This window comes from Pedobacter psychrodurus, from assembly GCF_004331735.1.
Taxonomy (GTDB): Bacteria; Bacteroidota; Bacteroidia; order Sphingobacteriales; family Sphingobacteriaceae; genus Pedobacter; species Pedobacter psychrodurus.
In genome coordinates this window covers 115,344-230,686 of sequence record NZ_SJSO01000006.1, presented here as the reverse complement: position 1 = coordinate 230,686, position 115,343 = coordinate 115,344, and the positions used below count along the sequence as shown (strand labels likewise).

Genomic DNA, 115,343 nt, shown 5'->3' with positions numbered 1-115,343 from the left:
AATTGATTGCTTGCCTGCCTGCACATATTGCCTGTACGTAAAGTAACATAAGCATACTTCCCTTGTACAACTACGGGGTCGCAGGCAAAAATATGGCTATAAGTAGATAGTTGTACAGGATTGGCCGGATCGGTAGCACTAAAAATATGCATGCCTCTATTGGTACCTATAAATAATTTGCTTTCGTAAGGAAAGATGGTTTCGACACCCCAACCTAAATTAATGGCTTTCAGAAAAGTTGGGTTTGATGCGGTTTTAACATCGAACAGACTTAGGTTATTTACACCAACTGTATATAAATAGTCATTCATTAAAGTAAATCTGGCCATCGAGCCACCTTGTCCCGAAGAAGAGTTGCCGCTGTAAGCGAGATCGTTAATTACCCCTTTGTAAGTTTGTTTCTTTACCAGGGTATCTTTATAGATGTAAAGATACTTTTGAGCGCCTGGCAAATAAAACTGATTGAAAACATCAGTTACTCTCTTAACTTGTTTGATGCTGCTCATGTTTGAGATATCAAAAGCCAGTAAATCAATAAAATTGTCGGCGTAAAGGATATTGTTGTGGATCGCTAAATCTACGTTTCCTGGAATTTGTAGAAAACCCACGTTTACGGGAGCACTCGGATTAACATTATTATAAATATGAATGCCTTCATTGGGTTCGTTAATGAAGAGATAATCGTTGTAAATGTAAATTTTTCCGGTTTTTTTTGCTTGAACAGCTTTAGTCATCCCTACCGGCAAAGCTCTCATCTGTTCAACAGAAATCATTTTTACGATCTGTATTATTTCATACTCATCTTTTTTACAATTCGTAAATACTGCAAAAACAAGTAGGAAGAGTACTGCGTTAATTAGATTTTTTTTCATAATTCGAGGGTTTTATTATAGAAACGTATGCCAGATGTAAAATGCTACAAGATAGATTGTTAATTGTTAGATTTTGTTTAGATAACTAAAATTAGCAATCCTTTTGAAAAGAACGTTAATTAAAAATATTTAACGGAGAAACAATCCAGTCTATCTGAAAAACAAAAGAGGCTATCCAAGTAAATTGAATAGCCTCTTTGTATTTTTGATTGTAGAAATCGCCTTTATCCTTCCGAAAACTCAAACGTTTCCATAAATTTCGTAGTGAAATTTCCTGCTCTAAAGTTTGGATCTTTCATTAACTGAAGATGGAAGGGAATGGTTGTTTTCACACCTTCAATTACAAATTCACCTAATGCACGTTCCATGGTACAAATTGCCTCTTCGCGTGTTTGCGCAACGCAGATTAATTTAGCAATCATCGAATCGTAGTTAGAAGGAATTGAATAGCCAGCATAAACGTGTGTATCAACACGAACACCATGACCACCTGGTGAGTGGAAATTGGTAATTCTTCCAGGTGAAGGGCGGAAGTTGTTTGCTGGATCTTCGGCGTTGATACGGCATTCGATTGCGTGCATATCTGGGAAGTAGTTTTTACCCGAAATTGGAATTCCAGCGGCAACTTTAATCTGTTCTTTAATTAAATCGAAGTTGATTACCTCTTCAGTAACCGGATGCTCTACCTGAATACGCGTATTCATCTCCATAAAATAGAAGTTACGGTGTTTATCAACCAAAAATTCGATAGTACCTGCACCTTCATAATTTACAGCCATTGCACCTTTAATAGCTGCCTCACCCATTCTTACACGCAATTCATCAGTCATAAATGGAGAAGGAGATTCCTCTACCAATTTCTGGTGACGGCGTTGAATTGAACAATCGCGCTCTGATAAGTGACAGGCTTTGCCAAACTGATCTCCAATAATCTGGATTTCGATGTGACGTGGATCTTCGATGTATTTCTCTAAATATAAACCATCGTTACCAAAGGCTGCACCAGATTCCTGACGGGCACTATCCCATGCATTTTCAAAATCTTCGTCTTTCCAAACCACACGCATACCACGGCCACCACCACCGGCAGTTGCTTTTAGAATTACAGGGTAGCCCATTTCGTTTGCGATCCCAATACCTTCTTTAACGCTGCTAAGCAAACCTTCTGATCCTGGGATTGTTGGTACACCTGCAATTTTCATGGTTTCTTTTGCAGAGGCTTTATCACCCATGCCGTTAATCTGCTCTGGAGTTGCACCAATAAATTTGATGTTATACTCGCGGCAGATGTTAGAAAATTTAGCATTTTCTGATAAGAAACCATAACCTGGGTGTATGGCATCGGCATTAGTTAATTCTGCAGCTGAGATAATATTTGGAATATTTAAATAAGAATCTTTACTAGGCGGGGGGCCAATACAAACAGCCTCATCAGCAAAACGTACGTGTAAACTTTCGCGATCTGCGGTAGAGTAAACAGCAACCGTTTTGATGCCCATTTCCTTACAGGTACGGATAATACGCAAAGCGATTTCACCCCTGTTGGCAATTAGTATTTTTTTAAACATAATTTTTTAATTGATGATTACACCGATGATGTGATTACACAGATTATCCGCGAACTACAAGCCGATATATTCAAATTTTAAATTAAATGCCATGGTTCGTGTCGCCACGAACCATTTATATTTTATTCAGTTTGTTAAAATACAATACTGAAGATAACAATTTACTATTTTCGGTTCGTGAAGACACGAAACCGAGGAGTAAATGTGGTGTATTTTACTAAATAGGTTCTACTAAAAATAACGGTTGGTCGTATTCTACTGGTGATGCATTATCAACCAAAATTTTAACGATACGGCCAGAAACTTCACTTTCAATCTCGTTGAAAAGTTTCATTGCCTCGATTATACAAACTACTTTACCTGTGCTAATTTCATCACCAACATTAACAAACATTGGTTTGTCTGGACTAGCTGAACGGTAGAATGTACCAATCATTGGCGATTTTACGGTAATGTACTTTGAGGTGTCTTCTGCAGCTGGTACAGCAGGTGTTGCTGCATTTGGAGCAGTAGGAGCTGTGGCAACAGGGGCAGCAGCCTGTACAAGCGGAGCCTGTGGTACGGTAGCATGCACAACTGTTGGTGCTTGGTTTGTTTTGATCGTGATTTTGAAGTTTTCTTGCTCAATTGCAACTTCATTTACTCCAGAACGAGAAACAAATTTAATCAGTTCCTGTATTTGTTTGATATCCATTTTTTAGGCTAGTTATGTAAAAAATAGTGTTTATTGAATTAACTAAGTTATACTTTTTTTGTTTTATTTTTTTTATGCAGTATACGACTTCTGACTCCCGACTAAAGACTTCCGACTAATTTGAATCGTAAGCCCATTTAAGGTAAATCGAACCCCAGGTGAAACCACCACCGAATGCAGCTAAAACGATGTTATCGCCTTTTTTTAATCTGCTTTCCCATTCCCATAAACATAAAGGAATAGTTCCGTTGGTTGTGTTTCCGTAACGCTCGATGTTGATCATTACCTTATCGGTTGTAACGCCCATACGGTTTGCAGTGGCATCGATAATACGTTTGTTGGCTTGGTGAGGCACTAACCATGCAACATCATCGGCAGTTAAGCCGTTACGTTCCATAATTTCAGCAGCAACATCGGCCATATTAGTTACCGCAAATTTAAATACTGTTGGGCCTTCCTGGTGTGCAAAATGTAATCTTGCATCAACAGTTTCGTGGGTTGCCGGCATCACCGAACCACCCGCTTTCATCCCTAAGAAATTTCTTCCTGCACCATCAGTTCTTAAAATAGAATCTTGAATGCCCAAGCCTTCTTCGTTTGGCTCTAATAAAGCACAACCACAACCATCACCAAAAATGATACAGGTTGTACGGTCTTCATAATTGATAATTGACGACATTTTATCGCCACCAACCACTAAAACTTTTTTGTGTCTCCCCGATTCGATAAATGAAGCACCGGTAGCAAGCCCGAAAATAAAGCCAGAACAAGCTGCCTGTAGATCGTAGCCCCATGCATTTGTAGCGCCGATTTTATCAGCTAAAACGTTTGCTGTTGCAGGGAAAGTAAAATCAGGAGTAGTGGTGCAAAAGATAATCAGTTCAATTTCTTTTGCATCAATTCCTCTCTTTTTAAGTAGACCGTTTACCGCATGAACAGCCAAATCGGAAGTGCCTAAACCTTCTCCCTTTAAAATTCTACGTTCTTTAATTCCCGTTCTGCTGGTAATCCATTCATCCGAAGTATCAACCATGGTTTCTAACTCTGCATTTGTAAGCACATAGTCGGGAACGTAACCATTTACTGCCGTAATAGCAGCGTGAATTTTACTCATTTTAAGAATTTTAATAAATTATTTAAATGCAATTCTAATTTTTTCTACCAATCCAGTGGTAATCATTTCTCTTGATTGTAGAACCATATTTTTAACAGCTAACGGACTAGAAATTCCATGTCCGATAACAACGGGAGCATTAACACCTAAAACCGGACTTCCACCATATTGTTCATAATTAAAACGATCGAAGAACTCATCTTTAAGTCCCTTTTTGATGGTCAGTACATAAAAAGATTCTGCTAATTTTAGCATTATATTTCCGGTAAAACCATCACATACAATTACATCAGCTTTATCGTTAAATAAATCTCTTCCTTCCACATTCCCAACAAAGTTGAATAGGTTGGTTTCTTTCATTAACGGGAAAGTAGCCATGCTTAACATATTTCCTTTCTCATCTTCTTCACCGATATTAATGAGGGCAACTTTCGGATCGTTTATCTGCAAAAGATTTTCTGCATATAAGCTGCCTAAAACGCCAAATTGTAATAAAATATCGGGTTTGCAGTCTGCATTTGCACCTACATCTAACAGTAAGCCTGTGCCGCCTTTAATTTTCGGAAGAATTGTACATAAACATGGGCGGATAATGCCCGGAATGGTTTTAACGCTAAAAACTGCGCCAACCAACATGGCTCCAGAGTTACCAGCACTTGCGAAAGAATCGATTTTGCCTTCTTTTAAAAGGTTAAAACCAACTGCTATGCTCGAATTTGGTTTCTGAACGATTGCTTTGGTGGGATGTTCGCCCATACCAATTACTTCATCAGTATGAACGTATTCAAAATGATCTGGATTAAAACCTTCTTCTGCAAGAATGGGTTTAATCTGTTCGGTATCGCCAATAAGAACTAAATGCTCTCCAGCGTTAAGCGATTGATGAGCAGCTATTGCTCCCAAAACAATTGCTTTGGGAGCATAGTCTCCGCCCATTATGTCGAGGCCTATTTTCATAGAAAAAATCTGTTTGTGTTAAGTCAGGTGTAATCCTGAATTTTTCAGTTGACTAAGGTATGACTAAAGCCGCTGAAAACACAAACAATTTTTTAAGAAAATTACCCAATCTGAGTATTTTCGATAACCAGTTTGCCGTTGTAGTATAAGTTACCATCAACGTTGTAAGCACGGTGAGGTACGTGAATAGCACCTGTTGCCGAGCATGTTGCTAAAGAAGGAGTAACAGCTTTATAGTGTGTTCTTCTTTTATTTTTTCTCTGTTTCGAGATTTTCCGTTTTGGATGTGCCATTGGTGTATAATCTAATTATTTTTTTAACTTATTAAGGGCTTCCCAACGTGGGTCGCTTGTTTGTTCATTTTCTTCAGCCTGCTTCTGGATGGATAATTGATTTAAACGATCAATCATTTCCTGATCACAATCTTTACCTGCCTGCTCGCAGTTTTTGATATAAGGTACCGCTACGTTAATCATTTCGTATAAAGGACCCGATATATCAATCTCGGTATCTTTACGGCTTAGCGAGATAATTTCTTCATCATCGCTTTCCATTTCGGCCTCTGCAAATTTTACGATCTGTCTTTCGTAAAGATTTACCGGTAATGAAAACTCAGATAAACATTTATCGCAATCTAAATTAACTGTACCAATAACTTTGAATTTTAGAAGCATCATGGTCTCTTGTTTCTCAAGTTCCAGGTCTACTTTTAAATTCCCACTTTTAATTAACGAATATTCAAATGCATTAAAAAAGGCGTCATCAAGCTCATAATCAAACTGATGGGTTCCCAATTTTAATCCGGTAAACGGTAATGAAAATTGTTTTAGTGGGTTCAAAGTACTGTAAAATTTTAGCCTGCAAATGTAGGGATAAAATAATTAGATTAAAAATGTTTTTTAAAAATTGTTGATGTTAACTCAGCAGGTTTTCAGATTGTTTGCTAAAATACAGTGAGCTCTCGGAGATTTTTGAAACTTTTTTAAGATTTAATTAAAAATATGAAGGATTCTTTTTTGGAAATGTAGGGTTCTGTACATTTTGGTTGTAACAGTCCTGCTATCGCTTCAAGTCCTCTCCCGATGAAAAATCGGGATGTGGGCTTTACGCTTTATCAGGTTTATTTAACACAAGACTGAAGTTCTTGGGCTTAAAGACTCAATCCAATATAGACCTCGCAGGTTTTAAAAACCTGCGAGGTCTATAAGTTTATGGTATCTTTATTAGGTGCATCTGCGTTAGGGATTGAAAGGGTTTAGTGCCGATTTTCATCGGTACCGGAGCGAAGCGCAGCCCTGAAAAGCCCGGCCCTTGCGCAGCTTGGGTAACGCCCAAATTAATCTAAATTAGCAGTTTGCAATTTTTACATCTCCAAAACCTTTTGCCTGTAAGGTAACTAGTTAGCCAGTACCATTTCCTTATTGTTTCTGCTCCATTCGCTCCACGAGCCTACATAAAGCTTAGGGATAGGTAAACCTGCATAATCCATCGCCAGAAGCGTATGGCAAGCGGTAATGCCCGAGCCACAGTGCACAATTACGTTTTCGGGTTTAACGTGTGCCAAAGCTTCAGTATATTTTTCTTTCAATATTTCGGGGGCCAGGAAAGCACCTGCAGCATCTAAATTCTCGGTATAGGGAATATTTGCCGCACCTGGGATATGCCCTGCAATTAAATCAATAGGTTCGGTGAGGCCTGCAAATCGGTTTGCATCACGTACATCAATCACAATGTAATCGTCGGTTTTGGACACTCTTTCTACCTCGTTGATATCAGATAAGGGTAAGTTCCATGCTTTGATGTCGTATGGAGCAACAGACTTTGGAATCTCCAATTTATCTGTAGTTGGAAACCCCGCTTTAACAGCTGCTTGAAAACCACCATCTATAACCTGTACTTTTTCATGGCCGATAGCCTTTAGCATCCACCAAAGCCTCGCTGCAGCATTGCCACCATTTTTATCATCGTAAACAATTACATGGCTATTTTTTGTGATACCGAATTTCTGTAAAACGGTCGAAAATTGCTCGAAAGTAGGCAAAGGATGTCTCCCACCTACTGCAAAATCTACAATATTGGCTAAATCCTGGTTTACATCTGCGAAAAGTGCATCTGCTAAATGCTGCTCATCATACCTGGCTTTTGAGCCAGCGCTCGCATCGATAATTACAATTTCATCGTCTTGATTTAACCAAGTTAATTCTGCTGGTTTTATAATTGGGGAGATATTGATACTCATTTTGTAATTGTATTTATTTAGAATTATCAATTAATAATTTGTTGTCAAGCACTACAGGGTAATCATACTAGAAAGTTTTACAATATAAGAGATTTTGGAAATCCAGCCTAATGTGTTATTTTTTTGATCAGTGCCCACAATCCCAATACTGGCCCTACCGCCAAAACCATATAAAGATATTGAACATTTAGCTGTTTTGATAATAGGTTAACCACCTGGATACTAATGATGGTGATGGCAAAACCGATACAGTTTACCAGCGTTAATGAAGTTCCCCGAAGGCTTTCTGGTGCATTTTTGGCAATCAATGAAGAAAACAAGGGTGAATCTGCTGTGCCGGATAGCCCCCAGCAAAATAAAAATATAAGAAAAGCATAAACTGAGCCACTGAACAGAAAAATAGGGGAGAGCAGACAGCATAATCCGGAGATTGCCAGTGCAATAGTGGCAATCCGTTTTGCTCCAAATTTTTGTGAGAGCAAACCGCCGATCATACAAGATAATCCGCCCGATGCAATAACCAAAAATGAAAATAGCGGAATATTTAATACTGTAGTTGGGTGTTTAGTATTAAAAAGCATTAACATCCCAGGAAGAAAGGCCCAAAATGTATAAAGTTCCCACATATGCCCGAAATAACCGAAAGCTGCAGATCGAAAACCTGGATTTTTAAAACCGCTTAAGCAGGAGCTAAAATTGAATTTTTGTCCAGCGGTTCTAAATGGACCATTGGGCACAAACAATATGATCCCAAAAGCACCAGTAACAGATAAAGCAGATGTAGCAAAGATTACATATTGCCAGGCAAAATTTGCTGTAAATGTTTTTAATAAATGGGGAAAGGCAGTACCAAAAACCAAAGCACCAACTAAAAAACCTAACGATTTTCCTAATCCATCTTTAAAATAATCGGAAGCTATTTTCATACCAACGGGGTAAATCCCAGCCAACATAAAGCCAGTTAAAAAGCGAAAGAGCAACAATAGGCGAACATCGGGTAATTCCAGGCAGATGCCCAGATTAAACAATGCAGCTGCAATTCCACATATAAAGAATACTTTCGATGGTGAAAAAATATCGGAGATGGCAAAAAAGGCAAACACTAAGGTTCCGCTAATAAAACCAAACTGCACCATGCTGGTGAGGTTGGCCAAGAGGTTTGTTTCCGTTGAGAAGCTTTTAACAATATCAGGTAATACCGCATTGCCTGCAAACCACAATGAAGTACAGAGAAACTGCGCAATAACAATTGTGGGTAGGATGTAATTGAGTTTTTTAGTGCCGCTCATTTTGAATTTGATGCACAATTTTAACTAAAATAAACCTGATAGGAGTGGAAATACTTTTTGTTAAACCCATAAGGTTTTCAAAACCTTATGGGTTTGAAAAAGATTGAAACGCATAGCAGGACTTTCGGAACCGATGAAACACAGCAATTGCTTTACAATAAATAATGAACCACTTTAGTTTTTAAAAAGTCCGAGGTCAGATGTCCGAAATTCAGAGGCTAAGCTTTTTAGTTCCTCCCGTTTATCCCTCTTTGGTCTTTCAGCTTTAGTCTTTTAACCTTCCTAATTAAGAAGCATCATCCTTGATGTCGAACTGTGTTTCTACAACCTTGCCTCCTGAACGTAATTGGTTTGCTAACATTTCCTCTTGCTCCCTACGGTTTTTCACAATGTGGATAGCAGAAAATAAAGCCTCAGTAAATGAAGTAGAATCTGCTAAATCTTTACCTGCAATATCGTAACCTGTTCCATGATCGGGAGAAGTACGAACGAAGTTTAAACCTGCTGTATAATTTACGCCATTATGAAAAGCTAAAGTTTTAAAAGGAATTAAACCCTGATCATGATACATCGCTAAAACCGCATCGAACTGTTTATAGCTGCCGTTGCCGAAAAAACCATCGGCGGAGTATGGACCAAAACAAACGATACCTTTATCGTAGGCTTCCTGAATGGCTGGGGTAATAATTTCAGCTTCTTCAGCACCCAATAAACCATTGTCGCTGGCGTGTGGATTTAAACCCAGCACAGCAATTTTCGGTTTTTCGATCCAGAAGTCTTTTTTTAAACTCTCGTTAATCAGTTTTAATTTATTTACAATTTTATCTTTTGTAATTGCTGTTGGAACATCTTTCACCGGAATGTGGCCAGTAACTACACCCACGCGTAAATTTTCGCTGATCAGGAACATCAGCACATCTTTACTTCCACTTTTTTCCTGCAGGTATTCGGTATGGCCCGGAAAAGCAAAAGTTTCTGATTGAATGTTATGTTTATTGATTGGAGCAGTAACCAGGGCATCGATATCGCCGTTTACCAGATCGGCTGTTGCACGCTCTAGCGATAAAAGGGCATATTTCCCCCCTGTTGCAGTAACCTGACCCAATTCGATTTTTACATCTTCTTCCCAGCAATTAATCATGTTTGCCTTTTTTGGCTGAGCCTGGTTGGCATGGCTAACTACATTAAAACTGAAATCGCCCAGGTTATTCGCTTTTCTATGAAAAGATGAAACCTTGGTGTGGCCATAAACAATTGGAATGCAATAATTTAAAATAGCAGGATTGGATAATGTTTTAATGATTACCTCTAAACCTATGCCGTTTACGTCGCCTATACTGATGCCAATTTTAAGTTTATCGCTCATAATTACTGGAAAATTTTAGCGCAAATTACTGATTTTCGTTTAAAGACTTTAAAAAAAATGAAACCGCAATGAACCGAGATTGATTCGCAAAGGAATAATAAGCCTATCTTTGCTAACAATTTTAATTTAAAAGTCTCGATTCATCGGGATTAAGGGGTATGAGTTTAGTAAAAGCGAAAAAACATTTAGGTCAACATTTTTTAACCGATAAAGGCATTGCTAACCGCATTGTAGAGGCATTGGTAAATACCGATAAATACAATCAGGTTTTAGAGGTAGGACCGGGGATGGGAATCCTATCTGATTTTTTGCTGCAACGTAAAGATCTGGAAACTTATCTGATCGATATCGATACCGAATCTTTTCATTTTTTGAATGAAAAATACCCACAACTTGGCGATCGATTGATTAATGGCGATTTTCTGAAGCTCGATTTTGATGCTATTTTTCCAGGTCAGTTTGCTATTATAGGTAACTTTCCATACAATATCTCTTCTCAGATTTTATTTAAAATTTTAGATAACCGCAACAAAGTTGTAGAGATGGTGGGCATGTTTCAGAAAGAGGTTGCCCAACGTTGTGCTTCACCTGCTGGAAGTAAGGATTATGGGATTCTGAGTGTATTTCTTCAGGCTTATTATAAAATTGAATATCTATTTACCGTTAAACCAGGCACTTTTAATCCACCGCCAAAGGTGCATTCGGCAGTGATCCGTTTAACCCGAAACGAAGTGGAGAATTTAGATTGCGATGAAAAATTATTCTGGCGGGTGGTTAAGGCAGGTTTTAATCAGCGGAGAAAAACTTTGCGTAATGCTGTTTCTGCGGTGATGCCTAAAGATAAAATGGACGACCATATTTATTTTGAAAAACGTGCCGAGCAGTTAACCGTTGCAGATTTTGTGGCATTAACGCAGCATGTGAGTAAGTTGATGGAAGTTTAGTGATGGAATCGTCATCCTGATCCGATAACTATCGGATTTATTTCAGGATCTTCTTTTAAAGCGCAAATTTTGAAATATGAAAAGCAAGTTTCTGCTCATTTCGGCTGCTGCAGTCCCGCTTTTCATTCCTCCCGATGAAAAATCGGGATACATTTCAATCGGGTTTAAATAACTCAAAATACTGCAATTGTTAGGACGGGTAATTGTAAAAAAAACACCACTCTGTTGTCGCTGTAAAATCTGAAGAATCCCAAAATCTGTGCTATCAATCGCTTGCGTTTTCTTGCAAATCCGTGATTATTTTTATTGAATTTCTCCTTTCCTTTGCCACATAATTTTTAAACATCATGGTTAATTACAGCGAAATTTTCAGTGAGCAAGGAATGGATTATCAAACCTACCGTGCTTTGGTTGATCAACTTCTGTTAGAGGGAAAGGCTACCGGTGAAGTAACTTACGATTTGCACTATACTAAAATGAATGTGCAAAGGATGAGTCGCGTGGATAAGACGATCAGTTTAAATGATGAGTTGACTTCAACCATTGATCATCTTAAAGAAAATTATAAATTTTTAGTGATTACCGAAGGTTGGTGTGGCGATGCCGCTCAGATTGTTCCGGTGTTCAATAAAATTGCGACTGCATCATTAGGTAAAATTGATTTGAAGTTTGTTTTACGTGATAAAAATCTTCCATTAATTGATGCACATTTAACCCATGGGGGAAGGGCTATTCCGGTTTTAATTGTGTTAAATGAATCAGCAAACCAAGTTTTAGGAACCTGGGGCCCAAGACCACAAATTTTGCAGGAGCTTTTAAAAGAGTGGAAAAAAGAAACTATTGAAATGCCGATTTTGGCAGAAAAACTTCACGGCTGGTATGCTAAAGATAAAACGCAGACTACACAGGCCGGGTTAAATGAGCTTTTGAAGGGGTTAGAGGGGTAATGCCCGGGGTTGTGTCTTCGCAGGTCGTCATCCTGAATTTATTTCAGGATCTTAACAACTGGATAGATGCTGAAATAAATTCAGCAGGACGGCCAAGCAAAAAAATAACCTTAAATTTAATCAACCGAAACCGTTAGCCCCTCTTGCTGTAAAATTTTGCGATAAACTTCCATTTCGGTAAATGAGCCTTCTAAAACAGGACATTTGCCATCGTTATGCACTTTCCAGGCAATTTTTTCGGCCTGCGATTCGTTGTAGTCTAAGTATTTCATCATACAGTAAATCACGTGATCGAAAGTATTGATATCATCATTCCACAAAATAAGGCGATGTACGGTTTTTAGGGAAGTTAAAATTTCTTCGAGCGTAAAGGTCTCTTCTTTGGTTTCTGTAGACATGGTGCAAAAATAACTATTTTTATGGAAGATGTAATATGTTAAATGGAGGATGGTTGTGATTATTTTGGACTGTAAAAGAAGATATTTTAGCCTTTGCATTACATTTTCCATCTTACCTCATACATCTTACATCCCTTTTAATACATTTGTTAACCAAATAATATACGAGTATGCACCAGTCTAAAATTGCCGGAATAGGTTACTACGTTCCGGAAAATATATATACCAACGATGATTTAAGTCGCTTTATGGATACCAATGATGCATGGATCCAGGAACGTACAGGTATTAAAGAGCGCCGTTTTGCCGATCGTAATGAGGAGACTACCACTACAATGGGTATTGAGGCAGCCAAAATTGCGATCGAAAGGGCCGGGATTACCGCAAAGGATGTCGATTTTATCGTTTTTGCTACGCTCAGTCCTGATTACTATTTTCCGGGTTGCGGTGTATTGTTGCAACGCGAAATGGGCATGGGCGAGATCGGAGCTTTGGACATAAGGAACCAATGTTCTGGCTTTGTTTATGCGCTGTCGGTGGCCGATCAGTTTGTAAAAACTGGCATGTATAAAAATGTGCTGGTGGTGGGCAGCGAGAAACATTCTTTTGCGATGGATTTCGAAACCCGTAGCCGTAATGTATCGGTAATTTTTGGTGATGGGGCAGGAGCTGTTGTGCTGCAGCCGACAGATGAACCAGGGAAAGGGATTTTAAGTACACATTTGCATAGCGATGGTGCCGATGCCGAAATTCTGGCCATGTATTATCCAGGTTCCCATGCCAATAAATGGTTAAAAGATAAACCAGCCTATCCTGAACAGGAATTAGGTGGGTTATTTATGACACAGGAAATTTTAGATAGTGGTGCCGCTTTGCCTTATATGGACGGACCATCGGTTTTCAAAAAAGCAGTGGTAAAATTTCCTGAGGTAATTAAAGAGGCCTTGGCGGCAAATAATTTAACGGAGAAAGATATAGATATGTTGGTGCCACACCAGGCAAATTTACGTATCAGTCAGTACGTGCAACAGTTGTTGGGCTTAAACGACGATCAGGTTTTTAATAATATCCAAAAATATGGTAATACCACAGCGGCTTCTGTTCCGATAGCTTTATGTGAAGCTTGGGAAGCGGGCAAAATTAAAGATGGCGATCTGGTTTGCCTTGCCGCATTTGGGTCGGGCTTTACCTGGGCCAGTGCGCTGATTAGGTGGTAGGGTTTAGGGTTTAGGGTTTAGGGTTTAGGGTTTAGGGTTTAGTTAAAATGCCAAGCAAGTTAATGTAAAATAAGACTGTTTTCTCATTAATATAGATTCGTCATTTCGAGCGGAGTGCAACGAAGTCGAGAAACTTAAAAACTTTTGCCAAAACTCAAAGGCTTTATGTTTTTTACCATTAAGGAGTTAAGGACATTAAGGTTTTGTCGCATGATTCTTAACTACCTTAACTTCTTAATGGTCAAACGTGACTATTGCGTTTTTGGCTTAATAAAATCTCCCAGGTAACTACACTCACCCGCTGCAACAGTATAAAAAGGCGTTTTGGCATAATTGAACCTTAATTCTTTAAGATATGGGTTATTGTAATTTGCCTTAATAAAGTTTCTCCATTTTACATCTTTTTTATCGTAATAATAAAATGATAGCGGGCTGGCATTCATGATAATCTGCTTTTGCATGCATTTAGCCAACATAAAAGTACATTTTGCTTTAAAATCGGCATTGGTACTTAATGCCCTGGCTTTTAAATACCAGGCTTTTGCCGTTTGTGCCTTTTTATAATCGCCATCATATACATATTTTGTAGGGTTGCTGTTGTCGTACGATGACCAGTCGTAACTGATTAAAAACCAGCTATTGCCGTAATAACCGGTTTGATACACCGCATTAGCCATTTTATAATAATAAAGCGCTGCATTCTTTTTATCACTAATGGTTAATTTCTGCAACCGGAGCATTTCTGCTGCAAAAGCCTTTTTGCTAATGGATGCTTTAGCTGTTACATATTTTTTAGGATAATCGTTAATGGTCTCAATAAAAGGATTGGCATAAAGCTTCGAATTGGATTCCTCGCCATACCAGTTCTCTGGATTGAAATATTTATAGTTTGGCGAAACCTTCGTAAACATCTGAACGGCCTTATCGTATTGGTGTGTACGTAAATAAGTAGTGCCATACAATTCATAAAAATCATCATTTTTAAGTTGGTTTAAGGCTGAGGCCAATAAAGCAGTAACATCATTGCCTGTTGCTTTTGTTTTATAAACAGCTAAACCTTGCATACTTTTCGGACTCAAGTTTTTCTGCCAAAAAGCGATACTTTGGTAACTCATATTCTGGAAAAGCGAATTCTCTTTTAACGTTTTGTATTCCAGGTCGCCCTTAACCATTGCTAATGCTGCTTTTGCAGTATCGCCCATATTCAAATAAGCTGGAGCCAATATCTGCTGATAAAAGTTCCTGGTCGTTCTGCTAAAGCGTTTGCTGGCACGGTCGGTATCATAATAATATGGCCCCTTCGGTTGGGCGCTGTTTTCTGCAAAACGTTTTTCGTCAAGCCATTTTAAGGCTGGCAATAAATCGTTCTCATTAAATGGATTTCCTTTTTTGATGTTTTTGGCCTTGATCAATAAATCGGTAATGCGATATTGATCGCGCAATCTTTCCGGTAATTTATCAGGTTTTAAGATGGCAAGGTAATTTGAGGCCAGGAAATCTTTATTCTCCATCCATGATAAATAAGCCGCTGTTAAGGTACCAAGTTCTGGCTGTGGATATTTCTTCTCAGTGGCTAGTTTTACTGCAAAATTCCTGATTTCATTCAGGTGTTTTAAGTTAATGTTTTTTAAACTGTCTTTATATTTAGGATTGCCGTTATCAGAAAAATAATAATTATAACCAATTTTGGCAATGTCGTTCGCCTCAATGAGATCTTGCTCTAACTTATTTACTTCGCGTACCAGCAGGGCGCCGTTGAGCTGGCTTTTTGGTTCGTACTGATAAACTTTATTCAAACTTTCTATACCCGAATCAGCATCACCAAATCCGTTTATTGCCCATATATTTGCTTTCTCGTTATTGGTTTTCGCATATTTTAATGCACCATTAACGGGCGAACTGGTGTAATAATAATTTTTATAAGCCTGCACTCTCCGTTCTGGATTACTCGCAAAAACCTTTGAGAACAAAAATGCAGATTCTTCAGGATTTCCCAACCTGCGGGTAGATCCGGCATAGAGTGCCAATGCCCAGCCCTTAACAGCACTGTTTTGCTTAGTGCTTTTGATATACTTCTCGTAAGTTGATTTACTCTCCGCATGGGAGCCTGCAAAATGGAACATCCGTTCAGCTTGGTAAGCGTAACGAAGTTTAAGAAAATCGTCTTTTTCTGCTTCTGTTAATTTTACAGCTTCTTTTGCTTTTGAACCCATAGCAGTTGTATCGCGGGGTTTAGGGTCCCAAAGACTAAAATCTACGTTGGCCAAGGGTTCGCAGCTTTTGGCAAATTGATAATACTTTAATGATTCTTTACGTTTGCTTAATGCCTGGATAAAACTGTTCTGTTGTAAGCTGTCTGGTAATAGCGAAATGTTGCCATCAAAATTTACCAATTTTACATCAGTTGCACTGTCTGTTTTGTACATTACTTTTAGCACATCATCTTTTTTTATACTGAGGTATTTTGCCCATTCACGGCTGTTGATATCAGGCTCGCTTTCTATGTCAGTTTCACTGTTGAGGTAAACCATCTGGTTGTAGGCAAATGGCGTATATTCATCCCCTTCAATATTGTTGTGAAAATAAGAAATGTAATAATCGTAGGGATCTATCTCGCCACCACAGGCAAGATTTACAGCAATTTCGCCAAAAAAAGTTAGGAGAAATATACTAAAAACTAGCGATAATTTTTTGAACGTCTTCATTGGTAAAATGTTTTAAAAGGTCGGTGTCTAAATGGTAAAAAACAAGGTTTCGTTCTCTAGGGCTTAAATATCGGGATAAAAAATTAGAGGTAGCAAGTAAATCTTTTGGAGATATTTGTTCCCATCTTACTACATCTCCTTGTTTTAGTCCTGCTACAGGATAATCCTTAAGTAGATCATAAAGAATGGAATTTCCCCTTCGCTTAAAAAGATTTTTATCCTCAATCTGAATCTTCCCAATCCGCTTGGAAATACCTGCATATTGTTCATTCCTGAATACCACTGCCCATTCGAAAATGGGTAAGGCAACATCAAGTGGCAAAGGATATTGTCTCAAATAATCTTTTAGATAAAGATCCATTTCGTGCTGATCCAATATCGAATTCTGATCGCCGTATTTACGCAGATTTCCCATGTTGTAGCACATTAAAATGCCTTTCTCAACAGGCGGAATCCCGCTCGACACAATGTTTTTGATTTGATGCAAACGCAAAGTCACCGAAATGGTTTTGCCCTTTAAAAGTGGGTTGGTGCTTAATTGCTCTAAAAATTTAAAATACCTGTTTCTTGTGCCTTTGGTCCAATCACAATCAATCTGTAATTCTGCATAATTTCGCTTCCCGGCCTGTTTTACCTTTGCGGCTACAAATTTGGCAATGCGATTGGCCATAACCGCCGTTTGCATGGTGTCAATGTTGTTAAAAACCTGGTTAACGATAAACACAACTGGGATAATATCAACTTGCTTCGGTAGTGGATCTGAAAATTTAATGGGTGAAACAGGTACGGGCAGTTGCAGATCGGGATTAAAATCTACATCCATAATCCGCACGTACAAAGATTTAGATTTAAATTGATCGAGATAATCGGCTTCTGCTTTTTTGTTTTTATAATCTGTTTTCCAATAATAAAAAGTGGGATGAACAATTGATTTTTGCTTACAACCCAAGAAGAAAAATACAGAAACCACTAAAATACTTATCTTGCGCATATCAATTTTATTGGGTAAAAGTAGTATAAAATGCGAGCAGTTTTACAAAGAGTTACACAAGCAAGTTGCACGGTTGATGGTGAGGTAACAGGAGCGATTGAAAACGGATTTTTAGTATTGTTGGGTATAGAAGATGCCGATACTTTAGCGGATTTGGATTGGTTGGCGCAAAAAATTATCGGTATGCGTGTTTTTGGCGATGAAAACGGATTGATGAATAAAGCACTCGCCGATATGGGTGGTGATATCCTGTTGATCAGTCAGTTTACATTATTCGCCGCAACCAAGAAAGGAAACCGTCCGGGTTTTACAAGGGCAGCGCGGCCAGATGTTGCCATTCCACTGTATGAGAAAATGATTGAAAAATTATCATCCTTATTGGGTAAAAAAGTAAAAACAGGAATTTTTGGTGCAGATATGAAAATCGCCTTATTGAATGATGGGCCGGTTACGATATTGATTGATACGAAGAATAAAGAATAGTGCGCATAAGTTCAACTTTAATTACCAGATTGCCTGAAAGTAGCCAACGCTTTTTATTGCAGCTAAACAAGAAAAATCAGTTATAAATAATCGCAGAATTATGGAAAATAATATGAATATTAGAAAGTCAAAGTCTGCTCTGGTGGATTTAGGCGTTCTTGTTTTCTTCGTTATTTTAAAAATGATTTTACCTTTCTTCTTGGTCAATGCGGCTTATAGCTTACATCGCGATGAGTTTTTGCACTTAGACCAGGCAAATCATTTGGCCTGGGGTTTTCAGTCTGTACCACCAGTAACCTCCATATTTGCGCTGATTATTAAGTTTTTTGGTGGTAGTGAAACTGCGGTTCGGTTATTATCAGCCAGTATCGGTGCAGCAACACTAATATTTACCTGGAAAATTGTAGGCGCCTTTAAAGGCAATTTATACGCGAAAGTATTATCAGCAATTGCATTGATCTGTTGTGCAATCGGGCGTTTAGATTTACTTTTTCAGCCTAATGCCTTCGATATTTTAAGCTGGACGGCTGTTTATTTCTTCATGATCAGGTTTTTTGATACTAAAGAAAATAGATTCCTCTATTTCATAGCCATCGCACTTGGTGTAGGTTTTTTAAACAAATACAGCATTGTGTTTTTGGCTGCAGGTTTAATCCCAGCTTTGCTCATCTCAAAGCAACGAGCGGTTTTCAAGAATAAACATCTCTATTTTGCTGCTTTGTTGGCATTGTTAATTATGCTGCCTAACCTCATCTGGCAATACACGAATCATTTTCCAGTAGTTGGCCATATGAAAGAATTGGCCGCGACACAGTTGGATAAAATTAACCGGATCGATTTTTTGAAAGATCAGTTACTCTACTACTTCAATATTATTTTTATTGTTTTGGCTGGGATTATTGCGTTGCTGTTTTATAAGCCTTTTGCGGGTTTCCGTTGGATAATTTTTGGCTTTATTATTTCCCTTGCTTTGTTCACCTGGTTTAGGGCAAAAGGATATTATGCTGCTGGTTTGTACCCTGTAATTATTGCTGCAGGATGTACATACTTTAGTTTTGTCTTTAATAATGGCTGGAAAAAATATCTGAAAGTATTGCTGATCATTTTGCCCGTCGCACTATTTAGCATCACGATGAAATTTGCGTATCCGGTTTTAAGTCCAGAGCAGATTATTGCCAAACACGATAAATTTGCCAAAATTGGCATGCTTCGTTGGGAAGATGGTTTACAGCACGATCTCCCTCAGGATTTTGCCGATATGCAGGGCTGGAAAGAAATGGCTGCCTTAGTTGATATTGCCTATGCCAAGGTTAAAGATAAATCAGCTTTGTTGGTACGGGCTGATAATTATGGCGAGGCTGGGGCCATCAATTATTACTCTAAGTTTAAAAATATCAACGCCGTTGCCTACAATGCCGATTACCTGTATTGGTTTAAAATGGATAAACCGATTAAACATTTAATTTTAATTAGAGAGCCAAACGAAGATGATCCTCAGCGTAAAAAAGAACAGCCATTTTTTGGTAAGATTACCAAAATTGGTGAAGTAACCACACCATACGCCAGAGAAAAAGGAGCAGGCGTTTTTTTGCTCGAAGATGCCAATATCGATATTAACAGTAGAATAAATTCAGAAATAGAAGAAGAAAAACATGACCATTAATAATGCACAGGAAACCGTAGACCGTTGGATTAAAACTACAGGCATCCGTTATTTTAACGAATTAACCAATACTGCCATTTTGATGGAAGAGGTTGGAGAAGTTGCCCGTATTATGGCCCGTAAATATGGTGAACAATCTTTTAAAAAAAGCGATGAAGAGGTAAACCTTGCCGATGAAATGGCTGATGTAATGTTCGTTTTAATCTGCCTGGCCAATCAAACAGGTATAAACCTAACCGATGCTTTAGAAAAAAATCTGGAGAAAAAGAGCATTCGCGATGTAGATAGGCATAAGAATAATGAGAAACTTAGATAAGTCCGAAGTCTTTAGTCGGCAGTCAGAAGTCTAACCGACAAATTCCATTAGGCTACGGTACGCCACAAAGCGGTTTTTGTATCTTTCGTTTAGCTCGGCCTGTAAAGCAGGTGCAAATATTTCCTGGTATTTATTGTAGTTCTCCAATATTTCAGCAACATATTGAGCGCAGTAAGTTACCCCTTCATTTGGCGAATCTACAACCTTCAATAAACGGTTAGAAACAAACATACCTGTAGCCATAACCTGTGGGATATGGATATCCTGCATCCACTTTAACCATTCTTCGGCTGCTGCATCATCAAGGATGAGCGTAACATTATATAAAAACATGGCACAAAGGTAGATAATATATAAATGTTAAAAAATTGATGATAATGGATTTTATTCTTTAAAGTGGTATCAATCTGTTAAATTTGACGAATCCCATTGTTTTTAAGCATGATACGAACTAACGACTCTCAAAAAATAGACAATTCCACGCGTAATTATATTTATACTGGTTACCTAACTGCAATTTTCGGCGGCATTTTAGGGCTGGTTATTGGTTGGGATTTAATGAAGAAAAAGAGAACATTAAATACTGGTGAAAAGGTTTTTTCTTATTCCCTAACGGATAGGCAGCATGGCGCCAGAATTTTAATTTTGGCAGGAATTTGCTTCATTTTGTTGCTAACCTTAACTATTATTGCATTAGATGCCTAAGTCATCTGCCATTCAGAAATGATAACCATCACCAATTCATCTACCACTAAAGAGCTTGAAGGGATTCTCAAACTTCAAAAGCAAAACCTAAAAAACGATTTAACACCTGAGCAAATAAAGGAACAGGGTTTTGTTACCGTATCGCATTTGCTTGATGATTTGGAGAAAATGCATCGGTACGAGTCCAATATTATTGCGAAAGATGGGGAAGAGGTTGCAGCCTATGTGTTAGCCATGACCGAGCAGTCTAAAAGTGATATTCCGAGACTGGTTGAAATGTACGAAAGTTTCGATCACATTCTATATCAGGATAAACCTGTTTCTGCTTATCATTATATTGTTGTAGGGCAGGTTTGTGTTGGGCTTGACTATCGGGGTAAAGGTTTATTCGATCTGTGTTATAACGCTTATAAGGATTTTTTTAAATCGAGATACGATTTTGCGATTACTGAAATTGCCAGCATCAATTTACGATCGATGAATGCACATCAACGTATTGGTTTCGAAGTTATTTATACCTATTCCGATAACATTGCTGTAGAATGGAACGTTGTAGTTTGGGACTGGAAAGATTAAGAAGTTGGGAGTTTGGCGTTGGGAGTCAATTAACAGATTAACCATTCCTAAATGACTAATGAACTATTTAAACCCCATCTCCACGCAAGTTCCTAAACCTTTTTCTGGCTTCAGCACTGAACATGCTCCCCGGGTAATCAGTAATCAGTTTTTGAAAATAAATTTTGGCTTGTGCAATGTCGTTTAATTTCTTTTCATAAAGATCGCCTAAAGTAAAAAGGGCATCATCTGTCCAGATACCATCTTTAAAATCTTCAGTTACTTTTTTCAATATATCGGCTGCTTTTTGGAAATCGTTTGCTTTAATAAAAATCCTTGCCTTGCTCATCATAATCGCATCAGTTAGGCTATTTTGTGGAAAGGCTATCGCAATACTATCCATTTTTTTAACGGCACGTTCGGGGAGGTTTCTAAATAAAAGCATCTCTGCATCAGCATACATTTTTAGTGCGTTGCTATCAGCAGGGGTTTGAATATTATCGTTAATCAGTAAACTCAGGTTCAAGGCATCGTTTGCAATGAGTTGCGAAGTTGCTGCCTTTAAAACCAGGCATTGACCATTGCTGTATTCGAAATTACCTTGGTAAAAGGAAAGTTTGGCACTTCGGAAACGTGCTTCGTTACCCACAGGCTGCCCTTCAAACTGTTTGCTCACCTGCTCGTACACTAAAAATGCTTCCCAGGGTTGGTTGGTTAAAATGTAAATATCACCTAAATCAAGTTTTAGCTGGCCTAAGTCCTGATCGTTAATGCCTGGCATTTTTATCGCTTCTTCCAGTTCTTTTTCTGCACTGCTGGGTTGATTTAAATAATAAGCCTGCAGGTTTGCCAGTTTTTTTATAGCAAAAAGCGTGTTCCTGTTTTTACCGTTTTCGCCTAATAATGCCTGATAATCTTTCGCTAGCAGATCAAGGTCGGCTACGGTATATTTCCCATTGGTACGTAGGTTGTACTTGGTATTTAGCATTTCTATTTTTGAAGGAAGATAATACTGATTATCCTTTCCTTTGGTTAGCAAATAATCGTAGGCTTTAATTGCTGTTTCGTAGGCGCCATTATCAACAAAGGTATAAATGGCATTAAACAAGGTACCCCCGTCAGCTTTAGTACGTTTATCGTATGCAATTAGCTGGCGCAGGGCCATATCAAATTCCTGCTGTTGAATATAGTTCCAGGTAAGTAATTGAATATAAATTTCGGCATCAGGTTCTTTCTGTACTTTCCTTAAAATGGCTGCCTGAAAGGTTTGGTAATCGTTTTTGTCTTCAAAAATAGAAGATAGTACAGCCTCAGCCTGCGGTAAAAGCTGTGGCATTGTTCCAAGTGCATCAAGATACTCTTGCATGAGCATGGGTTTATCCTTTTTAAAACGGTAGATGTTTAATAACTCGAAAGCAAACATTTGATCGTTGCCCAACAATTTTCTGCCCTGTTTAAAGGTTTGTACCGCATAGTCGTAATTTTCGAACCGATAAAAGTTATTGGCTAAATTTCTGATCTTAAACTCATCCTTAGGAAGTTTGCTAATCACATCGCTGAAAATTTTATTTGAACTCTGTGTATCGCCTTTCTCCTGGTAAAGCTTGCCCAATGCAATTGGATAAACATCGTTCTGCGGATTTTTTTTAATTTCTCTTTTAACCACTTTCTCCGCAACATCATAGCGCTTCAATTTTACCAATGTATTAAAGTAAATATCGAAATAGGCTTCGTTATTGGGGATGGAATAGAGCTTTTCCAGTAGCACAACTGCTTTTTCATAATCTCCATCCTGATAATATTGAATTGCCAGGCTACTTTCATCAGGTGCAATCTGTTGATTGGGGCGAAAGATTTGTGCATTGGCCCCAAACGATAGGAATAAGAATATGATGAAAAACAAGCGGTTCATAAACCCTAAATTATAAGTTTTAAATGTAACATTTTAATACATCTTTAGCTAAAGCATCAATTGATATTAAACGTATTTTAAATGTTACCTGTATTTTATTTTGTAGGTATTTTATAAATACTAAATTGAACCACGACTTATTATTGATTGCATAAGTAACATTGTTGGTGTAAATCGCGGTTAAGTTGTTGTGATACTTATTTTTGTTGTCCCGTAAAGGATTTATTTATGCTAAAAAAGATTTTTCTATTGTTAATTGTTGCATTGATCTGGGCTTGTAAAGGCGCGAACAATAATACTATTCCTGTGGACGATTTTTTTAAAACGCAGGATAAAGCCTATTATCGCATTTCTCCAGACGGGAAAAGTCTTTCTTACTTAAAGATTCATGATAAAAAACTTGATCTTTTTGTTGAAGATATTGGCACTGGAAATAGTGTTCAGTTAACCCATTTGAATGGGAAGAGTATCAGTTTCCATTTCTGGACCAGCAATAATGAGTTGATTTATTATACTGAAGACGAATCTAAAGAGCGTAAATCGGATATTTTTGTGATCAATAAAGATGGAAGCAAGCAGGTTCAGCTGAGCGCCAACGAGAAAAGCAGGTTAAGGGTAATAGAAGATCAGTTAATTGATGATAAGTACATTATTGTTGCATCCAACAAACGCGATTCGACAGTTTTTGATGTTTATCGCTTAAATGTTCGCAACGGTAAAATGGATATTGCAGCCAAAAACCCAGGGAATATTACCGAATGGATGACGGATAACAGAGGGGTATTGAAAATTGCTGTAGCGAGCGATGGGGTGAACGAAACCTTAATGTACCGCGAAAACGAAAACCAGGCCTTTGTCCCGGTAATTACCAATAATTTCGAAACCACTTTACAACCAATTGCTTTCTCAGAAGATCAACCGAATGTGCTTTATGCCATTTCTAATGTAAATAGGGATAAGAATGCACTAGTGGCACTCGATTTAAAAAGCGGTAAAGAAAAACAGGTGCTTTTTGCAAATGATACCTTAAATGTAGTAGATGCAAAATACTCACGGCCACAAAAGAAAATGCTTTTTGTAACCTGCGAAACCTGGAAAAAGGAAAAATATTACCTTGATGACAGTACCAAGATTACCTATTCGAAAATAGATCGGCTTTTGCCAGGTACTGAATGGAAGATTATGGATAAAGATAAAATGGATAAGGTTTTTGTGGTAAGAACATTTACCGATAAAAATCCTGGTTCTTATTATCTCTATACAGTTAGCGAGAATAAACTTAAAAAACTAACTGATATTAGCCCATCTATTAAACAGGGCGATATGAGTGCCATGAAACCAATCTCTTTTAAAAGTTCGGATAATTTAACTATTAATGGCTATTTAACATTACCAAGAAATAAAAAGGCTGTTAATTTACCTGTAGTGGTTCTGCCGCATAATGGTCCTGCAGGGAGAAATAGTTGGGGCTATAATGCAGAAGTTCAATTCTTGGCTAACCGGGGTTATGCTGTTCTGCAGGTAAACTATCGTGGGTCTACTGGTTATGGAAAATCTTTTTATGCTGCTGGTTTTAAGCAGTGGAGTGATAAAATCCAGGAAGATGTTAATGATGGAGTAAAATGGCTAATCGCCCAAAAAATTGCCAATCCTAAAAAAATCGCCATTTATGGTAATGGTTTTGGTGGTTATATTGCATTAAATTGTTTGTATAAAAACCCCGATCTTTATAAATGTGGTGGATCAAATTCAGGAGTAATCAATTTGTTTAGTTATCTTAAAACTATTCCACCGTTTTTAAAGGCGAATCTGCAGATGTATTATGAAATTGTTGGCAATCCGGTAACCGATACCGATTATATGCGGTTTGCATCACCTGTTTTTCATGCCGATCGGTTTAAATCGCCTGTTTTTATAGCACAGAATCCTAAAGATCCACGCGTTAATGTAGCAGAAGGTGTTCAGTTTATTAAAGAACTGAAAAAACGGAATGTTCAGGTTACCTATATCGAAAAGGAAGAAGGTCCAAACCCGATCGTACGTCAACAGAGTAGAACGGCTTTGTATAAAGCTTTAGAGGGATTTTTACAAGAAAATCTAGGTAAGAAGTAGGGTATGGCCTTAGATAAAAAAAGTGGTTATCGTAAAAATTTCTCGCTCGGTGTAACCTTCATTGTACTCATTTCCATTCTATTTATCCTGTCGCTTTTCCTGGCGTTTAACTACAGCAAGAAATCTATCGAGAATGATTTTGTATCAGAAAAAGTAAATGTACTAGAGCAGAGTATTAAGCCTTATAACGATTTCTTCCAGAATAAAATGCCTGAGGTTTCTTACTACAGCGGCTTTTTAGATTCTTCTACGGCAGCGAAGTTTGTAGATACCGTGATGTTAAAATATCCTTTTATCTCCAAGGTTACTTTTTACGATACGGAGGTAAAAAATGTACCCGTTAAAGATGGGATCAATGCAAACCACTTAGGTATTGGCCCGAAATCTATTTTCCAGTTTGGTAAAGGGGTAAAGCTCGATTCGGTAAAATTGTATTCAGAAGATGATACGAGATCTTTTAATGTGGGGAGCGATTTTAATGCAATCGCCATTAAATTGGCTACTTTTGTTGAGGATCTCGATACTGCCTCAGTACCCACACAAGAGGAACTGTTTACCAACTTTTCTATCGTTAACTCGAACGAAAATAAAATCACTTACTTAAATATTCCCCGTCGCGAAGATTTAAGGGCTTATAAAGACATGATCAGGCGGAAGTTAAATCCGGCACCTGTTTATCAGCAGGATGTACTGGTTTTTAATCTTGATGCGCATAAAATCAAAATCATCAATACAAGGCCTTTATTGTACCAAACCATCAGGATCGAACCGTTGACTTATGATCCGATAGATACTTCCGATGAAAATATTAATACCGAAATTGCCCTGCCAGGAGCTTTTTCTGATTTTAAGCTGTACCTCATTTCATCAAAATCTTATATTAAGAAAGAAATTTTTATTTATTTCATGCCAATTGCCTTGTTGCTATTACTGGTATATGGGGTGCTTTTATTGGTTGCTTTTTTAATTTACCGTAACCTGAATATCAACAGTAAAATGTTTAAGCTGCAATACGATTTTGTGAATAACCTTACGCATGAGTTTAAAACGCCCGTCAGCGTGATTAAGATTGCAGGAAACAATATTAAAAGTGCTACCGCACTGAGCCAAAAGGAGCAGCAACTTTATGGCAAGATACTGGATGAAGAAGCCGACAAACTGAATGGTTTAATGAACAAATTATTGGCTTTTACGCAGATCGAAAATAAGGCGATTAAGCTGAACCAGGAAGAAGTTAATATTGTAGATTTTATTGAAAGTACAATCGAATCACATACGTTAAAACATCCCGATTTTGATATTACCTATGAGGTGGTGGGCTTTAAAACCTTTATTACCGATCCGGTATTATTGGGCAGTTTATTCGATAATCTGGCAGAGAATGCCTACAAATATTCGAAACCAGAACAGAAAAAATTGCACATTAGTGCAAAGCTGATAAAAGGGGTGCTGGTTTTCCGGTTTGCCGATAAAGGGATAGGTATCGCATCATCAGAATTAAACAATATATTTAAAAAGTTTTTCAGGATTCAGAATGAATATAACCAAATGGGCAGTGTAGGCCTGGGTTTGGCATTCTGCAAAGAACTGGTTAACTTTATGGAGGGAGAAATCTCGGTAAAAAGTAAAGTAGGAAGTGGTACTGAGTTTAAAATTGTACTGCCTTATAATCATTAAATTTAGGAATTAAAATGTTAAACGTTAAAAGGTTGGAACGTTGAACTTAACCTTGAAACCTTAAAACTTTTCAACCTTACAACTGCAATATAAAACACATACAAATGTCTAAAGAAGTAAAAATATTAATCGTAGAAGATGATGAAAATCTTCGCTTTCTTGTGGCCCACCGTTTAAAGGCTGAAGGTTATACTGTGCTTGAAGCAAATGATGGCGAAGCTGGTGAAAGAATGATTTTGGCTGATCAGCCTGATATTGTTTTATTAGATTGGATGATGCCTGGTAAACAGGGCGCCGAAGTTTGCGAGAATGTGCGCAAGCAAGGTTTCGAAAACCTGGTAATCATGATGACAGCTAAAGCACAGGATGTAGATAAAATCGATGCCTACAACTTTGGTGCATCCGATTATATCACCAAACCATTTAATATGGATGTTTTAGTGGCAATGTTGGAGAGCAAGGTGAAATTTATCGTGAATAAAGATACCGCCGAAATTCACCGTTTTGGTAATATGGAACATCATCCAAATATCCACACGTTGTTTAGAGATGGAAAGAAAATAGAGTTAACGATATTGGAAAACCGCATCCTGCTTTATTTCTTGCGTAATCCTGGTAAGGTAATCAACCGTGATGAACTGATGTTGGTGGTTTGGGGTTATAACTCTGATGTAAATACCAGAACGCTTGATATGCACATTGTACGCTTACGTAAGAAGATAGAACTGAATCCTGACAATCCACAGTTATTACAGACCGTTAGGGGCGTGGGTTATCGCTTTAACGCGGGATAAGCAACAGTCGTCATTTCGACCGTAGCGGAGAAATCTATGAGTGATTTACTGGAATCTCTTTTATAGATTTCTCCATTTCGTTGCACTTCAGTCGAAATGACGAATTTTATTATTATGCCCTCTTCAAGGTAAATATTGTAATCTCAGGTAAAACACCAACCCTGCCTGGGTAACCTAAAAAGCCATAGCCTACATTAACGTAAAGCTGTTGTTTTTGCTCTTGGTACAAACCCGCCCATTCTTTGTAAATGTATTGCACCGGGCTCCATTGAAACTCTTTTAAACGAACACCAAACTGCATTCCGTGTGTGTGACCGCTGAACATGGCATCTATTTGCGGATATTTTTTCAAAACCTCTCCACGCCAATGCGAAGGATCGTGACTCAGCAAAAGTTTAACTGGTAAATCATCCGTATTTTGAACCGCCTGCTCCATTTTTCCATATTTGGGAAAACGGCCCATACCCCAGTTTTCTATACCTAAAATCCCTATTTCTTCACCGTCTACTTTTAACCTGCGGTTTTCGTTCATTAGTAAATCGTAACCCATTACTTTATGCACATCAACCATGTCTTTCAGGTTTTTTACCTTGGCAGGAGAAGATTCTTTGCCAAAATAATAGTCGCCATAATCGTGGTTTCCTAATGTTGAATATACACCGAGAGGTGCTTTTACTTTCGAAAATATATCCTGATAATCTCTTACTTCGTTGGTCAGGTTATTCACCAAATCGCCGGTAAAAAAGACGAAATCGGGTTTCTCGCTCAATAGCATTTCTACACCACCCTTTACGGCTGTTTTATTGTAAAAGCTTCCAGAATGGATATCAGAAATCTGCGCCATGGTAATCCCATCAAAAGCCTTGGGTAAGTTAGGGAGGATTAAATTTACCCGTCGTACCTGATAGTCGTATGCACCAGAAATAATGCCCCAGCTTAACGAAGTTAAAGGAACTGCTGCGGCCACCAATCCGGCTTTAACCAAAAACTCCGAACGTGAAATGGGTTCCGCAGTTGTGGAAGTCGTTGTATTTTGTGAAGTTGAAACCTCACTCTTTTTATTTCTTCTGAAAATCTTTATTAATAACCTGCGTAGATCATCCAGCAACAGAAAAGGCAACATGGCCAATTTACAGGCAACTGTTAAAAAGAAGGCTACTAAAATAATGGCCCTTAACGTAAGGAAAAGGTTCAGGTAAATGCCACAGAAAACGCCAAAAATTAAGAGTAAGCTATAACTCCAATAAAAAATGGTGAATAATTTTTTGGTAACTGGCTTCCATTTTTTAAAAACTGCGATAATAGCTTTGAAACAATAAATATCAAAAGCAATTATGAATATGCAGGCGGCAATGATAAAAGGTAATCTTCCCATACGATCGGGTTATTCAATTTAAGTGTTAAGATAAAACGGATTTAATCCGTCTAAATTAAGTATTTGAAGTAAATATATTATCTATTATTCGTTGAGGATGGTCTAAAAAGGCTTTGTAAACCCTATAAACTTCCGATTCCTCATATTTAACTTTGACTATTTTGTTTTCAGTCATTTCGTATATCCAGGCGTTAGGATAGGATAATAAAATTGGGGAGTGCGTAGCGATGATGAATTGGGCATTTTTGTCCACCAAATTATTGATTTTGGATAACATTGCGATTTGTTTCGTAGCAGAAAGCGCCGATTCAGGTTCATCAAGTATATAAATACCGTTACCACTAAAACGGTTCATAAATAACGCCCAAAAAGATTGTCCGTGAGATTGTTCGTGTAGGGATAGCCCTCCATAAGAATTTATAATTTTTGGCGCACCAGGCTCTTCATCTAGCTTATCAATCTCGCTGGCAACATTGTAAAAACTCTCTCCTCTAAGGAAATAACCATCTCTTGGTTTTCTAAAACTTTTCGATATCGTTAAAAAATTATGAAGGTTAGAATGAGTTTCTGCGCTTCTAAAGTTGAAATTCTTACCCCCGCCCTCTGCATTGAAACCAAGATAAACGGCTAGAGCTTCAATCAGGGTCGATTTTCCAACCCCGTTTTCGCCAGTAAAAAATGTAACGTTAGGATGGAAGTCTAACTTTTCAAAAGATTTTAAGCATGGAATATTAAACGGATATCCATTAGGAAGGTTCTCTTGCTTTAACCTGAGCGATAAAAGATATCCGTTAAACTCCATTAATTCTTATCTGAAATCGTCTTCATCTTCTTCTTCATCAAATTCGGCATTAAATAAACTGCCAAACATATCAGAGAAACCGAAGCCGCCATTTAAAAAGTTTTTGCTCAACTGAGAGTATTCGGCTAAACCATGCAGCACGAATTCCATTAAAAGCAAAGTCTGGTTTTCGCTTAATTTAGGATGAAACTTCTTTACCAGATCGTATAAATTTGGTACCAGCATCAATGCTTTTTTATACTGTGCATTGCTTAAAGCGTCGGTAACATCAACATTATTACCTTCGGTAAACCATTCGGTTACTTCGCTATAAGGATTGGCAGTTTTGCTTTTCTTCGCTTTTTCTGGATCAGGGAAGTAACGTGCAAACAAAGTTTTAACTGCTTTGCCGATTAAGGTAGTAGCTACATGTGCCGGCCCCTCTAGTTCGCCTTCGTAAACCAGTTCTATTTTCCCGGTTATTGCCGGGATAATTCCTGCAAGATCGGATAAACGGATAAAAGTATTTTTCTCGCCAGCAATCAGCATTCTTCTTTCGGCAGTGCTGATTAGATTTTCATAAGCAGAAATCGTCAATCTTGCTGAAACACCCGATTTTTGATCGATATATTCACTTTTACGTGCCTCAAAAGCAATCTGCTCGATCAAATCCTTCACCAAGCCATCAGCCTCAATATTCGCTTTTTGATCAGCCGTTAATTTTGCCTCCTGAAAAGTAATTTTGCGCGAAATTTCGATGGTTTTAGGATAGTGGGTCAAAATCTGACTTTCAATCCTATCCTTCAAAGGCGTAACAATACTTCCACGATTCGTATAATCTTCAGGGTTTGCGGTAAATACAAACTGGACATCCAACGGTAAACGCAGTTTAAAACCTCGGATCTGGATATCTTTTTCCTGCAACATGTTAAATAATGCCACCTGTATACGTGCCTGTAGATCAGGAAGCTCATTAATCACGAAAATACTGCGGTGTGCACGAGGAATTAAACCAAAGTGGATTACACGCTCATCATTATACGTTAATTTCAATGTAGCGGCTTTAATAGGGTCAACATCGCCAATTAAATCCGCAACGGTAACATCAGGTGTGGCCAGTTTCTCTGTATACCTTTCACTGCGGTGCAACCAGGCAATTTCAGTATCATCACCTTTTATGGCAATTTCGTTTTTCGCATACCATGATATCGGGTTCAATGGATCATCGAAGATTTCACTTCCGGCAACATATGGCACATACTCATCCAATAGGTTTACCATTAAACGCGCAATACGCGTTTTTGCCTGCCCGCGTAATCCCAATAGTAAAATATTGTGGCGCGATAAAATGGCTGTTTGCAATTCAGGAATCACCGTTTCATCATAACCGATAATACCTTCAAATTCGGTTTTTTTATCCCGGAGAACTTTAATCAGATTTTCCCTAAGTTCTTCTTTAACGCTTCTTGATGTATAATTTGTAGCCTTTAATTGGCCTAATGTTGTATTTTGCATATATGGAATGTATACTATTCGTTATTTACTCTTCAATTTTTTCATAAACTCACCAATTGCAGATTGAAGTTCTTTGAAAAGTTCTTGGTCTCTGTTTTTTAAAATTATTTCGGTAAACATTTTCAAACCAATGGCAAACTCAGTACTCTGATTTTCATCATCAAAAATGTTTTTGCTTTTAATGGCATTTATAATGTTAAATATATTGTCGTGATTATCAAATTCAAGTGTTAAAGGCGCATTGCTGAGGTCTTCTTCTCTTGCTAAAGATATTTCTTCTAATGTTAACTTATATCTATTTGTACGTTTAGCCATTTTAATCTTAGTTTGAAGTTCTCCTTAAGGTGTAAATTTTCTATTTAAGCATTATATCTCTCGACTCCGGACTAAAGACTTCGGACTCCCGACTATTTAACAGTCTTACGCCTATTCTTAATGTAATCTTCAAAAATGTATTCGCCCAAACCGTTTAATGAGCTATAAAAAGCCCTGCCGCCATTAATTTCGGTAAACTGGCGCACAAACTGTTGCAGATAAGGGTCTTTGGCAATCATAAATGTAGTAATCGGGATCTTCAGCCGCTTACATTGCGCAGCCATATTTAAGGTTTTATTAATTACCTTCCTATCCAAACCCATACTGTTTTTATAGTATTTGCCATTTTCTTTTAAGCAGGTTGGTTTTCCGTCGGTAATCATGAAAATCTGCTTATTATGCGTTTTCCTGCGGCGGAGTAGATCTGCAGCCAATTCTAAGCCTGCATAGGTATTGGTATGGTAAGGGCCAACCTGTAAATAAGGTAGGTCTTTCACGCAAATTGGCCAGGCATCATTTCCAAAAACCACAATATCTAAAGTATCTTTAGGGTATTTCGTTTTAATCAGTTCGGCCAAAGCCATGGCTACTTTTTTTGCCGGGGTAATCCGGTCTTCACCATATAGGATCATCGAATGCGAAATATCAATCATCAATACCGTAGAAGTTAACGTTTTAAAATCCTTTTCTTCTACTTCCAGATCGCGGTCGGTTAAAGTGAAATCGCCGATACCATGGTTAATCTGTGCATTGTGGATAGAAGCCGTCATATCAATCTGATCTAAGCTATCACCAAAACTGTATTCACGTCTATCGGCATTTTTCTCTTCACCAACGCCTGATTGATTGCTATTGTGATTTCCCCGTCCTGATTTTTTTAGTTTCCCGAAAATTTCATCAAGGGCCGATTTGCGGATGGTCTGTTCGGTTTTGGCTGTAATTTTGAATTCTCCAGATTGATTGTCTTCCGTAAGATAACCTTTGTCTTTCAGGTCGTCAATAAAATTACCAATACCATAATCGTTATTGGTTAATTTATATTGCTTATCGAGCTCGTTCAGCCAACTTAAAGCCTCTGCGGCATCTCCAGCTGTATAATTCAGCAGTTCGCTAAATAATTTCAACAACTCATCAAACCCACCCTTTGGCGCATCGCCAGGTTTATAATCAGAAAAACGAAAACCTCTCATGTGCTTGTATTAACGATTTATCGAAGATAAAAGTTTCGCTTTGCATTAATTTAAGCGTGGTGTCATATTTGAAAGGAGCGAAAAGGTAAAAGCTGAAAGACCAAAGCGAAAAGCAAATTGTAAATTACGAATTGCAAACTGTGAACTGCCAATTAATTTGGGCGTTACCCTAATCCCGATGAATCGGGAAAGGGGCGGGCTTTTCAGGGCTGCGCTTCGCTCCGGTACCGATGAAGACCTGTGAAACAAGCAAGCATACCGTAATTAAATAAAAACAGATGCTTAATTGGTACTGAACCCTTACAATCCCTAACGCAAAACCCACCATTCTAACATAGACCATATAGGTTTAACTCGGAGTCTGTTTTGTTTTTAAAGGCCTCGTTGAGGGCTGAGCCGTTTTAAAACCTATAAGGTCTGGGATAATTATCCCAACGCCATATGATAAATCTTTTTATTATAATTAGGGTTTGCACCAGCTTGCGAGGCTACAAAGGCCCCAACTTTACAGGCATTATCTAATGTAGTTTCTACGGGGTAACCTTGTAAATAACAAGCAATAAATGTGGCTAAAAAAGCATCGCCAGCACCAACCGTATCGGCTACCTGTACTTTATAACCTGCATGTTTAAACAGTTTGCCATCTTTTAAAACACAGGCGCCTTTATCACCAAGTGTGAGGCAGATCATTTCAATGCCAAACTGGCTGGAAAGCTGTTTTAAAAGCTGCTCATCGGTATTGCCGGTTAAACCAAAAGATTCTTTAACCCATGCAATTTCATCCTCGTTTATTTTTAAAATATCGGCTTTTGCTAAAAGCTCGCCGATTAATTCTTTGCTGTAAAAAGGAGCGCGGAGGTTAATGTCGAATATTTTTGTCTTGGCATTTTCTAAAAGTGCAAGAATGGTTTTTTTAGATTGTTCCGCTCTGCAGGTTAAGCTGCAATACACCAAAGCATCTGCTTGTTTTACAGCGGCTATGTTTTCATCGGTAATTTTGAGGTCATCCCATGCCACAGGCTGTTTAATGGTATAAGTGGCTTGATGGTTGTCGTCCAACTGCACCACAACCGTGCTGGTTGGTAATTCGGTATTTACTTGAATCAAATCAGTAGCAAAATGATTGCTGGCTAGAAAGCTCAGTAACTCCCTGCCATTCTCATCATCACCAATAGCACTGATAAAACTGCTAGCTATACTTTGTTTGTGTAAATTAAGCGCAACGTTCATACTTGAGCCGCCAGCTTTTTTACCTTCTGGGAAAACATCCCAAAGTATTTCGCCAATTGTAATTACTTTATTTTGCATAGCACATTTATAGATATGTAAATAAAGAATTTTTACTCATGGAACAAAATAATTTGTTTCATATCTTTAATTTTTACCTCAACTCAAATAACCATGAAAAAAATACTTGTAATTGCATTGTTTTTAGCTTCCTTTAGCGCTTTTGCTCAAAATGCGAAAGATAAACAAGCCATACTTAATTTACTCGAAAAGCAACGCGCAGATTGGAACAAAGGCGATGTTGAAGCCTTTATGCAAGGTTATGAAAAATCGGATAGTTTACTTTTTGTAGGTAAAAACGGACCAACTTATGGCTGGCAAAAAACGCTGGATAATTATAAAAAAGGCTATCCAGATAAATCGGCAATGGGTTTTTTGGTGTTCGGCATAAAAAAGGTTGATTTTTTAAAGCCTGATTTAGTTTTTGTATTGGGCAGCTGGAATGTTAAACGCGAAAAGGATGAACTTAAAGGATATTTTACCTTGTTAATTAAAAAAATTAAGGGCGAATGGAAAGTAGTTGCTGATCATAGTTCATAAGCGATAATTTATAAATCAAACGTGAAAAATATATTTGTAATTATTTTTTCTTTATTGCTGTTTGCTTCTTGCAATTACGCTTCAAACCGTAATGATCAACCTGTAGTTTATCATAAAAATGGATTGAGTTTCCTGTTGCCCAACAAATATTGGAAGGTAAAAAAAGATAAGGCGGTTGAAGGAGCAAAAGGTACCCGCCTGATCTCCGTGGAAAATGATGAGCCCTTAAGCAAGGATGCTTTTTTGATTTTGACGCAAATTAATGAAGACCTTAATCTAAACTCATTTCTTGAAACAACCATTCGTTCTTGCAGAAATAGCTATCAGCAACGAAAGATAGCTTTTGGATTGCTCGATACCGCTCGCAATGTTAAAATTGGAAATAAAGAGGTGCTTAGGGCGGGTTTCGAAACCTCAGTCATTGCGGATAGAAATATCGGAAGCATTACTCTTTTTAAATTAAAAGGTAAAACCTATTCTTTTATATTCAGTGGCGAAGCGATAGAAGCCAAACTTCATCAAAAACTACTCGATTCGATGATCAGCTCGTTTAAAGTAAATTAATGAGAGGTTATTAACAATTAAAGTTGAACAATTAATCTAAATTATCATAGTTTGTAACGAGTATTAACGAGATCAGCATTTTTTAATGCAGTAGAATTATTAAGGGCGATAAAATCGCCCCTCTCATGCATCCCCATTGTTCCATAGGAATCACTTTGTGACAAACAGGGATGATGATTATTTTGTATTTTATTTATTCTCCTAACTTAAAATCTTTATAATAATAATCCTTGTCTGCATCAGTTAACTGGCGGATTACCCTACACGGATTTCCTGCTGCAAAAACATTATCCGGAATGTCTCTGGTTACAACACTACCCGATCCGATTACCACATTCGAGCCAATTTTAACGCCTGGGTTAACCACTACATTACCACCGATCCAAACACTGTTGCCAATGGTAACTTCTTGCGCCCATTCATATTCCTGATCGCGTAAATGAGCGTGGATAGGGTGCCCTGCAGTATAAATAGCTACGTTTGGCGCAATAAAAACATTATTACCAATGCGTACCTTGGCGCAATCCAGAATAACAAGGTTAAAGTTTGCATAAAAATTATCTCCGATTTCGATATTGTAGCCATAATCGCATCTAAATGGGGGTTCTACATAAAACATTCTTTCTGTTTTTCCGAATAACCTTTTTAATAACTCTTTTCGTTGTTTGATAAATTTCGGCGCAAGGTTATTAAACTCGAAAACAATTTCACGCGCTTTTAATCTTTCTTTGGAGAGTTCTTCACCGCCAGCCTGATAAGCTTTGCCTGCCAGCATTTTTTCTTTTTCGCTAAGGATATTGTTTTCCATCTTTGGTATCTGATTTTTAATTCTCGGTGTTTAAACGCAATAATAACAAAAAACGGGACTATCGTAACCGATGCCCCGTTGTATTTTACTTTTTCAATACTTTTCTATGGCCTGCCTTTGGCTAGAGCCTTTTCGGCAATTTTAACTGCTTTTTTCTCTCTCCAGTGGGCGTATTTTTCTTTGAAAGTCATTTTGATTAAACTATCTATAGCACCATGGGTAAATAAACTCCAAACACTGGCTACTTTGCGCGTAATTGATTGATCCCAGGCCCTTAAGCTTAAAGAGAATGACCCATCCAAATATTTCATCCAGTGCCACATTCCGGTTGGCATAAATAAAGTATCACCATGTTCTAAGAAAACTTCGTAGCCTTCTACGCCATTTAACGCCGGGAATTTTTCGAAGTCAGGGTTGGCTACATCATAATCTTCTAAAGCATAGGTTGCATTGGGCAGGCAATACAATCTATCTTTCCATTTATTATCGAATAAAACAATATGTTTTCTGCCGCCAAAGTGTGTATGGAAAATATGCGGTAAATCGATATCGTAATGTAAAAAGGTTACCGAGTTAGAACCGCCAAAAAACATAGCTGGCATACTTTCGATAAAACCGCCCATTAAATCTTTAGGGATTTTTACATCATTGATTAAACTTGGTACTTTTTTAAACAGGTTAAAAAAGAATATACGCAGTTCAGTTGGCTCGCGTTTAATTAGGTCAAGATAATCACCAAATTTCATGTGTGCCGTAGCTGCATTAATCGGTTTTGACGGATCTGCTTTAGAGTTATCGTAAAGTGGAACTTCAAGCTCGCCACCAATTTCCTTTAAATATTCAGTCGTCCATTTTTCTCTGGCAGGCCAGTCTTTGGTTAGGCCCTTGATTACTAACGGACGTTTAGTTTTCAGATAATTTTTCTTAAAATCTTCGGGAGTGATGCTCTCAACGATATCAACAGGTTTTAAAATGAAACTCATGCGCTTAAAATCGGTTATTTGTGCCGAACAACAAATGTGTAAATTTTATTTTACAAAATTGATGTTAACAGGTAAATGTGACTAAAATCACGTAATCTAAAATTAGTAAATACTTAACAATTTAATAATTACGCCTCAACTTTATTTTTAACAATTTCAGCATAGGCAGCGTCCCACAGGTCGATCCTTTTCTGTAAGGCTTGTTTTGTGGTTTCTTCTGCCTCAGCCCAAAAGGCTTCATCTTTTTCACAAAGCTTCTCCGTCATGGAGATTGCCAAATGGCTATGGTGATCTCCATCTATTTCAATATGGCGCTCTAGGTAATATTTGAAAATAGAAACTTTATCAGCCTGGGTACTGTTCAGGTCATTTACCATGCTAAAAAACATGTTTGGAATTAAATCCTCGCGGCCAAAAGTAAAACTTGCAGCCTGTAAATGTGTTTTTCCACTGTTAATGGTTTCGAAAGTAGCATTAACAAAATCTTTTGCCGTTGCTGGAACATCAGCAATTTTGAAAGCTTCATTAAAACTTTTACCGTTTCTTAGTTCCTGTAAAAAGATATTGATAGGTTTTGTGTTTGCTCCACATTGGTCCATTGCATCCAGGTAGAGTTCAAAGTGGCTCTTAATGGCTCCGTTAGCATCCACATCCGATTCTTCACCTGCTACAATTTCATTGATCAATTGCCGGGTAACAGGATCGCCTACCGGAAACCATGGTAAAGTAGTGCAGGTTAAATTAATTTGTAAGGCTTTAAGCAGCGACATGAAATCCCAAACGGCAAAAATATGATGTTCCATAAAAACCCGAAGATCTTCTATTTCACTAATGGCTGAATAAACCTTGTGGTTAATAATTTCCTGTCTGAGTGGCGCTATTCTTTCCTGGATTTTAATGATGTTGGAATGCATATTTGAGTTTTGTGTTCGGAGTTTGGAGCTTGGAGTTTGGAGTCCAAACCTCATCATCCTATTTAATCGTTGTCTTTATTCTTTTCTAAGGCTTTATTGCTCATTTAGCCGCGAGTTCTTCTTTCCAGTGCATATACTTTTCACGGTAGTTTGCTTTCATAAAGTCGTCAAATTTACGCTGTAAAGTTAAGTTATACAAGCTTTTTGCTTTTACTACCCAGCTTTTGTGCCATGCCTTTAAGCTAATAGAAACAGAGCCATCTAAATATTTCATCCAGTACCAGTAACACCCTTTTCAACTATACCATGAGATAAATTGAACTTCATGTAAATAACTATTAATGAAGCAAAATTAAACAGTTTAAAACACTAAACATTACAAATGCGAAAACTTGAAAAAAGGCAGACAATTCATCGAAAAAAGGAAGAAAGTATGGCCTAAAACAAATAAAAAACGCTCTTGCAGTTATGCGAGAACGTTAATGTAAAAATCACACGGGACGTGATATATGTTTTTAATAAGGATATCCTTTAATGTTATGTATATACATACGATGAAAAAATAACCATAGTTTTCACAGATTGTATTTTTATAAAAAGCAAAAACGTTCTGGCAAAAGCCGGAACGTTTAATGTTGATTAATAAGGATATAAAAATATTATTTTGGCATTAAAACGGTATCGATTACATGAATCACACCATTTTTCTGATAAACATCTGCAATAGTCACAGTGCTCATTCCGCCTTTTTCATCTTTCAAAACTAATTTTTTGCCTTCCATCCAAGCCCAAAGTTTACCACCTTGTACTGTAGTTAGTTCTGCTTTGCCACCACCAGCTTTAATTGCTTTTGCAATTGCTTTGCTATCCATTTTACCCGCAACAACGTGGTAAGTTAAGATGGTTGTAAGTGTTGCTTTATTTTCCGGTTTAACCAGATTGTCTACAGTTCCGGCAGGAAGTTTATCAAATGCAGCGTTTGTTGGTGCAAAAACGGTAAAAGGACCAGCACTTTTTAAAGTTTCTACTAAGCCTGCTGCTTTTACTGCTGCTACCAGTGTAGTGTGGTCTTTTGAGTTTACAGCGTTATCCACAATATCCTTAGTCGAATACATGGCAGCGCCGCCAACCATTGGATTTTTTTGAGCGTAAACTTGAGTGGTAAATGCCATTGTAATTACGGCAAATAAGGATAAGATTAAATTTTTCATTATTTCTAATTTTTAAGTTTCTGTTATTTGATTCCATTTACGATGGCTTACAGATACTTGGTTTTTAGAAATAAAAATTATTATTTAATTGTTTGATTATTAGGTGTTTAATTTTTGTTCTTCGGTTTTGTAAAGATGCTGTAGTAGTTCTTCGGGGGAGCAGTCCTGCTTTTCGCTACTTCCGATGAAGAATCGGAACCGCTTCAATCAGGTTTATTTAACAAAGGTTCCTTTCTTATCCAGCGTTACAATTTGGCTGATCCACAAGACTCTTAAAAACCGCTAGTCACGCTGAACGCAAAACGCCTGGCTAATTCACCTTCGCCGTTCTTACTTTTTTAGAAAAAATTTTAGGGAAAAAGCGCTTCAATAATACTGCTCTGGTTTCTTTTCCACCAATATAAACCTCTTCTTTTTTATTGCTAACAGCCAGTACGATTTGTTTGGCGCATTCGGCAGGTGTCATCGCATTTTCATGTGCATCGCCCATCGTATTGAGTGGGTTTCCATCTCCGGTAAGTGCATTGTAGGTTACATTTGTTTTGATAAAGCCAGGGCAGATTATGGTGATGTCGATGTTTTTGTCGTAAACTTCCGATCGAAGTGAATCGAAATAACCATGCAAAGCATGTTTTGATGCCGCATAGGTAGAGCGAAATTTCGTGCCGAATTTCCCAACGAGGCTACTGATTGCAACAATTTGTCCGCCGCCATTAGCAATCATCAAAGGCAGAACCGCTTTGCTCAGTACAACCGTCCCCCAGAAATTGGTATCCATAATTTGTTGTTCTGTTTGCAAGTTGGTTTCTAATGCTAAACTCCGCTGACTTACGCCGCCGCTGTTAATCAATAGATCAATTTTGCCGAAAATGCGAATGGCATCGGCAGCTTTGTTTTCGAGTGTAGCTGTTTCGCTCAAATCGAATGGGAGAACATGTACATTAAAAGAATTTTGACAGTTTCCTTTTACACGGAACAACTCGTCGCGATTTCTTCCCGAGATGATCAGCTTATCTCCACCTTTAAAATATTCATATACCAAGGCCTCGCCAATACCTGATGATGCGCCAGTAATCCATACAATTTTTGACATAAATATATAATTATTGAATTTTGAATGAGTGAATGTCGCCTTAACTCGCTAAATCACTCATTCTCTAATTCATTCCTTCACTCATTTTCTGCTACTACAAACAGTTCTGAAGCAATATGATCGGCAAATAATTTTCCGTCCTGACTTAAATAAATTTTATCTCCGTCAATCAGCAACCAATCTTTATCCTCGAAATTTTTAAGGTTGTGTTTTGTTTCTGTTAAAAAGTCTTTCCCGAAATCAGTATTTATTTTTTGTAAATCAGTTCCCCACATGGTTCTTAACGAAGTCATAATGTACTCGTTAAATCTGTCGTTTAAACTCAGTTCCTCAACAATTTCAGGAAGCTTGTTATGGCCTAACGTTTCCATATATAGGGCGTTATTGGCAGGATTCATATAGCGGTTTTGGCCGTTAAAGCCGTGTGCAGATGGGCCAATGCCAATATAATCTATTCCCTTCCAGTAATTAGTGTTATGCACTGCGTAATGATCTGGTTTAGCAAAATTCGAAATTTCATAGTGTTCAAATCCGGCTTCAATCAGTTTATCCATCAAAATTACAAACTGAGCAGCACTTTGGTTGTCATTTACAGGAGTTTGTTTTTTATTTTTGATGGCATGCGCTAAAGCTGTCCGAGGTTCTACCGTTAGCGCGTAGGCCGAAATATGTGGAACCTCAAGCTCAATTGCTTTTTGGATATTACTTAGCCATTTTTGATCGGTAAGCAAAGGATAACCATAAATTAAATCAAGGGTTAGGTTTTCGAAACCGGCATCCTGACTTCTTCTGATGGAATCCTCAGCTTCTCTGGCCTGGTGTGCCCGGTTCATCCAGGTCAGATCTTCATCATAAAAAGATTGAATACCAACGCTAAAGCGGTTAACGGGCAATTGTTTCAGTTCTTTTAACTTCTGAGCGGTTAAATCATCTGGATTGGTTTCGATGGTGATTTCAGCATTTGCATCAACCGAAAAAGTGTGGTTAATGGCATCGAAAATCTTTTGTAAAGCCGCCTGGGATAAGATAGAAGGTGTTCCGCCACCAAAATAAATGCTCCCAACCTGTCCGCTGATCCGATCTTTTTTCATTTTGATCTCCTTACAGATCGCATCAACCATTTCATCAGCATATTTTAAAGAAGTGCTGAAATGAAAATCGCAATAGTGACAGGCCTTTTTACAGAAAGGAATATGAATATAGATACCAGACATTGGTGCAAAGATAGCGAAGTTAATTTTTCTTTATTGTCTAAATATTGCGCAATCGATTTGTCTAATCATCTGTTATTAAACATAAAGTAAAGTAATAGCTTTACTTTATGTTTGTTTTTGTAAAGTAATAGCTTTACTTTTATGTTAATAAAGTAAAGTAATAGCTTTACTTATAATATTATGGGAAAGAAATCATTAATGCTACAACAGTTAAGCGGTAAACTTTTAAGTTTTGCAGCTTTAAGTCGTATTGCAGTTCCGCCGAGTGGGTGGATTAAAGCAATCCGGAATACACTTGGTATGTCTATGCAACAATTGGCCAATAAATTATCGATAAGTAAACAAGGGGTTTTAGATATCGAAAAAAGAGAGGTGGATGGTTCGATAACTATAAAATCTCTAAGGGAATTAGGCAGAGTTTTGGACATGGAACTGGTTTATGGCTTTGTACCTAAAGATGGGTCATTGGAAGCTATGATCGAGAAAAAGGCAAATGAACTGGCTACAAAAATTGTACTTCGGACATCAAATACCATGAAATTAGAAGATCAGGGCAATTCTAAAGAAAGGATTGAAAAGGCCATAAAAGAAAGAACTGAAGAACTTAAAAAAGAAATGCCTAAAATTTTATGGGATTAGATTTAATTTATATTGATGGGCAAACCCCTTTGGATGAGGATGAAAAAGAAGGTTTGCTCATCTCTACCATAGCAACCAGAGAAGAACTCGATGAATTTGAACAGCAAAATATCGAAGAAGCGATACAGTGGACATTGGGTGGAAGATTTAAACCTGAAAAATTATTTACCGAAGCTTTTGTTAAAAATGTGCATAAGCGCATGTATAAAGATGTTTGGCTGTGGGCTGGAGCTTTTCGTAAAACAAATAAAAATATTGGTGTCGATAGATGGCGGGTTGCTATTGAATTAAAGAATTTGCTGGAGGATGCCGAGTTTTGGATTAAAAATAATATTTATTGTCCTGACGAAATTGCTATAAGATTTAAACATCGAATAGTAAGCATTCATTGTTTTTCTAATGGAAACGGAAGGCATAGCCGATTAATGGCCGATATGATTATCGAAAAGATATTCGATAAGCCTGTATTTACATGGGGTGCCGGAAATCTTTCAAAAGAAAATGAGAATAGAAAGAAATACCTTGATGCACTAAAACTTGCAGATCTTGGTACTTATAAGGAACTTCTTCTTTTTGCAAGATCATAGCAAAATATAGTACAAAGATTTAGCGTATTCTAAATCCATATATTTTCTTTAGGTAAACAATGATTATTCGATTACTTTTGCATCCTTAAGTTTTGATTTACAGCATGCCGAAATTCATTTTCATTTTGTTTGCGTTTTTATGGACTGCTCATTTTGTAGCTGCACAAGAAATTCCTGTTCAAACAGATAGTGTGGCTGTAAGTCAATATCAGTATCGAAGATATCGGCCAGATTCGGCAACGCTTGCCAGGCAGAAATTTGTAACCGATTCGCTTGTTCATCACACCTGGGTGCTTCCAGATAGTTTAATTAATAAGGGGGCGTTGCTCGATTCCATTGAAAAGGAATACCTTTTTCCTAAACTCGATTTACTGGCCTGGCAAAAAAAATACCAGCACTTAAAGAAAAAGGCAAACCCTTATCAACTTGGTACAAAAATTCCAAAAGGCAATGTTGGTTTGCTTGGATTTATTTTTGGTATGCTCATCATCTTTGCGATTTTGAAAAATGCTTTTTCTAAACAATTATCGGCCATTGTACAATCATTTTTCAGCAACAGGATTTTAAACAATATTAATAAAGAAGATAACCTGTTTAGTTCGTGGCCATTTCTGTTGCTTTTTGTGCAGTTTGGTTTCGTTTTTGGGATGTTCTTTTTTCTGGTAGCCCAGTGGAATGATATGTATCAGGCTAAAGATGGATTTAAGTTCTTCTTTAGTATATCCATAACTATAATTGTTTTTTATGCTCTCAAACTGGTTCTTTTACGCTTTTTGGGTTACCTGTTTAATGTGCAGAAGCCGGTGGGCGAATACATCTCAATTTTGTACCTCAGCTACTTCAATGCATCGCTACTGTTTATTCCTTTAGTTGTTGCTTTTGCCCTATCGCCACTTAAATATGGTGCGGTTTATATCGTATTGGCATTCTTGTTGTTAGGCATCATTTTTGCTTTTCAACTCTTAAGGGCAGGTATAACGATACTTTCTAATAATAAGTTTTCTAGAATGCATTTATTTTTGTACTTTTGCGCCCTCGAAATATGTCCTATATTAATACTAATTAAAACGATAGGGCTGTAGCAGGAAAAAAGGAAAATGCAAGAAAAGAACGACTCTAGAATCCGCAAAGTAAAAAGTATTTTGGTTACTTTACCAAAACCTGAAACAGAAAAATCTCCTTATTACGATTTGGCTAAAAAACTTAACTTAAAAGTTGATTTTAGGTCTTTTATTCACGTTGAAGGTGTACCCGCAAGAGACTTTAGAAAGGATAAGATTAACCTGGCCGATTTTACAGCAGTAATTTTTACAAGCCGTAATGCAGCAGATCATTTTTTTAGAATCTGCGAAGAAATGCGTTATGAAGTGCCAGCAGAACTGAAATATTTCTGTCTTTCTGAGACCATTGCTTTGTATCTGCAGAAGTACATTCAGTATCGGAAACGTAAAATCTTTTTTGGTAAACAAACTGCAGCAGATTTAGCAGAGGTGCTAAAAAAACATGCAAACGAGAAATTTTTATATCCTTGCTCTGATATGGCTACTGAAGACACAATGAAGTTTTTGGAAAAAAGTGGGTATGATTTTACCCCTGCCGTTTTGTTTAAAACAGTAGTAAGCGATCTATCTGATTTAGCTGAAGTATTCTACGATGTAATCGCGTTTTTTAGTCCGTCAAGTATTCAGTCGTTGTTTAAAAACTTCCCCGATTTTAAACAAAATAATACCCGAATTGCTGCTTTTGGAACTAACACAAGTAAGGCATGTACCGATATGGGCCTGATAGTGGATATTGATGCGCCAACCCCAGGCGTTCCATCTATGACCATGGCTATTGAAAATTACATCAAAATATCTAATAAATAATACGATATATAATTTATTTTAAGTCATTACAATAAATGCGTAACTTTACTGTTAATAAGAGGGTTACGCATATTATTGAACAAAATATTAGGCTGCTAGAAACATGTTAACCTAACTTTAATTGCCTTTGAGTAATGATTTAACGTAAAATATTTGCTTTTGTTGATAATTTCAGTGATTTTTGATAAAATTGCTCCTAATCGTGCTGTGCACACTATAAAAAATATGAAGAAAATCTACCTTCTAGCTATTGTAGGTATAACTGTAATGCTAGCAAGCTGTGGCCATGCCGGCCAAGGCGAGCTAATAGGCGCTTATAACCGAAAATTTAAAAACGATAGAATCCCACTAGGAATGGTTTATGTGCCACCAGGACATACCCCACTTGGAGGTTCGGATGAAGATATCACTTTCTCTCAGAATGGGCCAAGTAAAATGGTTACCATTAGCGCGTTCTTTATGGACCAGACCGAGATTTCCAATGCAGAATACCGCCAATTTACCAATTGGGTACGCGATTCTATTGCGATTGTGATGATGGGCAACCCCCAACAATTTATGGTTACTCCAAAAGGAAATGCCGCAACTGCTGTTGGTGGGGAGAAATACATCGACTGGAGAAAAGTTGGGCCAAACGGTGCTAACATTTGGCGTAACAAAGGAAAGGGCGCAGCTGCTGCCCAGGTTAGCCAATTAGATGGTATGTATTATTCGGGTTTAGACGCACTTCCAGGAAAAAAAGAATTAGATGTTCGTAAATTCGAATATTCATATGCCGAATTAAATATGGAGAAAGCTGCGCTTGGGCATAAAGACCCAAACAGCAAACGCCAGGATTATATTGATCGTTATACCGTTGCCATTTATCCTGATACAATGGTTTGGAAAACTGATTATTCTTATTCACAAAACGACCCAATGGTGCGAGGTTATTACAACCACCCTTCATACGATGATTATCCTGTAGTTGGTGTAAGTTGGGAGCAGGCAAAAGCATTCTCTCATTGGAGAACAAGGTTATATGATGGAGTTGCTACAGCAAGAAAGTTGCCTGTAGGATCTAGATCTGATTATAGATTACCAGCTGAAACAGAATTTGAATATGCTGCAAGAGGTGGCAATACCAAAACCAAATACCCTTGGGGCGGTCCTTACATTAGAAACACAAAAGGATGTTTACAGGCTAACTTTAAACCAGGTCGTGGCGATTATTCGAGCGATGGAGGTATTTATACGGTAGGTGTTAGATCGTATTTTCCTAATGATTATGGTTTGTACAACATGGCAGGTAATGTTTCTGAATGGACATTAACTGCGTACAATAAAGGTGCAAGCCCATTATTGCACGATTTGAACCCGAATTTTACTTACGATGCTGGTGCAACCGATAGCAAATACAAAAAGCGTAAAATAGTAAAAGGTGGTTCGTGGAAGGACACAGGCTATTTTCTACAAAATGCTGTAGCTACATACGAATATCAGGATACACAAAGATCATATATTGGTTTCAGGTGCGTTTCATCTTATCCTGGTACCGACCTAAGACATTAAACCAAACAAACTAAAAACTAAAGAAAAACATCAAAATTTTATGGCAGCAAAGAAACAACCAGGCTGGTTACACGTAGCGATTTCATGGGGAGCAAGTATTGTAATTATTGGAGCGTTATTTAAAATTACGCATCTTGGTGGATCATGGGCGAATTTAATTATAGGCGCTGGTTTGGGCGTGGAGGCTTTATTATTCTTCTTAACAGGTTTCTTCCCACCAGAGCCAGAACCAGCATGGGAAAGGGTTTATCCTGAATTAAAACCAGATTTTAAAGGAGAATTACCAACAGCATCAGCCAGGCCAGTTGCAGCAACAGCTTCGAACACAGCAGCTTTGGATAAAATGTTATCAGATGCTAAAATCGGTCCTGAATTGATTGAAAGTTTAGGCTCTGGTTTGCGTACTTTTGGTGATAAAGTTGCAACAATTTCTAATGTTGCAGATGCATCTACAGCAACTAACGAATTTACTGGAAAAATAAAGACAGCTTCAGCTGGTTTCGATAACCTTAGCGCATCTTTTGATAAGGCCACTGCTAATTTGAAAGCAATGGGTGAGAGCACTGTAGATTCTCAGGCTTACCATGATCAGGTTAACAATTTGGCTAAAAATTTATCAGCTTTAAATGCGGTATATGAATTAGAATTGCAAGATTCTAGTGCGCATCTGAAATCGATGAATAAATTCTATTCAAACTTATCGTTAACCATGCAGAACTTTAACGAATCGATGGAAGATTCGAAACAGTTTAAAGAAGAGGTGAATAAGCTGGCTAAAAACTTATCATCGCTTAATGCAATTTATGGCAATATGTTATCGGCTATGAACGGCCCACGTGTATAATTTGTTTAGTTTTTAATTTTTAAAGAAAAAGCTATATCAAACATGGCAGGCGGAAAAGAAACAACAAGGCAGCGGATGATCAATATCATGTATTTGGTATTGTTGGCCATGCTCGCCTTAAACGTATCAGATACCATTTTAGATGCATTCAAAAATATCAACGATAGTTTGGATACTTCTAAAAACAATGTAAATACAAGTATTAATCAGTTATTTTCTGCCTTCGAAAATTCGAAGTTGAAAGAAGAGCCAGCCCGTGCACAGCCAATTTACGATAAGGCAAAACAGGCACAGAAGGCCGCTGATGATTTGAATAATTATATTGAAAGCATTAAAAAAGAATTTACCCAGGCAGGTGATGGAATTGATTCGGAAACTGGCGATTTGGTAAATAGATCAAATCAGGATATTGCACAGAATATCATGATCAATCAAAAGAAAGCAGATGAGTTGAAAAAGAGGATTAACGCCACACGCGAAAAATTAATCTCTTTGTTAGATAAGGATGATAGGGCGAATGTTTCATTCTCTCTTGAAGCTAAAGATCCTGCAAGAAAAAGAAAAGGCAATTGGCAGGAAACTTACTTTGGTGAGGGAACGCCATTAACTGCTGCAATGACAATTTTAACTAAACTGCAAACAGACACCAAAAATGCTGAAGCAGAGGTGGTCAGAAAGTTATTCGGGAACATGGATAAGGCACAGGTAAATTTGGATCAGTTTGCGGCAGTTGCAGTAGCACCTACTTCTTACGTAATCCAGGGACAACCTTATACTGCTGAAGTATTTTTAACAGCCAGCGATTCAAGATCAACTCCTGATATTACCGTAAACGGAAACAAATTATCTATTAAAGATGGCAAAGGAACTTATAGCGGCGGTACGGGTAGCGTTGGTCAATTTACATGGGTTGGTACTGTTCGTGTTCGCCAAACTGATGGTCAGGTAAAGGAATATAAAACTCAACCACAAACTTATCAGGTAGCGAAACCATCTGCATCTGTTTCATCAACTAAACTGAATGTAATTTATGCAGGTATTGCCAATCCATTTACAGTATCGGCAGCAGGTTTCCCATTAGAAAGTATTCGTGCTTCTATTTCTGGAGGCTCAATGTCTGGTGGTAATGGCAACTATAATGTTAACGTTCCGGGAAGCATGGTTGGGCAGGAAGTATCCATCAATGTATCGGCAAGTAATGCTGGGAAAACCGTTAGCTTAGGCTCACAAAAATTCAGGGTTAAAGCCATTCCAGCTCCGGTAGCTAAAGTTGGTGGCCGCGCTGGAGGCGATGTGGCTTCGGTACAGTTAAAAAGCGAAACTGAAATTGAAGCAGATCTGGATGATTTTCCTTTCGATGTTAAGTTTAAAATACAACGTTATAAGTTAACAATTATAAAACCTCGTTCTGATGCTGTTACCATTGCAGGTAGTGGTGGAAGTTTTGCTGGTGCGGTTAAAGGTGCAATAAACTCAATTACGCCTGGTACAAGGGTGTTTTTTGAAGATATTGTTTCTGTAGGGCCAGATGGTCGTCAAAGAATTTTGCCTTCATTAGCGTTTAGTGTAAAATAAGAAGAAGATGAAAAGGATTTTAAGTATTGTCATTTTAGTTTTGTTAACCAAGTTTGCTTTTGCACAAAAAAAGCCAACCAAGTTAGCACCAAAGAAAGCTGCCCCAGTTGTTGCTGCACCCGCTGTGGCAGATACGGTGAAAGCCCCTGTTAAAACAGCTAAAAAGAAACTTAAGGTACCGCCTAAAGATGGTTTTTATGCCCGTAAGGACATTGACAGTACTGAAATGGTTCCTTTGGCAGATGTAAGAGAAGAGGATGTTTTTTATGCAAAACGGATCTGGAGAGAAATCGACTTGCGTGATACGGTTAACTCGGCCTTAAAATCGCCTAAATCTCGCCTAATTGACGTATTAATTGCAGCGATTAAGAAAGACGAATTAACTGCGTATTCACCAATTGACAGTGCATTGAACGAAGATGATGCTTTTCTTAACCCAATGTCGGCAGATTCTGCTTCCAAATCGGCTTTAGGAACAGCAGAAGTTTCAAATAATAAAACTGGAACAGTAACAACTGTAGTTAATGATTTTAATCCTGAGTTATTCTTGAAATTCAGAATTAAAGAAGACTGGATTTTCGATACCAAACGTTCTGTTTTCGAGCCACGTATTGTAGGTATTGCACCATTAAAATACAATGAGGTTTCTAAACAATGGCAGCCCGTATTTTGGGTCTACTATCCAGAGGCTAGAGAGATTTTAACGAAGAAACGTTTAATCAATACCAATAACGATGCTTCTTCATTGAGCTTCGATGATTTCTTTATCCGTCGCTTATTTAGCAGCTATATTGTAAAAGAGTCAAACCCTGGAGACAATAAGATCAGAGATATTATTACCGATCCTAGAGAGAGGTTGTACGAGTCAGAAAGGATCAAAAAATCTGTTCTTGATTACGAACAAGGTCTTTGGGAATACTAAACTTATTAAAAGGCTTCGATAAATCGGAGCCTTTTTTGCTATATCGCATTTCGGCCGTAATGCTCCAATGGAGCTCCTTTGGAGGAGAAATCTTAATCCTCTTCAAAGAGAGAATCGGGATTAAAAGCGCAATTCCTGATTAAAATAGGCCTGAAGCGTAATCATCTGTTTTTTATTCAGTACTTCTGCCAGTTCTTTTTCGGTAGCTTCTTTAATTTTCTTAACCGATTTAAAATGGGTTAGCAACTTATCAGCTGTTGTTTTGCCGATACCTTCAATCTGTTCGAGTTCTGTTTTAAGTGTCCCTTGATCGCGTTTCTTGCGATGGAAGGTAATCCCAAAGCGGTGGGCCTCATCACGTAGCTGTTGTATCACTTTTAAGGTTTCCGATTTTTTATCCAAATACAATGGATAGGAATCGCCAGGATAGAACAGTTCTTCCAAACGTTTGGCAATGCCAATTACGGTAACTTTGTTTTCTATGCCCAATAACTTTAAACTCTTCACAGCCGACGAAAGCTGTCCTTTACCGCCATCAATGATGATAAGTTGAGGCAAAGTCTGTTCTTCATCCAACATTCTCCTATAGCGACGGAAAACCGCCTCTTCCATGGTCGCGAAATCGTTAGGCCCTTCTACGGTTTTCACATTAAAATGGCGGTAGTCTTTTTTTGATGGTTTTGCATCTTTAAAAACAACTATTGCCGAAACCGGATATTTTCCTTGAAAGTTGGAGTTATCAAAGCATTCTATATGTTTTGGAAGCTGCGTTAAACGCAGATCTTTCTGCATGGTAGTTAAAATGCGATCGGTGCGTAAATCGGGATTTAACTTTTCGTATTGATTGAGTTTCTCTTTTTTAAAGAACAATACATTCTTCTGTGAAAGTTCTAAGAGTTTTTTCTTCTCGCCTAGCTTCGGTACTGTAAATTTTAAACTTTCATCTTCCAAGGAAGGTTCAAAAGGAACAATAATTTCTTTGGATGTACTGTTGAATTTTGTCCTGAACTCTAACATGGCCAATGTTAAAATCTCATCATCACTCTCGTCAAGCTGCTTTTTAACCTCTATGGTCTGCGTCTGAATAATCGTTCCATTCATCACCTTCAGGTAATTTATAAAAGCATAACGTTCATCCGATGCAATACTGACTACATCAACATTGGTGATGGCACTATTTACCACGGTCGATTTGCTCTGGTATTTCTCCAGTACTTCTAACCTCCTCGCATATTGATGCGCCAGTTCGAAGTTGAGGTTTTCTGATGCCGATTTAATAACCCCTTTAACCTCGCGGATTACATTTCCGATTTTACCATTCAGGATCTCTTTAATCTCACCTATGTTGTTATCATAGTCGGTTTCGGTCTGATAATTTTGACAGGGGCCCTTACAATTGCCGATTTGATACTCTAAACAAACTTTAAATTTTCCTTCAGCTATATTTTTCTCTGTTAAGGGCAAGCTGCAGGTACGTAGCGGATAGGTTTCTTTAATCAGATCCAAAATGGTATGCATCATGCCTATCGAGCCATAAGGGCCAAAATAGGTAGAACCATCTTTAATCACTTTCCTTGTCCAGTAAATCCGGGGATAATTCTCATTTTTAACAATAATCCACGGATACGTTTTGTCGTCCTTTAGGTTGATGTTAAATTTTGGCTGATGTTTTTTAATTAAGCTATTTTCGAGCAACCAGGCATCAATTTCCGTATCAACAATGGTGAAAGTGATTTTACGGATCTTAGATACCAGTACCCTTGTTTTGCCATTAAACTGGTTTCTGTCGCTATTGAAATAAGAGCCCACACGGTTGCGCAGGTCTTTTGCCTTTCCAATATACATGAGCTTTCCATCAGCATCCCAATATTGGTAAACACCGGGTTTATGTGGAATTGCGGTTAATGCTGTTTTATGGTCGAAACTGCTCATTATTTACAAAAATAGGATTAGAGAGTGATAGTTTTGATTAAAATGAACCGATTGCTGTATTTATAATTTGGGCGTGCCCCAATCCCGAAAGTTCGGGAAAAGGGTCAGGCTATCCGTTACAATCTTTTGTTGCCTTTTGGCTGCGCTCAAGGCGTACAACAAAAGGATTTCCACTGCTATCCTTCACGCAAAGCCATCGTATTAAAACCCTAACTTCTCATCCAATTCTGTTGCACCTTCTTCCTGTTGTTGGTATTGGTTACAATCAAAAGTGATGGAAACGCCAGATTTTGGTGCCTCAAAATCAGCATGGCTAATTTTTAGCGCTGGATTGGCATATACCCTTTTAATAAAACCTGCAAAAATTGGCAGCGCTGTATTGGCACCTTCACCTTGGTTGGTACTGATAAAGTGGAATGCCCTATCTTCGCAACCTGTCCAGATACCTGTTACCAACTGAGGGGTGATGGCCATAAACCAACCATCTGAGTTATTTTGGGTAGTGCCTGTTTTAGCTCCAATAGGCGCGTTTACTTTGTATTTATAATTCAGTCTCGATCCGGTTCCGTTGGTCACTACACCTTTAAGCATTCTGGTCATTACATAAGCAACTTCCTCGCTCATTATTGGTTTTGGTATTTCCTTTTGAGAAAATAATACCACCCCATTTTTATCTTCAATTCTTAATAAATAAATCGGCTTGGTATAGGTTCCTTTATTTGCAAAAGCGCCATAAGCCCCAACCATATTATAAATTGACGAATCGAATGTACCCAAACAGATAGATGGAAACGCTGGAACGTTAGGTATACCCATTTTGGTAGCCAATGTAGATACTGCAACCGGACCAACTTGTTTCATTAAATAAGCAGTAACAAAATTTTGAGAGTAGGCCAAGGCTTTTTGTAGGGTAATATTTCCTGGTAAAGGTTTGCCTGAGTTTCTAGGTGTCCATGGATCTCCATAACCGTCAATGGTTACTGGCACATTTGGTACGGTGTAACACGGAGAATAACCATTTTCGATCGCAACCGCATAAGTAAACGGTTTTGCTGTAGACCCCACTTGTCTGGTTCCCATTTTAACCTGATCATATTTAAAATGCTCGTAATTAATCCCCCCAACCCATGCTTTCACGTGGCCATTGGTTGGGTCCATCGTCATCATGGCATTACGCAAAAGCATTTTGTAATAACGCACAGAGTCAATCGGTTTCATCACCGTATCAATATTACCCTTCCAGGTAAAAATGCTCATTTCTGTTTTGGTGTTAAAATCGGTCTTAATTTCATCGTCCGATTTGCCTTCCAGTTTTAACGATTTATAACGATCTGATCTTTTAACGCCCTGCTCAATTTGTAAAGCTTTATCCTTAAAAGGATTTCTACCTTTCCAACTGGCGATAAACTGCGCTTGTAGAATCTTCATATATTCTTTTTGCGCTTCTTCGGCATATACCTGCATATCATAATTCAATGTGGTATAAATTTTCAAACCATCGCGGTCTAAATCGTAAGGTGTACCATCGGGTTTGGTAATCGATTGTTCCTGAAAAATGTTTTTGATATCATTCTTCAATACCGAACGGAAGTATGGTGCAATACCGTCGTTAACGGTTGCTGCATTAAAATGTAGGTTTAAAGGTTTTTCTTTTTGCTCATCGAATTCCTGTTGGGTTAAGAGCTCAGATTTAACCATCATCGCCATTACAGTATTCCTACGGTTTCTTGAGCGCTCTGGATGGCGGGTTGGCGAATACATGGTAATTCCTTTTTGCATGCCCACTAAAGTTGCCGCCTGTGTTAGGGTTAATTTATCGGGAGTGGTATTGAAATAAACCCTTGCCGCAGATTTAATGCCATAAGCCTGATTACCAAAATCGACCGTATTTAAATACATGGTAATAATTTCTTCTTTGGTATAGTTACGCTCTAATTTAACGGCAACAATCCACTCTTTAAACTTGGTTAACACCAGGGAGAAAAAATTTAGGTTCGATTCTCTTGGGAAAAGATTTTTAGCCAATTGCTGTGTAATGGTACTTGCACCTTGCTTTTTGCCGATTAAATTGTAACCGATAATGGTGAAGGTACGTTTGAAATCTATGCCCGAGTGTTCTTTAAAACGGGTATCTTCTGTCGCAATTAACCCATTAATTACATTTTCGGAAATATCTTTATAAGTAACATTCGATCTGTTCTGAACAAAATAAGTACCTAAGGGACGACCATCCTCTGCAATAATTTCTGAAGCCTGATTACTTTTTGGGTGTTCGATATCCCTGAAAGAGGGGAGTGCACCAAAAAGACCCAAGCCGATCATCGAAATGAAAATCGCAAAAAGGGCTATTCCCCCGATCAGTATTTTCCAGATGACTAAACTATATCTTTTTGTTTCTTGTGCAGAAAGAGACTTATTCATTTTGTGTTGTATTTTCCATCAACCTCCAGAATAGAAGATTTTGGATGCAAATTTATTAATTTTTTATAGAATAGGTTTTTCGCTACTCGCTTAAACCATGTTCCTTATTTGTAATTGTCTTTTAAAAACTCCAGATATTCGTTAATACGCGAACGGTCTGTTAGCTTTTCGAAGTTTTCTTTACTGATGATAAAACCTTTATATAAGTTGGTCGGAACTTTCATAATGTTCTTTAATTGGCCTATAATGCTTGATTCGTAAATTTTTACGTCTTCAAGATCGATAAAACTCGTAATGTAAATCAGCTGATCATTATCTAACTCTACCAATTTATGTTCCAAATCATTATCGGGGTAATTTCCACGGTTAAACTGGCCTATTCCGAAACGAGATGAACTTAAGGTTAAGGTTACATCGGCAACATCTATTACATAATAGTATTCTTCTGATTTAGCTGCGCTGAAAATGCTTGTCGGTTTGGTAGGATCGGCTGGCTTAACCTCAACAGGCTTAGCTACAGGAGCAGGTTCTGCTGTTTTTAAAGTGGCATTATCGGTTACCAAAGGTTTTGTTGGAACAGCAATTGGCGTAGCCTGGCTCACAAAACGCGGCGCATTGGCATCAAAATCGACAAGAGCAACCGGCCTTTGTTTAAATTCCTCGAGGTTTGCTTCAATGTATTTTAAATGATCGCGTACCAATGGTGTAATAATTTTATCGTTTGGATAAAGCGTGGTAATCAGGTTAAATTCGGTAAGCAGGGGATCAACCTTTGCTGTACGACCGATAGCAATTGCTTTTAAATAGGCGTACTGCGGGGCCAGATCATTATTGGGAAAAGCAGTAATATTATCGTCAGCCTGTTTTACCACATTTGCATAATCTTTTTTCGCATAGGCATCAAAGGCCACATTGTAATTGTTGATGGCAATATTCTCCATTTCAGTTTGTTTGGAAGAATAGGATGGGTCTAAAATATTCTTTGCAAAATTAGATTCTGGGAATTTCGTAAGCACCAACTGTTTGTACTGATCAGATTTTGCCTCATCAGCACCTTTATAGTTAAGGTATAAACTGTAATAAATGGCAACTAAATGATTGTTATCTGGATGCCTTTTAATCAGTTCAAGGTATATCTTGTTTGCTTCAGGTTTATCGTTCAGTTCCTGTTGATAAAAGCTGGCGATTTCGAAATAGGCATCAATAATTTTTTGATCAGACGTAGCCAATAGTGCCGGAGTAGTAGGCAGGCCGTCTAAAAATTGTTTTTCTAATGAAGTTTGGTCCTGTGCCGCCTGATTGGTTTCTCCGTTTGCGGGTTTTATTCCTGTGGCTACATTTCCTCCTGCCAAAACCTGGTTGGTCTCCTGGGCAGAAGACCGGGTGCTTTGCCTCCAGTTATCTTCCAGCTGCCTGTTGCCCCAACGTTTCTTAAAATCGCCAAAACCTGTGCTTATCGCTGCATTATTGTTAAAGTAAAAGGTATTTCCGGCAATTTTGTTCGAAGCATTTAACGATTGATTTGGGAAATTGGGGTCGTTTAAATACTGGTTACTAATTACTCCTCCTGTATTACTAACCTCAACTTTTGGGGTTAAATAAGCTTTAACCTTTGCCTCACGCTCGCCTGCCGGAAGTTTAGCTATGGCCCGGGCAGTATCTTCTTTTGCGATAATGGTGTACCTATCAGTCAAATATTTCAGGTTATCGGCTTTTTTAACAATGTTGTCGTAATCAGGAAAGTTTTTGGGCAAAATCATTACTGTACTATCATAATACAACTTTGCTTTAATGTAGTTGTTAAACTCTTTAAAGTTTAAATCTGCAATTCTTAAGTACGATAGTGCCTTTTGATTCTGATTTCTGGTGCTTTTTAAAATCGACTTATGGTAGTTCTCTTCGGCTTTTACAAAGTTTCCTTCTGCAGAAAAAAGTTCTCCTACCTGGTAATAAATCTGATCGGTATAATCGAAGTTTTTATCGTCTTTAAGTAATGCTAAAAGCTGTTCTTCTTTGTTCAGATTTACGCCACTTAATAATGCTTTTAATTTAATCCGGTTTAAATTGGCATGAAAATACATTTCGAAAGGAGCATTGCTTTTTTCCACTTTGGTGAAGTTGGCATAGGCATCCTGAAGATTTTTTTCTTTTTCTTGCAACTGCGCAAGGATAAAGCGCCAGCGTATGCGCAGCTGCTTTTCGGCCGGAAGTGCAATTGCCGATTCTAAAAACAAGATGGCTTCTTTATTGCGTTTTTGATAAATACGCATCTGAGCGGCAGTAGCCAATGGTTCTGCCAGATCTTTTTTTAACTCATCAGAAGCACGCAACATGGTATCGAGGATTTTATTGGCAAGCACCATATTGTTCAATTGCATTTGGCTACGTACCTTCCAGTTCATGGCCATAATAAATGTTTTTAAATCATTGCTATAAGTTTTTGCCGTATAATCAAAGTATTCTGATGCAATAAAATAGTTGCCTTTTAAGTAATTCGCCTTGCCCAAAAGCATATAGGCATCATCAATATAATTACTAAAACTTTTATCGTTTATAACGGTTTGTCCTTTTGTAATTACATCATCGAGCTGTTTATTGGCTACTCCTGGGGTAAGCACCAGATTTACCTGAGGCTCAGGATCCAGGTAAACGGGCAAGGTTTTTTCATAATTATCTGCATAACTTTGTAACAGGCTCTCGTTGTACTCTGTTAATAAAACATTGGAGTTGTAGATATAGTTATACCTTGCCGTTAAGTTTTGAAACCTGCGATCTACTGCCGTATCTTTATTTGCGACGCAGCCATAAATAAGGAGGACACTAAAAAAGATGAAGAAGGGATTTAAGTTTTTGTTAGCGTAATTTTTCAAGTATGATAAATCTCTTAGGTGGATATACAATAAACAATATATGTAGAAAAATATTTTATTTGGCAACAAATTTTAATTATTCAAAGTTAATTTAATTATTGCATTAAAAAATGGAAAATCCGAAAGAAGAAGATACAAAGAAAAAGGTAAATGCAGCCGCAAAATATTCTGCTATTGGCTTCCAAATGATTGCTACCATTGGTCTGCTAACCTTTATCGGTTACAAGATTGACGAGCACAGAAACAGTAAAACCAACTTAATTACTGCAGCTTTTGCTTTGGCAGGGGTAGGGATTGCATTATATCAGGCCATTAGGCAGGCCACTAAACCGTAAGTTTTCAGTTGGCAGTTTTCAATTTGCTGTCCTGCGTTTAGCAGAAAAGCAATTTAACAATCCAGCCATAGGATGTCAGCCTCCAGTTAACAGATTAACCAATTCAAACCGTTAAACAATAATTCCAATCTCACTACTTACTTGATACTAAAAACCTTATCTTTGCCGAAGTTTTTATCTGCTAAGAAATTATACCTTGACTCTAGCCAAATTTACCAGTATCTATTTCATTTTCGTAGGCCTATTAATAGGTATAATTGCCATTTTACCTGTCGTATTTCCTAATCAACAATTGTTCGTAAATAACTTTTGGGTGATGTTTGGCTTTTTGGCCGGCATAACTTACGTGGCTTATATGCTTGTTGATATTGGTATAAAACGCGATCCTGAAGTAGGTGTAATGGCTATTATGGGATCAATTGCAGTGAAGATGATTTTTTGTATGGCTTTTGTATTGATTTACAGTATAAAAGCGAAGGGAATTGGGCTAATATTTCTGCTTAATTTTTTTTCTTTATATTTATTGTTTACGGCCTTTGAAATTTACTGTTTGTTACGTAACTTGCGCCACCAAAATTTAAAGTAAAAAACTGCCAATAAATGGATTGTAACCAAGTTTTTGTGTCGAAAGTTAAAAGACTAATTGTTGTTTTTACGCTTTTAATCGCGTTTTTATCTATCAAAATTGATACTTTCGCTCAGGTTGATAGCGCTGTTGTTCCTGTTGATAGTGTTGTAGCCGGATCTGCCGAAGCAGTTTCTGGTGAGCATGGCGCTGCTAAACATGGTGAAGAGAAATTCGAGCCAACTAAAGTGATCATGGAGCACATTGCCGATTCACATATGTGGCATCTTTGGGGGCATACTTCATTACCTCTTCCGGTAATTTTATATACGGCTAATGGTTTAGAGGTTTTCTCTTCCGGTAATTTCCATCATGGAGAACATGATTATAATGGTAAATACAATAACTATCGTTTAGAGGAAGATCATATTAAAGTAGTTGGTGCTGATGGAAAAATCGATGAGGAAGCGAGTAAATCTGTTTTAGATTTCTCTATTACTAAAAACGTTGCAGCAATGTTCGTTGCGATTTTTGTAATACTTGTAATATTTATTTCAGTGGCAGCTTCTTATCGTAAACGTGTGGGTAAGGCACCAAAAGGTTTGCAATCTTTTGTAGAGCCAATTATCGTTTTTGTAAGAGATGATATTGCTAAGCCGAACATCGGCCATAAATACGCTAAGTTTATGCCTTATTTATTAACTACGTTTTTCTTTATCTTATTCAACAACTTATTTGGTTTGATTCCAATTTTCCCAGGTGGTGCTAACGTTACAGGTAATATTGCTCTGACCTTCGTAATGGCACTTGGAACTTTGATCATTGTTAATATTAATGGTAACAAATATTACTGGAAACACATTTTTAAACCAGATGTACCTTTTTGGTTATATCCGATTATGATTCCTGTTGAATTAATTGGTATCATTTCTAAGCCATTCGCTTTAATGGTTCGTTTGTTCGCAAATATTACAGCTGGTCACATTATCGTATTAAGTTTAATATCCTTAATTTTTATTTTCGAAACATTGGCTATTGCTCCTGTTTCTGTTGCATTCGTTTTATTTATGGATGTGTTAGAATTACTTGTAGCGTTTTTACAGGCCTTTATTTTTACATTATTAACTGCCTTGTTTATTGGTATGGCAGTAGAAGAGCATCATTAACAGAAAACTATTTTTTACAAATTAATATAAATTAAATTAGTTATGGTAGGTTCAATCGCGGCAATTGGTGCCGGTTTAGCAGTAATCGGTGCAGGTATCGGTATCGGTCAAGTAGGTGGTAAAGCAATGGAAGGTATTGCTCGTCAACCAGAAGCTGCATCAAAAATTCAGACTGCAATGATTATCGCTGCTGCCCTTATTGAGGGTGCTGCTTTATTCGGTGTAGTAGTTGCATTATTAGGCTTAAACGGTTAATAATCACTGAAGAAATTAGGTTGGGTATTTAACGATTGGTTATTTACCCAGCCCTATTAAAAAGATTGTTTTTAAAAATTAGATAAAATGGAATTAGTAACCCCAAGCATAGGATTGGTTTTTTGGACGTCGATAGCATTCATCTGCTTATTGATATTACTTAGAAAATTTGCATGGAAGCCTATTTTAGGTGCTATTCACGAACGTGAGCAAAGCATTGATGAGGCGCTTAACAAAGCTGAATTAGCCAAACAAGAAATGGCTCGTTTAACCAGCCAGAATCAAGATTTGATGCAACAAGCTCGTGCAGAACGTGACGAAATTTTGAAGGAAGCTAAAACTTTAAAAGATGGTATCTTAAACGAAGCTAAAAAACAAGCTCAGGTTGAAGGTGCTAAATTGATCGAGAAAGCTAAAATTGAAATCGAGAACCAAAAGAAAGCAGCTTTGGCAGAAGTTAAAGACCAGGTTTCTACTTTATCATTAGAAATTGCAGAGCGTGTTTTACGTACTCAATTAGATGATAAAACCAAGCAGGAAGCTTTAGTAGCAAACTTGTTAAAAGACGTTGAATTAAACTAGTTTTGAGAAAATAGATTTGAGACATTAGATATTAGATAGGAGATTCGTTCTCACGTCTCACATCTCACATCTCACATCTCACACCTAAGAATATGTCAGAAATTAAAGTTGCAAGCAGATACGCCAAATCATTAATAGACTTAGCCGTTGAAAACAACGACTTAGAAACTTCTTATAATGATATGGTTTTGTTTGAGAAAGTGGTTGATGAAACCCCCGAACTAGAAGCAATATTAAAAAACCCGATCGTACCTTTAGATAAAAAGACTGGTATTTTGAATGGTATTTTTGCTGATAAAGTAAGTAAACTAACCATCTCGTTTTTCAAGATTGTAGTAAGCAAAGGTCGTTCGGCTATTTTATTTGCCACTGCAAAACAGTTCATACAACAATATAACTTAATTAAAGGTATTGTTACTGCTGATGTAACTACTGCAAGTGCTTTAAGCCCGGCAGCTAAAGAGCAGATTATTGAAATTGTAAAAAGAGAATTAAAAGCTAATCAGGTTATTGTTAACGAAAAAATTAACGAAAAACTAATTGGTGGTTTTATATTGAAAGTTGGTGATAAACAATTTGATGCAAGTATCGCCAGCGGTTTAAGTAAACTGAAAAAAGAATTTGCGCAATAGCGCGAGGCGATAAGCGTATAGCGGATAACGCCATGCGCCAAACGCCAAACAAAAAGAATTGCGATAAGCGGATGGCGAATAAATGCCAAGCGCCATGCGCTAAGCACTAAACATTTACAAAAAGATATAAAGTAAAATTATGGTAGAGGTAAGACCAGACGAAGTATCGGCAATTATCAGACAGCAATTGGCGGGCTTCAAATCAGAAACCGAACTGGAAGAAGTTGGTACCGTGTTGCAAGTGGGCGACGGTATTGCCCGTGTTTACGGTTTAACTAAAGTTCAATCGGGAGAATTAGTTGAATTTGCAAACGGCCTACAAGGTATTGTATTAAACCTTGAAGAAGATAACGTTGGTGTGGTACTTTTGGGTGCTTCAGACGAGATCAAAGAAGGTGATACGATTAAACGTACCAAAAAAATTGCCTCTATTAAAGTTGGTGAAGGTATGCTTGGCCGCGTAGTTAACACTTTAGGTGAGCCTTTAGATGGTAAAGGTCCAATCTTAGGTGAAACTTACGAAATGCCTTTAGAGCGTAAAGCACCGGGTGTAATTTATCGTCAGCCGGTAAATGAGCCTTTACAAACTGGTATTAAAGCAATCGATGCAATGATTCCAATCGGTCGTGGTCAACGTGAGTTGGTTATCGGCGATCGTCAGATTGGTAAAACTGCCGTTTGTATCGATACTATTATCAACCAAAAAGAATTTTATGAAGCAGGCCAACCTGTGTTTTGTATTTATGTTGCTATCGGTCAGAAAAACTCTACCGTAGCTAACATTGTACGTACATTGGAAGAAAACGGCGCTTTACCATATACAGTTGTTGTTGCTGCTTCGGCTGCAGATCCTGCTCCAATGCAGTTTTATGCTCCGTTTGCAGGTGCTGCAATTGGTGAGTTTTTCCGTGATACAGGTAGACCAGCTTTAATTGTTTATGATGATTTATCTAAACAAGCTGTTGCTTACCGTGAGGTATCTTTATTACTTCGTCGTCCACCGGGCCGTGAAGCTTATCCAGGTGACGTTTTCTACTTACACAGTCGTTTGTTAGAAAGAGCTGCGAAAATCAACTCTAATGATGATATCGCTAAAGCGATGAACGATTTACCTGAATCTATCAGACACATCGTAAAAGGTGGTGGTTCATTAACTGCTCTACCAATTATCGAAACTCAGGCAGGTGACGTATCAGCATATATCCCAACCAACGTAATCTCGATTACTGATGGTCAGATCTTCTTAGAGTCGAACTTGTTTAACTCTGGTATCCGTCCGGCTATTAACGTAGGTATCTCGGTATCACGTGTAGGTGGTAATGCGCAGATCAAATCGATGAAAAAAGTAGCAGGTACTTTAAAATTAGACCAGGCTCAATACCGCGAGTTAGAGGCTTTCTCTAAATTCGGTTCTGATTTAGATGCTGCAACAAAATCGGTTTTAGATAAAGGTGCACGTAACGTACAGATGTTAAAACAAGCTCAGTTTACTCCTTTTACAGTTGAAAAACAGGTAGCTATTGTTTATGCAGGTACTAAAAACCTAATGCGTAGCGTACCGGTTGATAAAGTAAAAGAATTCGAAACTGAATATTTAACTCAATTGGAAATGCGTCATCCAGAAACTTTAGCGGCACTAAAAGCTGGTAAATTTGACGATACCATTACTGGTGTTTTAGATACAGTAGCAAAAGAGATTTCAAGTAAATATTAATAAGATTTGAGACATGAGATTTGAGATTTGAGATTGGGCCGGAAACGTCTCACATCTTATATCTCACATCTCACATCTAAATAAAGAATGGCTAATTTAAAAGAAGTAAGAAACCGGATTGCATCGGTACAATCAACACAGCAGATTACCAAAGCTATGAAAATGGTTTCGGCTGCGAAGTTGAAACGTGCTACCAATGCAATTATCGCTTTACGTCCTTATGCAACTAAACTGAAAGAGATTTTAGGTAATCTATCGGCAAGTTTAGAAGGGTCTTCATCGCCTTTTATACAAGAGCGTGAACCTAATAAGGTTTTAATTGTAACAGTATCATCAAACCGTGGTTTGGCTGGTGCTTTTAACATGAACGTGATTAAAGCGGCCAACAATTTAATTGCTGAGAAATATAGCGAACAGTTGAAAAACGGTAATGTGAGCATTATTTCTATCGGTAAGAAAACTCAGGATTTTTACGAAAAACGTAATTATAACGTAATTGGTAATAATAATGAAGTGTATACTGCTTTAACTTTCGAAAACGTAACCAAAATTACCGATGCAATTATGGCCGGTTTTATTAAAGGTGAGTTTGATAAAGTGGAGGTTGTTTACAATCGTTTTAAAAATGCAGCTGTTCAATTTATTACCACTGAGCAGTTGTTGCCTTTACCAAAAGCAGAAGAAGCGAAGGTTGAAACTAAAACAGCCAATATTGACTACATTCTAGAGCCTTCGCAAGAAGAGATTGTAGAACAGTTGATCCCTAAATCAGTTAAAATTCAGTTATACAAAGCCGTTTTAGATTCTCACGCTTCTGAACATGGTGCACGTATGACTTCAATGGATAAAGCAACTGAAAATGCTGGAGAATTATTGAAAGCCTTGAAACTTTCATACAACCAGGCACGTCAGGCAGCAATTACAACTGAGTTAACTGAGATTGTAAGTGGTGCAGCAGCATTGAACGGATAAGATAAGTCTAGAGTCGGAAGTCTTTAGTCAACAGTCAAAACTATCTAAGCCCATTTCTTAATTGAAATGGGTTTTTTGTTATTTATAATTTATATAATCCAGAATTATTATGTTTTTTATGTATTGTAATCCAAAATTATTATGTTTTTTGTGGATTGTAATCCAAAATTATTATACTTTTGTGTATAGTTTGTGGTTATGATCGTTAGGAAACAATTGGATTACGCTTTAGCAAGGCTCTTTAAAGGGAAAGCTTTCATCATATTTGGCCCAAGGCAAACAGGTAAGACTACCTTCGTAGAGCAGTTGTTGGCCAAAGTTGACAAAAAGACATTATACCTAAACGGAGATGATGCAGATGTGAGAGAAACTCTTGCCAAACCCAATGCCACACAGATAGGGCAAATGCTAGGCAATTACGAAGTGCTTTTTATTGATGAAGCACAGCGCATAGCTGATGTGGGCCTATTGATTAAAATTATTGTCGACCGCTTTAAAAATGTTCAGGTAATTGCTACAGGTTCGTCGGCCTTTGAACTATCGGGTAAAATTAATGAACCTTTAACTGGTCGGAAATATGAAATGATGCTTTTGCCTTTTTCGTATGCCGAACTGGTAAACGATACCGATTTTATTACTGAAGAAAGATCACTAGAGCAACGTTTGATTTATGGGGCTTACCCTGAAATTATTAACGATCTCCAGCATGCTGAAGAACATTTAAAATTACTTGCCGATAGCTATTTGTATAAGGATTTATTTGCGCTTGAAGAGGTGAAGAAACCACTGTTGTTTGAGAAAATTGTAAAAGCTTTGGCTTTACAGATCGGGAGTGAGGTTAATTTTTCGGAGTTGGCACAGTTGGTTAAAGCTGATCAAAAAACGGTAGATAAATACATCAATTTGCTCGAAAAGTCTTTTGTGATTTTTACTTTACCGGCCTTTGCAGGCAACGTGCGAAATGAAATCAAAAAGAATAAGAAAATCTATTTTTATGATACTGGCATTGTGAATGCCATCACGCGGAATTTTAATTCAATAGCTAACAGAAATGATGTAGGTGCACTGTTCGAAAATTATATGATTGCTGAGCGGATAAAGTTTTTACATCAGCATCAAATGGAAGCAGATTGCTTTTTTTGGCGCACTACACAGCAGCAAGAAATCGATTATGTTGAAAAAACGGAAGATAAATTTTTAGCTGTTGAGTTTAAATGGAACGAAAGAGGTAAAAATAAAATTCCTACAACTTTTACACAGGCTTATCCAGAAGCAGAAACACTGATCTTATCAAAAAAGGAAAGAGGAAGTTTTTTGAATGGTTAAAATCTTTATAACAAAGAAGCCCGTTTCGGTTAAGAACGGGCGTCATGTTTTCTACTGATTGTTATAAATTCCCAAGTGTAGAACTAATTCCTAGTTCCCCATGTGCGCCAAGTTGAATTTTAGTATCGTTATTTACTGAGAGAATGTTATGAATAGAATCTTTTTGCCAAAACATATCATCAAAACGAAAAGCTTTTCCTTTCGCAATACCACTAATGTTTGTAAGCTGCAATAAATTTCCTGTAGCCTGTAATTTAACATAAATGGTATCAGAGAGTCCGTTTGGCTTTAATACCGACCTTACTGTATTAACAGGTAGGTTGACATAAGAATTCAGATCTAGGTCGAAGGTGCTGTTGTTTTTAATTTGGTAACTGATATCCCCCGGAAGTACCATTACCTTGATCTTACTAGTCTTGTTGTAAACAGTTAAAGTCACTTCAAAAATGCCAGAAGTTTTGTACTGATGTTCGGTTTTACTTCCTTTGGTTTCAATAGTCCCATCGCCGTAATTCCAAATATAATTGCCACCTGCGGTTGCATCTTTTGCATTAAGCTCAATTGATTGCGTTAAATACAATGATTTTTTATTAATGTTAAAATCGGTTGTACTAATTTCTGGATTTGATTGTTTCTTGCAAGCCGCAAAGAAAAATAGGGCAATAGCTACCCCTAGTAAGTGTTTAAATTTCATAGTAATTGATTTTATTTGTGTGTACCCAAAACTAATAAATTTCTATAACTAATAAATTAATAGTTAAATTATTTACGATATGATTTAAATGATGTTTAAATGAATTCTGCATCATAGGAGTTTAATATCTTTGAACTTTAATTCCAAATCATGAAAAAAAACCTATTTATTGTTATATCGTTTTTGCTACCGCTTTTTGCTGCCGGTCAAAACCCTGCGAGGGATTATACTAATGCCGTGCTTTGGCAGCAAACCTCGGGCGAGTACCGCGCGCTATGTTTTCAGGCTTATAACTTTGCCCGTTTATCGTTAAAAGAAGCTTTATGGGCCGATACCAGTAAAAAACCAAATTGTGTGATTGTTGATATTGACGAAACCGTTTTAGACAACTCTGCTTTTCAAGGGCACGAAATTAAAAAAGGACTAAGTTATGTGTCCGAAGACTGGACAGAATGGACAAATCTGGCTCAGGCCGATACCGTTCCTGGTGCTTTGGCTTTTTTAAAGTTTGCAGCATCAAAGAATATCGAAACTTTTTATGTGAGTAACCGCGATGAAAAGGATTATATCGCAACGTTGAAAAACCTGCAGCACTTTGGCTTTCCTTATGCAGATGATGCACATTTATTAGTCTCGAAAGGAACATCAAATAAAGAACCACGCCGCCAAAAAATTACTGAAACGCATCATATTCTCCTGTTATGTGGCGATAATTTAAGCGATTTCAGCAATATTTTTTATCGCGAAAATAAAAATACTTTTGAGCAGGTAAACACAAATCAGAACCTATTTGGAACAAAGTATATTGTGTTGCCAAACCCAATGTATGGCGATTGGGAAAAGCCTTTGTATCAGGGAGAAAAACTTAGTGATAAGGATAAAGCGAAACAAAGATTAGAACGATTAAAAAGTTACTAAGTTTTATAATTATTCAGCAATAAGTATTACTTTTGCAGCATCATAAAAATAAACATTATGGAGAACAACGAATTAAAGCACAATACAGAAAGTATGAAAACGGCTAACCAGCCAGGAATTTATAAATTAATGATTTTTGGTGTACTGGTTTGCATGGTGGGTACTTACGCACGTTTCGCTTACGATTCGTGGCAAGTATCTTTAGCATCCTGGATTGTTTTGTTCATCGGTGCAATTATTGCCATTAAAGGTGTATTCAAAATATTAGACGCATAAGCGTTCTACTATCAAAATATAAAGCCGGTCATGTTCATTCATAATCGGCTTTTTGTTTATAGGCACGAATCCATCCGATTTTAAATGGTGCAGCCTTCATTGAGGCCATTAAAATAATATACTTTCTTTTTTTGAAAAGCAAATTCAGAAGCATTTAGGTTACAGCAGTCCCGCCATTTGCTTTAGCCCTGATGAAGAATCAGGGGCTATCGCGGCTGTCGGGTTTAGGATAGAAAGGTCTGCCTAAGTAATTTAAACCTGACAGGAGCGGGCACCGAACGCAGAGAGGTAAAGCGGATGGCAGGGCTTTCGGAACCGATCTACACAATAACCTGCTTTTCAAAAAAGACACACGTTAAAGACTCCAGGTTTATAATATACGAAAAAGCCCTCCAAACTCCCTTCTCACTACGCTAAACTCAGTATTGGGTTACCTAAATATAATTCTGGTATTAAGAGAAAACACAGCGTTAAAAGCTAACCAAAACGCTGAACTTCTTATGGCCATTTGAAGCAAATATTTAAAATGATTATTTATTTAGAACCACACAATCATGAAAAGGAATATTATTGCTATAGCCATAATTTTAACAATCTTTGGCTGCCAAAATGAAAATAAAAAATATGCAAGTGCCGATGCTGTCGATACACAGGATTTAAACAAAGAATCTGCAGACACCACAGCGGCTGAAAAGATTATTAAAACTGCAGATATGCGTTTTAGGGTGAAAGACGTTCAGAACACCAAAGAACAGCTCAGCAAAACCATTAAAGCCGAAGGCGGAACTGTGGCTGAGTTTTCTATCGAAAGCTCTATCCAAGAAACCGATAAGGTTAAACAATCTACCGATTCGTTAAAAGAAATTACCTCCTATCGTACACAAGGTTATCTGGTGGCCAAGGTTCCGTCAGAGAAGCTGGATGAATTTACCAATACCATCGCAAAAATGGCTGTCTTTGTAGATCACCAATCGATGAAAATGGACGATCAAAGCATCGCTTATTTAGCCAATAGGCTAAAAGCACAGAATCGGGTTGATGCGATTGAAAAGATCAATAAAGTAGCGACGAAGAAAAGTGCCAATGTAGAATCTTCTCTCTACATCAAAGACGATTATGTAGACAAGAGAATCGAGAATATGCAGATCGATAGCCGTGTAAAATTCAGTACCATCACGCTTAATTTTTACCAGGACAATACCGTTAAAACCATGATTGTGGCCAATGACAATCTGTACGACTATCGCCCTGCATTTATAAACAGGCTTTGGTTAGGTGTTGTAAATGGCTGGACAATCTTTAAAGAAATCATCATCGCAATTTCCAATTTATGGATGCTGATATTGGTAGGTATTGCAATCTTCTTCACTATAAAATATTTTATTCGTAAGAATAAATTAGCAATGGATGAAGCGACTAAAAGTTTAATCGATAATCACCCGAACAATTAAATTATTTCATGTATTGGAATGCCAATAATAACCTGAAAATGAAAAGGGCCATATTTAATATCATGTTTTTCGGATTACTGACCTTTTTACTGGCATGTGAGGGGATTGTGGGAGGTGATGGTCATATATATGACTCAAAGACCAAACTTCCTTTAAAAGGAGTTAAAGTTGTACTTCTACTAAATGATAATATTGCAGATAGTTGTTATTCTGATGAACAAGGTTTTTTTAGAGGTAGCCTCTTTGTGGGGTGTGTACCAAACTGTCCTGATGCTAAAATTGTGCTAACAAAAGATGGTTTTGATGTGCTTGCAATTGATTTTGATGAATACTGGGAGAAAAACAACTATAATTCAGTTTCCAAAGATAGTCTAATCTTACATTTGACTCCCAATAAATAGATTAAAATAAAGATATTTAATGAAGACTACCCATCGGTCGGTGTCTCACCGACCGACTATTTCTTGACTTTTGAAACCAAACCTTTAACCTTGGTTTTGTTATCACTTACAAAGGATTCCCAACCCGAATAGGTTTTGGATTTCCCACCTGAAGTAATTTTTTGAAAAGAATGGCAAACTGCAACTGCCAAACCATCGGTGGCATCTAAAAACTCTGGCGTTTCCTTGAAATTTAGCAAGCGCTGCAACATGGCCGCCACTTGTTCTTTCGTGGCATTCCCGCTGCCGGTAATGGATTGTTTGATCTTACGCGGCGAATATTCAGTTACGGAAATATTTCTGGAGAGTGCGGCTGCAATAGCAATACCCTGCGCACGACCGAGTTTTAATAATACCTGAATATTTTTGCCATAAAATGGTGCTTCGATGGCCAGTACATCAGGTTTGTACTGATCGATCAAAACCACTGTTTTTTCGAATATCCGTTGAAGCTTAAGGAATGGATCATCTAAATGAGTCATCTTTACCACCCCTAAACTGATCAGTTCTGTTTTATTTCCCTTCTCTAAAATTACGCCATAACCCATCACCGCCGTACCTGGATCAATGCCCATAATAACCCGCTCCTTTTTTTCGTTCAACATTACAGCAATATTAAGCATATTTGCAAACTAAAAAGATAATCTTGACAGGCAAGAACAAAAAAATATTATCATTTCTCATCAAAGCTGCAATCGTAATATTTGCTTTTTGGTTTATTTACCATAAGCTGGTTGCGAATAAAAATCTTCACGATTTTAGTACACTCTTAAAAGATATCCCGCAAACAGAAATTATTTCGGTAATAGGTATAGTGGTGTTATTAATGTTTGTGAATTGGTTTTTGGAGGCTGGAAAATGGAAATACTTAATGAGCCACATTGAGCCCATTGGTTTTTACCGCGCTATCGAATCGGTATTTTGTGGATTAACACTAGCCATTTTTACACCCAACAGGCTAGGAGAGTATGGAGGGAGGGTGTTTTTCCTGTCGCCTAAAAGAAGGATTGTGGGTATTGTTGCCATGAGCGTTGGCAGTATTGGTCAATTGGTATTAACGAATGTTTTTGGTGCCATTGCAGCCTGTTTTTTTGTTTACCGATTTATCCCGATCGATCATGTGCTGTTTATTGCAATGGTAATTCTGGCGGTATTTTTCTGTCTGTTTTTCCTGGTCTTCTACTTTAACATCCGATGGTTAAATGGGATTTTGCTCTCCATTAAATTCACAAGGAAGTACAAGAAGTTTTACAGCATTTTAGGCCGCTACCGAAAAAGAGAGCTGTTTAAAATCATCACCTATTGTTTTGCCCGATATCTGGTATTTAGCTCGCAATATTTCATTTTGTTTATCTGGTTGATACCAGGTTTACACTATGCCGATATTATGATGATGACCTGTTTGCTCTTTTTGGTTCAATCGGCATTGCCATCCTTAGATCTTTTTGATGTTGGCATCAGAAGCGTCACTGCGGTTGAATTATTTAAACATGTAACCGATCAACATGTAGCTGTTATTGCATGTACTGCAAGTATTTGGCTCATAAATATTATAATTCCTGCTATCTTAGGCACTTATTTCGTTTTTAAACTCAATTTTTTTGGAAATCTTAAATCTAATTAGTCTTATATCCGCTGCTTTAACCTTAATTTATGGTTTTTTGGTGCTTAATTTTATCAGAGGATGGCATAACCTGATCTATTTTACACCACAAAAATCAGATCCTCAAACCAAAGTTTCTATTATTGTTGCTGCAAGGGATGAGGAAGCTAATATCACCAAAACCATCGATGATCTGATTGCACAGCAATACCCTAAAGTTTTAACTGAGATTATTATTATTGACGACCACTCTACCGATCGTACCAGTGATATTGTATTGAGTTATGCTGATAGGAATGTGAAACTGATCAAGCTAAATGAAGACAGGGCCTTAAATTCATATAAAAAGAAAGCCATTCAAACCGCAATAAGTACTTGTTCTGGCGACCTCATTATTACTACAGATGCGGATTGTAGGATGGGTGCAGATTGGTTGGCTACCATTGTGAACCTGTACGAGCAGAAAAAATATAAAATGATCTCTTCCCCGGTAGCTTATTTTCAGGAGAAAAGTTTTTTTGAGCGATTACAATCATTAGAATTTCTATACCTTATTGGCTTAGGAGCTTCTACCATTGGGAACAAGCAACCATCAACCTGTAATGGCGCAAATTTGGCGTATGAAAAAACAACTTTTTATGAAGTTGGTGGCTTCCAGGGAATAGATGATCTGGCATCGGGGGATGATGAGCTACTGTTACATAAAATTGCAGCTAAATATCCAGATCAGATCGGTTTCCTCAAAAATAGAGAAGCAATTGTATACACCCATGCAAAAGAAACTTTAGGTTCGTTTATACAGCAGCGCAAACGCTGGGCCTCGAAGAGTACCCGTTATAAAAACAAAGCCATTATCGTGTTGGGGGTACTAATTTGGATCTTCAACCTTTCTATTCTCGCAAATTTTATCACAGGACTTTTTGTTCCAGGGTTTCTAGCGATCACATTTTATCAATTGTTGGTTAAAATGGTTTTAGAAACATTATTTTTATGGGATGTAACTGGATTTGCAAAAAGGCGCAGTTTACTCATTTTAATACCGGTTCTAAATGTGCTGCATGTGCTTTATATGGTATACATCGGGATTGCCGGAAACAGTGGCAAATACAATTGGAAAGGCAGAATGGTTAGATAATGGATAATAGCCCATCAAAAAAAGTATGGTTAAAGTTTAAACGGAATAAATTTGCTTTCGGCGGATTGGTTTTTATTTTACTTTTAATGGTGATGGGTATTTTGGGTTATTTAATTATGCCTGATGATTCTCCAAATGCGAATGTTCAGATTCTTCAGCTAAACAAAAAGAAACCCGGAAGTACATTTACTTTTTTAATTATCAGCAGGAATGCTAAAGTAGAAAAGCTTAACTTTTTCGAAAGGATGCTCAATGGGCAAACGCCAACTTTTAAAAGTATCCCGATTACTTCTTACAAGATAAAAGATAAAGCTGTTTTTGTGCAGGAATATATTGGGGAGGATGAAAAAGCTAAAGAAACCAGGTATGCACTGAAGGATTTATGCCCTTCTTGCGTATTGCCCTCAAAAATAGGTACCCCACAGGCACTTTTCGAAAAAAATAATATCTACAAACAGACTTATATTTTAGGGACTGACATTTACGGACGCGATTTACTAAGCCGGTTAATTTTAGGTATCCGTGTTTCACTCTCGGTAGGTTTAATGGCTGTTCTCATCTCTCTTTTTATTGGTGTGAGTTTAGGCGCAATAGCGGGTTATTTTGGTGGACGTGTAGACGCGGCAATCAGTTGGTTTATGAATGTTGTTTGGTCGCTACCATCATTACTGCTCGTTATTGCTATATCGTTTGCTTTGGGTAAAGGCTTTTGGCAAATCTTTATTGCGGTAGGCTTATCCACCTGGGTAGATGTAGCCAGATTGGTACGTGGGCAGGTAATGGCTTTAAAAGAGGTCGAATTTGTGGAGGCAGCAAGAGCTTTAGGCTTTAGTACAAGCAGAACCATTATCAGACATATATTGCCGAACATTGCAGGCCCGATTTTAGTGGTGGCCTCATCTAATTTCGCCTCAGCCATATTGTTAGAAACAGGCTTGAGCTTTTTAGGCTTCGGTGCCCAGCCACCGATGCCAAGTTGGGGGAGCATGATTAAAGAGCATTATGGTTATATCATTATGGATGCAGCTTACCTTGCTGTTTTACCTGGTTTAGCCATTATGCTTACTGTTTATGCTTTTAATGTGCTGGCCATAGGCTTACGCGATGCCTTTGATGTAAAAGGACAGAACGTAACCGTTTAATAATAATCATAAAAAAAGCAGTACCAATCGATACTGCTTTACCCTTAAAAACAAAAAACTTACGCTGTGGCAGTTAGTGTATTTCCTGAAACAGTAAGTGGATAAACTTTTAATGCACTCGTGGTGCCACCATCATTCGGTTGGGCTAAAATGCTTCCCGAAGTGGTATACCTCGAACTATGTAAGCCACATTGAATGTAATTGCTGGCTTGGATAAAACTTAATGCACCGCCCTGGTGTGGACAAATTGCTTGCGTGGCCACAAATGAGCTACCCGCATTTCCTGTTGCCGTACGGATAAACAATATGCCGTTTTGAGTGATAGACGCGCCAACGGTTAGTAATTGCGTACTCAGATCTACACTTGCGGTAGTACCTGAAGGCACACCACTACCATTTGGTTTTCCAGGTTCTGGTGAATCACTTTTTTTACCGCAGGCAGAAAAGCAAGCTCCGGTGCAAACCATAGCGACACCCAGCCCCAATGATTTGATAAATTCGTTACGTTCCATAATTGTTTAGTTTTTTATTTTTTGGTTCAATTTGATCTACTTTGCTTTCTTCTTATCGAAAGAGAACCTTCGGGCAATACTAAAGCCCCAACGGTATTGTCCCTTAAGCCAGGAAGTATTAGTATCGGTAATAAATTGCGATTCCTGGATGGCTGTTGCATTGGTAAAATTAAGGTGGAAAATATGACCGCCAGTTTCAAACTCCAGTCCGGCGCCAAGTGTGTTATAGAATTGATTTCCAGAGGTAGATTCGAGATAAGCCTTTTTATCTTTATTCCTAAAAGGAATGGTATAATCGGCAACAAAAGCCATGCGTTTTGTTAGTTTAATCCGCCCACCAACAGATAATGCAAACAAATCGTTTTCATCACCAAAAACGGTAAAATTGCGATGAATGTATGAGGGCATTACTAACATCGAAAAATTGTTGTTAAATTTTCTGGCGATTATTCCCTGCACTACATAAACCAGGCGATCCTGAAATTGGCTGTAAGCATTCACTGCTGTTGGATCCGTTGAAGCTTTTACCGCTGCAATGGTTGTACTGCCAAATAATGTTACCGCTACGGGTATTTTTTCATCATCGGTTTGTTCCAGTAACCGATATTTTAAGTTCCCTTCGTACAATTGTGTTACTACTCCAGCGCCTTTTGCCCTGGCTATACCTACCGAAAGTTTATCGCTGATTCCATAATCAAAACCGATACGGATATCGGTTGATTGATCCAAACCAAAAAAGTTTTTAATCCCGCCACCAGATCCGGCAATATCTCCAAACCGGTGATCTACCCTGAAATCCATCTCATTTTTGTAAATGGTTTCATTGGTTTGTATATTAATGAGTTTAGTGGACTTAAAAGTAGCCCGCACATTTTTCTTTTCGATGGGCATTTTCAGTGCATTTTCAAGCGAATCTTGAGCAAAAGCCAAAGTTGGTAAGCCAATAATAAATAGGTATGTAAGAGATTTCAGATGATATTTCATAAGATTTTATTTTTTAGGTTGATAAATAGCAGTCATTTTTACTAGTATAGTTTCTGCAATTTGTTTGAAAACAATCGTTGGGACTTTGATATTGTGATCTACAAGTTTTACATTAAAGGCTGAGGTGGCCTTCGCTTCATCACCGGTAATCACCAGCGATCCTTTTGCCTGATATTCTTTGGTAACCCCGTGGATCTGCAGGTTTCCTTTTACTGTAATAGGGTAGGTGCCTGGCTTTGAAAAATCGATCTGTTCTACAATTTTTCCTTTAAATTCTGATGTAGGATATTTATCGCTTTCGATATAATTTTCGTTAAAGTGCTCTTGCATCAGCTTTTTCTTGAACTGATATGAGCTATTACTAATCTTGAAAATGATATCGTTGGTTTTGGTGTTTATGGCTGAAGCCCCTGCTTTACTGGAGGCATCAATATCTTCTACAGGTGTTGAAGAAAAAAACGAAGAAGTTACATTTTTACTTACCCATATCTGTGCTTTTATGCCAGTGCATAAAAACAAGGCTACTAACGTGAAAAATAATTTTTGCATTGGTGTATTTATTTAAATAAATAATAAAACCATTTTGATTTAGCGTTAATCTTTATTAATTATTCTGGCATGCCTTTATCAACCCATGCTTGTAATAATTCCCTTTCGCTGACGGTTAAAGACCCACCTCTGGGCATGGTTTTAGTAACCAAAACGGAATTAGCCACGCGCGCGTCATTTTTTATAGAGGCTAAACCATTAAATGCCCATACCCCTTTTATTCCCCCATTAGGACCATGACAGCTGTTACATTTGGTTTGAAATAATGCCCCGGTGAAATTAGTATAGGTTACATTCGCAGTGGTTACGGGTGTTGGGCCATTGGGTGTTGGTGTTTCGGGCTTTAATTCCGCTGCTTGTTTTTTAGAGCAGGCAAATAGTAAGACAGTAATTGTGGCGAATAAAAAGATTGAATTTTGTTTTTTCATAAGGTTTTTGTTTATTTTTTTGTAAAAGATAGATTTCTGATAATCACAGTCGATTGATAAGCGAAACAGCTAAAATTTTGTTGGTGAGCACTGAATTGCCTTTTGCATTTACGGAAATGCATAGCATGATCAGGAATGCAGCGAATAAAATTGCGATAACTTGTTTTTTAGCAGTCATATCCGAATAGTTTTAAGTTTAAGTTTTGTTTATTTAGAAATCATTGCTGTTTTTATATTGGCAGTGGTTTTTAAATGAAATTTCTGTTGAAATCTTAATCGATACGTAAGCTTTTTAAGATTGGTTGCCTGCAATAAAAAAAAATATAAAAAAAAGCCGTCCCGATTTTACATCGGGACGGCTTTCAAGATAATTCTATCTAAAACCTAGTTAAAATCTTCGGCCTTTAAAGGCGGGTTAATTTTAATCTCTTTAATTATAACTGAAAACTCCTGAGAACCTTGTGGGCTTGCTACCGATTGAGTTAAGGTAAACGGAAATAAAACATCCCCTACTTTCTTGTAGTTTGAATATTCCATAGACTGGCTAATTTCTGCTCCACCTTTGGTAGTGGTACTTTCGTCTTTTAAAAGTAGACCTGATTTGGTATCGTAATATTCTGTTTTCTTTTTGCCTGATGGAGAAGTGATATTCAATTTAAATGCATCGGCAGTACCAACTTTTGCGGTGCCTGCAGATTCAATTTTAGTTCCATCAGTTGCATAGTACAGTTGACCGCCATAACCTTTATCATCTTTCTTTTCAGCTAGATCATCTCCAGTTAATTCAGCTTTTTGACCCATTTGCATCGCATAACCTGTTTTACCATTATAAACCTGTTTCATCGCCGTTTGGCCCCCCATAGAAATTTCCATGCTGCTTAAGTTAGGCGCCATATTTTTAATGGTAACCGTAAGCTTTTGACCTTGCATTTCCATTTCACCGTTTTGTTGTAATGAAGTGATTTTTTTAACCGCTTCTTCACCGCCAATGGCTTTGATATAGTTTTTGATAATTTCTGCAGGTGCAGCTGTTGGGCCAGCAGTTGTTTGGGTTGCTTTAACTGGATTTGCATAGTTATCATAAACCTGTGTTTTAAAACCTGCTTTAGTTAAGCCTCCTGCAAATGCGTCGGTTTTGCCCACAATAACAATACGTGTATTATTGTGGTTAAAGTATTTTTTAGTTACCCTTAAAATATCGTCGGTAGTTACCGCATTCACCTTTTGTAAATAAGTGCGGTAAAAATCTTTAGGTAAGTTGTTAATTAAAATGTTGCTGGCAAAACCTGCGGTACGGGCCGGGTTTTCTAAGCCTAATGCAAACGATCCATTAAAAAGATTTTTCGCATTTTGTAATTCATCAGCAGTAACCTTTGTGGTACGGATAGTGTTAATTTCTCTTAAAAATTCTACCACTGCACTATCAACTTTCTCATTTCTAACTGCGGCATTAGCCGAAAATTTGGATTGGAAACGGCCTGAGCCTGTGCTTGAGTATGCACCGTAAGTAAAACCATGTTTCTCTCGGAGGTTGTCAAATAATCTCGATTCACTACCACCACCTAAAATCTGGTTCGCCAATAAAATCGGGAAATAATCTGGGCTGCTCATCGGTAAGTCGATTAAGTTAACCACGGTAATTTCAGATTGAACTGCATTGCTCACATTAATAATGTCAACTTCTGTTTTGGCAGGATTAGCAACTTTAGTAAGTACTGGTAAAGTTAATGCAGTTCCTTTCCAATCGCCAAAGGCTTTCTCTGCCAAAGCCTTTGCTGCTTCTGGTTTAATGTCGCCTACAAAAGTTAAATAACCTCTAGATGGCGTAATATACTTCTTGTAGGTAGCTTTAACATCATCTAAGGTAATGCCTGTAATAGAAGCCTCCGTTTCAAACTCTCCATAAGGATTGTTTTTGCCATAAGCCAATGCATTTACCACGCGTGCTGAAATGGCTTTTGCACTTTTCTCGTTAGATTTTAATCCAGTGATGGTTTGCGATTTTAGTTTTTCAAAAGATTCTGCAGAGAAAGCAGGTTTACGGATGCTCTCTGCCATTAAAGCAAATGCTTCAGGAAAATAACGGGTTAAAGCCGAAGCACTACCACCATAAGAACCAGCACCTACATCTGCACCTAGCTGATCTACCGCCTCGTCAAACTGTGCTTTTGTTTTAGTAGTGGTTCCTTCGTTCAGCATACTGCCCATCAAGCCAACTACGCCTGCTTTTGCACCTTCGGTAATAGGGCCTGCATCGATACTGTAACTTGCTGATACTTTTGGCAGTTTATGGTTTTCTACCACCAAAACAGTTATGCCATTTGCTAATTTATAGATAACAGGATCGCCAACAGTAATAATTGGTGCAGGACCTGGTTTTGGTTTGTGGCTTCGATCTATTGTTTGTGCTGAAATACCTTGAGCCAATAAGGAAATTGCAGCTATAATGAATAATTTCTTCATGTTTTTAATAATTAAAATGAAAAGCGATCAGCTTATTTCTTAGGTAAGTAATACAATACAACTCTTTGGTTTTTGTTCAGGTACTTTTTAGCAACGTCTCTGATCTCCTCGCGGGTAATGGATCTGATAACCTCTAATTCCTTGTTAATATCGTTTGTATCCTTATCATGGAAAGTATATCCACCGGCCAGGTTTTCTGCCACACCCAGCATTTTACTGTTTGCACTTACATAGTTGTTTTCGAATTTATTCTGCAGTTTTTTATAGTCACTTTCGCTAATTAAATCCGTTTGAAGGCGTAAAACTTCTTCATCAATATCTTTTAATAAATCGTTAAGCGGCGTATTCTTATTGGGTAATGCCAGGGTGATATAAGCACCATAATCTTCAAGCGAATAGTTAAAAGCAGCAACCTGTAATGCTGTTTTCTTTTGATCCACCATTTTAGTGCTTAATCTCGAACTTCCGCCTTCTGATAAAATAGAGCTGATCATACCTAAAACTTTGCTCTCTCTGCTCTTCATGCCCGGTACACGGTAAGCCGCGAAGATGGCCGGGATTTGAATATTAGCATCGTAAGCGGTATCGATAATTTCTTTGGTAATTTCTGGTAATTTAAATTCTTGACGAACAATTGGTGCACCTTTAGGCACTTCAGCAAAGTATGATTTTACTAAGGCTTTAGTTTTCTCTACATCTAAATCGCCGGCAATTGTTAAAACCGCATTGTTAGGTACATAATACTTTTTAAAGAAAGCAATAAACTCACTCAATTTTGCAGCATCTAAGTGCTCCATTGAACCAATTGGCTGCCAACGGTAAGGATGACCATCAAACAAATGACCGAAAATTTTCTCTGTAAATTTTCCATATGGTGAGTTGTCGATGCGTAAACGTTTTTCTTCTTTTACTACTTCATTTTGTGTTTTTACTCCACCTTCGTTAATTACCGGGTGCAACATTCTTTCACTTTCTAACCATAAACCGAGTTCTAATTGGTTTGATGGAAAAAGTTCATAATAAAAAGTACGGTCTTGAGAAGTATTGGCATTGTTCTGTCCGCCATTACTGCTCACCAGTTTCATAAAATCTCCTTTTTTAATATTTTCAGAACCTTCAAATAATAAATGTTCGAAAAAGTGAGCAAAGCCTGTACGTTGGGTTTCTTCATCTTTAGAACCAACATGATACATTACCGATACGGCAACAACGGGAGCGGTTTTGTCTTGGTGTAGAATGACATGGAGACCATTGTCCAGGTCGAACTCCGTAAACTGTACTTTTTGGGCAGAAGCACTTAAGCACAGACCGGAAATGGCCAAAGCAAAAAGAATTCTTTTTTTCATAAGTTTATAATTGTTTTTTAATGGTTATGAAGCTATCATTAGCATATTTTTTTGTTATTTATAATTAACATGCTTATGATGGTTTCATAGATAATTTGTTTTTAATGATTAGAAATAATCAAAAGCAGAAAGCGAGCAACTATTTCATTAATAAGTTAATTTGGATTTTTCACTAGCGTGAAACAATAATAAGGATGGGCCTAAATTATGGGATTTAAATAAAAAAAGCGAGTATTTACACTCGCTTTTTTTAATATATTTTATCTCCAGGACTTGTATTGGTTAATTAAGCCGTTGGTAGAACTATCATGGCTCGAAACTTTTTCGCTGCCCGCCAACTCAGGGAGAATCTTTTTGGCCAATTGCTTGCCAAGTTCTACTCCCCACTGATCGAAACTAAAGATGTTCCAGATAATTCCCTGAACAAATATTTTATGTTCGTAAATGGCAACTAAGCTGCCTAAAGTATATGGCGTTACTTTTTTCAATAAGATAGAGTTTGTTGGGCGATTACCTTCGAATACTTTAAACGGAGCAATTTTTTTAATTTCCGACTCTGATTTACCTTCTTTTTTTAACTCGGCCGTTACTTCTTCTTCGGTTTTACCGTTCATTAAAGCTTCGGTTTGTGCAAAGAAGTTTGATAACAAGATAGGATGATGATCGCCTAGTGGATTTAAACTCTGTGCCGGAGCAATAAAATCGGAAGGGATAATTCTGGTACCTTGGTGGATTAACTGATAAAAGGCATGCTGACCATTTGTTCCGGGCTCGCCCCAGATAATCGGTCCGGTTTCATAATCAACCTCATTGCCATTTCTATCAACATGTTTACCATTGCTCTCCATATCTCCCTGTTGGAAATAAGCGGCAAAACGATGCAAATATTGGTCGTAAGGTAAAATAACCTGTGTTTCTGCATTATAGAAATTGATGTACCAAACGCCTAACAAACCTAAAATTACAGGCAGGTTGCTTTCATACTCTGTAGTTTTAAAGTGGTTATCAGCTGCGTGGGCACCAGCTAACAATTGTTTAAAATTATCGAAGCCTATACTTAATGAGATGGATAAGCCGATAGCGCTCCATAACGAGTAACGACCGCCAACCCAATCCCAAAACTCAAACATATTTTCGGTATCAATACCAAAAGCAGAAACATCTTTAGCATTGGTAGATAACGCGGCAAAGTGTTTGGCAATATCACTTTCTTTTCCGCCTTTTTCTAAAAACCATGTACGGGCAGAGTGTGCATTCGTCATGGTTTCTTGCGTTGTGAAGGTTTTAGAAGCAACTAGGAATAATGTTGTCTCGGCATTTAAATCTGCTAATGTTTCGGCGATGTGTGTGCCATCAATATTAGAAACAAAGTGGATATTTAAGTGATTTTTATAATGTTTTAGCGCCTCGGTAACCATTACCGGACCTAAGTCAGAACCACCAATACCAATATTTACCACATCAGTAATGGCTTTGCCGGTATAACCTTTCCATTCGCCGCTAATGATGTTGTGGCTAAATTTCTCCATTTTAGCCAGTACTGCATTTACTTCAAGCATTATATCTTTGCCATCAACTAAAATTGGTGTATTGCTTAAATTACGTAAAGCAATATGAAGCACCGAGCGATCTTCCGTTTCATTAATCTTATCGCCATTGTACATCGATTTTATAGCTTCATCCAATTTACACTCACGGGCCAATTGAATCAATAGTGCTAATGTTTCATCGCTGATACGGTTCTTGCTATAATCTAGTAGGATATCCTCAAAAAAAACAGAAAACTTATTGAAACGATCTGCATCCTCAGCAAAAAGATCTTTAATGCTTTTTTGATTAATATCTATAAAATGATCGGCTAAATACTTGTAGGCCTCAGTTTCTGTGAAATTTACTTTAGGTAACATAATCTTTGTTTTTTTGTAAAAGTAATAAAGCAAAAATTTAAAATGGTCTTTTTAATGTTCTAAATCAATAAGAATTTTTAATGTCGATTAAACACAGTAACTTTAATATACCGTCCCAGTTAGTTCATCAATTATTTTAACCTTTAATTCTACATGATGTTAGAAAATTTAAATGAAATGGTGCGTGAAAACGTACAGGAAAGTGTTGTAAACAATACTGCTATTCCGAACGAACAAAATGAAGCAGTAATCCAGGCTGCATCGGGTTCGATTTTCGATACACTGAAAGACCAGGTATCATCAGGTAATATTGGGGCATTAACCGATATCTTTAACGGTAACAAAGCAGAAGGCACTCAGGTTGCTGAGCAGGCTTCGGGGAGTTTTATGGATAAATTAAGTGGCTTGGGCATTAATGCTGATACGGCAAAGTCTTTAGCGGCAAGCATTATTCCGGGCTTGATTGCCAAGTTTACCCAAAAAACAAATGACCCGAACGATAGCTCTTTTAACATCAAAGATGTTTTGGGAAGTTTAGGCGGTGATGATGGTAAATTTGATGTTAGTGATGTAATCGGTATGTTTAATGGTGGTGGGCAGGCGCCGCAACCTGGCCAAGCAGGAGGTGGCGGTATTATGGATAAGCTGAAGGGAATGTTTAATTAAGCTATATAAAGCTCAAGAGGTTGTATCATAAGTTGTGATTCTATTCGAATTTGTCACGTTGAGCTTCCCGATGAATCGGGACAAGTAGTCGAAAAGCTTTGTGAGGCATTTAAACAGGTCCTTCGACAGGCTACCAATAACAGATTCCAAAAATCGGGCGTCATTCCCACGCAGGTGGGAATCTTAAAGCTTATTGCATTACGATTCCCAATCAAGTTGGGAATGACGAATCGCTAAAACCTGTCATTGCAACTCCAATGTTTTTCAGTTTAAAAACTGACCTCTCAGGATGACAACTATATTTATGATACAACCTCTTTTATTTAATTTGAAAATAATAATTTGCGTTCCTCATGATTAAGAAGATATTGTTTGTTTTTGGATTGGCCCTAATGGCGCAACTTATTGTGGCATGTGTAATTTGCAATTGTCCGCCTGTTAAAACAATTTATTTTACCAATAAAGGGATGTCTCTTAAAAATATGGATGTGTCTTTGCCGCAGCCCATGGTTACAAATACCGGAATAATTTCCAGTGTTAATTATGGTATTCAAGTTCAGTTGATAACAGAGCAGCTTACTTTGACTAAGCCACGAATAACCTGGGGGCTAATGCAATCTGCATACGCTTGCAGTTGCAATGAAGACGACTTTATAGCTAAGGAGGGTATTTTATCCCTGAAAATAGTTTCCAATAACGACTTTGACACCAGTCATCCAAAAAATACCGATCTTAATTCGTATTTCAAGGCCAAAAAAGGTAGTACAATGATTTCAATAGATGATTACATCAAATCTTCAAAAGACCTAAGTTATAACACCAGGTATGCTTTTAATGAAGGCGTTTTTTTACAAGTAAGGCCAGCTATCGCAAAGAAACATCGATTTAAACTTATAATTACTTTGTCAGATGGCAGAATTTTAGAAGCTGAAACAACTGAAATTGAATTGGTTTAAACTTTCGGGTAAAACAATATTTCCGAAAATTTTAGTTTACATGGCTTTTTAAGAATGATCTTCATCAAATTGATTAGATTAGTAAATTCTTATACTTAAATAAACCGCTTCATGAAGAAAGTATACCTGATCCTTTTCTCGCTAATTTCCATTCATTCTTTTGCCCAAAAATCAGATTTAAGACCATTGGTTTCGAAAAAAGCTGATGCCATCGAACAAAAAGTAATTGCCTGGAGGCGCGATTTTCACGAACATCCTGAATTGGGAAATACTGAAGTAAGAACAGCTGGCATTATTGCAAAACACTTGGAGTCTTTAGGTATACAAGTAAAAGCAGGTGTAGCTAAAACAGGAGTAGTTGGTGTGCTAAAAGGAGGTAAACCAGGACCAATAGTGGCTTTGCGTGCCGATATGGATGGTTTGCCGGTTACTGAGCGGGTAGATGTTCCATTTGCCTCGAAGGTGAAAACACAATATAACGGACAAGAGGTAGGTGTAATGCATGCCTGTGGACATGATAGTCACGTGGCTATCTTAATGGGCGTAGCAGAAGTGCTGGCTTCTATGCAAAAAGATATTCAAGGGACGGTGAAATTCATATTTCAGCCCGCCGAAGAAGGTGTTCCTGCTGGAGATGAAGGTGGGGCGGCATTAATGATTAAGGAAGGTGTGCTCGAAAACCCGAAGGTTGATGTGATTTTCGGTTTGCACATCAATTCTCAAACCGAAGTTGGCGATGTAACTTACCGCCCGGGTGGAACAATGGCGGCAGTAAACGATATGAAGATTACAGTTACTGGCCGACAGGCGCATGGGGCTTACCCATGGAGCAGTATTGATCCTGTAGTAGTTTCAGCTCAGATTATTAACAGTTTGCAAACTATAGTTAGCCGGAATTTAAATGTGACTGAAAATCCTGGTGTAGTTACCATAGGAGCCATTAATGGTGGGGTGCGGTCGAATATTATTCCCGAAAAGGTAGAAATGTTGGGTACAGTACGCAACTTTAGTAAGGAAGATGAGGCTATGTTTATCGAAAGGATTAAAACCATCGTAACCAAAATAGCCGAAGCAGGTGGGGCTACCGCCGAAGTTAAAATACCTTACAGTAATCATTACCCAGTTACCTTTAATAATATTGCATTAACCGAAAAAATGCTGCCAAGCATGGAAACTACAGCAGGTAAGGATCATGTGAAATTAAAACCACCGGTTACAGGAGCAGAAGATTTCTCTTTCTTTCAGGAAAAAGTACCAGGCTTATTTGTGTTTTTAGGAGGAATGCCAAAAGGTAAAGATCCGTTAAAAGCCGCATCGCACCATACCCCCGATTTTTATCTTGATGAAAGCGGTTTCGTGTTGGGCGTTAAATTACTTTCTAATCTTACTTTAGATTATATGTCGATGAAGAAATAGGTTTTATTATTATAACTTTGTTTCATGACCAAAGAAAATATTCAAGATTTAAGGGACAGAGTAACGTCGCTGAGGAGGTATCTTTGACGTTGATGAGCTACTTTACGCCATCCGCGAAGAAGAAAAATTAACAATGGCACCCGATTTCTGGGACGACCCAAAAAAAGCAGAAAAAATTCTTGCCGAAATCAGTTCAAAGAAAAAATGGACAGATGGCTTTAACCAGACTAATAACGCGGTTGAGGATGCAGTGGTGATGTTCGAATTTTTTCAATCGGGTGATGCTTCTGAAAAAGAATTACAAGACCAATTCGAGATCAGTAAAAATGCCGTAGAAGAATTGGAGCTTAAAAACATGCTCCGTAGCAAGGAAGACCAACTTTCTGCCGTTTTACAAATTACTGCTGGAGCTGGTGGAACAGAAAGCTGTGATTGGGCTTATATGCTGATGCGCATGTATATGATGTGGGGTGAAAAGAACGGTTATAAAATTACCGAACAGGACAGCCAGGAAGGGGAGATTGCAGGTGTAAAATCGGTAACGCTTCAATTTGATGGCGATTTCTCTTACGGTTATCTGAAAGGAGAAAATGGCGTGCATCGTTTGGTTCGGATTTCTCCATTCGATTCCAATGCCCGCAGGCATACCTCTTTCGCTTCTGTTTATGTTTATCCCTTGGTTGATGATACCATACAGATTGATATTAATCCAGCTGATATAGAGTTCGAAACATTCAGGGCTGGTGGTGCAGGCGGACAAAATGTAAACAAAGTTGAAACAGCTGTTCGTTTATACCACAAACCATCAGGCATTATTATTAAAAACCAGGAGTCGCGATCGCAGTTACAGAATAAAGAAAATGCCATCCGCTTATTAAAATCTCAATTGTACGAAATAGAAGAACGCAAACGTAACGAAGCAACTGCACTTGTAGAGGGGTCGAAGAAGAAAATTGAATGGGGATCACAGATCAGGAGTTATGTGCTTGATGATAGGCGTGTAAAAGATCACCGTACCAATTACCAAACATCAAATCCTGATGCCGTTTTAAATGGCGATATAAACGATTTCTTGAAAGCTTATTTAATGGAATTTTAAAATCAAAAAAATGGCAAAATCATCCATCATTATAATTTTGTTGCTTATGGGAATTTACTATGCTAATGCGCAAGAAGTTGTGCCCTTGTATTCAGGAGAAATTCCGGGAGCCAAAACCACACCTGCTGATTATGTAGAAAATACCGAGGTGCGTGCCAATGGTACTTTGAGTGTTACCAAAGTATCGGTACCAACATTTACGGTTTTCGAAGCACCTAAAAATATCGCTACCGGAACTGCAGTAATCATTTGCCCGGGCGGTGGCTATGGCGCTTTGGCGTTTAGCCATGAAGGAACCGATGTAGCCAAAAGATTTAATGCTATTGGGGTTACAGCCTTTGTATTGAAGTACCGGTTGCCAAGCGATCAGATTATGGTTGATAAAACTTATGGCCCTTTACAGGATGCCCAGCAAGCCATTTATCTGATTAGAAAAAATGCAAAAAAATATGGGATTAAAGCCAACAAGATCGGGATTATGGGTTTTTCTGCCGGTGGGCATTTTGCCTCAACTTTGGTTACCCATTACAAAGACCTTAAAATTGCGGATCCCGAAAAGATAAATTTAAGACCGAATTTCGCTGCGTTGATTTATCCTGTGATTAGTTTCGAAGAATCGGTACATACCGGTACCATGAAAAATTTATTAGGGCCAAATCCTGCTGATAGTTTAAAGCATTATTTCTCTGCCAATAAAAATGTGAACAAAAAAACGCCTCCTGTTTTCTTTGTTCATGCTAAAGATGATAAGACCGTTCCTTTTGCCAATAGTGTTTTAATGAATGAGGCACTACAACAGAATAAGATAGATACTGATATTTACCTGTACGAAAAAGGTGGTCATGGTTTTGGTTTGATTAACAAAACTTCTGATGTAGATTGGCTTAACTTGTTGGCTAACTGGATGAAAAAAGAGAAATTTTAATATCTTTGCCGATATTTTAACCTCTTAACCAGAAATTTTAATGCAAAAAACAATTAAATATGCTATGGTAGCCCTAGTTGCGATCATTGCAATAGTGGGTTGTAAAAAAGAAATTAATTGGAATGCCAAGCTCGATCCTAATGGAAATGGCTGCAAGCTAGCCAGTTTAAAGGCCGATCTTGATATTTTAGGCACTTACACGCTTGCCTTTACTTATGACGCTTCTGGTAGGATTTCGAAAGCAACCACTACCGATGGGCAGACCAGTAATTATGCTTATACAGCAAATAAAATTACCGCTACCGATCAGGATGGGAATGTGTCTGAAATTGTTTTAGAAAATGGAAGGGCAATATCGAGTGGGAGTGATGGTGTTATTAATGGAGGTGGCGTTAGTTATAGTTATACCAGGAAATACACCTACAATACAGAAGGCTATTTAATTCAGGTGAAAAATTATTTAAACGGAGAATTAAATTCAACTGATAATTTAACTTATGCCAACGGCAATTTAGTAAAAGCAGTTTCAGTTGATGCTTACCTTGGCTACACAGAAACCACTACCTATGTATATTCAACAGAAAATGCGGTAAACACATACGAGATTGCAGATCCACTTTCTTACCATGTTGATTATTTCCCTGGTGGATATTTTGGAAAACAATCCAAAAATGTACTACTTAAAGGCACGGCAAAAACGGTTGATGGTAATGGAGATCCTTTTACTGACGCTGTTTATACCTTCGGCTATCAATATGATGGGAAAGGAAATGCTACATCGGTATCATTTTCAGTTCTTTCTACTTTTTATCCTGGTAGCGGTCCCGTACAAACGGATACTTATAATGTAAAATATAGCTTAAACTATACTTGTAAATAAAATACAAGAAATATAATCGAAGGCCTGGTCATAAATTATGATCAGGCTTTTTTTATAGCATTTTTTTGCCACTAAGATTGATTGCCTTCCAAATTTTCAAACCAGGATAACCTATATAATTAAGAAAATGAAGTAAAACGCCCATTTTACCACTCTTTTTTTACGATTTAACCCCTCATCATTCTACAATAACATGTATAGATTTGCTTACAAGCATGTCGATTTAAAATTTAGATTATGCTTGTAGCCTAACCAAATCTTATGAAAACTATCTACCAAGCTTGTCTGTTCCACAGTGGCAGCTAAATCTATTGCATTTGATTAATTATTGATTTACAGGTCTTTTGCAGATAATTAATCAAACCATAACACCTTACCATTAACCAAATATTTACCTAAATCAAAAAAAAAATGAGAAATGAAAAAATGAAATTGTGTATGTTATTCGCATACATGTTTGTCGTACTTTTATCTTGTAAAAAAGATAAAGAAGAAGTTAAATCAGAAAAGGCACAGGTTAAAGCCTGGGAAACACTGATTGATGGGAACTCCTTGGCCAGTTATGCCAATTTCGAGGCGCAATGGAATTATAATTATCCCTGGGGTACCGATCATAACGGTTCTGCACGCATGGTTGGGAGTACTACAAACCATAACCAAATTTCGTTGAGTGGAGGCGTATTAACAATTAAAGCTACCCGCTTAGCTTCATCGCCTGGAAACAGTACGGCTAACGGTTTTACCAATGTTGCTATATGGTATAACTCTGGTGCATGCCATGCGAAACAACAGGTTTTAATTAATGATCAGTTTCCCAGTTATACCATTTCTGGCGATTTTGCCGTGCCAACCAGCAGAGGAACCTGGCCTGCATTTTGGATTACTGGCGTTAATTCGTGGCCGCCTGAAAGTGATATCATGGAGTTTAAAGGTAATAACACCAATTGGCAGAATACCTATGATGGAGGCTGGGAGAATAAACTCACGGCAGTTGCTAATGCGGGCTCGTACCATAATTACAAATGCTGGTACAATAAAGTAAGCGCAACAGATGTAGATTGCCATTATTATATCGATAACGTTTGGGTAGCTAAGCATACCATGAGCAATTCGGTAAATAAACCTATGTGGCTAATAATCAATATGCAAATGGAAGGTGATAGTGGCTCTCCTGGTCCGTCTGGTAATACTTTTTATACCGGTAAAAATATTTATCTGGGTAGAGAAAGGGCCTTCTAGTTTAGAAAAACAAACATTTAATTTGGAGGTAGCTTTATAGCTGCCTCCATTTGATTATAAAACAAAATATGAAAAAATACCTAACCCTGTTTGCTGGTATGTTGCTCTGCATTTTACTGACGCAGTGCAAAAAGGATGAAATGGCAGTGCCAGAAAGCGATGTTAGTTTAGTAATCAACAAAATTAATCTGTTAAGACAGAGTGGATGTAATTGTGGCACCGAATACATGGCCCCAGTACCCAATCTATCTTTAAATAACGAACTGCAAAATGCCGCAATAACCCATGCCAAAGATATGGCTAAGCGAAATTATTTTGATCATTTATCTCCTGAAGGTGGTACTCCTGCAGAGCGTGCATTAAATGCAGGTTATACAGGTGATTTTAGGGCAGAAAATTTAGCTAAGGCATATAGTCAGGCTGACCAGGTAATTGCTGCATGGAAAAATAGTGTAAGCCACTGTAAAGCCATGATGGATGCCAAAAGTAAAGAAGCGGGTGTAGGGATGTCCCACAATTACTGGGTAGTAACCTTTGGTAATCCGTTATAATTCTTTTATCGTTTTGTCAATCACATCCAATAACCCATTGGTATAAGCATCATCAGTCAATTCCCAGAACATGATGCCATTTAATTTTTGATCAATTACATATTTGGTTTTTAATGAAATTGATTTAGGATCATCAAAAGTTGCGAGGTATCTTGTTTGTGGGTTATAGTAATAAGGCGCTTTGGCTGTTTCATCCCAATAATAGGTATAGCCATTTTCAGTTGAAAATTGTTTGGTGAAATCCTTAAAAGAAACACCTCTTAAAAATTTTGTTGGTTGGTATAATCCCTGGTTTGCATCGGTAGTGTTTTCAAAAATACGGGCGTAAAATGCTGCTCCTAATGCAATTTTTTGCGCAGGTACACCTAAACCGATTAGCGCTTGTACGGCGTAGTCGCCTGATAAAGATTGTTGAGCAGTACCATATAATGGGGTATGGTGGCCACTTTGTGTTGCATATCCACTCACCAGATCGTAACTCATCACATTAACCCGGTTTACCAATGGCATCACTTTATCCCATTCGAAACAAGAATCGATGCAGTTTTTCGTGCCACCTGCAGCAAAACTAATTTCGGCCTTTTTGCCTAGTTTTCTGCGCAATTCTTTAATCAGTAAAGTGAAATTATGTTTGTCATCTATCGTATATCTATGCCCAGGAAAGCCTACTACTGCGGGGTATTCCCAATCAATATCTATACCATCAGCATGGAAAAAGTCGAGTATTTCTTTAGTGGTTTTTGCAAATGTTTTTCGCCCGTCTGCTCGGCTGAATACTTCAGAGCAATCTTTGCAGGCACTCCAGCCACCCATGGCAATCATCACCTTTAAATCTGGATTGCGCTTTTTTAAGCTGATCATTTTCGAAATCAGCGCAGAATCTTTAGCCGATTGAATATTCAAACTATCGCCTTTTAAGTGGCCAAAGCTATAAATCAGGTGGCTTATTTTTTCAATTGGGAAACTATCTATTACTGTATTTTGCCCGGTATAGTAGGCAATTACATTTGGTTTTACTGGTTTTTGCGCTTTTACATTTGAACTAAACAGTAGCATGAACATCACGAAGGCAGTAATCCTGAATGTGGCGATGTTGTAATTGATCTTTCTTTTATGCACGGGCTAAAATTAAAGGGGTTATTTTTCAGCAATAATATTTTGTAATTCGTTTAATTCGGCAACTTTTTCTGTAGCGCCAGCGTTTTCGTATGCCGAAATCAGGTTTCTGATTACACGACGGATAATATCGGTATTGCTGCATGGCCTGTAGTATTCGGGCAGGGCCTCTAAATTAAGCTGACGCAGAAACTGATCAACATCATGTTTGCCGAAGATATTGCCGCGGTTAAAAGCATTGATGTAGAAAAGTACGCCGTATTCGGTTCCTTCCTGCTTGCTATCGTCTATATAACCTAAAATAAAGTGCTGTGGCAAATTGATTCCATAAACAGGCAGATCTAATTTCTGTGCCAGGGTAGAGTAGATAATGGCCAACGAAATCTGGTTGCCTTTTTTGCTTTCCAAGACCTGGTTTAAATAAGAATTTTGTGGGTCGTGATGATTTTTGGTATTGCCACCAAAACCATATTGTTGATACAAAACATGATTGATTAGTTTTACTTTTTCAACCGAGCTCATTTCATACTGCAGGCCTAACCAGATATCTCTTTTAATTTCTTCCATTTGGTTAATTACCTTTTGTTCATCTAAATCTGGATATTGGTACCGGTTAATAATTAATGCGCCTTGCAGTAAATCAAAAGCGCCACTTAAATACCATAAGTTTAAATCTTCCTTAACCGTTTTAAATTGGATCTGATGAACAATATTTTCGATCCGCTCCTGCAACAAGCCATCAAAAGACTGTTCCCAGGCATTTTCTAAAAAATGTACTACTTCACCGCCATATTCAAGCAGTTTCTTCTCTACATGATGGAACACTTCCTCGTCAGGATCATCCAACAATTTGACTAAAGCACTTATCTCTGCGTTATTTTCCATAAAACATACCTACGTTTGCAGTGTTTAATTACTTTTGCAATATTATGCTATTTCAATTTATTACAGATTACCTTAAACACCGTTTAACAGCAAAAAGCCGACATGGAACGCACTCTCCATTCGTGTACAGGCTCGCTGATGAGGTAATTTACGATTTTACCGACAAATCTGAATACAAAAATATAGAAGAACAGCGAAAAAAACTTTTTAATGACGATTCGATAATCACTGTTACAGACCTTGGAGCAGGTTCTCACCTCAATAAAAACCGTACAAAGAAGGTGAGTGAGATTGCCAAGAATGCGTTAAAAAGTCCGAGGCTGGCCAAGCTTATTTATCGGTTAGCTAAAGATACACACCCAAAAAGTGCGATTGAATTGGGCACCTGTTTGGGCATTACTACCGCTTATCTTGCAAAAACAAACCCTCAGACCGAAGTCATCACTATAGAAGGTTGTCCGCAAACGGCAGAAGTGGCGAAGAAAAATTTCCAGGATCTAAATTTAGAGAATATCGAACTTCATGTGGGCAATTTTGATTTAATCCTGCCCGATGTTATTGCCAAACAACCCAGTTTAGATTTCGTTTACATTGATGGTAACCACCGTAAGGATGCTACCCTGAATTATTTTAAATGGTGCTTGCCTAAAATTAATGAAGATTCGCTGCTGATTTTTGACGATATTTATTGGAGCGAAGGCATGAAAGAAGCCTGGGCAGAAATTAAAAACCACCCTGACGTTACGATAACAGTAGATCTTTTCTGGATCGGTTTGGTTTACTTTAAAAAAGGACAAGCAAAGGAACATTTTAAGCTCAAATTTTAAAAAATGAATGTTGAACCCAAGTTAGAAGGCATCCAGAAACGATCGGCAATGTTTATTTTGTTGATTAGTTTATTCACCGGGATTGCTTTTTTTTTGGTATCGCTTTTTATTGAAATGAGTGTGCTTACGCATATCATGTTGGGTTGGGATGTATTTTGTTTGATCCTGATAACCCTCCATTGGTATATGTTTTTTCATACCTCAGCTGCCGAAACACATCTTAAGGCTAAAATGCAAGATGAAACACGGGGCGAAATTTTTGCCATTGTAGTGGTATCTACCTTTGCAGGTTTGCTTGCTGTAATTCTGCTGTTAATTAATAAAGATATCGAGCCGCTCGATCTGGTCGTGGCCATTGCCGGTATGTTTTTATCGTGGTTTTTGGTGCACACCACATTTAGCATGCGTTATGCGCACCTTTACTATGGCGGCGATAAGAAAAAACATATTGATAAAAAAGGAGCTGGGCTGGAGTTTCCTGGTGATGATGAACCCGATTTTATCGATTTTGCTTATTTTTCTTTCGTACTGGGCATGACTTTCCAGGTTTCTGATGTCGAAATTTCGAGCAGGGAGATCAGACGGCTTTCCCTTTTGCACAGTTTAATTGCCTTTATCTTCAATACGGTTATTGTAGCATTAACCATTAATGCACTGGCAGGGCTAAGTAAATAACAAATCGTCATCTCGACCGGAGCATTACGAAGTGGAGAGATCTATCATGTCACATTTTTTGTCATCCTGAACGCAGTGAAGGATCTTTAAAATTCACTATTTTAACAGGAGTGGTGTCGAGGAAAGATTTATTCCTACACAATTACAACAGTTTTTGGAAATGAACAGTCCAGTTCTTTTGGCGGGCTTCAGTCCCGCTCTCCGTTACTTCCGGTGAAGAACCGGAACCACTTTGATCGGGTTTAGAAACTACAGTTAACTGCCTTTGGCTCACACTAGGAGCAATCCCTTCATTATAAACCTGACAGCAGCGAACATCCCGATTCTTTACCGATAAATCGGCACTGAATTAGCTTCGGGATAAAGCGGATGGCAGGGCTTCCTTCGCCAAGAATCACAAACCTTTTGTTTTCAAATTAAAAGAAATAAAATAATTTATTTGCCTGTTAATCAGTCCGTTGTATTTTTAAACTGATTTTTCAGTAATATAACTTGTTTTTTAGTTGTAAAACTGAAAAGTAAGTTATAGATTTGGGTATGGAAGAATTAACTAAAGCAGAAGAGCGTATTATGCAGGTTTTATGGAAACTGCAAAAGGCATTTGTGAAAGATATTATTGATGAACTGGAAGAAGAACCTAAACCACCTTATAATACCATCTCCTCAATTGTTAGGCTTTTAGAGAAAAAAGGTTATGTTAATTATAAGGCCTATGGAAAAACTTACGAGTACTTTCCGGCGATTACAAAAGATGAATATACCAAAACTACCTTTTCAAAATTGTTTTCAGGTTATTTTGATAATTCTCCAACCAGCCTTTTATCGTTTATGGTAAAAGAAGAAAAACTAAGTGAAAAAGATATAGAAGAAATTAAAAAGATCATTAACCAAGATTCAAAGTCATGATTTTAATTTATTTGTTAAAGGTTTCGGCCTGTACGCTCATATTTTTTGCTGCTTATAAGTTATTATTAGCTAAACTCACGTTTTTCAACCTGAACCGTGCTTACTTACTATTAATGTTGGTGCTGAGTTTTATTATTCCAGCACTTACCATCGAAAATCGCCACGAAGTAACAGTAGCCAGTCAGGAGATTCCGTCAAAAATAGCGTACAGCAATGATGGTTTTGTTGAGCAGGATTTTATAGATGATGGCAGCGTTACTAACAACCTAAACTGGAATCAACTGCTCATGTATGGTTACTGCTTAATTTTAGCCACCCTTGTTTTTAGAATGCTTTTTATGATGGTACGCATCCAGATCCAATTGCGTAAACATGCCATAGATAGGAGCGGAGCTGTAATCTTGGTTGATGCAAAATCAACCATAAAAAACTGTTCTTTTTTTAACCAGATTATTGTCGACTCGTCGTTACAGCTTGAAGAAAAGAACCTGGTAATTAAACACGAATCGGTCCACGTAAAGCAGTGGCACGCTTTTGATAAGCTTTTGGTTAACCTCGTAACAGCAATCCTCTGGTTTAACCCCATAATTTATTTCTGGCGGAATGCCATTGATCATAACCACGAATTTCTGGCCGACCGTGAAACTTCTAAGGTTGCAGATAAGAAGCTTTATGCTTCTTTACTTTTAAATCTGGCTATGCCAGCTAAAAATTTAGCCATTAATAGTTTTAGTAAACTTCCACTAAAAAATAGAATCATGATGTTGTACAAAGAACCAAACGCAAAGCTGCAAAAGCTTGCCTATTTAGCCATTATTCCGGTTTTAATGATTTGCTGTATGGCATTTATAAACCGCAAAGAAATTATTGTTGAGAAAAAATTAGCTGGAAATCTAGCTTCAACAGATGCACCAGTAAAGCCAAATGTTTATGCCATGAACTACTTAAATAGCAATATTAAGGTTAATCCAAATAATGCCTTTAATGAAGTAGAACCAACATTGATTATTGATGCCGGTCATGGCGGAAAAGATGGAGCTGTAAGTGGCTTAGATGGACAAAAGGAAAAGGACCTAAACCTAAGAGCTGTAAAAATCCTTAAAGAAGAAGCCGCAAAAAGAGGAATAAAGGTGATTTTAACAAGAACTTCCGACCAGTTTATCTCACTTCGCGATCGTTTGCCTAAACAAGACGCTACGGCTTTTATTTCCATCCATCATAATGCAACGCTTGCAAATGCGGCTGTTCCCTTCAGTGGTATTGAAATTTATGTTTCGAAACTGAACAGCAATATTAAAATGGCCGAAGATCTGGGTGCTGGTATTTTAAGCAAGTTAAAACAGCAAAATGGACTTGAAGTAAGAGATTCATTAAAAAATGCAAGCCTTTTATTACTCAGAGAATCTAAAGTGCCTGCTGTTTTAATTGAGCTTGGAAATATATCTGATAGTAAAACTCTTAATTACATCAATCAGGAGAAAAATATCCGAAGAATCAGCAACCTGATCTTAGATGGGTTTGTCGCTTTTTCGAAACGTGGTTGTTAATCAATTATAGCTATGGAATGGTTAACCTATCTGCTTAAAGTTACCGCATGTACGGTGTTGTTCTTTGGTTTTTATCTGGTGGTTTTAAGAAAACTCACTTTTTTTAAAATCAACCGCTTTTATTTATTGACTACGCTATTGTTGAGTTTTATTATTCCGGCTTTGCAGTTTGAAGTTAAGCGCGAAATAACAGCAGTGGAAACTGAGGTTCTGGCTGATATACCTGAAATAAAATCCGGAACTCAAGCACCTGTTCAGCTTATTCAGCCCATTATGGTGGAGTACCAGCCAGAAGTAAGGCCTAAAATCAACTGGATGGTGTTGATGTATTATATTTATGGTGGTACAGCCTCACTTTTATTGTTTGCTTGCCTATGGCGGCTATTCGGCTTGCTTAAACACACAGGTAGTTACACCCAAAATAACGATGGCCTAAAGCTAATAACCAAAACAGCAGGTTTTACCAACTGCTCCTTTTTTAACTATGTTTTTATAAATGATGAGGATTTAAGTGCGACCGATTTATCTGTTTTGCTTAAACACGAACAGGTTCATGCCAGGCAATACCACTCGATAGATAAAATTATTCTAATGGTTTTTAAAGCAGTTTTATGGTTTAATCCTGTTATTTACTTATATGATAAAGCTTTAGAGCAGCAACATGAATATGAGGCAGATGAAATCACTTCTACAGATTTTGGTAATCAGGCATATGCCAATCTTTTATTAAAATTGGCTATTACCAAAAGTGATATGCCACTGATCCACAACTTTGTTAAGAGCCCTATTAAAGACCGCATTAAAATGTTGTTCAACCAAAAATCAAAAAATATGAAAAAGCTATTTTATGTATTGGCATTGCCGATATTACTGGGGCTGGTGTATGGCTTTACAGTAGAGTATGTTGATGTTGCACTTTCCAACAAGGTTGAAAACAAGCGAACGCACCTTGATTATTCTAATGGGAAATGGATAAAAGGTACAGTTGTGAAAACTCGTAAAGATCTTGAATCATCATTTTTTACGTTAAAAGCTATAGATAAGATTTATACAATATCATCAGGATTTGTTGACATAAAAATTAAAATTGGTGATGAATTAAATGTTTTTGTGGTGCCCAATGTGATACCTCCTCCTCCAATTGGCGAGCCAGATAGATTTAAAAATATCGATGAAATTACCTACGTGCCTCAAACCATAAAAGATTTAAAAGGTAATTCAATTTATGAGTATAAACCTGAAAAATATGCCTTTCTGTATGAAGTAAATAAAGCCCGTTTTGCTACATCAAAAATTAAATCGATACAAAAAGGCGCCAATAATAAAATTGAAAAGATTGTTTTAAATGATGGCCTTTTTACCATCAACTTAAACCTTAAGCCGCAAAATATAAAGGATAACAATTTTAAAACAGGAGATCGGGTGTTGGTGAAATTTATTGGCGAAAAACTAATATCAAAGAACACCTATACTACTGATAAAATGATTGTTTTGTATTCTGAACCTAAAAAATATCTGATCAAAAATGAAACACTTTATAATAGGTTTTATTTTAATGATGGGAAACAGAAAGTAGCTGCGGTAAAAGATGAGCCAGTCAAAGTTTCAGAACCGGTTAAACCTAAAATCATCTCCTTCTATAAGATAACGGGTGATACAAAAAATAAGATTTCTTACATGAAAAATGGAGTAATGGAGGTTTTAAATAATAAATTGGAAGCCGAGTACATAGAATTTGATCAGGGCAATAATAAAATAATTGCAAAAAATGGCGTCCTAAAAAGTTTAGATGGAAAATCTATAGTAAAAGCTACTTTATTCACTTTAGACCTGAACAGAAAGATTTTCAGTATGAAAGATGTCGAAGGCGAATATCATGCGGTTAATTTAGGCGATACAGACCATAAAAAGGAAAATTTGGTAAATGTAAACGATAATATAGAGTATAGTGCCGAGGATTCAGTCAAAATGAGTAAAGATAAATCCATAATTTATTTATTTGGAAATGCGAAGATGTTGTATAATAAAACAACGCTATCAGGAGCGAAAATTGTTTATAACAAAAATAACAGCTCAGTAATGGTAAATAAGGCAACCATGATTTCGGATGATAATAAAGTTGTTAAGGCCGATAGTATGTATTTCGATCTAAAAAGTACAAAAGCCAAATTATATGGTGCTGACTTAAATCGCTAAATGCTGAAATTTCCTTTCTTTCTTCTTGCATTATTTTCTGTTTTATCTTCTCGAGCCCAATTCAACCTCTCAGGGAAGGTAACTGATCAAGAGTTTAAGGCCTTATCATTTATTACCGTTAAAATTTCTGGTTCTCAAAACAGCGTAAATTATACCCAAACAGATAGTTTAGGTTTTTACGCTTTTAAAAATCTACAAACTGGAAAATATTTGGTTGTTTTCTCAGCGCTGAATTTTAAAGCCGTAAACCAGTTATTTACCTTAACAAAGGATACTGTAATCAACATTCAACTCCAGAGCCATTCGAATACCCTTGTCGACGTTCAGATCAATGCTAGAAAAGCTTTAATAGAAAAACAGATCGATCGGACGGTTTTTAATGTTGAAAACAGTATTTCTGCCATTGGAACCGATGCATTGGAATTACTTTCGAAAGTGCCTGGTGTTCGGGTTTTGAATGATAAGGTTTCGTTGGTGGGTAAAGGCGGGGTTAATGTGATGATCAATGATAAATTGTTACCCTTATCGGATGATGAACTGTCGAATTATTTGAAATCAATTTCATCGGGCAATATCGCCAAGATTGAAGTGATTACCAATCCACCTGCAAAATACGATGCACAGGGAAATAACGGTTTAGTCAACATTGTGCTAAAGAAAGCTACGGCCGAAGGATTTAAAGGGTCAATAAATACAGTTTTTACACAAGCTACTTATCCAACTGCATCTGCAGGTGGAAATTTAAGTTATCGGAAAAATAAGATTACGCTTTCCACAAACTTTAATATCAGAAAAGGGTCTCTTGTGCCGTTCGAACAAAGTGATTTTTTTTATCCCACACAAACCTGGAATATTGTAAATAAAGACCGGAATTTTAGAACGGTACCGAGCGAACAGATCGGAATTGATTACCAGGCCACCCCAAAAACAGTATTGGGGTTATCGTACAACGGCGGCTTGACCAACTTCCATTCTGAAGAAAATATTAAAACCACGATTTATAACAAAGCGGGTAATTTAGATTCGGTACTGAATTCTGACGCCAATGCCAAAATCAGATCCCATTATCATTCTGCCAACGTTTATTTAAAGCAAGCTTTAGATACTACAGGAAAACAGCTGATCATAAACGGCGATTGGTTTAAATACAGTGATGATAAAAACAGGTTTTTTAACAATACAAGTTATTCCCAAAATGGAGAAGTCATTCCCGATTACTTTGCCGAATACCTATCTACCAGTAAACAAAATATAGGTTTATATACCTTAAAAGCCGATGTAGACTTGCCCTATAAAACCTTTAAGTTCTCTTTCGGTACAAAACTGAGCTTTGTAAACAACCAGAGTGATCTTGCTTTTTACAAAGTTCGTAATATTGCTTACGAGTTAGATCCGGCTCAAACCAATCTTTTCAATTATCAGGAAAATACGCAAGCCCTTTATGTTAACTATAATAAAAGCATAAAACAGTGGGGGTTTCAGGTTGGACTACGAGGAGAGTATACTCAGATTGATGGTATATCGGTTAATGAACAGAATAGCAATGAGTATTTTCGTATTTTTCCTACACTTTACATTGTTTATCGCGCAAACGATAAAAACACTTTTTCTGCTAATTATGGCCGCCGGATCAACCGACCAGCTTATCGCAAATTAAATCCTTTCCGTTGGTACAGTAATCAATATGCTTACACTGAAGGGAATCCTTTTTTACAGCCGTCGTATAACGATAATATCGAAATTTCGCATACTTACCATAATATCCTCACGAGCACATTATCATTTAGTCATGTTACAAATGGCTTTAATGATGTTGATTTTATTGATGCAGGCACCAATATTCAGGCGGCAAAACCTGTTAACTTTATTACCGGGAACCATTATCAATTCAGCAATGCCATCACGCTTAATGTTTTCAAATGGTGGGAGAGTATCAATCAGGCTGATGTTTTTTATAATGTATCAAATTCTAGCATCGCGCAAACCCTAAGTAACCTGAATGGGTTTGGCGCTTATTTTTCTACATTAAACCAGTTTGTTTTTAACCCATCGAAAACTATTTTGGGTGAAGCAAGTTTCTGGTATCAATTTCCTACGGTTGATGGACTTAACCAAAATAAAAGTCAATATAACCTCGATTTGGGTATAAAAGCATTATTGCTCAACAAGAAAATACAATTGGCCATTACTGCCACCGATGTTTTAAAAACAAATCGATACCGTTTTAATAGCTTGATCAACAACATCAGGCAGGAGTACAATAACTATTATGATAACCGCCAGTTGAGGGTTACCTTTCGCTATAATTTTGGCAATGAAAAAATTAAACAGCAGGATCGGAAGCCGGGAAATGAGGAGGAGCGGAAGAGGAGTAATTAGGGATGGAAGATCCTTCGACTACGCTCAGGATGACAGCGCGGGGATGCCCAATCTCCATCCGCTAAAATGCTTCCGCTAAACTGATATAAAATCCCGATTGTCGTTTCTCGTTTGGTAATTTTTCGCCTATTCCGTAATCTACCCTTACGCTCAAACCTTTTGCCGGATCGAAAAAGTAGCGGCCACCAACACCAAAGTTCGGTTTTAGTCCATCAGCATTAAACCCACCGTTCGCAAATACTTTACCCGTACCGGCAAAAGCAACAATGCCAAAACGGTTCATAAAACGGTAACGGATTTCGGCCTGTGTAGCTATTAGGTTTTCGTCGCGATAGCGACCACTGTAATAGCCACGCATCACCTGGTCGTTGCCCAGCTGTTGTAAAAGGTAAAATGGGGTGCTTTTGCTTTGTATGGTATAAAAAATTCCCTGAACCCCTAAAACTACTTTTGGAGCCAGACTAAAGAAACCACGAAGATCTAGCTTAATTTGTGAGCCATTAAAATTATCGCCACTAAAAAAATCGGGTGCATATTGGTAGGTTGCCCTACCAAAAAAACCTTTCGTTGGGTAGTTGTTGCTGTTTCGCGTGTCATAACTTTGCGATGCACCAATCCAGGCCACTGAGCCACCATCCTTGTCTAAAATCTGAGGATTTGTACTGTAAATGCCGCCAATTTCCTTATCTATAAATCGGTAATTTTCAAAACCCAACGAAACACCGGTATAAGCTTTAGGTACAATATTCTTTTCTGCATCGAAAAGTACCTTAAAAACCCTTTGATCTAGTTTATCTTCATCTACCTTTTGTGCATTATTGCCAATGCCATAAAAATTGAAGGGCTGGTTTTTGAAACGGACATCACCAATAAAATGATATTTGTTGCCTTTGGTCCAGGTATCGCCTTTTAAAGCAAAATTTGCTGTTTTTTTTGTGGAGTAAGTGGTGTTCAAAGCGAAATTAGAACTGCGGTTCAGTGTGTCTTTACGGTCTATATAAAATGAGTAAATGGCGCCAACCCCAAATTCGAAACCTGTTTCCTGACTATAGCCAAAGGCTGGTAATGGTAAAAAGCTGGCTTTACGGGTCGTATCTTTTTCGTTTGAGAGCATCTTTCTGATCAGTTTCATCTGTGCAAACGAACTTCCTGAAATGAGCGTAAGTAAAATAATTAGATAATATTTTTTCATCAAGATTTATTTGATTTTATAGGCAATGAAGCTATCGTGAGCACATCCTTGTATGGTGAGCTGTTTTTCATTACTGCAAAGAAAAGGAAATTTAGGAATAAGTTGGTTAATCGGTTAATTGTTTAAATCGGTTAACTGGTTTCAAACTTGAAATTAAATTACCCCTATTATTAAATTTTCTTTTCATAGATCCTGAAACAAGTTCAGGATGACGATCGCGAGGATTTGATGCAATGCCTGCGCCACCTAAACCGGATTGAAGGGGAAAGCCCACAGGTGAGGTACGAACCGAGGACTTTTACCAAAAAGCCGGACTGACGTTAAAATGAATTGCTGCAATTGCTTTCCAAATAAAGATCCTTCGACTATGCTCAGGATGACGATCGCGAGAGAATCAGTTAATTGATTTCAAACGCCAAATGCTCAACTGTCAATTTCCAACTGCATTATTTCAGCAGTCTGTTGCCACCTAAACTGGATTGGCGGGAAAAGCCCACAGGCGAGGTATCCCGATTCATCGGGAAGGACTTGTACCAAAAAGCCAGACTTCCTTGTAATAGGAGCTACTGCAACTGCTTTTCAAATAAAAGATAAATGTAATTACTCTCCTCTATGAAGATCCTGAAACAAGTTCAGGATGACGATCGCAGCATGGAATATACATAGTTTAATTGACTTTGGACTGCAGACTGAGAACTCTGGACTAAACCAACGTTATGTGCCAAACGCAATGCTTCAAGCGCTAAACGCTTTTACGTTTTAACCTTTCGGCCTAAATACCTATTTTTGCGGCAAACAATACAAAACGAAATGAGCAATACAAGAGGACCAATATCTCAGTTTATGGAGCGTAATTATCTCCATTTTAATGCTGCGGCAATGATGGATGCGGCTAAAGGATACGAAACGCATTTAGATGAAGGTGGTAAAATGATGATCACACTTGCTGGTGCAATGAGTACTGCAGAATTGGGAATTTCACTTGCAGAGATGATTCGCCAGGATAAAGTGGCTATTATTTCTTGTACTGGTGCCAACTTGGAGGAAGATATTATGAACCTGGTTGCACACTCACATTATAAACGCGTTCCAAATTACCGCGATTTAAGTCCGCAGGATGAGTGGGATCTTTTAGAAAACCATTACAACCGCGTTACCGATACCTGTATTCCTGAAGAAGAGGCTTTCCGTCGTTTACAAAAACACATTCAAAAAATCTGGATGGATGCTGAGGCTGCAGGTGAGCGTTATTTTCCACACGAATTTATGTATAAAATGCTTTTAAGCGGCGATTTAGAGCAATACTATGAAATTGACCCTAAAAATTCGTGGATGTTAGCTGCGGCGGAGAAGAATTTGCCAATTGTGGTTCCGGGATGGGAAGATTCTACCATGGGTAACATTTTTGCATCATATGTGATGAAGAAAGAACTTACCGCAACTACTGTAAAAGGTGGAATTGAATATATGGGTTGGTTGGCTGATTGGTATATTGCAAACAGCGGGGGTAAAGGAATTGGTTTCTTCCAGATTGGCGGTGGTATAGCCGGCGATTTTCCTATTTGTGTAGTACCAATGCTTTATCAGGATATGGAAATGGAAAATATTCCCTTCTGGAGTTATTTCTGCCAAATCTCAGATTCGACCACTTCTTATGGCTCATATTCTGGCGCTGTACCGAACGAAAAGATTACCTGGGGTAAATTAGATATTCACACCCCTAAGTTTATTGTAGAAAGTGATGCAACAATTGTAGCACCTTTAATGTTTGCCTGGATATTAAAACAATAATCAGAAAAAATAAATAAACCAAATTGGTTTCTAGTATGCCCATTTAAGATAATATATCAAAAATGGGCATTTTTATTGCCTGAATGGCTTGAAACGACATTTGTTTAGAATGATTATAAATTGTATTTCCAGTCACTATTATGTCATGGGATTTATTAATAAGTTATACTTTTGTTCAAGTTTTGGTGGAGCTACCCCTAGTTCAGCATCAATTTCACAACAAAAAGTAAATTAAATAAGTATAAAGTGTTCATTATGAGAGATATCTCGGTGATTTTAAAAAGCGTTTGGAAGTCGTTATTCGTATTTTCAGCAATTTCCGTAATAGCGGTTTCTACCGTAAATGCGCAGGATGCTAAAGAAGGAAGAACGCTTTTCAAAGCAAAATGTTCTTCGTGCCATGCGTTAGATGCTAAATTGATTGGTCCTGCCTTAACCGGTGTAAGCGATCGTCATGATGAAGCATGGCTTTTAAAATGGATCCCTAACAGTGCTGGATTGATCGCTTCTGGTGATGCTGCTGCTGTTAAAGTTTTTAATGAGAACAATAAGGTGGCGATGACTTCTTTTCCTGAATTGGATGAGACCAAAGTCAAAGACATCTTACAATACATTAAAGAAGGTGAGCCAAAAGCGGCTACTCCTCCGGGTGGTGCTGTTGCAGCAAAAGACGAGTCTACTTCAGGTTTATCAATTGCAGGTATTGTAGCTATCGTTGTATTGGCGATTGTTATTTTAGTAATCTTAGGCCGTGCTTCTAAATTGTTAGAGCGCCTGATTTTACTAAAACAAGGTATCGAGATTGAAGAAGACGTGCCATTAAAGGTTGGTGTACGCAAGATGTTCAAAAACAAGAAATTTGTGATGTTCTTTATCTTGTGTTTAATCATCGCTTTAGGTTCTTGGGGTTGGATGGGTATGTGGAACACAGGTGTTCACACCGGTTACCAACCAGTTCAGCCAATTAAATTCTCTCACGAGTTGCACGCTGGTATCAATCAAATTGATTGTCAGTATTGCCACAACGGAGCATTTAAATCTAAAAATGCAACTATCCCATCATTAAACGTTTGTATGAACTGCCATAAAGCTGTTCAGGCAAGAGATAAATATGATGGTGAGATTTCTCCTGAGATCAAAAAAATCTATAATGCTTTAGGTTACGATCCGGAAACACAGAAATATGATGAAGGCAAAGCTAAACCAATGGAGTGGGTACGTGTACACAACCTTCCTGATTTTGCTTACTTCAATCACTCTCAACACGTAGTTGTTGCAGAAGATGCAATCCGTAAAGCAAAAGGATTACAACCAACAGAACCTGTATGTTTCGCTTGTCACGGTCCTGTTAATACCATGGAAGAAATTTATCAATATTCTCCATTAACCATGAAATGGTGTATTAACTGCCATAAGGAAACAGATATTTCTGGTCAGAAAAATAATGCTTTCTACGCTAAGGTTATCGAAGCGCACGAGAAGATTAAAAAAGGCGAGAAAATTACACCAGCGTTATTGGGTGGTTTAGAGTGTGGTAAATGCCACTATTAATAGATAGAGTTTAGTAAGAACGTTCGAATAAACAGTAATATAGCTTAAATGGAAAGCAACAAAAAATACTGGAAAGGCTTAGAGGAGTATAACAATACACCCGATTTTGTTAAGAATAGCAAAAACGAATTCGCCGAGCCACTTCCAATAGAAGATGTTTTAAATGAAGCAGGGTTAAGTACCGTTACCCCACGCCGCGACTTTTTAAAGGCGTTAGGTTTTGGTTTAGGTGCCGTAACTTTGGCAGCCTGTCAAACTACCCCTGTTCATAAATCTATTCCTTACCTGGTAAAACCTGAAGAGGTTACTCCAGGTATTCCTAACTATTATACTTCGAGCTTTAATGGCCAGAGTATTTTAGTTAAAACAAGAGAGGGACGCCCAATTAAAATTGAACCAAATCCGAATGCGGGTCAATTTAACTGTGGTACAGATGCGAGAGCGCAAGCTTCGGTTTTAGATTTATATGATGTATCTAAACTAAAAACACCAGCTTTAGTAAGCAAAGACGGAAAAGTTGAAGAAACTACCTGGGCAAAAATCGACAGCTTTGTAAAAGGCGAGTTGGCAAAAGCACAGGCGGGTGGAAAGAAAATCCGTATTGTAGCATCAACAGTAAACAGCCCATCAACCAATGCGGTAATTGCTCAGTTTATTGCAAAATATCCTGCTGCTAAATTGGTTCAGTACGATGCGGTTTCTTATACTGGTATTATCCAGGCTAACCAAAACAGTTTTGGTAAAGCCGTTTTACCAAAATACAACTTTGATAAAGCCGATTTAATTGTAAGTTTCAGTGCCGATTTCTTAGGTACATGGATTAGCGGAGAAGAGTTTACTGCTCAATATACAGCTAACCGTAACTATAAATCGTTAGAAAATAAAAAAATGAGCCGCCACATTCAGTTCGAAAGTGGAATGAGCTTAACAGGTACCAATGCAGATACCCGTGTGCCGGTTAAATTATCGGAAGAAGGACCTGCTTTAATTGCTTTATATAATGCAATTACTGGTAGTGCTTTACCTGGTGGAACATTAGGTAACAATACCACTGCCGATAAAGTAATTAAATTGGTAGCTAAAGAATTGGTACAAGCTAAAGGTAAAGGCCTTGTAGTTTGTGGTTCGAACGATGTTTCTACTCAGATTTTAGTAAATGCCATTAATGCCGCTATCGGAAGTTATGGCACTACTATCGATTTAGATAATCCTTGTTATTTATATGCAGGTAACGATGCCGAATTTAATGGTTTAGTTGCTGAAATGAGTCGTGGCGAAGTTGGCGCTGTTTTATTCTTAAACAGTAACCCAGTTTACGATGCTGCAAATGCAAAAGCATTTACTGATGCATTAGCTAAGGTTCCTGCTAAAATTTCATTCTCTGATCGTGCAGATGAAACCGCTACAGTTTGTGATGCAATCGCAATCAACCATAACTACTTAGAATCATGGGGTGATGCAAATGCTTACGAAGGATATTATTCTATCGTTCAGCCAACCATCAACCCTGTTTTTAATAGCCGCCAAGCTGAAGAGAGTTTATTAACCTGGGCTGATGCTCCGGTTAAAGATTACTATCAGTTTGTACGCAGCAACTGGGAAGCTAAAATGTTACCAGCTGTTGGTTTGAAATGGGAAGAAGTTTTAGAAAAAGGAGTGGTTACTGTAACAGCAAAAGCTGCTGGAGCTTATTCATTCACTCAATCTTTAGCACAAGTTGCTACTTCAATCGTTAGCAGCAGCAAAGCACTAGGTAAAGAAGTGGAATTACAGGTTTACGAAAGCATCCCAATGCGTGATGGTAAAAATGCAAACAATGCATTCTTACAAGAATTACCTGATCCGGTTTCTAAAGTAACCTGGGATAACTATGTTGCGCTTGCGCCAAAATTTGCTGAGAAATTAAAGGTTAAAGAATTTGATGTTGTAACGGTTAAAGCTAGCAACGGATATTCAATAGATCTTCCGGTATTAATCCAGCCAGGACAAGCACAACAAACTGCATCTATCGCATTAGGTTATGGCCGTACCAAAGTTGGTAAAGCTGGTAACGATGTAGGTAAAAATGCTTTCCCTTTTGTTTCTTTTGTAAATGGAACTTTCCAATATGCTACTTCGGTAACCATTACCCCAACAGGCGGTTATTACGAATTGGCTCAAACACAAACTCACCACTCTTTCGAAGGCCGTGCAGTGATTAAAGAAGCTACCTTCAAGGAGTACTTAAAAAATCCTGGAGCTGGTAACGAGAAAGGTGAGCATAAAGACTACGATCTTTGGGATCAATACGAAAAACCAGGTAACAACTGGGTTATGGCAATCGATTTGAATGCTTGTACAGGTTGTGGTTCTTGTATTGTTGCTTGTAACGTTGAAAATAACATTCCTGTTGTAGGCCGTGATGAGGTTCGCCGTCGTCGTGAAATGCATTGGATTCGTATCGACCGTTATTACAGCTACGAAACTGCAGCTGGTGATGTAACCAGAGAGAAAGAAATTGCTAAGTTAGAAGACTTAGATCACGTTTCTGTAGTTCACCAACCCATGTTATGCCAACACTGTGATCACGCACCTTGCGAAACTGTTTGTCCGGTATTGGCAACGGTTCACTCAAGTGATGGTTTAAACCATATGGCTTACAACCGTTGCGTAGGTACACGTTATTGTGCAAATAATTGTCCGTACAAAGTACGTCGTTTCAACTGGTTTAACTACTGGAACGATTCGCGTTTCGATAACTATTTAAATAACGAGTTTACCCAATTAGTTTTAAACCCTGATGTAACTACACGTTCGAGAGGGGTAATGGAAAAATGCTCTATGTGTATTCAACGTATACAAGGTGGCAAATTACAAGCTAAATTGGAGAAACGTCCATTAAAAGATGGCGATATTAAAATGGCTTGTCAGGAAGCTTGTTCAGCAAATGCGATTGTATTTGGTGATGCAAACGATCCAAATTCAGAGGTTTCAAAAGCATTACGTTCTGAGCGTATCTACTACGTATTAGAAGAGATCAATGTGAAACCAGGTATTGGATACATGACAAAAATTAGAAATACAGATACAACAGTACAAGCGTAAGCTTTAGTATAAAGAAAATACAAATTATGTCAGGACATAACGAATCAATACTTAGAGAACCATTAATCACCGGAGATAACATCACGTATGCAAAAATTACGGATGATATTTTAGGCCCGGTAGAGAACAAGCCGAATAAGGCTTGGTGGATTGGTTTCATCGTTGCCTCATTAGGTGCTTTACTTTGGGTAGTAGCAGTAAGCTACACTTTCTGGAATGGTATCGGCGCATGGGGTTTAAATAAAACAGTTGGTTGGGCTTGGGACATCACCGGTTTCGTATGGTGGGTAGGTATCGGTCACGCTGGAACACTAATTTCAGCAGTATTATTACTTTTCCGTCAGAACTGGCGTAACTCCATCAACCGTTCGGCAGAGGCGATGACTATTTTCGCCGTAATCTGTGCCGCAACTTATGTTGTATCGCACATGGGCCGCCCTTGGTTAGCTTATTGGGTTTTACCTTTACCAAACCAATTCGGATCACTTTGGGTAAACTTTAACTCACCATTGGTGTGGGATATGTTTGCGATCTCTACTTACTTCTCTGTATCATTATTATTCTGGTACACAGGTTTATTACCAGATATCGCTACCATCCGCGACCGTGCAGTGGGTACACGTAGAAAAATCTATTCTATCTTCTCTTTTGGATGGAGTGGAAGTGTTAAAACATGGCAGCGTTTCGAAGCGGTGTCGTTAATCTTAGCAGGTATCTCTACACCACTTGTACTTTCGGTACACACCATTGTATCAATGGACTTTGCAACATCGGTAATTCCGGGATGGCACACTACCATCTTCCCTCCATACTTCGTAGCAGGGGCGATTTTCTCAGGATTTGCGATGGTATTAACCTTATTATTGGTTGCACGTAAAGTATTGGGTTTAGAAAACTACATCACCATGTTCCACATCGAGTCGATGAATAAAATCATCATCTTAACTGGATCAATCGTAGGTGTAGCTTATTTAACTGAGTTTTTCATCGCTTGGTATTCAGGTTCAGAGTATGAGCAGTATGCATTTATCAACAGATCTACTGGTCCTTACTGGTGGTCGTACTGGATGATGATGACCTGTAACGTAATTTCACCACAGTTGTTATGGTTCAAAAAAATCCGTTTAAGCATTAAAGCTACCTGGATTTTATCAATCGTAGTAAACGTAGGTATGTGGTTCGAGCGTTTCGTAATTATCGTTACTTCATTACACCGCGATTATATTCCGTCAAGTTGGGCAATGTTCTATCCAACATGGGTTGATATCAGTGTATTCGTAGGTTCAATTGGTTTATTCTTTACTTTATTCTTATTATTCTTAAGAGTATTGCCATCAATCGCTATAGCAGAGGTTAAATTATTATTAAAAACTGCAAGTGAGCAAGCTAAAATGAAACAGATTAAAGAAGGGCATGAGAATAAAGAATACGTTGCAGAATACGTAGAGTCTTTAGAAAAATTTGATAGTGTTAAACAAGAAGATTACGCAAAAATATAACAATGAGTGATATCAAATATATTTTAGGCAGCTTTGGCGATCCTGATGAAATGATGCACGGCATCGAAAAGCTTCAGGAAAATAACATCAGCATTTTTGATGTATATACACCGATGCCTATACACGGAATAGAGGCCAAATTAGGAATTAAAAGATCTAGAATCGATATCGCAGCTTTTTGCTTTGGTATAACAGGAACTTGTGCAGCTTTTGCTTTGATTTATTTCTGCGCAGTAATCGATTGGAAAGTAAACATAGGTGGTAAACCATCATTTGCATTGCCGGATTTTATTCCAATAATGTTCGAACTTACAGTATTATTCTGTGCTTTCGGTATGGTGTTAACTTACTATGCATCTACACACTTATTTCCAGGAAGAGCACCAAGAGTGATGGATTTACGTGCTACTGATGATCGTTTTGTTATTGCAGTTGATGCAAAAGACAATGTAGAACATACTGTAATTGATGGATTATTAAAAGATGCAGGTGCTTTAGAAGTAAAGTATAATGAAAGGAAGTACATTAGCTATGAATAAGAATAAATTTGTTTACACGGCGTTTTTAGCTATCGCTTTTGCAGCTACCTTTTCAGCTTGTAAAGATAAACGCAGTACTGGCTTAGAATATGCCAGAAACATGTATGATCCGATTGCTTACAATCCGGATCAACCAAACAAAAATTTTAAAGATGGTAAAACTGCCCAGTTGCCACCTGCACATACTAAACCAGTAGGTTTTACTGAATATGATGAATATCCTAATACAAAAGAAGGATATGAAGCAGCAGGTGTGAGCATGGTTAACCCTTTACCAGTTGATACTGTTAATTTAGCTCAAGGCCAACATTTGTTTAAAGTTTTCTGTGCCCCTTGCCACGGAGAAAAAGGTGATGGACAAGGACACTTAGTTAAAATTGAGAAATTTAGTGGAGTACCTGCTTATCAAACAGGCGCATCATCTAGAGGTGGTAACATGGTTGATCTTACTGCAGGTAAAATTTACCACACCATTACATACGGTGTAAATAACATGGGCTCGCATGCTTCGCAAATCTCACCAACAGATCGTTGGAAAGTGGTGATGTATGTTCAACAATTACAAAAAGGACAATAGTAAAGCAGAATATAAATGGGAACTCACAATATTAATTTTAGTGAACAGTTTGAGTTTACAGGTAAAGTAAAAACCTTAAGCATTGTTGGTATCGTTATCGGTATTGCGGCTGTATTGTTCGGTTTCTTAGCCGGCGATAAAGTAATGCACGAGCGTACTTTTGCTAACCTGTTGCTTATGGCATATTACTTTGCATGCGTTTGTATGTCGGGTACATTTTTCCTGGCTGTTCAATATGTAGCTCAAGCAGGTTGGTCTGCATCAATTTTACGTGTACCACAGGCTATGGCAAAAACATTGCCTATTGCGGCTGTAATACTTGTTGTTGTTATTTCGGCAGGTTTATATACACATAACTTATACCACCACTGGCATGCTGATGGATTAACAGATCCAAATAGCCCAAATTATGATTCACTAATCGCTGGTAAATCAGTTTTCTTAAACGTACCATTCTTTTTAGGTCGCCAGGTAGTGTTTTTAGGTATTTACAGCATTTTCTCGATCATGTTCGTTAAGTTTTCTTATAACGAAGATTTAGCAGGTGGTTTAAATTCTTACAGAAAAAGCTTTAAAAATGCTTGTATCTTCTTGGTAATTTACGGTTTTACAACGCCGATTTTTGCTTTCGATACGGTAATGTCATTAGAGGCGCACTGGTTCTCAACCATGTTCGGTTGGTATAACTTCGCTGCCATGTGGGTAAGCAGTTTAGCTACTATTGCTATTATTCTTATCTTATTAAGAAGAGCAGGTTATATGCAATGGGTTAACAATAGCCACTTGCACAATTTAGGTCAGTTTATCTTTGGTTTCTCTATCTTTTGGACTTATGTATGGTTTGCTCAATTCTTATTGATCTACTATGCAAACATGCCTGAAGAAACTGTATATTTCTACAAACGCTTCGAGTATTACAAGTTCTGGTTTTTCTTAAACCTGGCCATGAACTTTTTAGCGCCAGTATTATTATTAATGGACAGAGATAACAAAAGAACAGATGCGAAATTATTGTTCGTTGCTATCGTGGTACTTTTAGGTCACTGGGTAGATTACTACCAAATGATTATGCCAGGAGCAGTAGAAGAGGGACATAATGGTTTCGGTATTGTTGAAATTGGTACAGCAATAGGTTTCGTAGGATTGTTTACCTTTACGGTTTTAACATCATTAAGCAAAAAACCGTTAATTGCAAAGAATCACCCATTATTACAAGAAAGTTTGCATCATCAATTGTAGTGGTGATAAGATAAAGCAAATATTTAATTATTATTATAATTAGCAGTACAGCGTACTACTTTTAAGAAAATGAGTTTAAGAAAGTTTATAACGAATAAAACGACCGCAGCTTTAGCAGTATTGATTACTGTTTTTGCAAACACTAGCGTATTTGCGCAAGATGCAGCAGCAGGTGCTGCCGCGGCACCGAAAGTTGATATGGGCGAGGTTTATAAATCAGTAATATTTTATATTCTGGTTTTCCTTGCCGTATGCTTATTTATTGCAATTATTGGTAAAGCAATAAAAGTATATGAATTAAGCCGCGAAGCACAAGGTAAACCTGTTGGTATTAACTGGAACGGTGTTCACGCAAGTTTATTTGCGCTGTTTTTAGTGATCGGTTTATATGGTGTATATTGGGAATATACAGTACATGGATCAATGTTACTTCCTGATGCAGCATCAGAGCATGGAAAGAAAATTGATGAGATGTTTAATTTAACATTAATCATTACCACAATTGTATTTGTAGTAACCCACATCTTATTATTCGGATTTTCTTATATCTATAAATACTCAGCTAAAAGAAAAGCTTACTATTACCCACACAATAATACAATCGAAAAAATCTGGACTATCGTTCCGGCTTTAGTATTAACCGTTTTGGTATTAATGGGTTTCTTAACCTGGAGGTCTATTTTCTTCAAAGTTGAAGATCCAAATAACAAGCCATTACAGATAGAAGTTACTTCTGAGCAGTTTAAATGGTCTATCCGTTATCCTGGAGCTGATGGAATTGTAGGTAACAAAAATTACAAACTAACCACAGCGACCAATACATTGGGTATCGATTTTAAAGATATCAACTCTCGCGATGATGAAATGGCTGATGAGATGGTGCTTCCTGTGGGCAAATCGGTTAAACTGATTTTAACCAGTAAAGATGTAATTCACAGTTTTTATATGCCACACTTCAGAGTACAGTTAAATACCGTACCAGGTATGAGAACTATATTTGAGTTTACGCCTACAAAAACTACTGCAGAAATGCAGCAAGAAACTAACGATCCAAACTTTAAGTACCTTTTCTTATGTGCGAAGATTTGTGGATCTGGTCACTGGAACATGCAAAAAGTGGTACGTGTGGTTTCAGAAGCTGAATACAAAAACTGGATTGCAGAACAGAAAACATACTTAAACGATGATTTAAGAAAACAATTTAATTTGCCAGTGGCACCTGCGCCTGTAAAATCAGTAGCAGATTCAGCAGCTACAGATTCAGCAGCTGTGAAAACTAACCAAATGGCTTTAAATAAATAATATTAAGCAGGAGCGAACGAAATTATGTCAACAATAGCATTACACGACGAACACAATCACGATCACGCTGATCATGGGCATCATAAAGAGACTTTGATTTCAAAGTATATCTTTAGTATGGATCATAAAATGATTGCTAAGCAATTTTTGATTACCGGTATTATTATGGCGGTAATAGCAATGGGCTTATCAATTTTATTCCGTATCCAATTGGCATGGCCAGATCAAAACTTCCCTTTCTTAGAAACATTTTTAGGTAAATGGGCTGAGGGTGGTCGTATCAAACCCGACTTTTATCTGGCTTTGGTAACCATTCACGGTACCATCATGGTATTCTTTGTACTAACCGCCGGATTGAGTGGTACATTTAGTAACTTACTTATTCCGCTTCAAATTGGAGCAAGAGATATGGCATCGCCGTTCTTAAACATGCTTTCATACTGGTTCTTCTTTATGGCCTGTGTGATCATGATGTCATCATTCTTTATCCAAACAGGTCCTGCATCTGGTGGTTGGACGGTTTATCCGCCATTATCGGTTGTAGCTAAAGCAATGCCTGGTTCTGGTTTAGGTATGACTTTATGGTTAGTAAGTATGGTGCTTTTCGTAGCATCATCTTTAATGGGCGGTATTAACTATGTAAGTACAATCTTAAACATGCGTACTAAAGGTATGGACCTTTGGAAAATGCCATTAACCATTTGGGCTTTCTTCTTAACCGCTATTTTAGGTATCTTATCATTCCCTGTTCTTGTAGCTGGGGTAGTGTTAATGGTATTCGACCGTAGTTTCGGAACAAGTTTCTACTTGTCTGATATTGTAATGGGTACCGATATTTTACCAAATGAAGGTGGTTCACCAATTTTATGGCAACACTTATTCTGGTTCTTAGGTCACCCTGAGGTATATATCGTAATTATGCCAGCTTTAGGTATCTCATCTGAAGTAATCTCGGTAAACGCGCGTAAACCAATCTTTGGTTACCATGCAATGGTTTACTCTTTAATTGGTATTACCGTATTATCATTCATCGTATGGGGTCACCACATGTTTGTAACGGGTATGAATCCATTGTTGGGTGGTGTGTTTATGATTACCACATTAATCATCGCGGTACCATCAGCCGTAAAAACCTTTAATTACTTAGCTACTTTATGGCGTGGTAACATCCGTTTCACTCCAGCCATGTTATTTGCTATTGGTTTAGTTTCATTCTTTATCTCTGGTGGTTTAACCGGTATCTTCTTAGGAAATGCTTCATTAGATATTAACTTACACGATACCTATTTTGTTGTTGCCCACTTCCACCTGGTAATGGGATCTGCAGCAATCTTCGGTATGCTTGCAGGTGTTTATCACTGGTTTCCTAAAATGTTCGGTAGAATGATGAATGCCAAATTAGGATATTTACACTTTTGGTTAACTTTCATTGCAGCTTACCTGGTATTCTTCCCACTTCACTTCTTAGGTTTAGATGGTGTACCTCGTCGTTACTATGCATTTACCGAGTTTGAATTTATGAAGAAATGGTTAACCGTTAACGTATTTGTAACATGGGCAGCTATTATGGCAGCACTTGCTCAGGTTGCGTTCTTGTTTAACTTCTTTTATTCAATCTTTAAAGGAAAAGTATCTCCTCAAAACCCTTGGGAATCAAATACATTAGAGTGGACTGCTCCGGTAGAACACCTACACGGTAACTGGCCAGGAGAAATTCCTACGGTTTACAGATGGCCATATGATTATAGCAAACCAGGACATGATGTAGATTTTATCCCTCAAACTGTTCCTTTCTCTCAAACCATGAGTTCTAACTTGCCTCACGATTTTGAAGGAAATGCGGAAGCAGAAAAAATACAACAAGATTGGGAATTAGCTAATCCTGTTGTAGAAAACAAGGGCTAGTTTAAGCTTAAAATAAAATTTTAAAAGGGGTATCTGATTAAGTTTCTGCTTATCCGGATACCCTTTTCATCTTAATAGATATATGGTCAGCAGATCAGAACAACGTTTCATTCGCATTAATCTTATAACCATTATAGTTACGCTATTGGTTATACTTGCCGGCGGTATTGTACGCAGTACCGGATCGGGCATGGGCTGTCCGGATTGGCCGAAATGTTTCGATCGTTACATTCCGCCAACCGATGTATCACAGCTTCCTGCTAATTATAAAGAAAAATATGTAGCAGGTAGGTTAAAGAAGAATGAGAAATTTGCCAAATATCTGGAAAGCATGGGTAAAGTGGCCTTAGCTGACAGTATTAGGCATGATAAGAGTATCACAATACCTGAAGAATTTAACCCAACTAAAACCTGGACAGAATACTTAAATAGGTTGGCTGGGGTAGCCGTAGGGATATTCCTGATTTTAACAGTAGTTTATTCGTTTACCTACCGCAAAACAGCCAAACGGATTATTGTACTCAGTATTCTGAATATTTTGGTTGTGGGCTATCAAGGATGGCTAGGTTCGATAGTAGTTTCTACCAATTTGGCGCAGTGGGTGGTAACCGTACACATGTTGTTAGCACTGGTTATTTTAGCGATATCTATTTATACCTACAATTACGCAAAGCAATTGAGTAAAGCGCCCTCGGTAATTATGTATCGCATAGCCTGGCTAAAAGGATTTTTGTTCTTTACCCTCGTAATTACTATCGTTCAGATTGTTTTAGGAACGGAAGTTAGAGAAGCAGTGGATGTGATTGCAAAGTCGCTCGCTTATGGAAGTAAGAATACCTGGATTTCGAAGGTGGGAGAGGTATTTTCTTCTCACCGCGATTTAGCTATACTCGTGGTAATTGCCAATGGAGTTGTGTATAAAATGGTTATCGACCGTTTTAGCGGTAAGGCTGCCCCGTTGTTAACGGCAAGGTTTATGTTAATAACGCTCTTCGTACAATTATTAAGTGGTTTTGCATTAGCATATATAGCTTTTCCACCAGCAGCGCAGGCATTGCATATTTTGTTCTCTACGTTGTTATTTAGTTTACAGTTTTACCTGTACTTATTGGTTTACCGAACAAGTACATATAAACAATAATATTTAAGAAAATTGAAGCAATATCTTTCAGATTTTTCTAAACTTATCAAATTCAGGCTATCGTTTACGGTGGTGTTTTCGGCATCGATCTCTTTTTTGATCGGTCAGAAAATGCAGGTAGGCAGGGGCCATATACCTAGTATCGATTGGGGAAATTGGTTGATTTTAATCGCCGGTGGCTTTTTAGTAACCGCAGCTGCAAACTGCTTTAACGAGATTATAGAGAAAGACTTAGATAAGTTAATGGCTAGAACTAAAGATCGCCCTATGCCCGCTGGTAGAATGACTACTGGGCAAGGATTGATTTTAGGGGTGTTTATGGCATTTTTAGGTACCTGGTTATTAGGTAAATTAAACCTGGAAACAGGTTTACTCTCTGTATTTTCGATCCTGTTATATGCCTTTGCTTATACGCCATTAAAAAGAAAATCTCCAATAGCTGTTTTTGTAGGTGCCATTCCAGGCGCTTTACCTCCACTCATTGGATATTTAGCAGCATTTGGTAGTTTAAAGGCTGAAATGTTCCACGAAATTGATTATTACATTGCAGGTATTTTGTTTTTAATCCAGTTTGTTTGGCAGTTTCCACACTTTTGGGCAATTGCATGGGTATTGGATGATGATTATAAGAAAGCTGGTTTTAGGTTATTGCCAACTAAGAAAAGAGATAAAACGTCAGCACTGCTTACCTTTTTAAGCACGCTGGTTTTAATTCCAGTAAGTTTATTGCCAACCATTTATGGGTTTGGCGGTTATTACATTGCAGGCTTATCTTTAATAGCGGGACTTATTTTTAGCTGGTTAGCTTTTAAACTTTTAATGAACAGAGAATTGGCTGATGCCAAGAAAGTAATGTTCTGTTCGTTTTTTTACATCCCGGCAGTACAGTTGGGCTTATTATTAAATTTTATAGCAAAGTAATTTATGGTGCTAACAATGGAAAAGATGCAGGATACGTTTGACCCTAAACCAAGGAAATTTATTGTTTGGTTATTTGTCGTATCATCTACAATTATGTTTGGTGGTTTTACCAGTTATTACCTGGTATTCGCCGCTTCGAAAGGTAAGGGGCATGGTTTAGTTTTACCCGATGCCTTTATTTACTCTAGTTTGGTTATTATTGCCAGTAGTATTACTTTGGTGCTTGCATCAAAGGCTTTAAAGAAACTAAATTTTAGCTTACAGCGCAATATGCTGTGGATTACCGTAATATTAGCCATCGCTTTTGGTGTAATGCAGTTTAGTGCATGGGGAAGTATGGTTAGAACCGGAGCAACCCTTGTAGGAAACAATGCTGCAATATCATTTATATATGTGGTTTCGGGCATGCACTTATTACACATTATTG

General features: G+C 37.7%; 106 protein-coding genes (2 of these 106 cut by a window edge). 63 read left to right on the top strand and 43 right to left on the bottom strand.

Annotation, left to right across the window (positions count from 1 at the left end; translation table 11 throughout):
- The 10 genes from EZ456_RS09440 to pdxA all read right to left on the bottom strand — a co-directional run.
- Positions 1–872: the 5' portion of an LVIVD repeat-containing protein gene (locus EZ456_RS09440; RefSeq protein ID WP_131529507.1), read on the bottom strand. The gene continues 316 nt to the left of window position 1, outside the view; the window shows 872 of its 1,188 coding nt (coding positions 1–872); it begins with the start codon at positions 870–872; the stop codon falls past the left edge of the window.
- A 224-nt stretch (positions 873–1,096) separates the two neighbouring features.
- On the bottom strand, positions 1,097–2,440 hold the full coding sequence (gene accC / locus EZ456_RS09435) for an acetyl-CoA carboxylase biotin carboxylase subunit (protein WP_131529505.1): 1,344 nt from the start codon (positions 2,438–2,440) through the stop codon (positions 1,097–1,099).
- Between the two features lie 217 nt (positions 2,441–2,657).
- Positions 2,658–3,134: an acetyl-CoA carboxylase biotin carboxyl carrier protein gene (gene accB / locus EZ456_RS09430; protein WP_131529503.1), complete on the bottom strand. Its 477-nt coding sequence runs from the start codon at positions 3,132–3,134 to the stop codon at positions 2,658–2,660.
- Between the two features lie 115 nt (positions 3,135–3,249).
- A complete protein-coding gene (locus EZ456_RS09425; protein WP_131529501.1) occupies positions 3,250–4,248 on the bottom strand; it encodes a beta-ketoacyl-ACP synthase III in 999 nt (332 codons plus the stop codon).
- An 18-nt stretch (positions 4,249–4,266) separates the two neighbouring features.
- The gene (plsX, locus tag EZ456_RS09420) at positions 4,267–5,205 is read right to left on the bottom strand and encodes a phosphate acyltransferase PlsX (RefSeq protein WP_131529499.1); all 939 of its coding nucleotides are present in this window, start codon (positions 5,203–5,205) and stop codon (positions 4,267–4,269) included.
- A 101-nt stretch (positions 5,206–5,306) separates the two neighbouring features.
- Positions 5,307–5,498 carry a 50S ribosomal protein L32 gene (gene rpmF / locus EZ456_RS09415; RefSeq protein WP_025143959.1) on the bottom strand — a complete coding sequence of 64 codons (192 nt, stop codon included), beginning with the start codon at positions 5,496–5,498 and terminating at the stop codon, positions 5,307–5,309.
- Between the two features lie 15 nt (positions 5,499–5,513).
- Positions 5,514–6,044 carry a YceD family protein gene (locus tag EZ456_RS09410; protein WP_116248800.1) on the bottom strand — a complete coding sequence of 177 codons (531 nt, stop codon included), beginning with the start codon at positions 6,042–6,044 and terminating at the stop codon, positions 5,514–5,516.
- Positions 6,045–6,601: 557 nt separating this feature from the next.
- Positions 6,602–7,444: a sulfurtransferase gene (locus tag EZ456_RS09405; protein WP_131529497.1), complete on the bottom strand. Its 843-nt coding sequence runs from the start codon at positions 7,442–7,444 to the stop codon at positions 6,602–6,604.
- Between the two features lie 107 nt (positions 7,445–7,551).
- Positions 7,552–8,733, bottom strand: a complete 1,182-nt coding sequence (locus EZ456_RS09400) for an MFS transporter (RefSeq protein WP_131529495.1) — start codon at positions 8,731–8,733, stop codon at positions 7,552–7,554.
- A gap of 286 nt (positions 8,734–9,019) precedes the next feature.
- Positions 9,020–10,099, bottom strand: a complete 1,080-nt coding sequence (pdxA, locus tag EZ456_RS09395; protein ID WP_131529493.1) for a 4-hydroxythreonine-4-phosphate dehydrogenase PdxA — start codon at positions 10,097–10,099, stop codon at positions 9,020–9,022.
- A 158-nt stretch (positions 10,100–10,257) separates the two neighbouring features.
- Between pdxA and rsmA the strand changes: the two genes are divergently transcribed.
- Entirely contained in the window at positions 10,258–11,043 is a 786-nt protein-coding gene (gene rsmA / locus EZ456_RS09390) for a 16S rRNA (adenine(1518)-N(6)/adenine(1519)-N(6))-dimethyltransferase RsmA (protein ID WP_131529491.1), read from the top strand.
- A gap of 347 nt (positions 11,044–11,390) precedes the next feature.
- Complete coding sequence (locus tag EZ456_RS09385) at positions 11,391–11,990, top strand: thioredoxin family protein (RefSeq protein WP_131529489.1); 600 nt, start codon at positions 11,391–11,393, stop codon at positions 11,988–11,990.
- A gap of 116 nt (positions 11,991–12,106) precedes the next feature.
- Here the strand turns inward: EZ456_RS09385 and EZ456_RS09380 are convergent, their stop codons facing one another.
- Positions 12,107–12,388 carry an ATP-dependent Clp protease adaptor ClpS gene (locus EZ456_RS09380; protein WP_029274160.1) on the bottom strand — a complete coding sequence of 94 codons (282 nt, stop codon included), beginning with the start codon at positions 12,386–12,388 and terminating at the stop codon, positions 12,107–12,109.
- 170 nt (positions 12,389–12,558) lie between these two features.
- On the opposite strand from EZ456_RS09380, the gene EZ456_RS09375 reads away from it, so the two are divergent.
- Positions 12,559–13,605 (top strand): 3-oxoacyl-ACP synthase III family protein, encoded by a 1,047-nt coding sequence (locus tag EZ456_RS09375; protein ID WP_131529487.1) that lies wholly within the window; start codon positions 12,559–12,561, stop codon positions 13,603–13,605.
- A 251-nt stretch (positions 13,606–13,856) separates the two neighbouring features.
- Here EZ456_RS09375 and EZ456_RS09370 read toward each other — a convergent pair whose 3' ends face one another.
- Both EZ456_RS09370 and EZ456_RS09365 read right to left on the bottom strand, forming a co-directional pair.
- Positions 13,857–16,310 (bottom strand): hypothetical protein, encoded by a 2,454-nt coding sequence (locus tag EZ456_RS09370; RefSeq protein WP_131529485.1) that lies wholly within the window; start codon positions 16,308–16,310, stop codon positions 13,857–13,859.
- Entirely contained in the window at positions 16,276–17,301 is a 1,026-nt protein-coding gene (locus tag EZ456_RS09365; protein ID WP_131529483.1) for a hypothetical protein, read from the bottom strand. Before EZ456_RS09365 ends, EZ456_RS09370 begins: the two co-directional genes overlap by 35 nt.
- 30 nt (positions 17,302–17,331) lie before the next feature.
- On the opposite strand from EZ456_RS09365, the gene dtd reads away from it, so the two are divergent.
- The 3 genes from dtd (at position 17,332) to EZ456_RS09350 (ending at position 19,763) form a co-directional block, all read left to right on the top strand.
- Positions 17,332–17,784: a D-aminoacyl-tRNA deacylase gene (gene dtd, locus EZ456_RS09360; protein ID WP_131529481.1), complete on the top strand. Its 453-nt coding sequence runs from the start codon at positions 17,332–17,334 to the stop codon at positions 17,782–17,784.
- 112 nt (positions 17,785–17,896) lie between these two features.
- On the top strand, positions 17,897–19,447 hold the full coding sequence (locus EZ456_RS09355) for a glycosyltransferase family 39 protein (RefSeq protein ID WP_165501289.1): 1,551 nt from the start codon (positions 17,897–17,899) through the stop codon (positions 19,445–19,447).
- The gene (locus tag EZ456_RS09350; RefSeq protein WP_131529477.1) at positions 19,437–19,763 is read left to right on the top strand and encodes a nucleotide pyrophosphohydrolase; all 327 of its coding nucleotides are present in this window, start codon (positions 19,437–19,439) and stop codon (positions 19,761–19,763) included. Before EZ456_RS09355 ends, EZ456_RS09350 begins: the two co-directional genes overlap by 11 nt.
- A gap of 30 nt (positions 19,764–19,793) precedes the next feature.
- Here EZ456_RS09350 and EZ456_RS09345 read toward each other — a convergent pair whose 3' ends face one another.
- Positions 19,794–20,096 (bottom strand): DUF4286 family protein, encoded by a 303-nt coding sequence (locus tag EZ456_RS09345; RefSeq protein WP_131529475.1) that lies wholly within the window; start codon positions 20,094–20,096, stop codon positions 19,794–19,796.
- Between the two features lie 108 nt (positions 20,097–20,204).
- Here EZ456_RS09345 and EZ456_RS09340 point away from each other — a divergent pair, with 108 nt between their 5' ends.
- Positions 20,205–20,468 (top strand): hypothetical protein, encoded by a 264-nt coding sequence (locus tag EZ456_RS09340; RefSeq protein WP_131529473.1) that lies wholly within the window; start codon positions 20,205–20,207, stop codon positions 20,466–20,468.
- A gap of 18 nt (positions 20,469–20,486) precedes the next feature.
- Positions 20,487–21,044, top strand: coding sequence for a GNAT family N-acetyltransferase (locus EZ456_RS09335; RefSeq protein WP_131529471.1), 558 nt, complete (start codon positions 20,487–20,489; stop codon positions 21,042–21,044).
- A gap of 67 nt (positions 21,045–21,111) precedes the next feature.
- Here the strand turns inward: EZ456_RS09335 and EZ456_RS09330 are convergent, their stop codons facing one another.
- A complete protein-coding gene (locus EZ456_RS09330) occupies positions 21,112–22,935 on the bottom strand; it encodes a tetratricopeptide repeat protein (protein WP_131529469.1) in 1,824 nt (607 codons plus the stop codon).
- Between the two features lie 228 nt (positions 22,936–23,163).
- On the opposite strand from EZ456_RS09330, the gene EZ456_RS09325 reads away from it, so the two are divergent.
- From EZ456_RS09325 to EZ456_RS09315, 3 genes are all read left to right on the top strand, one after another.
- Positions 23,164–25,047, top strand: a complete 1,884-nt coding sequence (locus EZ456_RS09325; protein ID WP_131529467.1) for a S9 family peptidase — start codon at positions 23,164–23,166, stop codon at positions 25,045–25,047.
- Between the two features lie 3 nt (positions 25,048–25,050).
- The gene (locus EZ456_RS09320) at positions 25,051–26,724 is read left to right on the top strand and encodes a sensor histidine kinase (protein WP_131529465.1); all 1,674 of its coding nucleotides are present in this window, start codon (positions 25,051–25,053) and stop codon (positions 26,722–26,724) included.
- A 104-nt stretch (positions 26,725–26,828) separates the two neighbouring features.
- Entirely contained in the window at positions 26,829–27,518 is a 690-nt protein-coding gene (locus EZ456_RS09315; RefSeq protein WP_131529463.1) for a response regulator transcription factor, read from the top strand.
- 112 nt (positions 27,519–27,630) lie between these two features.
- Here EZ456_RS09315 and EZ456_RS09310 read toward each other — a convergent pair whose 3' ends face one another.
- The 6 genes from EZ456_RS09310 to EZ456_RS09285 form a co-directional block, all read right to left on the bottom strand.
- On the bottom strand, positions 27,631–28,893 hold the full coding sequence (locus tag EZ456_RS09310) for a metallophosphoesterase (RefSeq protein ID WP_131529461.1): 1,263 nt from the start codon (positions 28,891–28,893) through the stop codon (positions 27,631–27,633).
- A gap of 55 nt (positions 28,894–28,948) precedes the next feature.
- On the bottom strand, positions 28,949–29,695 hold the full coding sequence (locus tag EZ456_RS09305; RefSeq protein WP_131529459.1) for an AAA family ATPase: 747 nt from the start codon (positions 29,693–29,695) through the stop codon (positions 28,949–28,951).
- Positions 29,696–29,701: 6 nt separating this feature from the next.
- The gene (locus EZ456_RS09300; RefSeq protein WP_131529457.1) at positions 29,702–31,189 is read right to left on the bottom strand and encodes a sigma 54-interacting transcriptional regulator; all 1,488 of its coding nucleotides are present in this window, start codon (positions 31,187–31,189) and stop codon (positions 29,702–29,704) included.
- Positions 31,190–31,210: 21 nt separating this feature from the next.
- Positions 31,211–31,504 (bottom strand): DUF3861 domain-containing protein, encoded by a 294-nt coding sequence (locus EZ456_RS09295; RefSeq protein WP_131529455.1) that lies wholly within the window; start codon positions 31,502–31,504, stop codon positions 31,211–31,213.
- 92 nt (positions 31,505–31,596) lie between these two features.
- Positions 31,597–32,694: a vWA domain-containing protein gene (locus tag EZ456_RS09290; RefSeq protein ID WP_131529453.1), complete on the bottom strand. Its 1,098-nt coding sequence runs from the start codon at positions 32,692–32,694 to the stop codon at positions 31,597–31,599.
- A gap of 426 nt (positions 32,695–33,120) precedes the next feature.
- Positions 33,121–34,002 (bottom strand): carbohydrate kinase family protein, encoded by an 882-nt coding sequence (locus EZ456_RS09285; protein ID WP_131529451.1) that lies wholly within the window; start codon positions 34,000–34,002, stop codon positions 33,121–33,123.
- Positions 34,003–34,095: 93 nt separating this feature from the next.
- Between EZ456_RS09285 and EZ456_RS09280 the strand changes: the two genes are divergently transcribed.
- Together EZ456_RS09280 and EZ456_RS09275 are read left to right on the top strand one after the other, a co-directional pair.
- A complete protein-coding gene (locus tag EZ456_RS09280; RefSeq protein ID WP_131529449.1) occupies positions 34,096–34,521 on the top strand; it encodes a YybH family protein in 426 nt (141 codons plus the stop codon).
- A gap of 21 nt (positions 34,522–34,542) precedes the next feature.
- Positions 34,543–35,085 (top strand): hypothetical protein, encoded by a 543-nt coding sequence (locus EZ456_RS09275; protein WP_131529447.1) that lies wholly within the window; start codon positions 34,543–34,545, stop codon positions 35,083–35,085.
- A gap of 193 nt (positions 35,086–35,278) precedes the next feature.
- Here the strand turns inward: EZ456_RS09275 and EZ456_RS09270 are convergent, their stop codons facing one another.
- From EZ456_RS09270 to hemW, 7 genes are all read right to left on the bottom strand, one after another.
- Positions 35,279–35,893: a sugar O-acetyltransferase gene (locus EZ456_RS09270; RefSeq protein WP_225876509.1), complete on the bottom strand. Its 615-nt coding sequence runs from the start codon at positions 35,891–35,893 to the stop codon at positions 35,279–35,281.
- Positions 35,894–35,997: 104 nt separating this feature from the next.
- Positions 35,998–36,876, bottom strand: coding sequence for a cupin-like domain-containing protein (locus tag EZ456_RS09265; RefSeq protein WP_131529445.1), 879 nt, complete (start codon positions 36,874–36,876; stop codon positions 35,998–36,000).
- A 128-nt stretch (positions 36,877–37,004) separates the two neighbouring features.
- Positions 37,005–37,790, bottom strand: a complete 786-nt coding sequence (locus EZ456_RS09260; protein WP_131529443.1) for a DUF3050 domain-containing protein — start codon at positions 37,788–37,790, stop codon at positions 37,005–37,007.
- Positions 37,791–37,890: 100 nt separating this feature from the next.
- Positions 37,891–38,064 carry a hypothetical protein gene (locus tag EZ456_RS09255; protein WP_225876508.1) on the bottom strand — a complete coding sequence of 58 codons (174 nt, stop codon included), beginning with the start codon at positions 38,062–38,064 and terminating at the stop codon, positions 37,891–37,893.
- A gap of 385 nt (positions 38,065–38,449) precedes the next feature.
- Complete coding sequence (locus EZ456_RS09250; protein WP_131529441.1) at positions 38,450–39,001, bottom strand: fasciclin domain-containing protein; 552 nt, start codon at positions 38,999–39,001, stop codon at positions 38,450–38,452.
- Between the two features lie 310 nt (positions 39,002–39,311).
- Positions 39,312–40,094, bottom strand: a complete 783-nt coding sequence (locus EZ456_RS09245; RefSeq protein ID WP_131529439.1) for an SDR family oxidoreductase — start codon at positions 40,092–40,094, stop codon at positions 39,312–39,314.
- A gap of 77 nt (positions 40,095–40,171) precedes the next feature.
- Complete coding sequence (hemW, locus tag EZ456_RS09240) at positions 40,172–41,308, bottom strand: radical SAM family heme chaperone HemW (RefSeq protein WP_131529437.1); 1,137 nt, start codon at positions 41,306–41,308, stop codon at positions 40,172–40,174.
- Between the two features lie 180 nt (positions 41,309–41,488).
- Here hemW and EZ456_RS09235 point away from each other — a divergent pair, with 180 nt between their 5' ends.
- The 8 genes from EZ456_RS09235 to porN all read left to right on the top strand — a co-directional run bounded on the left by EZ456_RS09235 (position 41,489) and on the right by porN (position 49,294).
- Positions 41,489–41,947 carry a mobile mystery protein A gene (locus tag EZ456_RS09235; RefSeq protein ID WP_131529435.1) on the top strand — a complete coding sequence of 153 codons (459 nt, stop codon included), beginning with the start codon at positions 41,489–41,491 and terminating at the stop codon, positions 41,945–41,947.
- A complete protein-coding gene (locus EZ456_RS09230) occupies positions 41,938–42,534 on the top strand; it encodes a mobile mystery protein B (RefSeq protein ID WP_131529433.1) in 597 nt (198 codons plus the stop codon). The genes EZ456_RS09235 and EZ456_RS09230 overlap by 10 nt, the downstream gene beginning before the upstream one ends.
- Before the next feature lie 104 nt (positions 42,535–42,638).
- Positions 42,639–43,616, top strand: a complete 978-nt coding sequence (locus EZ456_RS09225; RefSeq protein WP_131529431.1) for a DUF4271 domain-containing protein — start codon at positions 42,639–42,641, stop codon at positions 43,614–43,616.
- A 15-nt stretch (positions 43,617–43,631) separates the two neighbouring features.
- Complete coding sequence (locus EZ456_RS09220; protein WP_131529430.1) at positions 43,632–44,402, top strand: uroporphyrinogen-III synthase; 771 nt, start codon at positions 43,632–43,634, stop codon at positions 44,400–44,402.
- A gap of 225 nt (positions 44,403–44,627) precedes the next feature.
- Positions 44,628–45,953 carry a T9SS ring complex lipoprotein PorK/GldK gene (gene porK / locus EZ456_RS09215; RefSeq protein WP_131529429.1) on the top strand — a complete coding sequence of 442 codons (1,326 nt, stop codon included), beginning with the start codon at positions 44,628–44,630 and terminating at the stop codon, positions 45,951–45,953.
- A gap of 40 nt (positions 45,954–45,993) precedes the next feature.
- On the top strand, positions 45,994–46,797 hold the full coding sequence (gene porL / locus EZ456_RS09210) for a type IX secretion system motor protein PorL/GldL (protein ID WP_131529428.1): 804 nt from the start codon (positions 45,994–45,996) through the stop codon (positions 46,795–46,797).
- 42 nt (positions 46,798–46,839) lie between these two features.
- Entirely contained in the window at positions 46,840–48,372 is a 1,533-nt protein-coding gene (gene porM / locus EZ456_RS09205) for a type IX secretion system motor protein PorM/GldM (protein ID WP_131529427.1), read from the top strand.
- 7 nt (positions 48,373–48,379) lie between these two features.
- Positions 48,380–49,294, top strand: a complete 915-nt coding sequence (porN, locus tag EZ456_RS09200) for a type IX secretion system ring subunit PorN/GldN (RefSeq protein ID WP_131529426.1) — start codon at positions 48,380–48,382, stop codon at positions 49,292–49,294.
- Between the two features lie 120 nt (positions 49,295–49,414).
- Here porN and uvrC read toward each other — a convergent pair whose 3' ends face one another.
- The 3 genes from uvrC to porW all read right to left on the bottom strand — a co-directional run bounded on the left by uvrC (position 49,415) and on the right by porW (position 56,517).
- The gene (uvrC, locus tag EZ456_RS09195; RefSeq protein WP_131529425.1) at positions 49,415–51,226 is read right to left on the bottom strand and encodes an excinuclease ABC subunit UvrC; all 1,812 of its coding nucleotides are present in this window, start codon (positions 51,224–51,226) and stop codon (positions 49,415–49,417) included.
- A 201-nt stretch (positions 51,227–51,427) separates the two neighbouring features.
- Positions 51,428–53,647 carry a transglycosylase domain-containing protein gene (locus EZ456_RS09190; RefSeq protein ID WP_131529424.1) on the bottom strand — a complete coding sequence of 740 codons (2,220 nt, stop codon included), beginning with the start codon at positions 53,645–53,647 and terminating at the stop codon, positions 51,428–51,430.
- A 104-nt stretch (positions 53,648–53,751) separates the two neighbouring features.
- Complete coding sequence (gene porW, locus EZ456_RS09185; RefSeq protein ID WP_131529423.1) at positions 53,752–56,517, bottom strand: type IX secretion system periplasmic lipoprotein PorW/SprE; 2,766 nt, start codon at positions 56,515–56,517, stop codon at positions 53,752–53,754.
- A gap of 110 nt (positions 56,518–56,627) precedes the next feature.
- Between porW and EZ456_RS09180 the strand changes: the two genes are divergently transcribed.
- The 9 genes from EZ456_RS09180 (at position 56,628) to EZ456_RS09140 (ending at position 64,064) form a co-directional block, all read left to right on the top strand.
- On the top strand, positions 56,628–56,852 hold the full coding sequence (locus EZ456_RS09180; RefSeq protein WP_029279573.1) for an AtpZ/AtpI family protein: 225 nt from the start codon (positions 56,628–56,630) through the stop codon (positions 56,850–56,852).
- 196 nt (positions 56,853–57,048) lie between these two features.
- A complete protein-coding gene (locus tag EZ456_RS09175) occupies positions 57,049–57,438 on the top strand; it encodes a hypothetical protein (protein ID WP_225876507.1) in 390 nt (129 codons plus the stop codon).
- A gap of 14 nt (positions 57,439–57,452) precedes the next feature.
- On the top strand, positions 57,453–58,583 hold the full coding sequence (atpB, locus tag EZ456_RS09170) for a F0F1 ATP synthase subunit A (protein WP_131529421.1): 1,131 nt from the start codon (positions 57,453–57,455) through the stop codon (positions 58,581–58,583).
- A gap of 42 nt (positions 58,584–58,625) precedes the next feature.
- Entirely contained in the window at positions 58,626–58,838 is a 213-nt protein-coding gene (gene atpE / locus EZ456_RS09165) for an ATP synthase F0 subunit C (RefSeq protein WP_025144011.1), read from the top strand.
- Between the two features lie 87 nt (positions 58,839–58,925).
- Positions 58,926–59,420 carry a F0F1 ATP synthase subunit B gene (locus tag EZ456_RS09160; RefSeq protein WP_131529419.1) on the top strand — a complete coding sequence of 165 codons (495 nt, stop codon included), beginning with the start codon at positions 58,926–58,928 and terminating at the stop codon, positions 59,418–59,420.
- A 92-nt stretch (positions 59,421–59,512) separates the two neighbouring features.
- On the top strand, positions 59,513–60,052 hold the full coding sequence (gene atpH / locus EZ456_RS09155; protein WP_131529417.1) for an ATP synthase F1 subunit delta: 540 nt from the start codon (positions 59,513–59,515) through the stop codon (positions 60,050–60,052).
- Positions 60,053–60,191: 139 nt separating this feature from the next.
- On the top strand, positions 60,192–61,766 hold the full coding sequence (gene atpA, locus EZ456_RS09150) for a F0F1 ATP synthase subunit alpha (RefSeq protein WP_108197969.1): 1,575 nt from the start codon (positions 60,192–60,194) through the stop codon (positions 61,764–61,766).
- Between the two features lie 87 nt (positions 61,767–61,853).
- Positions 61,854–62,738 (top strand): ATP synthase F1 subunit gamma, encoded by an 885-nt coding sequence (atpG, locus tag EZ456_RS09145; protein ID WP_131529415.1) that lies wholly within the window; start codon positions 61,854–61,856, stop codon positions 62,736–62,738.
- A gap of 198 nt (positions 62,739–62,936) precedes the next feature.
- Positions 62,937–64,064 (top strand): ATP-binding protein, encoded by a 1,128-nt coding sequence (locus EZ456_RS09140; RefSeq protein ID WP_131529413.1) that lies wholly within the window; start codon positions 62,937–62,939, stop codon positions 64,062–64,064.
- A 61-nt stretch (positions 64,065–64,125) separates the two neighbouring features.
- Here EZ456_RS09140 and EZ456_RS09135 read toward each other — a convergent pair whose 3' ends face one another.
- Positions 64,126–64,758, bottom strand: a complete 633-nt coding sequence (locus EZ456_RS09135; RefSeq protein WP_131529411.1) for a PKD domain-containing protein — start codon at positions 64,756–64,758, stop codon at positions 64,126–64,128.
- A 150-nt stretch (positions 64,759–64,908) separates the two neighbouring features.
- Here EZ456_RS09135 and EZ456_RS09130 point away from each other — a divergent pair, with 150 nt between their 5' ends.
- The 4 genes from EZ456_RS09130 to EZ456_RS09115 all read left to right on the top strand — a co-directional run bounded on the left by EZ456_RS09130 (position 64,909) and on the right by EZ456_RS09115 (position 67,804).
- Positions 64,909–65,676, top strand: coding sequence for a 5'-nucleotidase, lipoprotein e(P4) family (locus EZ456_RS09130; protein WP_131529409.1), 768 nt, complete (start codon positions 64,909–64,911; stop codon positions 65,674–65,676).
- A 57-nt stretch (positions 65,677–65,733) separates the two neighbouring features.
- Positions 65,734–65,952, top strand: coding sequence for a hypothetical protein (locus EZ456_RS09125; protein WP_029278686.1), 219 nt, complete (start codon positions 65,734–65,736; stop codon positions 65,950–65,952).
- 554 nt (positions 65,953–66,506) lie between these two features.
- Positions 66,507–67,403, top strand: a complete 897-nt coding sequence (locus tag EZ456_RS09120) for a DUF4349 domain-containing protein (protein ID WP_131529407.1) — start codon at positions 66,507–66,509, stop codon at positions 67,401–67,403.
- A 38-nt stretch (positions 67,404–67,441) separates the two neighbouring features.
- Positions 67,442–67,804, top strand: a complete 363-nt coding sequence (locus EZ456_RS09115; RefSeq protein ID WP_131529405.1) for a hypothetical protein — start codon at positions 67,442–67,444, stop codon at positions 67,802–67,804.
- Between the two features lie 56 nt (positions 67,805–67,860).
- Here the strand turns inward: EZ456_RS09115 and ruvC are convergent, their stop codons facing one another.
- Positions 67,861–68,448: a crossover junction endodeoxyribonuclease RuvC gene (ruvC, locus tag EZ456_RS09110; RefSeq protein WP_131529742.1), complete on the bottom strand. Its 588-nt coding sequence runs from the start codon at positions 68,446–68,448 to the stop codon at positions 67,861–67,863.
- A 41-nt stretch (positions 68,449–68,489) separates the two neighbouring features.
- Between ruvC and EZ456_RS09105 the strand changes: the two genes are divergently transcribed.
- From EZ456_RS09105 to EZ456_RS09095, 3 genes are read left to right on the top strand one after another with little or no spacing between them, the layout of a single operon-like run.
- Positions 68,490–69,467: a lysylphosphatidylglycerol synthase domain-containing protein gene (locus EZ456_RS09105; protein WP_131529403.1), complete on the top strand. Its 978-nt coding sequence runs from the start codon at positions 68,490–68,492 to the stop codon at positions 69,465–69,467.
- Entirely contained in the window at positions 69,445–70,581 is a 1,137-nt protein-coding gene (locus EZ456_RS09100) for a glycosyltransferase family 2 protein (RefSeq protein WP_131529401.1), read from the top strand. Before EZ456_RS09105 ends, EZ456_RS09100 begins: the two co-directional genes overlap by 23 nt.
- On the top strand, positions 70,581–71,723 hold the full coding sequence (locus tag EZ456_RS09095; protein ID WP_131529399.1) for an ABC transporter permease: 1,143 nt from the start codon (positions 70,581–70,583) through the stop codon (positions 71,721–71,723). Before EZ456_RS09100 ends, EZ456_RS09095 begins: the two co-directional genes overlap by 1 nt.
- A 59-nt stretch (positions 71,724–71,782) precedes the next feature.
- Here EZ456_RS09095 and EZ456_RS09090 read toward each other — a convergent pair whose 3' ends face one another.
- From EZ456_RS09090 to pgi, 7 genes are all read right to left on the bottom strand, one after another.
- Positions 71,783–72,235, bottom strand: coding sequence for a QcrA and Rieske domain-containing protein (locus EZ456_RS09090; protein WP_131529397.1), 453 nt, complete (start codon positions 72,233–72,235; stop codon positions 71,783–71,785).
- 36 nt (positions 72,236–72,271) lie between these two features.
- Positions 72,272–73,219: a DUF5777 family beta-barrel protein gene (locus tag EZ456_RS09085; protein WP_205945059.1), complete on the bottom strand. Its 948-nt coding sequence runs from the start codon at positions 73,217–73,219 to the stop codon at positions 72,272–72,274.
- A 6-nt stretch (positions 73,220–73,225) separates the two neighbouring features.
- Positions 73,226–73,768 carry a YceI family protein gene (locus tag EZ456_RS09080; RefSeq protein ID WP_131529395.1) on the bottom strand — a complete coding sequence of 181 codons (543 nt, stop codon included), beginning with the start codon at positions 73,766–73,768 and terminating at the stop codon, positions 73,226–73,228.
- A gap of 59 nt (positions 73,769–73,827) precedes the next feature.
- Positions 73,828–74,196 (bottom strand): cytochrome c family protein, encoded by a 369-nt coding sequence (locus EZ456_RS09075; protein WP_131529393.1) that lies wholly within the window; start codon positions 74,194–74,196, stop codon positions 73,828–73,830.
- A gap of 384 nt (positions 74,197–74,580) precedes the next feature.
- Positions 74,581–76,659: an insulinase family protein gene (locus EZ456_RS09070; protein WP_131529391.1), complete on the bottom strand. Its 2,079-nt coding sequence runs from the start codon at positions 76,657–76,659 to the stop codon at positions 74,581–74,583.
- Between the two features lie 32 nt (positions 76,660–76,691).
- The gene (locus EZ456_RS09065; RefSeq protein ID WP_131529389.1) at positions 76,692–78,005 is read right to left on the bottom strand and encodes a M16 family metallopeptidase; all 1,314 of its coding nucleotides are present in this window, start codon (positions 78,003–78,005) and stop codon (positions 76,692–76,694) included.
- 260 nt (positions 78,006–78,265) lie between these two features.
- Positions 78,266–79,912 (bottom strand): glucose-6-phosphate isomerase, encoded by a 1,647-nt coding sequence (pgi, locus tag EZ456_RS09060; RefSeq protein ID WP_131529387.1) that lies wholly within the window; start codon positions 79,910–79,912, stop codon positions 78,266–78,268.
- Between the two features lie 153 nt (positions 79,913–80,065).
- On the opposite strand from pgi, the gene EZ456_RS09055 reads away from it, so the two are divergent.
- The 8 genes from EZ456_RS09055 to EZ456_RS09020 all read left to right on the top strand — a co-directional run bounded on the left by EZ456_RS09055 (position 80,066) and on the right by EZ456_RS09020 (position 87,644).
- Positions 80,066–80,578, top strand: a complete 513-nt coding sequence (locus EZ456_RS09055; protein WP_225876506.1) for a hypothetical protein — start codon at positions 80,066–80,068, stop codon at positions 80,576–80,578.
- A 467-nt stretch (positions 80,579–81,045) separates the two neighbouring features.
- A complete protein-coding gene (locus tag EZ456_RS09050) occupies positions 81,046–81,534 on the top strand; it encodes a DUF5034 domain-containing protein (RefSeq protein ID WP_165501288.1) in 489 nt (162 codons plus the stop codon).
- A 111-nt stretch (positions 81,535–81,645) separates the two neighbouring features.
- Complete coding sequence (locus EZ456_RS09045; RefSeq protein ID WP_131529383.1) at positions 81,646–82,950, top strand: amidohydrolase; 1,305 nt, start codon at positions 81,646–81,648, stop codon at positions 82,948–82,950.
- Positions 82,951–82,974: 24 nt separating this feature from the next.
- A protein-coding gene (gene prfB / locus EZ456_RS09040) for a peptide chain release factor 2 (RefSeq protein WP_131529381.1) occupies positions 82,975–84,049 on the top strand; the annotation gives its coding sequence in 2 pieces (ribosomal slippage) (positions 82,975–83,034 and positions 83,036–84,049; 1,074 coding nt in all).
- A gap of 46 nt (positions 84,050–84,095) precedes the next feature.
- Complete coding sequence (locus EZ456_RS09035; protein ID WP_225876505.1) at positions 84,096–84,974, top strand: alpha/beta hydrolase; 879 nt, start codon at positions 84,096–84,098, stop codon at positions 84,972–84,974.
- A gap of 40 nt (positions 84,975–85,014) precedes the next feature.
- A complete protein-coding gene (locus EZ456_RS09030; RefSeq protein WP_131529377.1) occupies positions 85,015–85,854 on the top strand; it encodes a DUF4595 domain-containing protein in 840 nt (279 codons plus the stop codon).
- A gap of 411 nt (positions 85,855–86,265) precedes the next feature.
- Positions 86,266–87,093, top strand: a complete 828-nt coding sequence (locus EZ456_RS09025; protein WP_131529375.1) for a glycoside hydrolase family 16 protein — start codon at positions 86,266–86,268, stop codon at positions 87,091–87,093.
- Positions 87,094–87,161: 68 nt separating this feature from the next.
- On the top strand, positions 87,162–87,644 hold the full coding sequence (locus EZ456_RS09020; protein ID WP_131529373.1) for a CAP domain-containing protein: 483 nt from the start codon (positions 87,162–87,164) through the stop codon (positions 87,642–87,644).
- Here the strand turns inward: EZ456_RS09020 and EZ456_RS09015 are convergent.
- Positions 87,639–88,763, bottom strand: coding sequence for a glycoside hydrolase family 18 protein (locus EZ456_RS09015; RefSeq protein ID WP_225876504.1), 1,125 nt, complete (start codon positions 88,761–88,763; stop codon positions 87,639–87,641). The two genes, EZ456_RS09020 and EZ456_RS09015, sit on opposite strands and share 6 nt — an antisense overlap.
- An 18-nt stretch (positions 88,764–88,781) precedes the next feature.
- Complete coding sequence (locus EZ456_RS09010; protein WP_131529371.1) at positions 88,782–89,645, bottom strand: transglutaminase-like domain-containing protein; 864 nt, start codon at positions 89,643–89,645, stop codon at positions 88,782–88,784.
- A 44-nt stretch (positions 89,646–89,689) separates the two neighbouring features.
- Between EZ456_RS09010 and EZ456_RS09005 the strand changes: the two genes are divergently transcribed.
- From EZ456_RS09005 to EZ456_RS08980, 6 genes are all read left to right on the top strand, one after another.
- Positions 89,690–90,472, top strand: a complete 783-nt coding sequence (locus EZ456_RS09005; RefSeq protein ID WP_131529369.1) for an O-methyltransferase — start codon at positions 89,690–89,692, stop codon at positions 90,470–90,472.
- 3 nt (positions 90,473–90,475) lie between these two features.
- Positions 90,476–91,147 carry a DUF1345 domain-containing protein gene (locus tag EZ456_RS09000; protein ID WP_131529367.1) on the top strand — a complete coding sequence of 224 codons (672 nt, stop codon included), beginning with the start codon at positions 90,476–90,478 and terminating at the stop codon, positions 91,145–91,147.
- A 537-nt stretch (positions 91,148–91,684) separates the two neighbouring features.
- The gene (locus EZ456_RS08995; protein WP_131529365.1) at positions 91,685–92,053 is read left to right on the top strand and encodes a BlaI/MecI/CopY family transcriptional regulator; all 369 of its coding nucleotides are present in this window, start codon (positions 91,685–91,687) and stop codon (positions 92,051–92,053) included.
- Positions 92,050–93,600: an N-acetylmuramoyl-L-alanine amidase gene (locus EZ456_RS08990; RefSeq protein ID WP_131529363.1), complete on the top strand. Its 1,551-nt coding sequence runs from the start codon at positions 92,050–92,052 to the stop codon at positions 93,598–93,600. Before EZ456_RS08995 ends, EZ456_RS08990 begins: the two co-directional genes overlap by 4 nt.
- A gap of 12 nt (positions 93,601–93,612) precedes the next feature.
- On the top strand, positions 93,613–95,796 hold the full coding sequence (locus tag EZ456_RS08985; protein WP_131529362.1) for a M56 family metallopeptidase: 2,184 nt from the start codon (positions 93,613–93,615) through the stop codon (positions 95,794–95,796).
- Entirely contained in the window at positions 95,797–98,175 is a 2,379-nt protein-coding gene (locus EZ456_RS08980; protein WP_131529361.1) for an outer membrane beta-barrel family protein, read from the top strand.
- 61 nt (positions 98,176–98,236) lie between these two features.
- Here EZ456_RS08980 and EZ456_RS08975 read toward each other — a convergent pair whose 3' ends face one another.
- Positions 98,237–99,367 (bottom strand): BamA/TamA family outer membrane protein, encoded by a 1,131-nt coding sequence (locus EZ456_RS08975; RefSeq protein ID WP_131529360.1) that lies wholly within the window; start codon positions 99,365–99,367, stop codon positions 98,237–98,239.
- Positions 99,368–100,177: 810 nt separating this feature from the next.
- On the opposite strand from EZ456_RS08975, the gene EZ456_RS08970 reads away from it, so the two are divergent.
- The 12 genes from EZ456_RS08970 to EZ456_RS08915 form a co-directional block, all read left to right on the top strand.
- Positions 100,178–101,158 (top strand): deoxyhypusine synthase family protein, encoded by a 981-nt coding sequence (locus tag EZ456_RS08970; RefSeq protein WP_057931708.1) that lies wholly within the window; start codon positions 100,178–100,180, stop codon positions 101,156–101,158.
- 255 nt (positions 101,159–101,413) lie between these two features.
- Entirely contained in the window at positions 101,414–102,709 is a 1,296-nt protein-coding gene (locus EZ456_RS08965; protein ID WP_131529359.1) for a c-type cytochrome, read from the top strand.
- A gap of 48 nt (positions 102,710–102,757) precedes the next feature.
- The gene (locus EZ456_RS08960) at positions 102,758–105,793 is read left to right on the top strand and encodes a TAT-variant-translocated molybdopterin oxidoreductase (RefSeq protein WP_131529358.1); all 3,036 of its coding nucleotides are present in this window, start codon (positions 102,758–102,760) and stop codon (positions 105,791–105,793) included.
- 26 nt (positions 105,794–105,819) lie between these two features.
- Positions 105,820–107,292, top strand: coding sequence for an NrfD/PsrC family molybdoenzyme membrane anchor subunit (gene nrfD, locus EZ456_RS08955; RefSeq protein ID WP_108198006.1), 1,473 nt, complete (start codon positions 105,820–105,822; stop codon positions 107,290–107,292).
- A 2-nt stretch (positions 107,293–107,294) separates the two neighbouring features.
- The gene (locus tag EZ456_RS08950) at positions 107,295–107,831 is read left to right on the top strand and encodes a DUF3341 domain-containing protein (protein ID WP_131529357.1); all 537 of its coding nucleotides are present in this window, start codon (positions 107,295–107,297) and stop codon (positions 107,829–107,831) included.
- Complete coding sequence (locus tag EZ456_RS08945) at positions 107,803–108,408, top strand: c-type cytochrome (RefSeq protein ID WP_131529356.1); 606 nt, start codon at positions 107,803–107,805, stop codon at positions 108,406–108,408. The genes EZ456_RS08950 and EZ456_RS08945 overlap by 29 nt, the downstream gene beginning before the upstream one ends.
- Positions 108,409–108,423: 15 nt before the next feature.
- Positions 108,424–109,647 (top strand): quinol:cytochrome C oxidoreductase, encoded by a 1,224-nt coding sequence (locus EZ456_RS08940; protein WP_131529355.1) that lies wholly within the window; start codon positions 108,424–108,426, stop codon positions 109,645–109,647.
- Between the two features lie 69 nt (positions 109,648–109,716).
- Complete coding sequence (locus EZ456_RS08935; protein ID WP_131529353.1) at positions 109,717–110,949, top strand: cytochrome c oxidase subunit II; 1,233 nt, start codon at positions 109,717–109,719, stop codon at positions 110,947–110,949.
- Positions 110,950–110,973: 24 nt separating this feature from the next.
- Positions 110,974–112,854, top strand: coding sequence for a cytochrome c oxidase subunit I (locus tag EZ456_RS08930; RefSeq protein ID WP_205945058.1), 1,881 nt, complete (start codon positions 110,974–110,976; stop codon positions 112,852–112,854).
- A gap of 82 nt (positions 112,855–112,936) precedes the next feature.
- On the top strand, positions 112,937–113,995 hold the full coding sequence (locus EZ456_RS08925; RefSeq protein WP_131529351.1) for a COX15/CtaA family protein: 1,059 nt from the start codon (positions 112,937–112,939) through the stop codon (positions 113,993–113,995).
- Between the two features lie 12 nt (positions 113,996–114,007).
- Positions 114,008–114,916 carry a heme o synthase gene (cyoE, locus tag EZ456_RS08920; protein WP_131529349.1) on the top strand — a complete coding sequence of 303 codons (909 nt, stop codon included), beginning with the start codon at positions 114,008–114,010 and terminating at the stop codon, positions 114,914–114,916.
- A 15-nt stretch (positions 114,917–114,931) separates the two neighbouring features.
- Positions 114,932–115,343: the 5' portion of a cytochrome c oxidase subunit 3 gene (locus tag EZ456_RS08915; RefSeq protein ID WP_131529347.1), read on the top strand. Its footprint extends 155 nt past the window's final position; the window shows 412 of its 567 coding nt (coding positions 1–412); it begins with the start codon at positions 114,932–114,934; its stop codon lies off the right edge, out of view.

Excerpts from the sequence above, each read along its gene's own strand:
- EZ456_RS09120 (WP_131529407.1), top strand. The coding sequence starts at position 66,507 with ATGAAAAGGAATATTATTGCTATAGCCATAATTTTAACAATCTTTGGC.
- EZ456_RS09020 (WP_131529373.1), top strand. The coding sequence starts at position 87,162 with ATGAAAAAATACCTAACCCTGTTTGCTGGTATGTTGCTCTGCATTTTA.
- EZ456_RS09140 (WP_131529413.1), top strand. The coding sequence starts at position 62,937 with ATGATCGTTAGGAAACAATTGGATTACGCTTTAGCAAGGCTCTTTAAA.
- EZ456_RS08995 (WP_131529365.1), top strand. The coding sequence starts at position 91,685 with ATGGAAGAATTAACTAAAGCAGAAGAGCGTATTATGCAGGTTTTATGG.
- EZ456_RS09055 (WP_225876506.1), top strand. The coding sequence starts at position 80,066 with ATGATGTTAGAAAATTTAAATGAAATGGTGCGTGAAAACGTACAGGAA.
- EZ456_RS09285 (WP_131529451.1), bottom strand. The coding sequence starts at position 34,002 with ATGCAAAATAAAGTAATTACAATTGGCGAAATACTTTGGGATGTTTTC.
- EZ456_RS09030 (WP_131529377.1), top strand. The coding sequence starts at position 85,015 with ATGCAAAAAACAATTAAATATGCTATGGTAGCCCTAGTTGCGATCATT.
- porN (WP_131529426.1), top strand. The coding sequence starts at position 48,380 with ATGAAAAGGATTTTAAGTATTGTCATTTTAGTTTTGTTAACCAAGTTT.
- EZ456_RS09225 (WP_131529431.1), top strand. The coding sequence starts at position 42,639 with ATGCCGAAATTCATTTTCATTTTGTTTGCGTTTTTATGGACTGCTCAT.
- rpmF (WP_025143959.1), bottom strand. The coding sequence starts at position 5,498 with ATGGCACATCCAAAACGGAAAATCTCGAAACAGAGAAAAAATAAAAGA.
- EZ456_RS09045 (WP_131529383.1), top strand. The coding sequence starts at position 81,646 with ATGAAGAAAGTATACCTGATCCTTTTCTCGCTAATTTCCATTCATTCT.
- porM (WP_131529427.1), top strand. The coding sequence starts at position 46,840 with ATGGCAGGCGGAAAAGAAACAACAAGGCAGCGGATGATCAATATCATG.
- EZ456_RS09265 (WP_131529445.1), bottom strand. The coding sequence starts at position 36,876 with ATGAGTTTCATTTTAAAACCTGTTGATATCGTTGAGAGCATCACTCCC.
- EZ456_RS09005 (WP_131529369.1), top strand. The coding sequence starts at position 89,690 with ATGCTATTTCAATTTATTACAGATTACCTTAAACACCGTTTAACAGCA.
- EZ456_RS09000 (WP_131529367.1), top strand. The coding sequence starts at position 90,476 with ATGAATGTTGAACCCAAGTTAGAAGGCATCCAGAAACGATCGGCAATG.
- EZ456_RS09380 (WP_029274160.1), bottom strand. The coding sequence starts at position 12,388 with ATGTCTACAGAAACCAAAGAAGAGACCTTTACGCTCGAAGAAATTTTA.
- atpG (WP_131529415.1), top strand. The coding sequence starts at position 61,854 with ATGGCTAATTTAAAAGAAGTAAGAAACCGGATTGCATCGGTACAATCA.
- EZ456_RS09255 (WP_225876508.1), bottom strand. The coding sequence starts at position 38,064 with ATGAAATATTTAGATGGCTCTGTTTCTATTAGCTTAAAGGCATGGCAC.
- EZ456_RS09130 (WP_131529409.1), top strand. The coding sequence starts at position 64,909 with ATGAAAAAAAACCTATTTATTGTTATATCGTTTTTGCTACCGCTTTTT.
- EZ456_RS09335 (WP_131529471.1), top strand. The coding sequence starts at position 20,487 with ATGATAACCATCACCAATTCATCTACCACTAAAGAGCTTGAAGGGATT.
- EZ456_RS09350 (WP_131529477.1), top strand. The coding sequence starts at position 19,437 with ATGACCATTAATAATGCACAGGAAACCGTAGACCGTTGGATTAAAACT.
- EZ456_RS09290 (WP_131529453.1), bottom strand. The coding sequence starts at position 32,694 with ATGAGAGGTTTTCGTTTTTCTGATTATAAACCTGGCGATGCGCCAAAG.
- EZ456_RS09295 (WP_131529455.1), bottom strand. The coding sequence starts at position 31,504 with ATGGCTAAACGTACAAATAGATATAAGTTAACATTAGAAGAAATATCT.
- EZ456_RS09235 (WP_131529435.1), top strand. The coding sequence starts at position 41,489 with ATGGGAAAGAAATCATTAATGCTACAACAGTTAAGCGGTAAACTTTTA.
- EZ456_RS09305 (WP_131529459.1), bottom strand. The coding sequence starts at position 29,695 with ATGGAGTTTAACGGATATCTTTTATCGCTCAGGTTAAAGCAAGAGAAC.
- EZ456_RS08980 (WP_131529361.1), top strand. The coding sequence starts at position 95,797 with ATGCTGAAATTTCCTTTCTTTCTTCTTGCATTATTTTCTGTTTTATCT.
- accB (WP_131529503.1), bottom strand. The coding sequence starts at position 3,134 with ATGGATATCAAACAAATACAGGAACTGATTAAATTTGTTTCTCGTTCT.
- EZ456_RS09125 (WP_029278686.1), top strand. The coding sequence starts at position 65,734 with ATGGAGAACAACGAATTAAAGCACAATACAGAAAGTATGAAAACGGCT.
- EZ456_RS08935 (WP_131529353.1), top strand. The coding sequence starts at position 109,717 with ATGAGTTTAAGAAAGTTTATAACGAATAAAACGACCGCAGCTTTAGCA.
- EZ456_RS08940 (WP_131529355.1), top strand. The coding sequence starts at position 108,424 with ATGGGAACTCACAATATTAATTTTAGTGAACAGTTTGAGTTTACAGGT.
- porK (WP_131529429.1), top strand. The coding sequence starts at position 44,628 with ATGAAGAAAATCTACCTTCTAGCTATTGTAGGTATAACTGTAATGCTA.
- EZ456_RS09400 (WP_131529495.1), bottom strand. The coding sequence starts at position 8,733 with ATGAGCGGCACTAAAAAACTCAATTACATCCTACCCACAATTGTTATT.
- EZ456_RS09220 (WP_131529430.1), top strand. The coding sequence starts at position 43,632 with ATGCAAGAAAAGAACGACTCTAGAATCCGCAAAGTAAAAAGTATTTTG.
- plsX (WP_131529499.1), bottom strand. The coding sequence starts at position 5,205 with ATGAAAATAGGCCTCGACATAATGGGCGGAGACTATGCTCCCAAAGCA.
- EZ456_RS09310 (WP_131529461.1), bottom strand. The coding sequence starts at position 28,893 with ATGGGAAGATTACCTTTTATCATTGCCGCCTGCATATTCATAATTGCT.
- EZ456_RS09075 (WP_131529393.1), bottom strand. The coding sequence starts at position 74,196 with ATGAAAAAACAAAATTCAATCTTTTTATTCGCCACAATTACTGTCTTA.
- ruvC (WP_131529742.1), bottom strand. The coding sequence starts at position 68,448 with ATGTTGAACGAAAAAAAGGAGCGGGTTATTATGGGCATTGATCCAGGT.
- EZ456_RS08990 (WP_131529363.1), top strand. The coding sequence starts at position 92,050 with ATGATTTTAATTTATTTGTTAAAGGTTTCGGCCTGTACGCTCATATTT.
- EZ456_RS09115 (WP_131529405.1), top strand. The coding sequence starts at position 67,442 with ATGAAAAGGGCCATATTTAATATCATGTTTTTCGGATTACTGACCTTT.
- rsmA (WP_131529491.1), top strand. The coding sequence starts at position 10,258 with ATGAGTTTAGTAAAAGCGAAAAAACATTTAGGTCAACATTTTTTAACC.
- EZ456_RS09135 (WP_131529411.1), bottom strand. The coding sequence starts at position 64,758 with ATGAAATTTAAACACTTACTAGGGGTAGCTATTGCCCTATTTTTCTTT.
- EZ456_RS09340 (WP_131529473.1), top strand. The coding sequence starts at position 20,205 with ATGATACGAACTAACGACTCTCAAAAAATAGACAATTCCACGCGTAAT.
- EZ456_RS09315 (WP_131529463.1), top strand. The coding sequence starts at position 26,829 with ATGTCTAAAGAAGTAAAAATATTAATCGTAGAAGATGATGAAAATCTT.
- EZ456_RS09090 (WP_131529397.1), bottom strand. The coding sequence starts at position 72,235 with ATGGAACGTAACGAATTTATCAAATCATTGGGGCTGGGTGTCGCTATG.
- EZ456_RS09050 (WP_165501288.1), top strand. The coding sequence starts at position 81,046 with ATGTCTCTTAAAAATATGGATGTGTCTTTGCCGCAGCCCATGGTTACA.
- EZ456_RS09025 (WP_131529375.1), top strand. The coding sequence starts at position 86,266 with ATGAGAAATGAAAAAATGAAATTGTGTATGTTATTCGCATACATGTTT.
- hemW (WP_131529437.1), bottom strand. The coding sequence starts at position 41,308 with ATGTCTGGTATCTATATTCATATTCCTTTCTGTAAAAAGGCCTGTCAC.
- EZ456_RS09095 (WP_131529399.1), top strand. The coding sequence starts at position 70,581 with ATGGATAATAGCCCATCAAAAAAAGTATGGTTAAAGTTTAAACGGAAT.
- EZ456_RS08950 (WP_131529357.1), top strand. The coding sequence starts at position 107,295 with ATGAGTGATATCAAATATATTTTAGGCAGCTTTGGCGATCCTGATGAA.
- EZ456_RS09180 (WP_029279573.1), top strand. The coding sequence starts at position 56,628 with ATGGAAAATCCGAAAGAAGAAGATACAAAGAAAAAGGTAAATGCAGCC.
- atpB (WP_131529421.1), top strand. The coding sequence starts at position 57,453 with ATGGATTGTAACCAAGTTTTTGTGTCGAAAGTTAAAAGACTAATTGTT.
- atpH (WP_131529417.1), top strand. The coding sequence starts at position 59,513 with ATGTCAGAAATTAAAGTTGCAAGCAGATACGCCAAATCATTAATAGAC.
- EZ456_RS09085 (WP_205945059.1), bottom strand. The coding sequence starts at position 73,219 with ATGAAATATCATCTGAAATCTCTTACATACCTATTTATTATTGGCTTA.
- EZ456_RS09070 (WP_131529391.1), bottom strand. The coding sequence starts at position 76,659 with ATGAAGAAATTATTCATTATAGCTGCAATTTCCTTATTGGCTCAAGGT.
- EZ456_RS09065 (WP_131529389.1), bottom strand. The coding sequence starts at position 78,005 with ATGAAAAAAAGAATTCTTTTTGCTTTGGCCATTTCCGGTCTGTGCTTA.
- EZ456_RS08985 (WP_131529362.1), top strand. The coding sequence starts at position 93,613 with ATGGAATGGTTAACCTATCTGCTTAAAGTTACCGCATGTACGGTGTTG.
- EZ456_RS09160 (WP_131529419.1), top strand. The coding sequence starts at position 58,926 with ATGGAATTAGTAACCCCAAGCATAGGATTGGTTTTTTGGACGTCGATA.
- EZ456_RS08925 (WP_131529351.1), top strand. The coding sequence starts at position 112,937 with ATGGTCAGCAGATCAGAACAACGTTTCATTCGCATTAATCTTATAACC.
- uvrC (WP_131529425.1), bottom strand. The coding sequence starts at position 51,226 with ATGAGCAGTTTCGACCATAAAACAGCATTAACCGCAATTCCACATAAA.
- EZ456_RS08930 (WP_205945058.1), top strand. The coding sequence starts at position 110,974 with ATGTCAACAATAGCATTACACGACGAACACAATCACGATCACGCTGAT.
- EZ456_RS09300 (WP_131529457.1), bottom strand. The coding sequence starts at position 31,189 with ATGCAAAATACAACATTAGGCCAATTAAAGGCTACAAATTATACATCA.
- EZ456_RS09260 (WP_131529443.1), bottom strand. The coding sequence starts at position 37,790 with ATGCATTCCAACATCATTAAAATCCAGGAAAGAATAGCGCCACTCAGA.
- EZ456_RS09080 (WP_131529395.1), bottom strand. The coding sequence starts at position 73,768 with ATGCAAAAATTATTTTTCACGTTAGTAGCCTTGTTTTTATGCACTGGC.
- EZ456_RS09270 (WP_225876509.1), bottom strand. The coding sequence starts at position 35,893 with ATGGAAAACAATATCCTTAGCGAAAAAGAAAAAATGCTGGCAGGCAAA.
- EZ456_RS09425 (WP_131529501.1), bottom strand. The coding sequence starts at position 4,248 with ATGAGTAAAATTCACGCTGCTATTACGGCAGTAAATGGTTACGTTCCC.
- EZ456_RS09245 (WP_131529439.1), bottom strand. The coding sequence starts at position 40,094 with ATGTCAAAAATTGTATGGATTACTGGCGCATCATCAGGTATTGGCGAG.
- EZ456_RS09385 (WP_131529489.1), top strand. The coding sequence starts at position 11,391 with ATGGTTAATTACAGCGAAATTTTCAGTGAGCAAGGAATGGATTATCAA.
- EZ456_RS09250 (WP_131529441.1), bottom strand. The coding sequence starts at position 39,001 with ATGAAAAATTTAATCTTATCCTTATTTGCCGTAATTACAATGGCATTT.
- EZ456_RS09320 (WP_131529465.1), top strand. The coding sequence starts at position 25,051 with ATGGCCTTAGATAAAAAAAGTGGTTATCGTAAAAATTTCTCGCTCGGT.
- accC (WP_131529505.1), bottom strand. The coding sequence starts at position 2,440 with ATGTTTAAAAAAATACTAATTGCCAACAGGGGTGAAATCGCTTTGCGT.
- EZ456_RS08945 (WP_131529356.1), top strand. The coding sequence starts at position 107,803 with ATGAAAGGAAGTACATTAGCTATGAATAAGAATAAATTTGTTTACACG.
- EZ456_RS08975 (WP_131529360.1), bottom strand. The coding sequence starts at position 99,367 with ATGAAAAAATATTATCTAATTATTTTACTTACGCTCATTTCAGGAAGT.
- EZ456_RS09190 (WP_131529424.1), bottom strand. The coding sequence starts at position 53,647 with ATGAATAAGTCTCTTTCTGCACAAGAAACAAAAAGATATAGTTTAGTC.
- EZ456_RS09370 (WP_131529485.1), bottom strand. The coding sequence starts at position 16,310 with ATGAAGACGTTCAAAAAATTATCGCTAGTTTTTAGTATATTTCTCCTA.
- EZ456_RS09230 (WP_131529433.1), top strand. The coding sequence starts at position 41,938 with ATGGGATTAGATTTAATTTATATTGATGGGCAAACCCCTTTGGATGAG.
- EZ456_RS09035 (WP_225876505.1), top strand. The coding sequence starts at position 84,096 with ATGGGAATTTACTATGCTAATGCGCAAGAAGTTGTGCCCTTGTATTCA.
- EZ456_RS08960 (WP_131529358.1), top strand. The coding sequence starts at position 102,758 with ATGGAAAGCAACAAAAAATACTGGAAAGGCTTAGAGGAGTATAACAAT.
- EZ456_RS09280 (WP_131529449.1), top strand. The coding sequence starts at position 34,096 with ATGAAAAAAATACTTGTAATTGCATTGTTTTTAGCTTCCTTTAGCGCT.
- EZ456_RS09345 (WP_131529475.1), bottom strand. The coding sequence starts at position 20,096 with ATGTTTTTATATAATGTTACGCTCATCCTTGATGATGCAGCAGCCGAA.
- pdxA (WP_131529493.1), bottom strand. The coding sequence starts at position 10,099 with ATGAGCGATAAACTTAAAATTGGCATCAGTATAGGCGACGTAAACGGC.
- EZ456_RS09355 (WP_165501289.1), top strand. The coding sequence starts at position 17,897 with ATGAATATTAGAAAGTCAAAGTCTGCTCTGGTGGATTTAGGCGTTCTT.
- EZ456_RS09365 (WP_131529483.1), bottom strand. The coding sequence starts at position 17,301 with ATGCGCAAGATAAGTATTTTAGTGGTTTCTGTATTTTTCTTCTTGGGT.
- atpE (WP_025144011.1), top strand. The coding sequence starts at position 58,626 with ATGGTAGGTTCAATCGCGGCAATTGGTGCCGGTTTAGCAGTAATCGGT.
- dtd (WP_131529481.1), top strand. The coding sequence starts at position 17,332 with ATGCGAGCAGTTTTACAAAGAGTTACACAAGCAAGTTGCACGGTTGAT.
- EZ456_RS08970 (WP_057931708.1), top strand. The coding sequence starts at position 100,178 with ATGAGCAATACAAGAGGACCAATATCTCAGTTTATGGAGCGTAATTAT.
- pgi (WP_131529387.1), bottom strand. The coding sequence starts at position 79,912 with ATGTTACCTAAAGTAAATTTCACAGAAACTGAGGCCTACAAGTATTTA.
- EZ456_RS09405 (WP_131529497.1), bottom strand. The coding sequence starts at position 7,444 with ATGAGTATCAATATCTCCCCAATTATAAAACCAGCAGAATTAACTTGG.
- EZ456_RS09325 (WP_131529467.1), top strand. The coding sequence starts at position 23,164 with ATGCTAAAAAAGATTTTTCTATTGTTAATTGTTGCATTGATCTGGGCT.
- nrfD (WP_108198006.1), top strand. The coding sequence starts at position 105,820 with ATGTCAGGACATAACGAATCAATACTTAGAGAACCATTAATCACCGGA.
- EZ456_RS09375 (WP_131529487.1), top strand. The coding sequence starts at position 12,559 with ATGCACCAGTCTAAAATTGCCGGAATAGGTTACTACGTTCCGGAAAAT.
- EZ456_RS08965 (WP_131529359.1), top strand. The coding sequence starts at position 101,414 with ATGAGAGATATCTCGGTGATTTTAAAAAGCGTTTGGAAGTCGTTATTC.
- EZ456_RS09330 (WP_131529469.1), bottom strand. The coding sequence starts at position 22,935 with ATGAACCGCTTGTTTTTCATCATATTCTTATTCCTATCGTTTGGGGCC.
- EZ456_RS09010 (WP_131529371.1), bottom strand. The coding sequence starts at position 89,645 with ATGGAAAATAACGCAGAGATAAGTGCTTTAGTCAAATTGTTGGATGAT.
- atpA (WP_108197969.1), top strand. The coding sequence starts at position 60,192 with ATGGTAGAGGTAAGACCAGACGAAGTATCGGCAATTATCAGACAGCAA.
- porL (WP_131529428.1), top strand. The coding sequence starts at position 45,994 with ATGGCAGCAAAGAAACAACCAGGCTGGTTACACGTAGCGATTTCATGG.